The 113,290-nt window shown below is 71.9% G+C and carries 101 protein-coding genes, 3 pseudogenes and 1 CRISPR repeat array (2 of these 105 only partly in view); of the genes and pseudogenes, 45 read left to right on the top strand and 59 right to left on the bottom strand.

Annotation, left to right across the window (positions count from 1 at the left end):
• Positions 1–628 carry the final stretch of an MFS transporter gene (locus ACFV88_RS05585; RefSeq protein WP_385486337.1) on the top strand. It extends 812 nt beyond the left edge of the window, so 628 of the gene's 1,440 nt are visible here — the last part of the coding sequence; the start codon falls outside the window, past its left edge; the stop codon is at positions 626–628.
• Between the two features lie 208 nt (positions 629–836).
• Positions 837–1,817: a sigma-70 family RNA polymerase sigma factor gene (locus ACFV88_RS05580; protein ID WP_385486335.1), complete on the top strand. Its 981-nt coding sequence runs from the start codon at positions 837–839 to the stop codon at positions 1,815–1,817.
• Here ACFV88_RS05580 and ACFV88_RS05575 read toward each other — a convergent pair.
• Both ACFV88_RS05575 and ACFV88_RS05570 read right to left on the bottom strand, forming a co-directional pair.
• Positions 1,728–2,081 (bottom strand): STAS domain-containing protein, encoded by a 354-nt coding sequence (locus ACFV88_RS05575; protein ID WP_385486333.1) that lies wholly within the window; start codon positions 2,079–2,081, stop codon positions 1,728–1,730. The genes ACFV88_RS05580 and ACFV88_RS05575 overlap by 90 nt on opposite strands.
• 173 nt (positions 2,082–2,254) lie before the next feature.
• On the bottom strand, positions 2,255–3,004 hold the full coding sequence (locus ACFV88_RS05570; protein WP_385486331.1) for an alpha/beta hydrolase: 750 nt from the start codon (positions 3,002–3,004) through the stop codon (positions 2,255–2,257).
• A 113-nt stretch (positions 3,005–3,117) separates the two neighbouring features.
• On the opposite strand from ACFV88_RS05570, the gene ACFV88_RS05565 reads away from it, so the two are divergent.
• Both ACFV88_RS05565 and ACFV88_RS05560 read left to right on the top strand, forming a co-directional pair.
• Positions 3,118–4,281, top strand: a complete 1,164-nt coding sequence (locus ACFV88_RS05565) for an adenosine deaminase (protein WP_385486329.1) — start codon at positions 3,118–3,120, stop codon at positions 4,279–4,281.
• A gap of 160 nt (positions 4,282–4,441) precedes the next feature.
• Entirely contained in the window at positions 4,442–4,801 is a 360-nt protein-coding gene (locus ACFV88_RS05560; protein WP_385486327.1) for an ATP-binding protein, read from the top strand.
• A gap of 65 nt (positions 4,802–4,866) precedes the next feature.
• Here the strand turns inward: ACFV88_RS05560 and ACFV88_RS05555 are convergent, their stop codons facing one another.
• The 5 genes from ACFV88_RS05555 to afsQ1 all read right to left on the bottom strand — a co-directional run bounded on the left by ACFV88_RS05555 (position 4,867) and on the right by afsQ1 (position 9,669).
• Entirely contained in the window at positions 4,867–5,073 is a 207-nt protein-coding gene (locus ACFV88_RS05555; protein ID WP_385486325.1) for a PspC domain-containing protein, read from the bottom strand.
• Between the two features lie 85 nt (positions 5,074–5,158).
• The gene (locus ACFV88_RS05550) at positions 5,159–5,734 is read right to left on the bottom strand and encodes a VanZ family protein (RefSeq protein WP_385486736.1); all 576 of its coding nucleotides are present in this window, start codon (positions 5,732–5,734) and stop codon (positions 5,159–5,161) included.
• A gap of 880 nt (positions 5,735–6,614) precedes the next feature.
• Positions 6,615–7,235 (bottom strand): hypothetical protein, encoded by a 621-nt coding sequence (locus tag ACFV88_RS05545; RefSeq protein WP_385486323.1) that lies wholly within the window; start codon positions 7,233–7,235, stop codon positions 6,615–6,617.
• Positions 7,232–8,995: an ATP-binding protein gene (locus ACFV88_RS05540; protein ID WP_385486321.1), complete on the bottom strand. Its 1,764-nt coding sequence runs from the start codon at positions 8,993–8,995 to the stop codon at positions 7,232–7,234. The genes ACFV88_RS05545 and ACFV88_RS05540 overlap by 4 nt, the downstream gene beginning before the upstream one ends.
• Positions 8,992–9,669 carry a two-component system response regulator AfsQ1 gene (gene afsQ1, locus ACFV88_RS05535; protein ID WP_385486319.1) on the bottom strand — a complete coding sequence of 226 codons (678 nt, stop codon included), beginning with the start codon at positions 9,667–9,669 and terminating at the stop codon, positions 8,992–8,994. Before afsQ1 ends, ACFV88_RS05540 begins: the two co-directional genes overlap by 4 nt.
• A gap of 181 nt (positions 9,670–9,850) precedes the next feature.
• Here afsQ1 and ACFV88_RS05530 point away from each other — a divergent pair, with 181 nt between their 5' ends.
• Entirely contained in the window at positions 9,851–10,600 is a 750-nt protein-coding gene (locus ACFV88_RS05530; protein ID WP_385486317.1) for a SigE family RNA polymerase sigma factor, read from the top strand.
• A gap of 327 nt (positions 10,601–10,927) precedes the next feature.
• On the opposite strand, the gene ACFV88_RS05525 is transcribed toward ACFV88_RS05530, so the two are convergent.
• Entirely contained in the window at positions 10,928–11,566 is a 639-nt protein-coding gene (locus ACFV88_RS05525; protein ID WP_385486315.1) for a uridine kinase, read from the bottom strand.
• 126 nt (positions 11,567–11,692) lie between these two features.
• On the opposite strand from ACFV88_RS05525, the gene ACFV88_RS05520 reads away from it, so the two are divergent.
• The gene (locus tag ACFV88_RS05520; RefSeq protein WP_385486313.1) at positions 11,693–12,097 is read left to right on the top strand and encodes a hypothetical protein; all 405 of its coding nucleotides are present in this window, start codon (positions 11,693–11,695) and stop codon (positions 12,095–12,097) included.
• A gap of 423 nt (positions 12,098–12,520) precedes the next feature.
• Here the strand turns inward: ACFV88_RS05520 and ACFV88_RS05515 are convergent, their stop codons facing one another.
• The 6 genes from ACFV88_RS05515 to ACFV88_RS05490 form a co-directional block, all read right to left on the bottom strand.
• On the bottom strand, positions 12,521–13,411 hold the full coding sequence (locus tag ACFV88_RS05515) for an aldehyde dehydrogenase family protein (protein WP_385486311.1): 891 nt from the start codon (positions 13,409–13,411) through the stop codon (positions 12,521–12,523).
• The gene (locus ACFV88_RS05510; protein ID WP_385486309.1) at positions 13,404–14,840 is read right to left on the bottom strand and encodes an aldehyde dehydrogenase family protein; all 1,437 of its coding nucleotides are present in this window, start codon (positions 14,838–14,840) and stop codon (positions 13,404–13,406) included. Before ACFV88_RS05510 ends, ACFV88_RS05515 begins: the two co-directional genes overlap by 8 nt.
• Positions 14,841–14,845: 5 nt before the next feature.
• Positions 14,846–15,859 (bottom strand): deoxyribose-phosphate aldolase, encoded by a 1,014-nt coding sequence (gene deoC / locus ACFV88_RS05505; protein ID WP_385486734.1) that lies wholly within the window; start codon positions 15,857–15,859, stop codon positions 14,846–14,848.
• Positions 15,860–15,991: 132 nt separating this feature from the next.
• Positions 15,992–16,630 carry a beta-glucanase gene (locus tag ACFV88_RS05500; protein ID WP_385486732.1) on the bottom strand — a complete coding sequence of 213 codons (639 nt, stop codon included), beginning with the start codon at positions 16,628–16,630 and terminating at the stop codon, positions 15,992–15,994.
• 325 nt (positions 16,631–16,955) lie between these two features.
• Positions 16,956–17,606 (bottom strand): PH domain-containing protein, encoded by a 651-nt coding sequence (locus ACFV88_RS05495; RefSeq protein ID WP_385486307.1) that lies wholly within the window; start codon positions 17,604–17,606, stop codon positions 16,956–16,958.
• A 68-nt stretch (positions 17,607–17,674) separates the two neighbouring features.
• Positions 17,675–18,175, bottom strand: coding sequence for a hypothetical protein (locus ACFV88_RS05490; RefSeq protein WP_385486305.1), 501 nt, complete (start codon positions 18,173–18,175; stop codon positions 17,675–17,677).
• A gap of 90 nt (positions 18,176–18,265) precedes the next feature.
• Here ACFV88_RS05490 and ACFV88_RS05485 point away from each other — a divergent pair, with 90 nt between their 5' ends.
• Positions 18,266–19,243: an NAD(P)-binding domain-containing protein gene (locus ACFV88_RS05485; protein ID WP_385486303.1), complete on the top strand. Its 978-nt coding sequence runs from the start codon at positions 18,266–18,268 to the stop codon at positions 19,241–19,243.
• A gap of 52 nt (positions 19,244–19,295) precedes the next feature.
• Here the strand turns inward: ACFV88_RS05485 and ACFV88_RS05480 are convergent, their stop codons facing one another.
• The 3 genes from ACFV88_RS05480 to ACFV88_RS05470 form a co-directional block, all read right to left on the bottom strand.
• Positions 19,296–20,957, bottom strand: coding sequence for a phospho-sugar mutase (locus tag ACFV88_RS05480; protein ID WP_385486301.1), 1,662 nt, complete (start codon positions 20,955–20,957; stop codon positions 19,296–19,298).
• A 42-nt stretch (positions 20,958–20,999) separates the two neighbouring features.
• On the bottom strand, positions 21,000–21,824 hold the full coding sequence (locus tag ACFV88_RS05475; protein ID WP_385486299.1) for a purine-nucleoside phosphorylase: 825 nt from the start codon (positions 21,822–21,824) through the stop codon (positions 21,000–21,002).
• Positions 21,825–22,311: 487 nt separating this feature from the next.
• Positions 22,312–22,749 carry a gamma-glutamylcyclotransferase gene (locus ACFV88_RS05470; RefSeq protein ID WP_351240199.1) on the bottom strand — a complete coding sequence of 146 codons (438 nt, stop codon included), beginning with the start codon at positions 22,747–22,749 and terminating at the stop codon, positions 22,312–22,314.
• Positions 22,750–22,867: 118 nt separating this feature from the next.
• Here ACFV88_RS05470 and ACFV88_RS05465 point away from each other — a divergent pair, with 118 nt between their 5' ends.
• Together ACFV88_RS05465 and ACFV88_RS05460 are read left to right on the top strand one after the other, a co-directional pair.
• Complete coding sequence (locus ACFV88_RS05465) at positions 22,868–24,316, top strand: NAD(P)H-quinone dehydrogenase (protein ID WP_385486297.1); 1,449 nt, start codon at positions 22,868–22,870, stop codon at positions 24,314–24,316.
• A 122-nt stretch (positions 24,317–24,438) separates the two neighbouring features.
• Entirely contained in the window at positions 24,439–25,422 is a 984-nt protein-coding gene (locus ACFV88_RS05460) for a DeoR/GlpR family DNA-binding transcription regulator (protein WP_385486295.1), read from the top strand.
• Between the two features lie 39 nt (positions 25,423–25,461).
• Here the strand turns inward: ACFV88_RS05460 and ACFV88_RS05455 are convergent, their stop codons facing one another.
• The gene (locus tag ACFV88_RS05455) at positions 25,462–26,007 is read right to left on the bottom strand and encodes a TetR/AcrR family transcriptional regulator (RefSeq protein WP_385486730.1); all 546 of its coding nucleotides are present in this window, start codon (positions 26,005–26,007) and stop codon (positions 25,462–25,464) included.
• A 226-nt stretch (positions 26,008–26,233) separates the two neighbouring features.
• The gene (locus ACFV88_RS05450; protein ID WP_385486293.1) at positions 26,234–27,988 is read right to left on the bottom strand and encodes an acetyl/propionyl/methylcrotonyl-CoA carboxylase subunit alpha; all 1,755 of its coding nucleotides are present in this window, start codon (positions 27,986–27,988) and stop codon (positions 26,234–26,236) included.
• Positions 27,989–28,511: 523 nt separating this feature from the next.
• Here ACFV88_RS05450 and ACFV88_RS05445 point away from each other — a divergent pair.
• Entirely contained in the window at positions 28,512–29,318 is an 807-nt protein-coding gene (locus tag ACFV88_RS05445) for a nucleotidyltransferase (protein WP_385486292.1), read from the top strand.
• Between the two features lie 26 nt (positions 29,319–29,344).
• On the opposite strand, the gene ACFV88_RS05440 is transcribed toward ACFV88_RS05445, so the two are convergent.
• From ACFV88_RS05440 to ACFV88_RS05425, 4 genes are all read right to left on the bottom strand, one after another.
• Positions 29,345–29,965: a nucleoside triphosphate pyrophosphatase gene (locus tag ACFV88_RS05440; protein WP_385486291.1), complete on the bottom strand. Its 621-nt coding sequence runs from the start codon at positions 29,963–29,965 to the stop codon at positions 29,345–29,347.
• Between the two features lie 63 nt (positions 29,966–30,028).
• A complete protein-coding gene (gene mmpB, locus ACFV88_RS05435) occupies positions 30,029–30,157 on the bottom strand; it encodes a morphogenic membrane protein MmpB (protein WP_385486289.1) in 129 nt (42 codons plus the stop codon).
• An 81-nt stretch (positions 30,158–30,238) separates the two neighbouring features.
• Complete coding sequence (locus tag ACFV88_RS05430; protein WP_385486287.1) at positions 30,239–30,448, bottom strand: acyl-CoA carboxylase epsilon subunit; 210 nt, start codon at positions 30,446–30,448, stop codon at positions 30,239–30,241.
• Positions 30,449–30,487: 39 nt separating this feature from the next.
• On the bottom strand, positions 30,488–32,122 hold the full coding sequence (locus tag ACFV88_RS05425; RefSeq protein WP_385486285.1) for an acyl-CoA carboxylase subunit beta: 1,635 nt from the start codon (positions 32,120–32,122) through the stop codon (positions 30,488–30,490).
• Between the two features lie 165 nt (positions 32,123–32,287).
• On the opposite strand from ACFV88_RS05425, the gene ACFV88_RS05420 reads away from it, so the two are divergent.
• The 4 genes from ACFV88_RS05420 (at position 32,288) to ACFV88_RS05405 (ending at position 36,707) form a co-directional block, all read left to right on the top strand.
• Entirely contained in the window at positions 32,288–33,172 is an 885-nt protein-coding gene (locus ACFV88_RS05420; RefSeq protein ID WP_385486283.1) for a biotin--[acetyl-CoA-carboxylase] ligase, read from the top strand.
• A 153-nt stretch (positions 33,173–33,325) separates the two neighbouring features.
• Complete coding sequence (locus ACFV88_RS05415; protein WP_385486281.1) at positions 33,326–34,507, top strand: adenylate/guanylate cyclase domain-containing protein; 1,182 nt, start codon at positions 33,326–33,328, stop codon at positions 34,505–34,507.
• 158 nt (positions 34,508–34,665) lie between these two features.
• Entirely contained in the window at positions 34,666–35,466 is an 801-nt protein-coding gene (locus ACFV88_RS05410; protein ID WP_385486279.1) for an enoyl-CoA hydratase/isomerase family protein, read from the top strand.
• A 77-nt stretch (positions 35,467–35,543) separates the two neighbouring features.
• Entirely contained in the window at positions 35,544–36,707 is a 1,164-nt protein-coding gene (locus ACFV88_RS05405) for a diguanylate cyclase domain-containing protein (RefSeq protein ID WP_385486277.1), read from the top strand.
• A gap of 138 nt (positions 36,708–36,845) precedes the next feature.
• Here ACFV88_RS05405 and ACFV88_RS05400 read toward each other — a convergent pair whose 3' ends face one another.
• Positions 36,846–37,514 (bottom strand): class I SAM-dependent methyltransferase, encoded by a 669-nt coding sequence (locus tag ACFV88_RS05400; protein ID WP_385486275.1) that lies wholly within the window; start codon positions 37,512–37,514, stop codon positions 36,846–36,848.
• Between the two features lie 330 nt (positions 37,515–37,844).
• Between ACFV88_RS05400 and hutH the strand changes: the two genes are divergently transcribed.
• Positions 37,845–39,383: a histidine ammonia-lyase gene (gene hutH, locus ACFV88_RS05395; RefSeq protein WP_385486728.1), complete on the top strand. Its 1,539-nt coding sequence runs from the start codon at positions 37,845–37,847 to the stop codon at positions 39,381–39,383.
• A gap of 54 nt (positions 39,384–39,437) precedes the next feature.
• Here hutH and ACFV88_RS05390 read toward each other — a convergent pair whose 3' ends face one another.
• Complete coding sequence (locus tag ACFV88_RS05390) at positions 39,438–39,776, bottom strand: hypothetical protein (RefSeq protein ID WP_385486273.1); 339 nt, start codon at positions 39,774–39,776, stop codon at positions 39,438–39,440.
• Between the two features lie 110 nt (positions 39,777–39,886).
• Here ACFV88_RS05390 and ACFV88_RS05385 point away from each other — a divergent pair, with 110 nt between their 5' ends.
• The 4 genes from ACFV88_RS05385 (at position 39,887) to ACFV88_RS05370 (ending at position 43,801) form a co-directional block, all read left to right on the top strand.
• On the top strand, positions 39,887–40,240 hold the full coding sequence (locus tag ACFV88_RS05385) for a hypothetical protein (RefSeq protein WP_385486271.1): 354 nt from the start codon (positions 39,887–39,889) through the stop codon (positions 40,238–40,240).
• Positions 40,241–40,540: 300 nt separating this feature from the next.
• Entirely contained in the window at positions 40,541–41,803 is a 1,263-nt protein-coding gene (locus ACFV88_RS05380) for an Ig-like domain-containing protein (RefSeq protein WP_385486269.1), read from the top strand.
• Positions 41,804–42,246: 443 nt separating this feature from the next.
• The gene (locus ACFV88_RS05375; protein ID WP_385486267.1) at positions 42,247–43,287 is read left to right on the top strand and encodes an NAD(P)-dependent alcohol dehydrogenase; all 1,041 of its coding nucleotides are present in this window, start codon (positions 42,247–42,249) and stop codon (positions 43,285–43,287) included.
• A gap of 151 nt (positions 43,288–43,438) precedes the next feature.
• Positions 43,439–43,801 (top strand): DUF1330 domain-containing protein, encoded by a 363-nt coding sequence (locus tag ACFV88_RS05370; RefSeq protein ID WP_385486265.1) that lies wholly within the window; start codon positions 43,439–43,441, stop codon positions 43,799–43,801.
• A 5-nt stretch (positions 43,802–43,806) separates the two neighbouring features.
• Here ACFV88_RS05370 and ACFV88_RS05365 read toward each other — a convergent pair whose 3' ends face one another.
• On the bottom strand, positions 43,807–44,709 hold the full coding sequence (locus tag ACFV88_RS05365; protein ID WP_385486263.1) for a helix-turn-helix domain-containing protein: 903 nt from the start codon (positions 44,707–44,709) through the stop codon (positions 43,807–43,809).
• A gap of 77 nt (positions 44,710–44,786) precedes the next feature.
• On the opposite strand from ACFV88_RS05365, the gene ACFV88_RS05360 reads away from it, so the two are divergent.
• Positions 44,787–45,224, top strand: coding sequence for a hypothetical protein (locus ACFV88_RS05360; RefSeq protein ID WP_385486261.1), 438 nt, complete (start codon positions 44,787–44,789; stop codon positions 45,222–45,224).
• Between the two features lie 27 nt (positions 45,225–45,251).
• Here the strand turns inward: ACFV88_RS05360 and ACFV88_RS05355 are convergent, their stop codons facing one another.
• From ACFV88_RS05355 to ACFV88_RS05345, 3 genes are all read right to left on the bottom strand, one after another.
• Positions 45,252–45,536, bottom strand: a complete 285-nt coding sequence (locus ACFV88_RS05355; RefSeq protein ID WP_385486259.1) for a hypothetical protein — start codon at positions 45,534–45,536, stop codon at positions 45,252–45,254.
• Positions 45,537–45,679: 143 nt separating this feature from the next.
• Positions 45,680–46,345: a peptide-methionine (S)-S-oxide reductase MsrA gene (gene msrA / locus ACFV88_RS05350; RefSeq protein ID WP_385486257.1), complete on the bottom strand. Its 666-nt coding sequence runs from the start codon at positions 46,343–46,345 to the stop codon at positions 45,680–45,682.
• 490 nt (positions 46,346–46,835) lie between these two features.
• A complete protein-coding gene (locus ACFV88_RS05345; protein WP_385486255.1) occupies positions 46,836–47,963 on the bottom strand; it encodes a hypothetical protein in 1,128 nt (375 codons plus the stop codon).
• Between the two features lie 103 nt (positions 47,964–48,066).
• On the opposite strand from ACFV88_RS05345, the gene ACFV88_RS05340 reads away from it, so the two are divergent.
• Positions 48,067–49,221 (top strand): cystathionine gamma-synthase, encoded by a 1,155-nt coding sequence (locus ACFV88_RS05340; protein WP_385486253.1) that lies wholly within the window; start codon positions 48,067–48,069, stop codon positions 49,219–49,221.
• Between the two features lie 14 nt (positions 49,222–49,235).
• Here ACFV88_RS05340 and ACFV88_RS05335 read toward each other — a convergent pair whose 3' ends face one another.
• The 3 genes from ACFV88_RS05335 to ACFV88_RS05325 all read right to left on the bottom strand — a co-directional run bounded on the left by ACFV88_RS05335 (position 49,236) and on the right by ACFV88_RS05325 (position 50,812).
• On the bottom strand, positions 49,236–49,487 hold the full coding sequence (locus ACFV88_RS05335) for a hypothetical protein (protein WP_385486251.1): 252 nt from the start codon (positions 49,485–49,487) through the stop codon (positions 49,236–49,238).
• 16 nt (positions 49,488–49,503) lie between these two features.
• On the bottom strand, positions 49,504–50,031 hold the full coding sequence (locus tag ACFV88_RS05330; protein WP_385486249.1) for an RNA polymerase subunit sigma-70: 528 nt from the start codon (positions 50,029–50,031) through the stop codon (positions 49,504–49,506).
• A gap of 277 nt (positions 50,032–50,308) precedes the next feature.
• Complete coding sequence (locus ACFV88_RS05325) at positions 50,309–50,812, bottom strand: MarR family winged helix-turn-helix transcriptional regulator (protein WP_385486726.1); 504 nt, start codon at positions 50,810–50,812, stop codon at positions 50,309–50,311.
• Between the two features lie 151 nt (positions 50,813–50,963).
• Here ACFV88_RS05325 and ilvA point away from each other — a divergent pair, with 151 nt between their 5' ends.
• Entirely contained in the window at positions 50,964–52,205 is a 1,242-nt protein-coding gene (gene ilvA, locus ACFV88_RS05320) for a threonine ammonia-lyase (protein ID WP_385486247.1), read from the top strand.
• 124 nt (positions 52,206–52,329) lie between these two features.
• Here ilvA and ACFV88_RS05315 read toward each other — a convergent pair whose 3' ends face one another.
• Positions 52,330–52,740 (bottom strand): VOC family protein, encoded by a 411-nt coding sequence (locus ACFV88_RS05315; protein ID WP_385486245.1) that lies wholly within the window; start codon positions 52,738–52,740, stop codon positions 52,330–52,332.
• 180 nt (positions 52,741–52,920) lie between these two features.
• Between ACFV88_RS05315 and ACFV88_RS05310 the strand changes: the two genes are divergently transcribed.
• The 3 genes from ACFV88_RS05310 (at position 52,921) to ACFV88_RS05300 (ending at position 55,569) form a co-directional block, all read left to right on the top strand.
• The gene (locus tag ACFV88_RS05310; RefSeq protein WP_385486243.1) at positions 52,921–53,385 is read left to right on the top strand and encodes a DUF1801 domain-containing protein; all 465 of its coding nucleotides are present in this window, start codon (positions 52,921–52,923) and stop codon (positions 53,383–53,385) included.
• A gap of 367 nt (positions 53,386–53,752) precedes the next feature.
• A complete protein-coding gene (locus ACFV88_RS05305) occupies positions 53,753–54,721 on the top strand; it encodes an ATP-binding cassette domain-containing protein (RefSeq protein ID WP_385486241.1) in 969 nt (322 codons plus the stop codon).
• A complete protein-coding gene (locus ACFV88_RS05300) occupies positions 54,718–55,569 on the top strand; it encodes an ABC transporter permease (protein WP_385486239.1) in 852 nt (283 codons plus the stop codon). The genes ACFV88_RS05305 and ACFV88_RS05300 overlap by 4 nt, the downstream gene beginning before the upstream one ends.
• A 237-nt stretch (positions 55,570–55,806) precedes the next feature.
• On the opposite strand, the gene ACFV88_RS05295 is transcribed toward ACFV88_RS05300, so the two are convergent.
• Complete coding sequence (locus tag ACFV88_RS05295; protein ID WP_385486237.1) at positions 55,807–56,409, bottom strand: hypothetical protein; 603 nt, start codon at positions 56,407–56,409, stop codon at positions 55,807–55,809.
• A gap of 141 nt (positions 56,410–56,550) precedes the next feature.
• Here ACFV88_RS05295 and ACFV88_RS05290 point away from each other — a divergent pair, with 141 nt between their 5' ends.
• The gene (locus ACFV88_RS05290; RefSeq protein ID WP_385486235.1) at positions 56,551–57,288 is read left to right on the top strand and encodes a GntR family transcriptional regulator; all 738 of its coding nucleotides are present in this window, start codon (positions 56,551–56,553) and stop codon (positions 57,286–57,288) included.
• A 575-nt stretch (positions 57,289–57,863) separates the two neighbouring features.
• Here ACFV88_RS05290 and greA read toward each other — a convergent pair.
• On the bottom strand, positions 57,864–58,361 hold the full coding sequence (gene greA / locus ACFV88_RS05285) for a transcription elongation factor GreA (protein ID WP_385486233.1): 498 nt from the start codon (positions 58,359–58,361) through the stop codon (positions 57,864–57,866).
• A 271-nt stretch (positions 58,362–58,632) separates the two neighbouring features.
• Positions 58,633–59,037 (bottom strand): DUF4307 domain-containing protein, encoded by a 405-nt coding sequence (locus ACFV88_RS05280; protein WP_385486231.1) that lies wholly within the window; start codon positions 59,035–59,037, stop codon positions 58,633–58,635.
• Positions 59,038–59,161: 124 nt separating this feature from the next.
• Between ACFV88_RS05280 and mca the strand changes: the two genes are divergently transcribed.
• Positions 59,162–60,043: a mycothiol conjugate amidase Mca gene (gene mca, locus ACFV88_RS05275; protein WP_385486229.1), complete on the top strand. Its 882-nt coding sequence runs from the start codon at positions 59,162–59,164 to the stop codon at positions 60,041–60,043.
• On the top strand, positions 60,036–60,281 hold the full coding sequence (locus ACFV88_RS05270) for a hypothetical protein (RefSeq protein WP_385486227.1): 246 nt from the start codon (positions 60,036–60,038) through the stop codon (positions 60,279–60,281). Before mca ends, ACFV88_RS05270 begins: the two co-directional genes overlap by 8 nt.
• Before the next feature lie 108 nt (positions 60,282–60,389).
• Here ACFV88_RS05270 and ACFV88_RS05265 read toward each other — a convergent pair whose 3' ends face one another.
• The 5 genes from ACFV88_RS05265 to ACFV88_RS05245 form a co-directional block, all read right to left on the bottom strand.
• Positions 60,390–61,457 carry a protein kinase family protein gene (locus tag ACFV88_RS05265; protein ID WP_385486225.1) on the bottom strand — a complete coding sequence of 356 codons (1,068 nt, stop codon included), beginning with the start codon at positions 61,455–61,457 and terminating at the stop codon, positions 60,390–60,392.
• Entirely contained in the window at positions 61,444–63,732 is a 2,289-nt protein-coding gene (locus tag ACFV88_RS05260) for a CDP-glycerol glycerophosphotransferase family protein (protein WP_385486223.1), read from the bottom strand. The genes ACFV88_RS05265 and ACFV88_RS05260 overlap by 14 nt, the downstream gene beginning before the upstream one ends.
• 326 nt (positions 63,733–64,058) lie before the next feature.
• A complete protein-coding gene (locus tag ACFV88_RS05255) occupies positions 64,059–64,475 on the bottom strand; it encodes a VOC family protein (protein WP_385486221.1) in 417 nt (138 codons plus the stop codon).
• Positions 64,476–64,480: 5 nt separating this feature from the next.
• Positions 64,481–64,900 carry a helix-turn-helix domain-containing protein gene (locus tag ACFV88_RS05250; RefSeq protein ID WP_385486219.1) on the bottom strand — a complete coding sequence of 140 codons (420 nt, stop codon included), beginning with the start codon at positions 64,898–64,900 and terminating at the stop codon, positions 64,481–64,483.
• Between the two features lie 108 nt (positions 64,901–65,008).
• A complete protein-coding gene (locus ACFV88_RS05245; RefSeq protein ID WP_385486217.1) occupies positions 65,009–66,406 on the bottom strand; it encodes a hypothetical protein in 1,398 nt (465 codons plus the stop codon).
• Between the two features lie 880 nt (positions 66,407–67,286).
• Between ACFV88_RS05245 and ACFV88_RS05240 the strand changes: the two genes are divergently transcribed.
• Positions 67,287–68,369 carry a hypothetical protein gene (locus ACFV88_RS05240; RefSeq protein ID WP_385486215.1) on the top strand — a complete coding sequence of 361 codons (1,083 nt, stop codon included), beginning with the start codon at positions 67,287–67,289 and terminating at the stop codon, positions 68,367–68,369.
• A 132-nt stretch (positions 68,370–68,501) separates the two neighbouring features.
• On the opposite strand, the gene ACFV88_RS05235 is transcribed toward ACFV88_RS05240, so the two are convergent.
• On the bottom strand, positions 68,502–69,680 hold the full coding sequence (locus ACFV88_RS05235; protein ID WP_385486213.1) for an acyl-CoA dehydrogenase: 1,179 nt from the start codon (positions 69,678–69,680) through the stop codon (positions 68,502–68,504).
• A gap of 535 nt (positions 69,681–70,215) precedes the next feature.
• Between ACFV88_RS05235 and ACFV88_RS05230 the strand changes: the two genes are divergently transcribed.
• From ACFV88_RS05230 to ACFV88_RS05210, 5 genes and pseudogenes are all read left to right on the top strand, one after another.
• Positions 70,216–72,333, top strand: a complete 2,118-nt coding sequence (locus ACFV88_RS05230; RefSeq protein ID WP_385486211.1) for a thioredoxin domain-containing protein — start codon at positions 70,216–70,218, stop codon at positions 72,331–72,333.
• A gap of 238 nt (positions 72,334–72,571) precedes the next feature.
• Positions 72,572–73,849 (top strand): glycosyltransferase, encoded by a 1,278-nt coding sequence (locus tag ACFV88_RS05225; RefSeq protein WP_385486209.1) that lies wholly within the window; start codon positions 72,572–72,574, stop codon positions 73,847–73,849.
• Positions 73,846–75,537: an ArnT family glycosyltransferase gene (locus ACFV88_RS05220; protein ID WP_385486207.1), complete on the top strand. Its 1,692-nt coding sequence runs from the start codon at positions 73,846–73,848 to the stop codon at positions 75,535–75,537. Before ACFV88_RS05225 ends, ACFV88_RS05220 begins: the two co-directional genes overlap by 4 nt.
• 86 nt (positions 75,538–75,623) lie before the next feature.
• A pseudogene (locus ACFV88_RS05215) lies at positions 75,624–76,103 on the top strand (GtrA family protein); the annotation flags it as partial.
• A gap of 10 nt (positions 76,104–76,113) precedes the next feature.
• Positions 76,114–78,648, top strand: a complete 2,535-nt coding sequence (locus ACFV88_RS05210; protein WP_385486205.1) for a galactose oxidase-like domain-containing protein — start codon at positions 76,114–76,116, stop codon at positions 78,646–78,648.
• Positions 78,649–78,822: 174 nt separating this feature from the next.
• Here the strand turns inward: ACFV88_RS05210 and ACFV88_RS05205 are convergent, their stop codons facing one another.
• Together ACFV88_RS05205 and ACFV88_RS05200 are read right to left on the bottom strand one after the other, a co-directional pair.
• Entirely contained in the window at positions 78,823–79,056 is a 234-nt protein-coding gene (locus ACFV88_RS05205; RefSeq protein ID WP_385486203.1) for a DUF397 domain-containing protein, read from the bottom strand.
• Between the two features lie 6 nt (positions 79,057–79,062).
• Positions 79,063–79,881, bottom strand: coding sequence for a helix-turn-helix domain-containing protein (locus ACFV88_RS05200; RefSeq protein WP_385486201.1), 819 nt, complete (start codon positions 79,879–79,881; stop codon positions 79,063–79,065).
• 226 nt (positions 79,882–80,107) lie between these two features.
• Between ACFV88_RS05200 and ACFV88_RS05195 the strand changes: the two genes are divergently transcribed.
• From ACFV88_RS05195 to ACFV88_RS05165, 7 genes and pseudogenes are all read left to right on the top strand, one after another.
• Complete coding sequence (locus ACFV88_RS05195; protein WP_385486199.1) at positions 80,108–80,551, top strand: ATP-binding protein; 444 nt, start codon at positions 80,108–80,110, stop codon at positions 80,549–80,551.
• Between the two features lie 529 nt (positions 80,552–81,080).
• On the top strand, positions 81,081–81,770 hold the full coding sequence (gene cas6, locus ACFV88_RS05190) for a CRISPR-associated endoribonuclease Cas6 (RefSeq protein WP_385486197.1): 690 nt from the start codon (positions 81,081–81,083) through the stop codon (positions 81,768–81,770).
• Positions 81,758–83,239: a hypothetical protein gene (locus ACFV88_RS05185; protein ID WP_385486195.1), complete on the top strand. Its 1,482-nt coding sequence runs from the start codon at positions 81,758–81,760 to the stop codon at positions 83,237–83,239. Before cas6 ends, ACFV88_RS05185 begins: the two co-directional genes overlap by 13 nt.
• Positions 83,239–84,297 carry a type I-B CRISPR-associated protein Cas7/Cst2/DevR gene (cas7i, locus tag ACFV88_RS05180; RefSeq protein WP_385486193.1) on the top strand — a complete coding sequence of 353 codons (1,059 nt, stop codon included), beginning with the start codon at positions 83,239–83,241 and terminating at the stop codon, positions 84,295–84,297. The genes ACFV88_RS05185 and cas7i overlap by 1 nt, the downstream gene beginning before the upstream one ends.
• Before the next feature lie 5 nt (positions 84,298–84,302).
• Positions 84,303–84,977 carry a CRISPR-associated protein Cas5 gene (gene cas5, locus ACFV88_RS05175; RefSeq protein ID WP_385486191.1) on the top strand — a complete coding sequence of 225 codons (675 nt, stop codon included), beginning with the start codon at positions 84,303–84,305 and terminating at the stop codon, positions 84,975–84,977.
• On the top strand, positions 84,974–87,382 hold the full coding sequence (gene cas3 / locus ACFV88_RS05170) for a CRISPR-associated helicase Cas3' (RefSeq protein WP_385486189.1): 2,409 nt from the start codon (positions 84,974–84,976) through the stop codon (positions 87,380–87,382). Before cas5 ends, cas3 begins: the two co-directional genes overlap by 4 nt.
• Positions 87,379–87,819: pseudogene (locus ACFV88_RS05165) on the top strand (CRISPR-associated protein Cas4); the annotation flags it as partial. The gene cas3 and the pseudogene ACFV88_RS05165, both read left to right, overlap by 4 nt.
• 46 nt (positions 87,820–87,865) lie before the next feature.
• Positions 87,866–88,356: a CRISPR direct-repeat array (repeat unit 23 nt; unit sequence TCATCAGCCCTGGAGGGTTGGAA).
• Positions 88,357–88,404: 48 nt separating this feature from the next.
• Here the strand turns inward: ACFV88_RS05165 and ACFV88_RS05160 are convergent.
• From ACFV88_RS05160 to ACFV88_RS05145, 4 genes are all read right to left on the bottom strand, one after another.
• The gene (locus tag ACFV88_RS05160; RefSeq protein ID WP_385486187.1) at positions 88,405–89,628 is read right to left on the bottom strand and encodes an MFS transporter; all 1,224 of its coding nucleotides are present in this window, start codon (positions 89,626–89,628) and stop codon (positions 88,405–88,407) included.
• Between the two features lie 102 nt (positions 89,629–89,730).
• Positions 89,731–90,387: a TetR/AcrR family transcriptional regulator gene (locus ACFV88_RS05155; RefSeq protein WP_385486185.1), complete on the bottom strand. Its 657-nt coding sequence runs from the start codon at positions 90,385–90,387 to the stop codon at positions 89,731–89,733.
• 4 nt (positions 90,388–90,391) lie between these two features.
• A complete protein-coding gene (locus tag ACFV88_RS05150) occupies positions 90,392–91,933 on the bottom strand; it encodes an MFS transporter (RefSeq protein ID WP_385486183.1) in 1,542 nt (513 codons plus the stop codon).
• Between the two features lie 173 nt (positions 91,934–92,106).
• Complete coding sequence (locus ACFV88_RS05145) at positions 92,107–92,790, bottom strand: hemolysin III family protein (protein ID WP_385486181.1); 684 nt, start codon at positions 92,788–92,790, stop codon at positions 92,107–92,109.
• Positions 92,791–93,291: 501 nt separating this feature from the next.
• Between ACFV88_RS05145 and ACFV88_RS05140 the strand changes: the two genes are divergently transcribed.
• Positions 93,292–95,145, top strand: coding sequence for a phosphoenolpyruvate carboxykinase (GTP) (locus ACFV88_RS05140; RefSeq protein ID WP_385486179.1), 1,854 nt, complete (start codon positions 93,292–93,294; stop codon positions 95,143–95,145).
• Positions 95,146–95,529: 384 nt separating this feature from the next.
• On the opposite strand, the pseudogene ACFV88_RS05135 reads toward ACFV88_RS05140, so the two are convergent.
• The 4 genes and pseudogenes from ACFV88_RS05135 to ACFV88_RS05120 form a co-directional block, all read right to left on the bottom strand.
• Positions 95,530–95,937: pseudogene (locus ACFV88_RS05135) on the bottom strand (hypothetical protein); the annotation flags it as partial.
• A 104-nt stretch (positions 95,938–96,041) separates the two neighbouring features.
• Positions 96,042–96,803, bottom strand: coding sequence for a L,D-transpeptidase family protein (locus tag ACFV88_RS05130; RefSeq protein ID WP_385486177.1), 762 nt, complete (start codon positions 96,801–96,803; stop codon positions 96,042–96,044).
• 153 nt (positions 96,804–96,956) lie between these two features.
• Positions 96,957–101,789, bottom strand: coding sequence for a SpaA isopeptide-forming pilin-related protein (locus ACFV88_RS05125; protein ID WP_385486175.1), 4,833 nt, complete (start codon positions 101,787–101,789; stop codon positions 96,957–96,959).
• Positions 101,790–101,882: 93 nt separating this feature from the next.
• Positions 101,883–103,094 (bottom strand): pyridoxal phosphate-dependent aminotransferase, encoded by a 1,212-nt coding sequence (locus ACFV88_RS05120; protein ID WP_385486173.1) that lies wholly within the window; start codon positions 103,092–103,094, stop codon positions 101,883–101,885.
• Between the two features lie 239 nt (positions 103,095–103,333).
• On the opposite strand from ACFV88_RS05120, the gene ACFV88_RS05115 reads away from it, so the two are divergent.
• Complete coding sequence (locus ACFV88_RS05115) at positions 103,334–104,119, top strand: histidine phosphatase family protein (RefSeq protein ID WP_385486171.1); 786 nt, start codon at positions 103,334–103,336, stop codon at positions 104,117–104,119.
• Between the two features lie 256 nt (positions 104,120–104,375).
• Here ACFV88_RS05115 and ACFV88_RS05110 read toward each other — a convergent pair whose 3' ends face one another.
• Positions 104,376–104,552, bottom strand: coding sequence for a hypothetical protein (locus ACFV88_RS05110; protein WP_385486169.1), 177 nt, complete (start codon positions 104,550–104,552; stop codon positions 104,376–104,378).
• A gap of 31 nt (positions 104,553–104,583) precedes the next feature.
• Between ACFV88_RS05110 and ACFV88_RS05105 the strand changes: the two genes are divergently transcribed.
• On the top strand, positions 104,584–105,231 hold the full coding sequence (locus ACFV88_RS05105; protein ID WP_385486167.1) for an alpha-ketoglutarate-dependent dioxygenase AlkB: 648 nt from the start codon (positions 104,584–104,586) through the stop codon (positions 105,229–105,231).
• 28 nt (positions 105,232–105,259) lie between these two features.
• Here the strand turns inward: ACFV88_RS05105 and ACFV88_RS05100 are convergent, their stop codons facing one another.
• Both ACFV88_RS05100 and ACFV88_RS05095 read right to left on the bottom strand, forming a co-directional pair.
• Entirely contained in the window at positions 105,260–105,523 is a 264-nt protein-coding gene (locus ACFV88_RS05100; protein ID WP_385486165.1) for a hypothetical protein, read from the bottom strand.
• Between the two features lie 539 nt (positions 105,524–106,062).
• A complete protein-coding gene (locus ACFV88_RS05095; protein ID WP_385486163.1) occupies positions 106,063–106,779 on the bottom strand; it encodes a DUF1524 domain-containing protein in 717 nt (238 codons plus the stop codon).
• Positions 106,780–107,088: 309 nt separating this feature from the next.
• Between ACFV88_RS05095 and ACFV88_RS05090 the strand changes: the two genes are divergently transcribed.
• Entirely contained in the window at positions 107,089–108,285 is a 1,197-nt protein-coding gene (locus tag ACFV88_RS05090) for an esterase/lipase family protein (RefSeq protein ID WP_385486161.1), read from the top strand.
• A gap of 48 nt (positions 108,286–108,333) precedes the next feature.
• Here the strand turns inward: ACFV88_RS05090 and ACFV88_RS05085 are convergent, their stop codons facing one another.
• From ACFV88_RS05085 to ACFV88_RS05070, 4 genes are all read right to left on the bottom strand, one after another.
• Entirely contained in the window at positions 108,334–109,179 is an 846-nt protein-coding gene (locus tag ACFV88_RS05085) for an alpha/beta fold hydrolase (RefSeq protein ID WP_385486159.1), read from the bottom strand.
• A gap of 96 nt (positions 109,180–109,275) precedes the next feature.
• Positions 109,276–112,368: a TerD family protein gene (locus ACFV88_RS05080; protein WP_385486157.1), complete on the bottom strand. Its 3,093-nt coding sequence runs from the start codon at positions 112,366–112,368 to the stop codon at positions 109,276–109,278.
• Between the two features lie 15 nt (positions 112,369–112,383).
• Positions 112,384–112,632, bottom strand: a complete 249-nt coding sequence (locus ACFV88_RS05075; protein ID WP_385486155.1) for a DUF397 domain-containing protein — start codon at positions 112,630–112,632, stop codon at positions 112,384–112,386.
• Positions 112,629–113,290, bottom strand: partial view of a helix-turn-helix domain-containing protein gene (locus ACFV88_RS05070; protein WP_385486153.1) — the 3' portion only. Its footprint extends 151 nt past the window's final position; the window shows 662 of its 813 coding nt (coding positions 152–813); the start codon falls outside the window, past its right edge; the stop codon is at positions 112,629–112,631. The genes ACFV88_RS05075 and ACFV88_RS05070 overlap by 4 nt, the downstream gene beginning before the upstream one ends.

Raw genomic sequence — 113,290 nt, 5'->3', positions numbered from 1 at the left:
CCCGCTGCTGCGCCGGCTGTACGCGATCGGCGCCCTGTTCATGACGGTGTTCGGCGCGGTGTACACGGTGATCGGCTACCGGCTCACCGAGGCCCCGTTCTCGCTGCCCCAGGGCGTGGTGGGTTCGATCTTCCTCGTCTACCTGGTGGGTACGGTGTCCTCGGCCGCCGCCGGTCAACTCGTCGCCCGGCTCGGTCGGCGCGGAGCCCTCTACCTGGCGGGCACGACCACCTCGATCGGGCTGTTGCTGTCGCTCGCCGATTCGCTCGTCTGGGTGCTCGCCGGACTGGTGCTGATCACCGCCGGGTTCTTCGCCGGGCACGCCGTCGCCTCCGCGGCGGTCAGCCGCACCGCCACCCACGGACGGGCCCAGGCGTCGGCGCTGTACCAGTCGGCGTACTACCTGGGCTCCAGCGCGGGCAGCACCGTCGGAGCGCTGGCGTTCCACGCCGGCGGGTGGCCGGCCGCCGTGGCCCTCGGAGTGTTCGCCGTGGTCGGAGTGGTCGTGATCACACTGGTGGGCACCCGCGCCGCCCGGGTGGCCGCCCGGACCGCCGCGCCCGCCGTCCGACCGTCTACCGGTCCGGTGGTGGGACGGTACCGAGGGGTGGCCCGCGCGGCGCGGTGAATGCCGGCCCGGGGCGGCGTCGCGGGGCGACCGCCTCGGCACGGGCACGGGCACGGGCAACGAGCAGACAGGCGAACCACGTTACGCCGACCACGAGGGCCGTGCAGGCAGAAGACGCAGGCCAGCCCGATTGTCAGTGGCCTCCTGTACGTTTCCCGTGCTGGCGCCGCACAGGGGCGACGCCGACACCACAGGGGTGGGCTGGACCATGACTGACAGTACGGCGGCTATCGACCTCGACGTCCGGTTGGAGAAGCACCGGGTGGAGCTGACGGGGTACTGCTACCGCATGCTCGGCTCGTCCTTCGAAGCGGAGGACGCCGTCCAGGACACGATGGTCCGCGCCTGGCGCAGCTTCGACAAGTTCGAGGGCCGTTCCTCGCTGCGCTCCTGGCTGTACCGCATCGCGACCAACGTCTGCCTGGACATGCTGAACGCGGGCAACCGCCGGGCGCGCCCGATGGACCTCACCGAGCCGCAGCACCACGCGACGGCGGTCCTCAAGGAGCGCGCCGAGCCCACCTGGTTGGAGCCCGCCCCCGACGGCCGGGTCCTGCCCGACACCGCCGGTCCCGAACAGGCCGTGGTGGCCCGGGAGTCGGTGCGCCTCGCGTTCATGGCCGCGCTCCAGCACCTCCCGCCCAAGCAGCGGGTGGTGCTGATCCTGCGCGAGGTGCTGGCCTGGCGCGCCCAGGAGGTCGCCGACCTCCTGGGCACCTCGGTGGCCTCCGTCAACAGCGCGCTCCAGCGGGCCCGCTCGACGCTGGCCGCGGCGAACGTCCGGGAGTCCGACGCGGCCGAGCCCGCCGACGAGGAACAGCAGAAGCTCCTCAAGCGGTACGTCGAGGCGTTCGAGGGCTACGACATGGAGCAGCTCACCGCCCTCCTCCACGACGACGCGGTGCTGTCCATGCCCCCGTACGACCTCTGGCTCCAGGGCCACGACGAGATCACCGGCTGGATGCTGGGCCACGGCGCGGTCTGCCGGGGCTCGATCCTCGTCCCGACCGTCGCCAACGGCACCCCGGCGTTCGCCCAGTACCACGCCACGCAGACCCCGGGCCGCTACGAGCCGTGGGCGCTCCAGGTGGTGGAGATCTCAGACGGTCGGATCGTGGAGATCACCAACTTCCTCGACACGGCCCGGTGGTTCCCGCTGTTCGACCTCCCGCTCCACCTGGAGCGGTAGCCCGACCAACCGGATCAGTTCCCGCAGTGCGGGGGGCGGATCGCGCACGACGATCCGCCCCCCGGCGCGGCGGGCGGTCAGCTGGAGGCGGGCCAGCAGGTCGACGGCTGCGAGACCGGGGGCGACGAGCGCCCCCGCGTCGCAGACGACCCGGCCCGACCCGGTCGCCGCCAGCCGCAGCCGCACGTCCTCGCACAGCAGGATGACTTCTCCCCGCACCACCTCGGCGGGGAGTACCAGAACAGCAGGTGAATTGACGTCCACGCACGGTAGACCGCGCCCCCCGACAGAACTCATCGCCCACCGCCCGGCACGGCGCGGCCGTCACGGCGGAACGTCCTTCTTCGCGTAGCGGTACGGACAGAGCACGGAACCGTGCTGCTCAGGGGGAGAGCACCGCAAGAGGGCAGCCGGCGCGCGACGGGGCGCACACCGCGCTACGTGCCGCCGAAGCCGGAGGCCAACGGCATCCGCAGCCCCAACGGCGGCGGCGCGGCCAACGCATCGGCCACCGGCCGGGCGAACCGCACCCCGAACAACGTGCCGAGGACGAAGTTCACGGACAGCGCCCGCACCTCGTCCTGGTACTGGCGCAACCCGTGCCCGTCCGCGTGCACCTCGAACCGGCAGATGTCCCGATTGGCCTTCTTCGCCCGGGCCGCCAACCGGAACGACAGCTCGGGATCGTTCCGTACGTCCTTCGTGCCGTGCACGATCATCACTCGCCGTCCGGCCAGCTGCTTGACCGGCTCCGGCGGCTGTGCCCCGCCCTCCTCGGGCAGCCAGGGCGCCAGCGCCAGCACGGAGTGCACCGCCGGATGCCCACCCGCCCGGAGCGCGGCCCGCCCGCCCATCCCGACCCCGGCGAGGCACACGGGCACGTCCCCGTACCGTCGGACGGCCTCGTCGGCGGCCCACTGGGCGTCCGAGGCCAACAGGGCCTGCGGCCCGTTCCAGCCGCGCGCCCGGTATCGCACCACATGGGTGACGAGCCCCTTGCTCCGGCCCCGACGGGCCAGATGCCGCCCGAGACCCCGGGCGGAGCTCACCGCCAGCCGCGCAGGACGCCGCTCCGAGGTCTCCTCGCCCCCCGGCAGCACCAGCACGACCCCGCTCACCGCCGCGCCCACGGGCCCCCGCGCCTTCTCCAACCGCGCCGCGCGCACCTGAGCCGCTCCCAGTCCCATGACAGAACACTCCCAGAAGTAGTGGTGCGTGCCACGCGTCCTTGGGATCACCTTTACGTATCGGCGGATCGCCACCCCTCGGTATCTACGCGCGTAGGAGGTACAGTGCGCAAATGACGAGCCAGACCAGTCAGCACCCCGAGCCCCCCAGCGCCGACCAGATCCGCCGGGCTCCCAAGGTCCTTCTGCACGACCACCTGGACGGCGGCCTGCGCCCCGGCACCGTGGTCGACCTCGCCCGCGAGAGCGGGTACGACGCCCTCCCCGAGACCGACGCCGACAAGCTCGGCATCTGGTTCCGGGAGGCGGCCGACTCCGGTTCGCTGGAACGGTACCTGGAGACCTTCGCGCACACCTGTGCCGTCATGCAGACCAAGGAGGCCCTGTTCCGGGTCGCCGCCGAGTGCGCGGAGGACCTCGCCGAGGACGGCGTCGTCTACGCCGAGGTGCGCTACGCGCCCGAGCAGCACCTGGAGAAGGGCCTCACCCTCGAAGAGGTCGTCGAAGCCGTCAACGACGGCTTCCGCGAGGGCGAGCGCCGGGCCAGGGAGAACGGCCACCGCATCCGGGTGGGCGCCCTGCTGACCGCGATGCGCCACGCGGCCCGCGCCCTGGAGATCGCCGAACTCGCCAACCGCTACCGCGACCTCGGCGTCGTCGGGTTCGACATCGCGGGTGCCGAAGCGGGGTTCCCCCCCACCCGGCACCTCGACGCCTTCGAGTACCTCAAGCGCGAGAACAACCACTTCACGATCCACGCCGGTGAGGCGTTCGGTCTGCCCTCCATCTGGCAGGCCCTCCAGTGGTGCGGCGCCGACCGGCTCGGCCACGGAGTGCGGATCATCGACGACATCGAGGTCGCCGAGGACGGTTCGGTCAAGCTCGGCCGACTCGCCTCCTACGTCCGCGACAAGCGCATCCCCCTGGAGCTGTGCCCGACCTCCAACCTCCAGACGGCAGCCGCGGCCTCCTATGCGGAGCACCCCATCGGACTGCTGCGCCGCCTGCACTTCCGGGCGACCGTGAACACCGACAACCGGCTGATGTCGGGCACCAGCATGAGCCGCGAGTTCGAGCACCTGGTCGACACGTTCGGATACTCGCTCGACGACATGCAGTGGTTCACCGTCAATGCGATGAAATCAGCGTTCATTCCTTTCGATGAACGTCTCGCCATGATCAACGACGTGATCAAGCCCGGATACGCCGAGTTGAAGTCCGCGTGGCTCTTCGAGCAGACCGCTTCGACCAGGGGTTCCATCGCCCACGAGGGCTAAGAAGCACAGCGCGCGGGCGGCCGGGTGAACCAACACTCCGGCCGCCCGCGCGTGTTTGCGGCGACCCTGCGCCATGGCTACGTTTCTTGACCGCTCGTCTCGGAAATGTCGCTCTTTCGCGCCCGCAACAGCGCGTTCAACAGCAAGGACGCAATTCTTCATGAAGCAGTCTGCCGCCAAGACCCTTGGTGTCGCCGCGCTCGGTGCCGCTTTCGCCGCAGTCGGCGCCGGTGCCGCGAACGCCGCTCCCGCGGTGCCCGACGCCACCTCCGCCGTGGGCGGTGTCGCCAGGACCCTCCCGCTCGCCGACGCGGCGAAGATCCTCCCCGTCGCGGACGCCAGCAAGCTCGTGCCCGACACCCGTTCCGTGGAGGCCACGAAGACCGCTCTCGGCACCGCGGCCACCACCGCCCGGCCGACCATCACCCAGGCGCTGACCGGCGCCCTGCCGACCAAGGGCCTGCCCCTGGTCGGCGGACTCCTCGGCGGCCTGCCGGTCAACGGGATCCCGCTGGGCTGACCCCACTCGCGCACGACGAGGCCCGCCGACCGGTGAGTCGGCGGGCCTCGTCGTGCGCTACGGGACTACCAGGAGGTACGGGCGGTGGCGGACTTCTCGCTCGGCAGGAAGAACCACAGGGCCAGGTAGAGCAGGAACTGGGGGCCCGGCAGCAGGCACGAGACCACGAAGAACACGCGCATCGTCATCGCGGAGGTGCCGAAGCGCCGAGCCAGCGCCGCGCACACTCCGCCGATCATCCGTCCGTTGGTGGGGCGGGCCAGGGCGGTCATGGGGGGCTCCTTCACGAGGTGTGACGGTCAGTGTCGGGCCGGCGCGCCGGGTGACTGTCCCCCGTGGCGGCCGATGTCCTCCACGCTACGGACGGGAAGCGGGCAAAACATCACTCTGCGGGGCGATACCGACCCTGGTAATCGTCGGGGTCACCCCCTGGGGTCGCTCCTCCCGGTACGTCGACGGGGCGGGGGCGGGCGCCCTACGGGGTCGCCGGGCCCGGCGGCGGAGCCCGGCCCGGACGGCCGGCACCACGGCGAGGTGCGTCAGGGCGACGCCCGTCGTGTTCAACAGGAGCGAGTCGACGTCCACGACCTGGCCCGGAACCCCCGTCTGGAACATCTCGATGCCCAAGGACAGCAGCCCCGCCGCAGTCACGGTCCGCAGCAGCGACCCCCAAAGGGAAACGTTCAACCTGCCGCCCACGGCGGGGAGGAGAACACCCAGCGGAGCCAACAGGGCCAGCGCCTCGCCGATCTGCCGCAGTGCCGCCCGCGGGCCCAGCGCGAGGTCCGCCTCGATGCCCGCCAGGGGGCGGAAGTTCGGTGCGCTGACCCAGGGGACGTCGAGGGGACGCAGCGTGACCCACCCCACGAGGAGGAGGTGGGCCAGCAGGAGGGTCCCCCCTGCCGCGCGGATGTGGAAGCCTTTGCGCTGCACGCAACCAAGGACGACACCTGGCCGCTCGTCGGTTCCGTCGAGCGGGACGGCCGCACCGTGGCCCCCGTCACCCCCGTTCGCCGGGTGCGTGGTGGTCACCCGGGGTCCCCTGGCCTTGTTCGCCGGCTGGCGGGTCCGCCGTGCTCACCCGCGCAGTTCCCCGCGCCCCTTGGTCGGGACGCCCTGGCCTTGTTCGCCGGGTGGCGGGTCCGTCGCGCTCACCCGCGCAGTTCCCCGCGCCCCTAACGGGACCCGTACCGAGACGCCCCCGAAGGCCCCGCACGAGGACGCCCCGAAAGGGGCGCGGGGAACGGCGCGAGCAAGCACAGCGCACCCGCAGGGCACCGCGGCCCAAGCGGAGGGCACCGCGCAGCGCAGCGCACCGTGCCGCGCACCCGCACGAGGGCGCCCTGAAAGGGGCGCGGGGAACGGCGCGGGCAACCACCACGCACTCGCAGGGAACCGCGGTCCGCAGGACGGACCCCTGCGCAGCGCACCGTGCCGAGCCGCGCACCCGCACCAGGGCGCTCCGAAAGGGGCGCGGGGAACGGCGCGAGCAAGCACCACGCACCCGCAGGGCACCGCGGCCTAAGCGGAGGGCACCGCGCAGCGCACCGTGCCGAGCCGCGCACCCGCACGAGGGCGCCCCGAAGGGGGCGCGGGGAACGGCGCGGGCAACCACCACGCACTCGCAGGGCACCGCGGTCCGCAGGACGGACCCCTGCGCAGCGCACCGTGCCGAGCCGCGCACCCGCAGGGCACCGCGGCCTAAGCGGAGGGCACCGCGCAGCGCACCGCGGGCAAGCACCACGCACCCCCCAGGCCACCGCAAGCCCAAGCGGATCGCCCCCGAGCCCCCGGACCCCCCGTCAGGGAACCCTCAGGGGCCGGGCGCCAGAACCGTACTGGGCGGTTCGTGAAGCGCGGGCCGCGCCCGAACCTCAGGCGTGCACTCGTACGCACGCAACGGATCGACCCCGGGCCCACCCAGGATCACCCGCCCGTCCCGCGACGCAGCCGCCGAGTTGGCCAACGTGCACACGAGCTGCGCCAGCGCGAACGGCGACAGGTCCTCCGCCGGCGCACTGAGCCGCAACGCGTCGTCGGGGTCGCCGCCACGCGGCCCGGACACGGTCACCCCGTCCGGGACTTCCGTGGAGTACCCCGCCTGCCGCTCCGCCCGGGACACCCGCTGCCCCAACTCGTCGAGGAGCGCCCGCGCCACCCGCCCGCGGTCCTTCTCGGAGGTCTGCCCCGCCGGCAGCTCCACCCGCCGGTCCACCGGCACGAGCTCCGCCGCGCACACCAGGAACACCTGTACCGGGACGCCGCCCGTGGACTGCTTGCTCGTGGCGGGCTCCGACACCTCGCACGGCTCCCGGGACGGGGCGGGCCCGAAGTCCGTCGGCACCTCCGTGGGCCGGATGCCGCACGCCGAGGCCACCAGCCCCAGCAGGGACATCGCGATCCCCGCGGTCAGCCGTCGTCGCCGCGCCGTCACCGCACGCCCCCCTGCCGGTCCCCGGGCACCCCGGGGGCGCGGGCCGGGTCCGTCTCGGAGACGTCGCGCGGCAGTCGCAGGGTGAACACCGCGCCCCCCTCGTCCGAGTTGGCGGCGGTGATCTCCCCGCCGTGGATGTGGGCGTTCTCCAGTGCGATCGACAGTCCGAGACCACTGCCCTCGGACCGCGGCCGGGACGCGCTCGCCTTGTAGAAGCGGTCGAACACGTGGGGCAGGACGTCGAGGGGGATGCCGGGCCCGTGGTCCCGCACCTCGATCAGTACGTTCCCCTCGCGCACCGCAGGGCCCTCCGACGCGTCCGCGTCGTGCACGTCCACCGCCTCGTGCACGTCCACCGCGTGGTGGGCCTCCACCGGGCCCGTGGCCTGTGCCGGGCCCGTGGCCGCGGAGCCGCCCACCGAGCCCCCGCCCTCCGTGCGCACCGCGACCCGGACCGGGGAACCCCCGTGCTTGAGGGCGTTGCCGATGAGGTTCGCGAGGATCACGTCGAGGCGGCGCGGGTCGACCCGGGCCATGATCCCGCGCTCGGCGTCCAGGTCCACCGCGTCCAGCCAGGCGCGGGCGTCGATGCAGGCGGTGATCTGGTCCGCGATGTCGACGTCGTCCAGGACGAGCCGGGCGGTGCCCGCGTCGAAGCGGGTGACCTCCATCAGGTTCTCGACCAGGTCGTTCAGCCGTCGCGTCTCGCTCACCACCAGACGCACCGCGGGCTCGATCATCGGGTCCACACTGCCGGTCTCCGCGTCCAGTTCCTCTTCCAGCACCTCGGTGACGGCCGTGATCGCGGTCAGCGGGGTCCGCAGTTCGTGCGACATGTCCGCCACGAACCGGCGGGACGATTCGTCACGGGCGCTCATCTCGGCGACCCGCTTCTCCAGGGCCTGCGCGGCCTGGTTGAACGTCCGTGACAACTCGGCCAGTTCGTCCGTGCCGGACACCCGCAGCCGGGTGTCGAGCTTGCCCTCGCCGAGTCGTTTCGCCGCGGCGCCCAACCGGTGCACGGGTTTGAGGACCGTCGTCGCCGCGGCCTGGGCGAGCAGCGCCGCCCCGATCAGCGCCAGCCCCGTCGCGATCGCCAGCGACCAGGCCAGCGAGTTGAGGTCCTTGGCCTCCGGCTCCAGGGACTTGAGCATGTAGCCCGTGGGCCCGCCGCCGATCAGCCGGGTCCCGGCGACCAGGTAGGGAGTGTCGTCGTCGGCCGTGATCCGCTGCCAGTACAGGTGGTACGGGGACCGGTTGGTGGAGGTCAGCGGCTGCTGCTTGTCCACGGCCGCCCGCAGCGAGCGCGGGACGTCGTCCAGGGTGAACGCGTCCAGGTGGGAGTTGCCGATGACGGTGGAGCCGTCCGCGTCCTCGGCCATCAGCAGCACGCTGAAGCGCTGGCTGCTCGTCGCCATCTGCCCGGCCGTGTCTTGGAGTTCGTTCTGGGTGGGACGGCCCGGCAGGATGCCCGCCCGGTTGCTCATCTCCTGCTGGAAGTCGTTGAGCGCCGCGTCCTGGGCACGGGTGAGCACCGCCTCGCGGTTCAGCCAGTACGCGATGCCGGACGCCGCCACCGCCGCCGTCAGCGCCACCAGACCGAACACCAGGACCAGCCGCAGTCGCAGACTGGTGAACCTCAGCGACGCCGACACCGCGCGCCGGGCCCTCGCCCAGCCGCGGGCCGCCCGCTGCTCGCCGCGGGAGGCGGCGGCGTCCCGATCGACCGTGCGCTCCCGCTCGCCGGGCTCCTCGGTCACTGAGGCGTGTCCAGCCGGTAGCCCACGCCGCGCACCGTGCGGATCAGCGTCGGGGAGGACGGGACGTCCTCCACCTTCGCCCGCAGCCGCTGCACGCACGCGTCGACGAGCCGCGAGTCCCCGAGGTAGTCGTGCTCCCAGACCAGCCGCAGGAGTTGCTGCCGCGACAGCGCCTGGCCCGGCCGGCGGCTCAGCTCCAGCAGCAGCCGCAGTTCGGTCGGGGTCAGCTGGAGGTCCTCGCCGTTCTTGGTGACGGTCATCGCCGCCCGGTCGATGACCAGGCTGCCGAAGGTCGCCGAGTCCGTGGATTCCCGCTCGCCGCGCCGCAGCACGGCCCGGATGCGGGCGTCCAGCACCCGCCCCTGCACGGGTTTGACCACGTAGTCGTCGGCGCCGGACTCCAGCCCGACGACCACGTCGATGTCGTCGTTGCGCGCGGTCAGCAGGATGATCGGCAGCTGGTCGGTGCGGCGGATGCGACGGCACACCTCGAAGCCGTCGATGCCCGGCAGCATCACGTCCAGCACGATCAGGTCGGGCCGCTGTTCACGCAGCAGTTGGAGGCCGTCCTCGCCGGTGGCAGCGGTGGCCACACGGTGCCCTTGGCGCGTCAGCGACAGCTCCAGGGCCGTACGGATGGCGTCGTCGTCCTCGATCAGCAACAGGGAAGGCACGGACGCCATTCTGTCCCATGGCGCCACGGGCTTTCGACGGGTGGGCCCGAGCCGGTCCCCGCCGTGCCGTCCGGACCCCTGTGACAGTGCTGTGACAGTCGGCGGACAACGTCATGAAGTGCCCCCGGCAGGATTCTCGTCATCGCAAGGAACACGGATCGGCACCGACGGGGGGCGCGAGATGAACAAGCTGCACAGCATCAACGCGAGCGCGGTCGTCACGCGTCTTCACGACGGCGGACGGGGGAACGGTTCCAGCGACAAGTCCGGTGCCGTGAGCGGGCGGGGGTGCGCTCGCGGCACCGGGCGTCATCAGCACACCGCGTACATGACGGTGGTCGACACGCCGCACGGGGGCAGCGCGACCGCACCGGCCGCGGGGGAGCGGCAGGTCAGGTCGGAGGCGAACGCCGAAGCGGCGTTCACCGCCTACGTCCAGGAACGCCGGGCCTCCCTGTACGCCACCGCCTACCACCTGACCGGGGACCGCTTCGAGGCGGAGGACCTCCTCCAGAGCGCCCTCTTCTCCACGTACCGGGCCTGGGACAGGATCAGCGACAAGGCCGCCGTCGGCGGCTACCTGCGCCGCACCATGACGAATCTGCACATCAGCGCGTGGCGGCGGCGCAAGCTCAACGAGTACCCGACGGAGGAGCTGCCGGAGACGGCCGGCGACACGGACGCGATGCGCGGCACGGAACTGCGCGCGGTCCTGTGGCAGGCGCTCGCCCGGCTGCCCGAACTCCAGCGGACGATGCTGGTCCTGCGCTACTACGAGGGCCGCACCGACCCGGAGATCGCGGAGATACTCGGCATCAGCGTCGGCACGGTGAAGTCCAGCATCTGGCGCTCGCTGCGCCGGCTGCGCGAGGACGAGGTCCTCAGCTTCGGCCGTGACGAGGAGGAGTCCTTCGGGGAGCTGGTCGCCTAACCGCGACCGGGGCTGCCGGGACGCGGCACCGGGCCACTGTGGGGGTGGCGACGGCGCCGGGTGTCCGGGAGCGACGGGGGACGAGGGAGTGCCGCACGGCGGGGGATGCCGGTGGTACGGGTCCGTCGGGGGACGGGCCGCCCGTGCTGGGGGGCACGGGGCGAACGGGGGGTACACGGGGGAGAGACCCACCGGGGGGTGGGACACGGGGGAACGGCCCCAACGGGAGAGCGGCAACCACCGGGGGGTGGCACCGCGGGGCCGTGAGAGCAGGACCGAAGGCCGGGGGGTCTTTTCGGTCCTGCTCTTCCGTGTGTCCGGCGGACGTCAGCCGGTCCGTACCGAGGTGTCAGCGCCGAGCGCCCCGGCCACCCGGGCCGCGGCCTCCGAGGGCCCACAGGCGTGTGCTCCCAGGCGCACCTGGCGCCCCACGATCCCGCGTTCGGACCGCATCAGCCGCCACCCCCGCCGCAACAGGAACCCGACGGGCTTGCGGGACTCCCGCAGGTCCCGCACCAGCCGTCGCCGGAACGTGGTCGCGGGGCGGCCCCGCAGACAGATGGCGTCCGCGAGGAGCCCCCGTTCCCGACACCGTCCGACGATCTCCGCCGCGAAGATCCCCTCGGCGATGACCAGCGGCGCCCCGGCCAGGTCCACCTCCTTGACCCCGGTACGGGAACTCGTGGAGATGTCGTACACCGGAACCCCGGTCCGTCCCGTGGTGCACAGCTCGGCCAGCGCGGCCAGCGCCGTGTCGGCGTCCCAGGAGCGGGGCGAGTCCCAGTCCACGTCGGAGGTGTCCGGCACGAGCGGCAGGGTGGGGTCGTCGATCTCCTTGTAGAAGTCGTCGAGGCACAGCACGGGCAGCCCGCAGCGCTCGGCGAACGACGACTTTCCGGAACCGGAGGGCCCGGTGAGCAGCACCACACGGGCCGGTGACGGGGGTATGTCGGGAAGAGAACTCACGAGAGTCCAGTGTGCGGCATCCGGTGGCGCCGGCCGACCCCCGCGGGTCGACTTTGCGGCCCGCCCGCCCACTCAACTACGCTTCGTGAGTCCTTGATTACGCATCTCGCATCCCAGGCGGCACTCATGGCACGTCACCAGGTCCATCCGTCCCGTCAGACCCCCACCACCCCGCGGGCGCTGCTGCGTGCGGGCCTCGTGCTCGGCGCGGTCGCCCTGGCGGGCGGCGCGGGTGCGACGAGCGCCGCCGCGGCCCCCGGCGCCGTGCCCACGCCGGTCGGTGAACTCGACGCACGGGCCGCCACCGGGGCCCTCACCGACACCGTGGGCTACGTCACGGGGCCGCTCACCGCGCTTCAGGTGAACCCGCTCGCGAAGACCGGGGTCGATCCGTTGGCCAACGGGGTCGGCACTCAGGTCGCGGACTTCAAGCCGCTGTCCACGACGGCGCTCACGGCGCCGCTGTCCCGGGGGGACTCGCTGAGTGACCTGCCGGTCGTCGGTCAGGTCACCGGGCTGCTCACGCGCTGACCGCGGCCCCTGCGGGTGCGCTGTCCCGTGCGGGTGCGTGGTGGTTCTGCGCAGTTCCCCGCGCCCCTATCGGGGCCCGATCCGGCTCGGGTCCGCTGTCCCGTGCGGGTGCGCGGTCGTCTTCGCGCAGTTCCCCGCGCCCCTTATCGGGCCCGTGTGGGTTACGGCCGGTGGCAGGCGGAGTGCACCTGCACCAGGGCGCCCCGACAGGGGCGCGGGGAACGGCGCGAGCAACCACAGTGCAGCCGCACGTGCCAGCGCACGCGGGCCAGAGCGGCCCCGATAGGGGCGCGGGGAACTGCGCGAGCAACCACAGTGCAGCCGCACGTGCCAGCGCACGCGAGCCAGGGCGCCCCGATAGGGGCGCGGGGAACTGCGTAGAACCACCACGCACCCGCAGGGGTCCTTACGGGGTGGGGCCGGTCAGTAGGAGGAGCCGGATGCGCCGAGGGAACCGGTCGGGTGCCACACGGTCTTGGTCTCCAGGAACGCGGTCAACCGGCGGGTGCCCGGATCGGCGGACCAGTCCTCGGCACGGGGCCGCAGCACCCGCTTGAGGTTGTCGGCCGCCGCGACCTCCAACTCCGTCGCGAGCGCACCATCCGCACCCGTCAGGTCGATCGCGTTGACGTCGGCATGGGCGGCGAGCGGGGCGGCGATCTCCCGCGTCCCGCCGGACAGCACGTTGACCGTGCCGCCGGGCACGTCGGAGGTGGCCAGCACCTCACCCAGGGACAGCGCGGGCAGCGGGGCCCGCTCGCTGGCGACCACCACGGCGGTGTTGCCGGTCGCGATGACCGGGGCGAGCACCGACACCAGTCCCAGGAACGACGAGTCCTGCGGTGCCAGCACGGCCACCACGCCCGTCGGTTCGGGCGAGGACAGGTTGAAGAACGGGCCCGCGACCGGGTTGCCGCCGCCCGCCACCTGGGCGATCTTGTCGGTCCAGCCCGCGTACCAGACCCAGCGGTCCACCGCGGCGTCCACCCGGGCGCCGGCCTTCGCCTTGGACAGGCCCTCCGCCTCGGCGACCTCCCGGACGAACTGCTCCCGGCGGCCCTCCAGCATCTCGGCGACCCGGTACAGGATCTGGCCCCGGTTGTACGCGGTCGCCCCCGACCACGGCCCGAACGCCTTGCGGGCGGCGACCACCGCGTCCCGGGCGTCCTTGCGGGACGAGCGCGGCGCGTTCGCGAGCCAGGCGCCCTTGGAGTCGGTCACCTCGTACACCCGTCCGCTCTCGCTGCGGGGGAACTTGCCGCCCACGAACAGCTTGTAGGTTTTGAAGACGCCCAGCCGGCCGTTGTCAGACATCGAGGTACCCCTCCAGACCGTGACGGCCGCCCTCGCGGCCGTGGCCCGACTCCTTGTAGCCGCCGAACGGCGACGTGGGGTCGAACTTGTTGAACGTGTTGGACCAGACGACCCCGGCCCGCAGCCGGTTCGCCACGGCGAGGATGCGCGAGCCCTTCTCGGACCAGATGCCGGCCGAGAGCCCGTACGGGGTGTTGTTGGCCTTGGCGACGGCCTCGTCCGGGGTGCGGAAGGTCAGCACCGACAGGACCGGGCCGAAGATCTCGTCCCGGGCGACGGTGTGGGCCTGGGTCACGCCCGTGAAGACGGTCGGCGCGAACCAGTAGCCGGCGGACGGCAGCTCACAGGGCGCGGTCCAGCGCTCGGCGCCCTCCGCCTCGCCGCGCTCGGTCAGGGCGCTGATCCGGGCGAGCTGCTCGGCGGAGTTGATCGCACCGATGTCGGTGTTCTTGTCCAGCGGGTCGCCCAGGCGCAGCGTGGTCAGCCGGCGCTTCAGCGCGTCGACCACCTCGTCGTGCACCGACTCCTGCACCAGCAGCCGGGAGCCCGCGCAGCAGACCTGGCCCTGGTTGAAGAAGATGCCGCTCACGATGCCCTCGACGGCCTGGTCGATCGGGGCGTCGTCGAAGACGATGTTGGCGCCCTTGCCGCCCAGCTCCAGGGTGAGCTTCTTGGCGGTGCCGGCGACCGTGCGGGCGATCTCCTTGCCGACGCCCGTGGAGCCGGTGAACGCGACCTTGTTCACGTCCGGGTGCGCGACCAGCGCCGCGCCCGCGTCCCCGTAGCCGGGGAGGATGTTGACGACGCCCTTGGGCAGGCCCGCCTGACGGCAGATGTCCGCGAAGAACAGCGCCGACAGCGGGGTGGTCTCGGCGGGCTTCAGGACGACCGTGTTGCCGGTGGCGAGCGCCGGGGCGATCTTCCACGCCAGCATCAGCAGCGGGAAGTTCCACGGGATGACCTGGCCGGCGACGCCCAGCGGCTTCGGGTCGGGGCCGTAGCCCGCGTGGCCCAGCTTGTCGGCCCAGCCGGCGTAGTAGAAGAAGTGCGCGGCGACCAGCGGCAGGTCGGCGTCGCGGGTCTCGCGGATCGGCTTGCCGTTGTCGAGGGTCTCCAGCACCGCCAGTTCACGGCTGCGCTCCTGGATGATCCGGGCGATCCGGAACAGGTACTTCGCCCGTTCGGCGCCCGGCAGCGCCGACCAGCTCCCGAACGCCTTGCGGGCCGCCTTCACGGCGCGTTCCACATCGGCCTCGCCGGCCTGCGCGACCTCACAGAGCACTTCCTCCGTGGACGGCGACACGCTCTTGAACACCCGGCCGTCCGCCGCGTCGACGAACTCGCCGTCGATGAACAGGCCGTACGAGGGCGCGAGGTCGACGACCGCGCGCGACTCGGGCGCGGGCGCGTACGCGAACATGCTTGTCATCGTGATCAGTCCACCGTCACGTAGTCGGGGCCGGAGTAGCGGCCGGTCGCCAGCTTCTGGCGCTGCATCAGCAGGTCGTTCAGCAGGGACGAGGCGCCGAACCGGAACCAGTCGTTGTCCAGCCAGTCCCCGCCCACCGTCTCGTTCACCAGGACCAGGAACTTGACCGCGTCCTTCGTGGTGCGGATGCCCCCGGCGGGCTTCACTCCGACCTGGACGCCGGTGCGGTCCCGGAAGTCACGGACCGCCTCCAGCATCAGCAGGGTGTTCGGCGGGGTGGCGTTCACGGCGACCTTGCCGGTCGAGGTCTTGATGAAGTCGGCGCCGGCGAGCATCCCGAGCCAGGAGGCGCGGCGGATGTTGTCGTACGTCGACAGTTCGCCCGTCTCGAAGATGACCTTGAGCCGGGCGGCTCCGCTGGCCTCCTTCACGGCGCGGATCTCCTCGTACACCTTCAGGTAGCGCCCGGAGAGGAAGGCGCCCCGGTCGATGACCATGTCGATCTCGTCGGCGCCCGCCGCGACGGCGTCGCGCACGTCGGCGAGCTTCACGTCGAGCGCGGCCCGGCCCGCCGGGAAGGCGGTGGCCACCGAGGCGACCCTGACCCCGGTCCCCGTGACGGCCGCCTTCGCGGTCTCCACCATGTCCGGGTACACGCAGACCGCGGCGACCTTCGGGGTCGCGGGGTCCGTCGGGTCCGGGTGCGCCGCCTTCGCGCCGAGGGCCCGGACCTTGCCCGGGGTGTCGGCGCCCTCCAGGGTCGTCAGGTCGATCATCGAGATCGCCAGGTCGATGGCGTACGCCTTCGCCGTCGTCTTGATCGAACGGGTGCCCAGGGCGGCGGCGCGGGCTTCGAGGCCCACCGCGTCCACGCCGGGCAGGCCGTGGAGGAAGCCGCGCAGGGCCGTGTCCGATGCGGTGACGTGCGCGAGGGGGTGGTCGTCCGGGGTGCGGGCGGCTGGACCGGTCGGGCTGAGGGGACCGGTGGCCGTCGGCGCTGGGGGCGGAATCGTGGGCATGGTCACGAGCTGAGCATATCTACGCGCGTAGTAGCTGTACAGGTCGGGAGGTAAAGGTCGTGGGGACGGGGTCGGTCAGGTGTAGGACGAGCCCGGATCGGGGCGGGGGCGTGCCCGATCCGGGCCGTCGGCTCAGGGGCGGTACACCCGCAGGTGGGCCACCTCGTACGACATCGCCGAGGTTCCGGGGTCCGGCGCCGGGTGGTAGCGGCCCGCGCAGACGGACAGGTTCACGATGAGGTGGGCGTACCACCGCCACCCCACCCCGCGCCGGTCGGTGTACGCGCGCTCCCCGTTCACCCACCACACCACCGACCAGGTGCCGAACTCCACCGCCAGGTCGACCCACCGGCCGGGGCCGACGGAGGGGTCGCGGTGGTAGCGGTAGCCCCCGCGCACCCGGTTGGAGAGTTCCAGCAGGTCCGGGTTGTCGGGGTGGTACTCGAAGACGTCGATCTCCTGGCCCCCGTCGCGCCAGGTCCAGATCGCGGGCCAGGCGCCCGTCTCGACCGGTAGGCGCACCCGGGCCTCCAGCACGTCCCCGGCCCGGACCGTGAAGCCCTCCTCGCTGCCCTCGGTGGTCAGGAGCCCCGCGTTCCACAGGCCCTCCAGCCGGCGGGTCGCCCGGAAGGTGCCGGTGCGGCTGTACGAGGGGTCGGCCACCAGGTAGTCGAGCTTGTCGTCGCCCGGGTTGGTGGGGCCGCCGTCGGGATACGCCCAGGAGCGGCCCGCCACCCACTGGGTGGTGGAGGTGAAGTCGGCGGTGAACACGGGGGTGCCGGACGTGGGGGGCTGGCGGCGGGCGCGGTCGGCCCGTGGCCGTGCGGAGGGGTCCGCGCTCGGTCGCCAGCGCGCGCGGAGCCGGGTGAGAACGTTGGTGCGCACGTCACTCCTCTCCGGAACGGGTGCTTCCGGGAGGTTCTGCCCGATGCCGGAGCGCTCAAGCACGAGAGCTCGCATTCCGCACCGGATTCATCACTTAAGGTGATGATCGTCATGGCGGGGCGTCGGTTGCGCACCCAGCGACTCGTGTCCGTGGCTCCTGGCTCGCGGCTCGTGCCCCTTCGCTCGTGCCCCTTCGCTCGTGCCCCGTGGCTCAGGTGACCGCCAGCAGCACGGCCAGCAACACCGCGCCCGCCGCCGACGGGGCCAGCACCTCGTACGCCCAGCGCACCACGGGCCGCCCCTGCGCCGACTCGGCGCCGCTGCGTCGCTCCGCCAGCTCCCGCAGGTCCTCGACGATCTGGTCGGACGGGGACCGGACGGGTGACGCCGTCAACGAGGTGCGCCCCGACGGGTCGTCCATCGCCGCCCTGCTCTGCTGCCGGGCCGCCTTCTTCCGGGCCCGCAGGGACACCGGAAGAGCCCACAACTGGTACTTCACGCCCGCGTCGTCGAAGACCTCGTTGGAGTAGCCGGCCCGGACGTTGCCCACGCAGCTCCACGGCAGGGTGATCGTCCGGAACGGGTTGCGGACGCGGAGCCGGTCGTCGTTGACGAACACCGCCGGCCGGATCGTGTACGCCACCACCAGCGGGACGAGGAACAACAGCGCCGCCAGCGCCATCCAGGGGGCATTGCCCTCCCCGTGGGCCACCGCGTCCACGCCCAGCCAGGCGCCCAGCGCCAGCAACAGCACGCCGCCCGCGATACCGGCGGAGGACCGGAAGACCCGGTCCTTGACCGGGGGCTCCGCCGGCGTCCCCGGTGAGGACGGCGCGGGCGTGGGGCGATCGGAACTCGTCATACCAACGATTCTGCCCCACCCGACCACCTCCGGGCCCGGGGGCCGGGTGGCCCGGGCCCGAGCACGGTTCACCAGCCCTGGCCCACGAACGGCTCCACCCGGGACTCCAACCACAGCAGACAGGCCCAGGACACCAGGGAGAGGGCGAGCAGGGCCGCCGTGAGCGAGGCGGCGAGGGTCGCCGCACCGGGCAGGTGCGCGGCCCGGTGCCGCAGCGCGGTGCCCACGAGCGACCAGGCGGCCAGCGTCAGCGCCGGCACGCCGAACAGCATCAGCGGCAGTTCCCCGTACACCAGACTCAGGTCCCGCTCGCCCTCGAAGGCCCCGCTCACCCCCGGAGCCGCGCCGTGCAGCCAGACCGCGAACCCGACGGCCCCCGCCACGACGGCGATCACGCACCCCGCCACGGAACTCGACCGGCTGTAGGGGTGCTGCCCGCCCCCGCCGCCGTCCGCTTCGACTGCTTCGTCCGTGCTGTCAGCCTCATCCGCTTCCGCAGCCCCTCCCCCCTCGGGCCGGAACCCGAAGGGGAAGTGTTCTTTCTGCTCGTTCTGCCCGTGCTCCCGCATGTTCCCGATGACGCCTGAGCCGGTCCGTGAGTTCCTGAAACGCCCGTCCACACGAACCTTCCGGTGAGTTCCTCACTTCAAAGTGCGTTCTTGATCCCCCTGCCGGCCACCACCAAGGTGGAGGCAACGGCGACCGACGAGGGAGAGGGCCACGGGATGAGGGCGGGGACGGCGTCCGTGCGGGGAGACGTCAGCGTGCTGGGACTCGGGGACATGGGAGCGGCGCTGGCCGGGGCGTTCCTCGGCGCCGGGCGGCGGACCGTGGTGTGGAACCGGACGGCGGCCCGGGCGGACCCACTCGTCGAACGGGGCGCCCTGCGGGCCGCGGACGTCCGGGCGGCGCTGCGGGCCAGCGGGCTGGTGGTGGTCTGCCTGCTCGACTACGCGAGCGTGCGGGACGTGCTGGAACCCGTGGCCGACGAACTGCGCGGCCGGACGCTCGTCAACCTCACCAACGGCTCGCCCGCCGAGGCCGCCGCGTTTGCCGAGTGGATCGCGGCGACGGGGGCCGCCTACCTGGACGGCGGGATCATGACCGTACCGCAGACCGTCGCCACGCCCGGGGCGTTCGTGCTCTACAGCGGCCCCGCGGAGGCGTTCGCCGACTGGCGGGTCGACCTGGAGGTCCTCGGCGCCGCCCACCACCTCGGCGCCGACATCGGACTCGCCCCGCTCTACGACCTGGCGCTGCTCAGCGGCATGCAGCTGATGTTCGAGGGCTTCCACCTGTCCGTCGCCATGGCGACCTCCCGCCCCGGGGGCGGTGCCGCCGCCTTCACCGACCTCCTGGTGCCCTGGCTGACCGGCATGACCGCCCTGATGCCCGCCTTCGCGCAGGAGATCGACGCGGAGGCCGCGCACGGCACGGCGCCCGCGCTCACCCAGGGCATCGACGTCCAGGTGGCCGGGGTGGGCAACATGATCGCGGCGGCCCGGGACGCCGGGGTCGACGCCACCGCCCTGGAACAGTCCCTCACCGCCCTGCGGGCGCTGTCCGCCGCCGGGCACCGGCAGTGGAGCGCCCCGCTGTCCGTGCGCGGGCTGCGGACCGGGACGGCCGGGCCCTGATCGGCCCGGTTCCGGTGCACCGACCCCCCGGTCACCGGAACCGGGTCCGCCGTCAGATGCCCGCGGCCTTCGCCAGGTCCCGCTTCAGCTCCGCCAACACGGCCGCCGCCTCGGTACGGGCCCGGGGCAGGTCCTCGTGGGAGGCGACCGGAACGATGGCCTCCAGGTAGCACTTCAGCTTGGGCTCGGTGCCGCTGGGCCGCACGATCACCCGGGCGCCGTCGAGGGAGTAACGCAGACCGTCGGTCGGCGGCAGCGCCTGCGTCCCCTCGGTCAGGTCCTCGGCCCGGAGCACCGGCCGGCCCGCCAGCGCGGTGGGCGGGTGCGCGCGCAGCGCCCGCATGGCGTCGGCGATCACCGACACGTCCGCCACCCGGACGGAGAGCTGGTCGGTGGCGTGCAGACCGTGCTCCACCGCGAGGTCGGCCAGCAGGTCCAGGAGCGTGCGCCCCTGTTCCTTCAGCTCCGAGGCCAGCTCCGTGATGAGCAGCGCCGCCGTGATGCCGTCCTTGTCCCGGACGCCCTCCGGATCGACGCAGTACCCGAGCGCCTCCTCGTAGCCGTACCGCAGACCCTCCACCCGGGCGATCCACTTGAACCCGGTCAGGGTCTCCTCGTACCCGACGCCGGCCGCCGCCGCGATGCGGCCCAGCAGCGACGAGGAGACGATCGACTCGGCGAACACCCCGGTCGCGCCCCGACGGACCAGGTGCGCCGCGAGCAGCGCCCCGACCTCGTCGCCGCGCAGCATCCGCCAGTCGCCGTCGGCGCCGTCCGGGACGGCCACCGCACAGCGGTCCGCGTCCGGGTCGTTGGCGATGACCAGGTCCGGGCGGGCGGCGCGGGCCGTCGCGAAGGCGAGGTCCATCGCACCCGGTTCCTCCGGATTGGGGAAGGCGACGGTCGGGAAGTCGGGGTCCGGCTCGGCCTGCTCGACGACCAGCACCGGAGCGGGGAAACCCGCCCGGGCGAACGCGGCCAGCAGGACGTCCTTGCCCACGCCGTGCATCGCGGTGTAGACGGTGCGCGCGGTGCGTGCGGAGCCCGGGGCGAGGACCGCGTCGGTCCGGGCCAGGTACGCCGCCACGACCTCGTCGCCCAGGGTCGTCCACCCGCCGTCCGGACGCGGCACGTCCGCGAGGGCGGCCACCGCCGCGATGCGGTCGGCGATCTCCGCATCGGCCGGCGGCACGATCTGCGAACCGTCGCCCAGGTAGACCTTGTAGCCGTTGTCCCGGGGCGGGTTGTGGCTGGCGGTCACCTCGACGCCCGCGACCGCCCCGAGGTGACGGATGGCGTACGCGAGGACCGGGGTGGGCAGCGGGTGCGGCAGCACGGCCGCGCGCAGTCCGGCACCCGCCATGACGGCGGCCGTGTCCCGGGCGAAGTCCGCCGACTTGTGGCGCGCGTCGTAGCCGATCACCACCAGGCCGTCCGCGTGCCCCTCGTCCCGCAGGTACGCGGCCAGGCCCGCTGCGGCGCGGATGACCACGGCACGGTTCATCCGCTGGGGGCCCGCGCCCAGCTCACCGCGGAGCCCCGCGGTGCCGAACTGGAGGGTGCCGCTGAAGCGGTCGGCCAGTTCGGCGACGGCTGCCGGGGCGTCCGGGCCGTCCAGCCGGGCCAGCAGGTCGGCCAACTCGTCCCGGGTGTCCGGGTCGGGGTCCTCGGCCAGCCAGGTCCGGGCGCGGGTGATCAGCTCGTCGTGCTGCACGGTTGTGCCTCTCGGTGTCCGGGGTGGGTGGTGCCCACGCTGTCAGATGCGGTCCAGCACCTGGGCGAGCAGAGTGCCCATCCGGGAGGCGGAGTCCCGACCGGCCTGGAGGACCTCCTCGTGGTTGAGGGGTTCACCCGTCATGCCGGCGGCGAGGTTGGTCACCAGGGAGATGCCGAGCACCTCGGCGCCCGCCTCGCGGGCCGCGATGGCCTCGAGCACGGTGGACATCCCGACCAGGTCGGCGCCGATGGTGCGGGCCATCCGGATCTCGGCGGGCGTCTCGTAGTGCGGGCCGGGGAACTGGGCGTAGACGCCCTCTTCCAGGGAGGGGTCGATCTCCTTGCACAGGGCGCGCAGCCGCGGCGAGTACAGGTCCGTGAGGTCGACGAAGTTCGCGCCGACGATCGGGGAGGTCGCCGTGAGGTTGAGGTGGTCGCTGATCAGGACCGGCTGACCGGGGCGCATGCCCTCGCGCAGACCGCCGCACCCGTTGGTGAGGACGATCGTCTTGCAGCCGGCGGCCACGGCGGTGCGCACGCCGTGCGCGACCGAGGCGACGCCGCGGCCCTCGTAGTAGTGGGTGCGGCCCAGGAAGACCAGGGCGCGCTTCTCGCCGATCCGGTACGAACGGATCCGGCCGCCGTGACCCGCCACGGCGGGGGGCGGGAAGCCCGGGAGGTCCGTCACCGGGAACTCGTGCTCGGGCTCGCCCAGGGCGTCGACCGCGGGGGCCCAGCCGGAGCCCATCACGAGGGCGACGTCGTGGGAGTCCGCGCCCGTCAGCTCGCGGAGGCGGGTTGCGGCGGTGTCCGCGGCGGTGTGCGGGTCGCCCTGGATGTCGTCCGGAAGAAGAGATGCGTTCACGCGCATGAGCGTAGCTCGATTTCGCCTACGCGCGTAGACCTAATCTTCGAGCGCGCTTCGATCGTTGCCTGGTTGTTTCCGTCCCCGGTTCCGTGGGGGTGCGGTGCGCTGTCGGTCTGCGCAGTTCCCCGCGCCCCTTGATCGGGCGCCCTCGCCTGGTCCGTCAAGTGGCGGTCCGCTGTGGTTGCTCGCGCAGTTCCCCGCGCCCCTGACGGGGCCCACCCGCCGGGGGCAACCGGAGCGCCCCAAAGGGGCGCGGGGAACGGCGCGGATGACGACAGCGCACCGCACAGCACAACGCACCCCCACCGGAGCGTCCCGAAGGGGCGCGGGGAACGGCGCGGGCAACCACACCGCACCCGCAGAGCACCGCGCAGCGGAAGTCGCACCCGATAGGGGCGCGGGGAACTGCGCACAAGCGCAACGCACGCCAGCGGAACACCGCACCCCGAGCCCAGCGCAGCGGACCGGCACCCCCGCGCAGCGCTCAGCAGGGCCGCTTACGGAGCTCCATGACGTAATCGTGAGGCGCCCCCGCCGATTCAGCGGCGTCCGCAAGCTCCCCGAGGTACCGGGCGGACGGCAACCCGCCTTCGTACCCGTTCAAGACGTACACCCACGCGGGCTCCTCCGCGTCCAACGTGTGCACCCGCACCCGCATCCGGCGGTAGATGTCGAGCCCGACCCCCTCCCACCGGTCCATGGAGTCCTCGTCCATGGGCGCGATGTCGTACAGGGCGACGAAGACCTGCGACCGGGGCGCCTCGACGATCGTCGCGAGAGCGCCCTCCCAGCCCATGTGCTCACCCCCGAAGGTCAGCCGCCAGCCGTTGAGCCATCCTGTGGCGCGCAGCGGCGAGTGCGGTGCGCGGCGCGTCATGAGCCGCGCGTCGAGATTGCCGGCGTACGCGGCGTAGAGCGACATGGAGTCGAGGGTACGGCAGCCGCGCCATCTGCCCCTCCCGTACCGGAAGTGCCCCTCTGAAGAGGGAGGCTGCGGCAGCCGGCCCCCCGGAGGCGCGGGTTTTGAAGCGTGCGGGACAATGGGGGACGTGACTCGGATCGTGATCATCGGTGGTGGGCCCGGCGGCTATGAGGCGGCGCTGGTTGCCGCCCAGCTGGGCGCGGAGGTGACCGTCGCCGACTGCGACGGTCTGGGCGGAGCGTCGGTGCTGACCGACTGCGTGCCGTCGAAGACGTTGATCGCGACCGCCGAGGTGATGACCACCTTCGACTCGTCGTACGAGGAACTGGGGATCATCGTCGCCGATGACACCCCCCACGTGGACACGCCCGCGCGTGTCGTGGGCGTGGACCTCGGCAAGGTCAACCGTCGGGTGAAGCGACTCGCCCTGGCGCAGTCGCACGACATCACCGCGTCCGTCACCCGGGCCGGCGCCCGCGTGGTGCGCGGTCGCGGCCGGTTGGAGGGGCGGCAGGCGGCGGACGGCAGCCGTACCGTCGTGGTCACCGCCGCGGACGGCACCGAGGAGCGGTTCGTCGCCGACGCGGTGCTGATCGCCACCGGCGGGCACCCCCGGGAGGTGCCCGACGCGCAGCCGGACGGGGAGCGCATCCTCAACTGGACGCAGGTGTACGACCTGGCGGAACTGCCCGAGGAACTCATCGTCGTGGGTTCCGGCGTCACCGGCGCCGAGTTCGCGGGCGCCTACCAGGCCCTGGGCTCCCGGGTCACCCTGGTCTCCAGCCGGGACCGGGTGCTGCCCGGTGAGGACCCCGACGCGGCGGCCGTCCTGGAGGACGTGTTCCGGCGGCGCGGCATGAACGTCATGGCCCGCTCGCGCGCCGAGTCCGCCAAGCGGGTCGGCGACCGGGTGGAGGTCACCCTGTCGGACGGACGGGTCATCTCCGGCACGCACTGCCTGATGGCGGTCGGCGCGATCCCCAACTCCCAGGGCATGGGCCTGGAGGAGGCGGGCGTCAGGGTCAAGGACTCCGGCCACATCTGGACGGACCGGGTGTCCCGGACGTCCGCGCCCGGCGTCTACGCGGCCGGTGACGTCACCGGCGTGTTCGCGCTGGCCTCGGTGGCGGCGATGCAGGGACGCATCGCGATGTACCACTTCCTGGGCGACGCGGTGACCCCGCTCAACCTGAAGACGGTCTCCTCGAACGTCTTCACGGACCCCGAGATCGCCACGGTGGGTTACACCCAGGCCGACGTGGACGCGGGCAAGATCGACGCCCGGGTCGTCAAGCTGCCGCTGCTGCGCAACGCCCGGGCGAAGATGCAGGGCATCCGGGACGGCTTCGTGAAGATCTTCTGCCGTCCGGGCACCGGCATCGTGGTCGGCGGCGTCGTGGTGGCCCCCCGTGCCTCGGAGCTGATCCACCCGATCTCCATCGCCGTGGACAACAACCTGACCGTGGAGCAGATCGCCAACGCGTTCACGGTGTACCCCTCGCTGTCCGGGTCGATCGCCGAGGTCGCGCGCCAGCTCCAGACCCGCAAGTCGGAGGGCGAGGGCTGAGTTCCGCCGGTCGGCACCGGGTGCGACCCACCCGGTGCGATGCGGGGCGATCGGGGTTTATACCACTGTGCGTGGTCCTGTGCGAACAACTTCCGCTCTTCGCCGCAAACTGCTGAAAGCAGATGGTCGTTGGGGTTACTGTCAGTTTCGTGTTCGCTGCAGAACGTCGTCAGTTGATTCTCGAAATGGTGCGCGCCAACGGAGCCGTTTCGCTCCGTGAGCTCGCCCGCGTCGTCCAGACCTCCGAAGTGACCGTACGGCGGGACGTACGGGCACTGGAGGCAGAAGGACTCCTCGACCGCCGCCACGGCGGTGCGGTACTGCCGGGCGGATTCACCCGGGAATCCGGCTTCCCCCAGAAGTCCCACCTCGCGACCGCCGAGAAGACGGCGATCGCCGATCTCGCGGCGGGCCTCGTCGAGGAGGGCGAGGCCATCGTCGTGGGGGCGGGGACCACCACCCAGGAGCTGGCCCGCCGGCTCGCCCGGGTCCCGGGCCTGACGGTGGTGACCAACTCGCTGCTGGTGGCCCAGGCCCTCGCCCACGCCAACCGGGTCGAAGTGGTGATGACCGGCGGGACCCTGCGCGGTTCCAACTACGCCCTGGTGGGCAGCGGGGCCGAGCAGTCCCTCCAGGGGCTGCGGGTGTCCCGGGCCTTCCTCTCCGGGAGCGGGCTGACCGCCGAACGCGGTCTGTCCACCTCCAACATGCTGTCGGCCAGCGTCGACCGGGCCCTGGTGCAGGCCGCCGCGGAGGTCGTGGTCCTCGCCGACCGCACCAAACTCGGCACCGACACCATGTTCCAGACGGTGCCGACCGATGTGATCACCCGGCTCGTCACCGACGATCCGCCCGCGCACGACGACCGGGCCGCCACCGAACTCCAGGCGCTCGCCGACCGGGGCGTCCAGATCACCGTCACGGGCGGCGGCAGTGGCGGTGCGGCTGCCGAAACGGCTCCGGCGGGGCGCCAGCCGCGACGGGACGTCAACCTGCCGGGGCCGCGCCGCGGCCCCCAACTGCGCAGTGCCGCCTCGGTGCTCGCAGAGGGCGGCCAACCGGGCGAACGAACCGCTTCCCGGGTCGCTGACCTGCGGCGTCGCTGAACCTCCGGGCCGGTCGGGTCTGGGTCGGGCGGCGGGCCGTCAGGCGCGGATGCCGCGCAGCGTCAGGGACAGCAGTCGGTCCGCGAGGTGCGGGTCGCCGGGGGTCTCCTCGGCGGCCAGCGCGATCGCGTTGGTCAACTGCATCAGGTCCGAGACGGAGACGTCGGAGCGCACCGCTCCGGAGTGCTGGGCCCGGGTCAACAGGGCGGCGCCGGCCTCCCGCATGGGGGTGCTGCACCGCGCCAGGTCGGAGGTGTCGTCGTGGCACGCCGTCATCAAGGCCCGTGACAGGCCCCGGTACTCACCCGCGTGGGTGATGATCGCGCGCAGCCAGGCGACCAGCGCCGTACACGGTTGGGGGGCGTCCAGAAGGGCCCGGGAACGTACCAGCAGATCGTCCCTGGCCTCCTCGAACACCGCGCTCATCAGGGCGTTGCGGTTGGGGAAGTGGCGGTACAGGGTGCCGATGCCGACCCCCGCCCGACGGGCCACGTCCTCCAGGGAGGTGCCCGTGCCGTGTTCCGCGAAGGCGGTGCGTGCCGCCGCGAGCAGCCGTTCGTAGTTGCGGCGGGCGTCCGACCGCATGGGCCTCGTCTCGTGCCGTCCGGCCAGGGCCACCGGCCCCGGGGCCCGTGCCGTGTGCTCCGCGGCCTCCGGGTGCCGCTCCCCACCACCGATCATCGGTGCGCCTCCCGTCTGCCGCGCGCGTCCCCAGCATGCCACCCCCCGGCACGAGGGCGGGGCGGCAGGGGGAACACGGCTGCGGGCCGCCCCCGTGGGGGACGGCCCGCAGTGGGTCGGGGTGCTCGGGTCAGTCCTTGATCTCGCAGATCAGGGCGCCGGAGGTGACCGCGCCGCCCACCTCGGCGGCGAGGCCCTTGACGGTTCCCGAGCGGTGCGCGTTGAGCGGCTGCTCCATCTTCATGGCCTCCAGGACGACGACGAGGTCGCCCTCCTTGACCTCCTGGCCCTCCTCGACGGCGACCTTGACGATGGTGCCCTGCATCGGGGACGCGAGGGCGTCCCCGGAGGCCGCGGGGCCGGACTTCTTGACGGCCCGTCGCTTCGGCTTGGCACCGGCGGCGAGCCCGGTGCGCGCCAGCGACATCCCCAGGGAGACCGGCAGCGACACCTCCAGGCGCTTGCCGCCGACCTCGACCACGACCGTCTCGCGGCCGCTCTCGTCCTCGGCCTCGGTGTCCGCGGCGGCGGAGAACGCCGGGATGTCGTTGACGAACTCGGTCTCGATCCACCGGGTGTACACGGTGAACGGCGAGGCGGTGAACGCCGGGTCGACGACGACCTTGCGGTGGAACGGGATCGCGGTGGCCATGCCCTCGACGCGGAACTCGTCGAGCGCCCGGGCGGCCCGCTGGAGGGCCTGCTCACGGGTGGCGCCGGTGACGATCAGCTTGGCGAGCAGCGAGTCCCAGGCGGGGCCGATGACGCTGCCGGACTCGACGCCGGCGTCGAGCCGCACGCCCGGACCGGTCGGCGGCGCGAACAGGGTCACCGTGCCGGGGGCGGGCAGGAAGTTGCGGCCGGGGTCCTCGCCGTTGATGCGGAACTCGAAGGAGTGACCGCGCACCGGCGGGTCGTCGTAGCCGAGGGCCTCGCCGTCGGCGATGCGGAACATCTCCCGCACCAGGTCGATGCCGGTGACCTCCTCGGTCACGGGGTGCTCGACCTGGAGTCGGGTGTTGACCTCCAGGAACGAGACGGTGCCGTCGACGCCCACCAGGAACTCGACGGTCCCGGCGCCGACGTAGCCGGCCTCCTTGAGGATCGCCTTGGACGCCGAGTACAGCTGGGCGTTCTGCTCGTCGGTCAGGAAGGGCGCGGGGGCCTCCTCCACCAGCTTCTGGTGGCGCCGCTGGAGGGAGCAGTCACGGGTGGAGACGACCACGACGTTGCCGTGGGTGTCGGCGAGGCACTGGGTCTCGACGTGCCGCGGCTGGTCGAGGTAACGCTCCACGAAGCACTCGCCGCGCCCGAACGCGGCGACCGCCTCGCGGACGGCCGACTCGTACAGCTCCGGCACCTCGTCCAGGTTCCGGGCGACCTTCAGGCCGCGCCCGCCGCCGCCGAACGCCGCCTTGATCGCGATGGGCAGCCCGTGTTCCTTGGCGAACGCGACGACCTCGTCCGCCCCGGACACCGGGTCGGGGGTGCCAGCGACCAGCGGGGCGCCGGCGCGCTGCGCGATGTGGCGGGCGGCGACCTTGTCGCCCAGGTCGCGGATGGCCTGCGGCGGCGGACCGATCCAGGTCAGCCCGGCGTCCAGCACGGCCTGCGCGAACTCCGCGTTCTCGGAGAGGAAGCCGTAGCCCGGGTGCACGGCGTCCGCACCCGAATCCGCCGCCGCCTTGAGCACCTTGCCGATGTCGAGGTAACTGGTGGCGGGGGTGTCGCCGCCCAGCGCGAACGCCTCATCCGCCACCCGGACATGCACGGCATCACGGTCCGGCTCCGCGTAGACCGCCACACTCGCGATCCCCGCGTCCCGGCACGCCCGGGCCACTCGAACCGCGATCTCGCCCCGATTGGCGATGAGCACCTTCCGCACGATGGCTCCCTCCTAGCAGTTTCCGCCGGGGGCCGATCCCCGGACCACCGGCCCGGTACCCGGCCCGGTACCACGGCCCGGAGCGGTCTACGGGTTCCCCGTGCCGATCACTTCGCATGACTTTTCCCGGAACACACCGAGTTTAGGGACTGCCGACACGGCCGTACGACCCGTCCCCCTAGGTGAGGTTGCCCACACGGAGCGTGAGAACGGGTCTCGTTCGGTGTGAAGTTCCTAGTCACGGGCGGTGTGCGGAAATCCTCTTCCGAACCCTAGCCCGGTTGTGTGGCCAAGGTCTCTATGAGAGGGCACTGCGGAGGATCGTGAATCTTTGTGGAATCCCTACGAATGGCCCAACGTCCAAAGGGCTCGCCGAACGCCCCACCCGCCGCCGCGCGGGGTACGGGGCACCCTCCCCCCGCCCCCCTGCTGTGACAGGGGTGCCCCCAGCGCACCGGGGAACCCCGGGGTGCACTCGTCGTCGGGTTCGCAGGGGGCGTGCCGCGCACGGCACAGTGGCCCCATGACGGAACGAGGGCTGGAGCCGGACGGAACGATCGCACGCGAGGGCGCGCTGGACCGGGTGCCGGCAGCGTTCGTCCCCGTCGTGGACGCCGCCCGCGCCCACCTCAGCGCCACGTTCGGCGATGCGCGCCTGCACAGCGCCTACCTCTACGGCAGCATTCCCCGTGGCACCGCCACCGTCGGGGTCTCCGACCTCGACCTCCACCTCGTCCTCCACGACGAGCCCTCCGAAGCCGACCGCGCCGACGCCCGGGCGACGGAAGCCCGGCTCGACCGCGCGTTCGGGCAGATCGACGGCGTCGGCATCCTGCTGACCAGCGCGCGGGTCCTGCTCAGCGACCTCGAACGGCACGACGGGGGATTCTTCCTCGCCTGCCTCTGCACCCCGTTGCTGGGCCCCGACCTCGCCGAGGAACTACCCCGGTACCGTCCCACGAGCCTGCTCGCACGCGAGACCAACGGTGACCTCGTCCGGGTGCTTCCGCAGTGGCGGGTCGCCGCGGCCGAGGCCACCACGGACGCCGACCGCCGGGCCCTCGGCCGTCGGGTCGGCCGGCGCCTCGTCCGTACCGGATTCACCCTGGTCATGCCCCGCTGGGGCGGCTGGACCAGCGATCTCGACCGGTCCGCCGAGCTCTTCGGCCGCTACTACCCCGAGCGCGCCCGGCAGATGCGTCTCGCCGCGGACACCGGCCGGGCGCCCGCACCCGATCCGGCCGTGCTCGGGATGCTCATCGACGACCTCGGCCCGTGGCTCGCAGCCGAGTACACGGCCGTCCACGGGGAGAAGGCGCCCCGTCCCTGACCGGTGACCGACCGCCGGCGCACCCGTCAGCGCGCCGGAGCCACCCACAGGTCCGTGATGCCCACGCCCAGCTCCGCCAGCAGCCGCCGCAACAGCGGCAACGACAGCCCGATGACATTGCCGTGGTCACCGTCGATGCCGTCGACGAACGGGGCCGACCGCCCGTCCAACGTGAACGCGCCCGCCACGTGCAGCGGCTCCCCCGAGGCGACGTACGCGGCGATCTCCGCATCGGTCGGCTCGCCGAAGCGGACCACCGTGGACGCGACCGCCGAGGCGTACCGTCCGCTGCCGGCGTCGTACACGCAGTGGCCGGTCTGGAGGGTGCCGGCCCGCCCCCGCATCGCCTTCCAACGGGCGGTGGCCTCCTCGGCGTCGGCGGGCTTGCCGAGGGCCTGTCCGTCCAGGTCGAGCACCGAGTCGCAGCCCACGACCAGCGCCGCCGCCCGGATGACCTCCGGCCGGGCGGCCACCACCGACGCCTTGGCCTCGGCGAGCGCCAGGGCGAGTTCCGCGGGAGTCGGCGCGGTCACGGCGTCCTCGTCGACCCCGCTCACCACCACCTCGGGGTCGAGCCCCGCCTGGCGCAGGAGACCGAGACGGGCGGGGGACTGGGAGGCCAGGACGAGGTGGCGGGCTGCACTCATGGGCCCAGCGTAGAGGGAGCGTCCGGGCGCGCCGCGTGGGCGGGCCGGCCCCGGTCCGACCCGTCAGCGCAGGCCGAGCGCCACCATCGCCAGGATCATGGCGAGGGCGAGCACCAGCCCGGCTCTGCGCAGCATGCCCTGCATGGCGCGCATGTCCTCGGGCGGTTCGTTCTCGGGATCGGACCACAACATGCTTTCGATGCTCCTGCGCCGGGGGAGCCCCCGCCTGAGTACGGGTACCTAACTTGCCGCGGCGGGCGCCCCGGGTCCCGTTCACCCCGGCCAGTAGGTGCGGGTCCAGGCGGACGGGCCGGGCGCGGGCAACCGGGTGCGGGCCAGCCGGGACGGGTGGGACCAGGCGTCGGCACCGGCCGTCGGCTCCCCGGGGGCCGGTGCGGACGCGGCGGCCCGGGCCCGGACCACCGCGAGGGCGGCGGCCAACTCCTCCGGCGTGGGGTTGCCCTTCACTACCTTGATCATCACGGTGGCTCCTCGGGGTGCGGCGGAGGACGGCGAGGGGGACTAGAGCGGGATGTTGCCGTGCTTCTTCGGCGGCAGGCTCTCCCGCTTGGTGCGCAGCTGACGCAGGGCCCGCACCACCTGGCGACGCGTTTCGGAGGGGGCCACCACCGCGTCGACGTACCCCCGCTCGGCCGCCGTGTACGGGTTCAGCAGGGTGTCCTCGTACTCCTGGATGAGCTGCTGGCGCACCTCCTCGCGCTGCTCCTCGGGCGCCCCCGCGATGGTGCGCCGGTGCAGGATGTTCACCGCGCCCTGGGCGCCCATGACGGCGATCTGTGCGGTCGGCCAGGCCAGGTTGAGGTCCGCGCCGAGGTGCTTGGAACCCATCACGTCGTACGCGCCGCCGAACGCCTTGCGGGTGATCACCGTGATCAGCGGGACCGTGGCCTCCGCGTACGCGTAGATCAGTTTGGCGCCCCGGCGGATGATGCCCTCGTGCTCCTGACCGACGCCCGGCAGGAAGCCCGGCACGTCCACGAAGGTCAGTACGGGCACGTTGAAGGCGTCGCAGGTGCGGACGAACCGGGCGGCCTTCTCGGACGCGTCGATGTCCAGACAGCCCGCGAACTGGAGCGGTTGGTTGGCGACGATCCCCACCGGGTGGCCCTCCACCCGGCCGAAGCCGGTCAGGATGTTCGGCGCGAACAGCGGCTGGGTCTCCAGGAACTCCGCGTCGTCGAGCACGTGCTCGACGACCCGGTGCATGTCGTACGGCTGGTTGGCGCTGTCCGGGATCAGCCCGTCCAACTCCCGGTCCTCGTCCGTCAGCTCCAGGTCCGCCGGCTCCGGGAACACCGGCGGCTCGCTCAGGTTGTTCGACGGCAGGTACGCCAGCAGCGACTTGACGTACTCGATCGCGTCCTTCTCGTCGCCCGCCATGTGGTGCGCGACCCCGGAGACCGTGTTGTGGGTGCGCGCCCCGCCCAGCTCCTCGAAGCCGACGTCCTCACCGGTCACCGTCTTGATGACGTCCGGTCCGGTGATGAACATGTGCGAGGTCTGGTCGACCATCACTGTGAAGTCGGTGATCGCCGGCGAGTACACGGCGCCGCCCGCGCACGGGCCCACGACCAGCGAGATCTGCGGGATCACCCCGGAGGCGTGGGTGTTGCGGCGGAAGATCTCCCCGTACATCCCGAGCGCCATCACGCCCTCCTGGATGCGGGCGCCGCCCGAGTCGTTGATCCCCACGACCGGACAGCCCGTCTTCAACGCGAAGTCCATCACCTTGACGATCTTCTGGCCGTAGACCTCGCCGAGGGCGCCGCCGAAGACCGTGAAGTCCTGCGAGAACACCGCCACCGGCCGGCCCTCGACGGTGCCGTACCCGGTGACCACGCCGTCCCCGTACGGGCGGTTGTCCTCCAGGCCGAAGGCGGTGGACCGGTGCCGGGCGAACTCGTCCAGCTCCACGAAGGAGCCCTCGTCCATCAGCAGGGCGATCCGTTCACGGGCCGTCAGCTTGCCCTTGGCGTGCTGCTTCTCGACCGCGCGCGCCGACCCCGCGTGGGTGGCCTCCTCGACGCGTCGCCGCAGATCGGCGATCTTGCCCGCGGTGGTGTGGACGTCGATCGCCGGGTCCGCCGCGGGGGCGGGTGCGGACACGGTCGTACGGGGCTCTTCCGGCTTGGACATCGGGTGCGGCTCCCTGCGGAGAAGGACGGCCGGCGCCCCGGGACGCCGGTGGGTCGTCGCGTCCTCGCGGGGCAGCCGGACGGGTGACCGGGGCTGATTTCTCGTAGCGTAGTGGGGTGGATACCGTTCGGCAGTGCGGCGTTTACCACACCTAGGGTGGGTTGCATGACGCCCCCGGATGCTGAAGCCAACCGCTGGTCCGACCTGGACCGGCCGCCCCTGAACGCGGCGGCGCTCCGTCGTGCGCTGGTGCGCCCCGACTCCCTGTGGACCTCCCTGGACGTGGTCCGCGAGACCGGTTCCACCAACTCCGACCTCACCGCCCGCGCGGCCCGCCCCGGTTCGCTCCCCGAGGGCGCCGTCCTGGTCGCCGAGGCCCAGCACGCGGCCCGGGGGCGCCTCGACCGCCGTTGGAGCGCGCCGGCGCGCTCCGGTCTGTTCGTGTCGGTGCTGCTCACCCCGGGGGACGAGCGGCGCGGCGCGGTGCCCGTGGACCGCTGGGGGTGGATCCCGCTGCTCGCCGGGGTGGCCGTCGCCACCGCGCTGTCGCGGGCCGCCGGGGTCGACACGGCTCTCAAGTGGCCCAACGACCTGCTCGTCACCGTCGACGGCGAGGAGCGCAAGGCGGGCGGCATCCTCGCCGAACGGGCCGGGGACGGTTCCGTCGTCCTCGGGATCGGACTGAACGTCAGTCTGACCGCCGACGAGTTGCCCGTGCCCGGTGCCGGTTCCCTGCTCCTCGCGGGTGCGCGGACCCTTGACCGGGACCCCCTGCTACGGGCCGTCCTGCGTTCCCTGGAGCAGTGGTACGGCGACTGGCGCGCGGCCGGCGGCGACCCGGTGGCGTCCGGCCTCCAGGAGACGTACGCGGCGGGGTGCGCGACGCTGGGGCGCCGGGTGCGGGCCCTGCTCCCCGGCGAACGGGAGGTTTCCGGCGAGGCGGTCGCCCTGGACGGGGACGGGCGGCTGGTCATCGCCACCGACGAGGGAGGGCTCCAGTCCGTCGGGGCGGGCGACATCGTCCATCTGCGTCCGGCGGAGTCCGGCTGACGGCGCGTGACTGCGGCGATGGAGGGGTTCCGGGCGGTTCGCGGGAACGGACCGTCCGGTCGGGAGTGAGCCACGGCACAGCTGTCGTACTGTGTGTGTTTGGGTGCTTCCTCGGAAGGCCCTGACCACGCGGCAGATCGGAAGGCAGCAGGCGTGACCGTCGACGACACGGGCTCGGGAGCCGGGAGGGGCAGTGCCCACGACCCGGGCCGCGACCGCCCCGCCGCCCCGCATCCCGGCTCCGGCGGTTCCGGTGGCTCCGGCGGGGCCGATCCCCCCGATGCCGCGGACGGCGCCGACGGGGGTGACGATCCCCTCGCCCTCCGCCTCGAACAGCTGATCCTCGGTGCCGAGCGCCGCTACACCCCCTTCCAGGCGGCCCGCAGTGCCGGGGTCTCGATGGAACTCGCGTCCCGTTTCTGGCGGGCCATGGGCTTCGCCGACATCGGCCAGGCCAAGGCGCTGACCGAGGCCGACGTACTGGCCCTGCGCCGGCTCGCCGGTCTGGTCGAGGCGGGACTGCTCAGCGAGCCGATGGCCATCCAGGTCGCCCGGTCCACCGGTCAGACCACCGCGCGGCTGGCCGAGTGGCAGATCGACTCGTTCCTGGAGGGGCTCACCGAACCCCCCGAGCCGGGGATGACCCGGACCGAGGTCACGTATCCGCTGATAGAGCTGCTGTTGCCGGAGTTGGAGGAGTTCCTCGTCTACGTCTGGCGCCGGCAGCTCGCCGCCGCCACCGGGCGGGTCGTGCAGGCCGCCGACGACGAGGAGATGGTGGACCGCCGGCTGGCCGTCGGCTTCGCCGACCTGGTCGGTTTCACCCGGCTGACCCGGCGCATGGAGGAGGAGGAACTCGGCGAGTTGGTCGAGGCGTTCGAGACCACCGCGGCCGATCTGGTGGCCGCGCACGGCGGGCGGCTCATCAAGACCCTCGGCGACGAGGTCCTGTACGCGGCGGACGACGCGGGCATCGCCGCGGAGATCGCCCTCCGGCTCATCGAGACGATGTCCCACGACGAGACGATGCCCGAACTGCGGGTCGGCATCGCCTTCGGCACGGTCACCACACGGATGGGTGATGTGTTCGGGACCACCGTGAACCTCGCGAGCCGGCTCACCTCGATAGCGCCGCGGGACGCCGTCCTCGTGGACGGGGCGTTCGCCGAGGAGCTGACCCGCACCGGCGAGGCCCCCAAGTCCGAGACGGAGGCCGCGGCGGCCACCGCGACGGAGGGTGCGCCCTCGTACCGCTTCGCGCTCCAGCCGATGTGGCAGCGGCCGGTCCGCGGGCTGGGCGTCGTCGAACCCTGGCTGTTGACCCGCCGCGGCTGACGGTCGCTCAGCGCCGTCCGTCGCCCGTGCCCCGTACCGCCCGGACCCGTAGCGCGCAGTGCCCCGACCCCGTAGCGCTCCGTCGCCCCGTGTCGCGTCCGTCGCCGACCTGGAATGATCCGTTCGAATAACGAGCGTTAACGATCAGGGAGGTCCACGTGGACGAGCGACCGCAGCGGTTCGGGGACTTCGTGGCGGTGCAACGGCACGGTGCCGTCGCGGAGCTGCGACTCGACCGGCCCCGGGCCATGAACGCCGTGTCCACGGAGCTGGCGCGGGCCCTCGCCGCCGCCTGCGGGGAGCTGGGCGCGGACCCCGGGGTCCGCGTCGTGGTCATCACCTCCACCCATCCGCGGGCGTTCTGCGTCGGGGCGGACCTCAAGGAACGCAATGCCTTCACCGACCGGGACCTGTTGCGCCAGCGCCCCGTGACCCGGGCCGCGTACACCGCGGTGCTGGACCTCCCGGTGCCCGCCCTCGCCGCCGTGCACGGGTACGCGTTGGGCGGCGGCTTCGAGATCGCCCTGTCCTGCGACCTGATCGTGGCCGACCCCTCGGCCGTCGTGGGGCTCCCGGAGGTCTCCGTGGGGGTGATCCCGGGCGGCGGCGGCACCCAACTGCTGCCGCGCCGGGTCGGTGCCGCCCGGGCCGCCGAGCTGATCTTCACCGCCCGTCGGCTCCCGGCCGTGGAGGCCCACGCCCTGGGCCTGGTGGACGTCCTGACCGAAGAGGGCGAGGACACCGCCGAGGCGCTGGCGCTGGCCGCCCGCATCGCCGAGAACTCCCCGGTGGGCCTGCGCGCCGCGAAACGCGCACTGCGCCTCGGGCAGGGGCTGGACCTGCGGGCCGCGCTGGAGGTCGAGGACGCGGCCTGGCGCGCGGTGGCGTTCTCCGGCGACCGGGTGGAAGGGGTGGCCGCGTTCAACGAGAAGCGGTCACCGAACTGGCCCGGCGAGTAGGGCGCCCGATCGCCACACGCCCCCTCTGTGGGTACCCCAATGCCCCAAAATATGGCAAACATCCTTAATCTAGTGTGATGGGTGGTGAGGAAGTGCGGCTACGGGGTGTGGTGGAGCTGGCGCAGGGAATGGCGGCGGCCCGCACCCCGCGGGACTCCTGGCGGGCGGCGGCCGAGGGGGCCCGCCGGGCGCTCGTCGGCGACTTCGCCGCCCTGTCGGTGTGGGAACGGGACCTGGGCCGGCTGCGGGTCCTCGTCAACGCGGGCGAGCGGACCCCGGACGAGGAGGAGTTCCCGGAGCACGAGGCCTACCCCGTGCACGAGTTCCCCGAGATCGCGGAGTTCCTGCACGGGCGCTGGGCCGGTGGCGGTGAACCCCGGGCCTGGGTGGAGACCGCCGAGGGGCCGACCCCGCAGGGCGCGCGCTACTGCCACCAGCGGGTCGCCGCCCTGCGCCGTCGGGGCCGCGGCTGCTGCGTGGTGGCTCCGCTGGTGCTGCACGGCCGGGCCTGGGGCGAGCTGTACGTGGCGCGCACCGCCGGGGCCCCGGTCTTCGACCCGGCCGACGCGGACTTCGCCACCGTCCTCGCGGCCGTCGTCTCGGCCGGCCTCGCCCAGACCGAGCGGCTGGAGGAGGCCCGCCGCCTGGCGTTCACCGACTCCCTCACGGGGCTGGCCAACCGGCGCGCCGTCGACGAGAGCCTGGACGACGCGGTGGACCGTCACCACGCCGAGGGGATCGTCGTGAGCCTGGTGGTGTGCGATCTGAACGGGCTGAAGCGGGTCAACGACACCCAGGGGCACGCCGTGGGGGACCGGCTGCTGGAACGGTTCGGCTCCGTACTGTCCCTGTGCGGGGCGATGTTGCCCGGGACGCTGGCCGCGCGGCTCGGCGGCGACGAGTTCTGTCTGTTGGCGGTCGGCCCCCCGGCGGACCGGGTGGTGCGGGTGGCCGAGGAGCTGTGCCGGCGCGCGGCCGGCCTCGGCGACGGGGTGGCCTGCGGGGTCGCCTCCACCGGTGACCCCATCGGCGAGGTGCGCTCCGCGCGCCGGCTGTTCCGGCTCGCGGACGCGGCGCAGTACCGGGCCAAGGCGGCCCGGTCCCCGACGCCCGTGGTCGCGGGCCGCTCCGGGCCCGACGACCCGGTCGTCCGGTTGGCCGACGACACGGCCCCGCCAGTGGGCGAACCGGCGCCCCCCGTCGGCGAACGCCGCCGCTTCCGTCGCTGGTTGGACCGCTAGCGGGCGGCGGGTGCGCCCTGGCCCCCGCTCGCCGCCTTCAGCGCAGGGCCACCAGGACGCTGTCGTCGCCGCACTGCCAGACCGTGGTGACGGTCTCGAAGCCCGCCGCCCGGAGCATCCCGGTCTGCTCGCCCGTGGTCAGGTCGAGGGGCGGCGCGAACGCACGCCGGGCGATCGGCCGCCGCTCACGGGCCCGTGCCAGGTCGGCGAGTTCCGGAGCGGCGAGGAACGCCTTCCACCAGGAGTCCCAGTCCTCCCGGTCGGCCTTGCCGGCCCGTTCGGCGCGGGCGGCCCGCACCCGCCGGGCCAGGGCGCGGGCCGCCCGGGAGCCCTCGGGGGCCGGTTGTTGGCGTCGACGAAGACGCCGCCCGGCCGCAGCCGGTCGGCCAGCAGGCGGTACAGCGCGTCGAGGTCCGCCGGCTCCAACCAGTGCAGGGCGGTCGAGGAGACGACCGCGTCCCAGGGGCCGTCCGGGGCGGCGCGGTCCGCCCAGCCGGGCGAGTTGAGGTCGTCAAGGTACAGCCGGGCACCGGTGCCGGCGACGGCCTCCTCCGCCAGGCCCAACATCATCGGGTCGGCGTCGACGCCCACCACCTGCGCGTGCGGGAGGGCGCGGGCGAGGCGGCCGGTGAGCGAACCCGTGCCGCACCCCAGGTCCACGATCCGCGGGCGTTCGGGGGAGGCCCGCTCCAGGGACCACCGGGTGACGTCGAGGATCACCCGGAACCGTTCCTCGCGGTCCGGGCTGTAGCGCTCCTGCTGTTCGTCCCACCGCCGTAGCCAGTTGCGGGCCGTTTCACCGAGCATCGTGGTCCTTCCTCCTGCGTCCGTCGCACCGTCTTCGGGTGTTCCTGTGGTCTTGGGCTCCTGTGTTCCTCGCTCCGCCAGGACACCCTTCCCCCGGCGCGGTCCGGGTAGCCGCGCGGGGGTCGCCGGTCCAGCTGGCCGATGGTCCGCCGGATCCACCGGGCATTCGGGGCTCCGGTTCGCCGGGACGGGTCCGTCGGGTGGTCGTGGCTTCGTACGGCGGTGCGCCGGTGCACCGATGCGTCGTTCGGGGCCCGCTCCGGCGGCTGGGTGGGGTCCACGGACCTCGTGACAAGCTCCAATTCACTGCGTACGCTCCTGAATATGGATATGCACACTGTGGTGCTGGGGGCCTCGGGGACCACCGCGGTCGATGTGCTCGCCGTGGCCCGGGACGGCGCACGCGTCCGGCTGTCCGAAGAGGCGGAGTCCGCCCTCACCGCCGCGCGCGACATCGTCGAGGCCCTCGCCGCCCGACCCGAACCCGTGTACGGCGTCTCGACCGGATTCGGCGCGCTCGCGACCCGGCACATCGGCCCGCACCTGCGCGCCCGCCTCCAGCGCAACATCGTCCGCTCGCACGCCGCCGGGCTCGGCCCCCGGGTCGAACGCGAGGTCGTCCGCGCGCTGATGTTCCTCCGGCTGAAGACCCTGTGCTCCGGGCACACCGGCGTGCGCCCGGAGGTCGCCCACGCCCTGGCCGACCTCCTGAACGCCGGCATCACCCCCGTCGTCCACGAGTACGGATCGCTCGGCTGCTCCGGCGACCTCGCCCCGCTGAGCCACTGCGCCCTGACCCTGATCGGCGAAGGCGACGCCGAGGGGCCCGACGGAACCGTCCGCCCCGCCGCCGACCTGCTCGACGCGCACGGCCTGCACCCCGTCGAACTGCGGGAAAAAGAAGGGCTCGCCCTCCTCAACGGCACCGACGGCATGCTCGGCATGCTGTTGATGGCCCTCGCCGACCTCGACCGGCTCTACACCTCGGCCGACATCACCGCGGCCCTCACCCTGGAAGCGCTCCTCGGCAGCGACCAGGTGCTCGCCCCCGCCCTGCACGCCATCCGCCCGCACCCCGGACAGGCCGCAGCCGCCGCCAACATGCTGGCCGTGCTGCGCGGTTCCGGACTCACCGGCCACCACCAGGACGAGGCCCCGCGGGTCCAGGACGCCTACTCGGTGCGGTGCGCGCCCCAGGTCGCGGGCGCCGGGCGGGACACCCTCGCGCACGCCCGCCTCGTGGCGGAACGGGAACTGGCCGCCGCGGTGGACAACCCGGTCGTCCTGCCGGACGGTCGGGTCGCGTCCAACGGCAACTTCCACGGAGCACCGGTCGGTTACGTCCTCGACTTCCTCGCCGTCGCCGTCGCCGACCTCGCCTCCATCGCGGAACGCCGCACCGACCGGCTCCTCGACAAGAACCGCTCGCACGGCCTGCCCGCCTTCCTCGCCGAGGACCTGGGCGTCGACTCCGGTCTGATGATCGCCCAGTACACGCAGGCCGCGCTGGTCAGCGAACTGAAGCGGCTCGCCGTGCCGGCGTCCGTCGACTCGATCCCGTCCTCCGCGATGCAGGAGGACCACGTCTCCATGGGCTGGTCCGCCGCCCGCAAGCTGCGCACCGCCGTCGCCCACCTCACCCGGGTGCTCGGCATCGAGCTGTACGCGGCCACCCGCGCGATCGAACTGCGTGCCGGGCTGACCCCCGCCGAGGCGTCCCGCGCGGTGATCGCCGCGGCGCGCGGGGCCGGGGTCGACGGACCCGGACCTGACCGGTTCCTCGCCCCCGACCTGGCCGCCGCCGACGCCTTCGTCCGCGACGGACACCTGGTCAGTGCCGCGGAGTCGGTGACCGGCCCGCTGGCCTGACACCCCGCCATGCCACGGGGTCGGGCGTCACTCGGCCAGTCAGTTCCCCGTGCCTCAGGGGGCGGTGCGGCTCCGGCGGACCGAGTAGACGACGAAGCCGGCGCCCACGCACAGGAACGCGGTGCCCCCGTAGACGTACGGGGCGGTGTCGAAGGCACCCGTGTCGGCGAGGCGTGCGCCGTCCTGTGCGGCCTTGGTGCTCGGCGCCCGGTACGTGACGGGGCTGAGCGGGGTGAGGGGGGAGCCCTCGGATCTGATGGACGCGTCGGCGGCCGACCGGGGCGGGGTGAGGGGCTCTCCGTCGGTCGCGTTGGCGGAAGGGACGAACCACAGGGCGCCGAGGAGGGTTCCGGCGGCGGTTGCGGTCAGCAACGAGCGGCGGGCGGCGGACACGGAATATCGATCCCCTTGTGACGCTGGCGAATTGGCCGGGTGGACCGATGCTAGTGAACCCCGCGGGTCGCAGGAAAGTCGCGGGGCTCCTCGGCCTTACGCTCCGAACCATGACCAACACCGAAACATCCCACTATGTGCGCCTGCACGCCGATCTGCTGGTGGAAGTCCGCGACGGGGACGCGCTGACCGGCGGCGCTCTCCGGCTGATCGCCCGGGACGATCACATCGACCCCACCGAGCGGGCCCGTGCCGAACTCGCTGTGAAACAGGACACAGCCGAGGCGCTCGCCTATCTCGTGGACCCGTTCGACCTGGTCAGGGAGGTTCCCGGGATCGATCTGCTGCGGGCCTCCTGGAGCAGCGAGGAAGTCGCGGAGGCCGAGTACGACCCCGAAGGAACGGACTGGGACGAGGACGACGATGATGGGGGGAGCGAGGACGCGGGCGGCGACCTCCGGTAGGACCCGACGGCGTGTGCCGATTCGGGTTCGGCTCCGGCCGACCACGGACGGACGAGGCCCCGGACGGCATGCGCCGCCGGGGCCTCGCGCCCTTTCCGGGGGAGCCGCCCCGGGGTGAACGGGGCCGCTCGTGCGGCGCGCCGGAGACACGGGGAACGAGCCCCGTACGGGCCGGTGTCGGCGGACGTGGTGTGTCCCACAGCTTGATCGACGCTGGAACCGGAAGGCGTGGTCAGCGCGTTGTACCTGGACAGGGCTGCCGTGTGTGCGGGGAAATCGGTGACGATGGAAAGGCTTGTGATGACGGACAGTAGGCGGCGCAGGGGAGTCATGGCCGCGTCCGCGCTGCTCAGCGGGGTGTTGGTGCTCACCGCGTGCAGTGACGGGGGATCGGGGGACGGCGGCGGTGACGCGGGGGCGAACGCGTCGGGCAAGCCACAGGCACAGGTCGACAAGGCAGCGGCGGAGAAGGCGTCCGAGGCGAAGATCCTCATCGCTCCGAAGGACGGCGCCGGCAACGCCAGCATCAACAACGCCGCCAAGGTCTCGGTGACCGACGGCACCCTCACCAAGGTCGCGATGACCACGGGCGACGGCAAGGCCGTCGCCGGGCGGATATCGGCCGACAAGAAGTCCTGGAAGCCCGACACCCAACTCGAACGGGCCACCCGCTACAAGGTCACCGCCACGGCCACCGACGCGGAGGGTCGCGCGTCCCACGAGAACGCGTCGTTCACCACCGTCGCGCCGAAGAACAGCTTCATCGGCTCGTTCACCCCGGAGGACGGTTCGACGGTCGGCGTCGGCATGCCCGTCTCGCTGAACTTCGACAAGGCGATCACCGACCGCAAGGCCGTGCAGGAGGCCGTCACGGTCTCCACCAGCAGCGGTGAGGAGGTCGTCGGGCACTGGTTCAACCCCCAGCGCCTCGACTTCCGCCCCGAGAAGTACTGGACCGAGAACGCGACGGTCACGCTGAAGCTCGCCCTCGACGGCGTGGAGGGCGCGGCCGGCGTCTACGGCGTCCAGCAGAAGACCGTCACCTTCAAGGTCGGCCGCAACCAGGTCTCCATCGTCGACGCCAAGACGAAGCAGATGAAGGTCACCCAGGACGGCAAGGTCGTGCGCACCATCCCGATCTCGGCCGGTGCGCCCACCACGAAGACGTACGAGGGTCAGATGGTGATCTCCGAGAAGTTCAAGGAGACCCGGATGAACGGTGCGACGGTCGGCTTCACGGACGACGACGGCAAGGGCGAGTACGACATCAAGGACGTGCCGCACGCGATGCGCCTGTCCACCTCCGGCACCTTCATCCACGGCAACTACTGGGGCGCCAAGTCCATCTTCGGCGGCGTCAACACCAGCCACGGCTGCATAGGGCTGTCGGACACGAAGGGCGCCGGCGACCCGAACACCCCCGGCTCCTGGTTCTTCAAGAACTCGCTGCTCGGTGACGTGGTGGTCGTCAAGAACACCGGTGACACCACCATCAAGCCCGACAACGGCCTCAACGGTTGGAACATGGGCTGGGCGCAGTGGAAGGCCGGCTCGGCCGTCTGACGCCCGCTGGGCCGGTGCGTGCCGTCCCGTGCCCGGTGCACCGGTACGCATACGGCACAGGGCCGCCGCTCCCCCGAACCAGGGGAGCGGCGGCCCTTTCCGCTGCCCCCGGACCCGGACCCGGACCCGGACCCGGACCTGCGTCCAGGGCTCCGCAGCCGGCAGCAGCCTCGCCTCGCTGTACGCGTACGCCTCGTACGACCGGGGCGCCCCCGCGGCACGGTTCTGAGGGGGCGCCCACGAACCGATGTTCGGCCAGGTGTTCTATGGGGGAGGGTCATCCCTGACTCCGTACACGAACACCACGAACACCACGAACACCGAAGAACCTCGTGAACCCCACGAACACCGCGGTACCCGTACGCGGTGCACCTATCGAACGCGCACGACAGCGTGGACCGCCGGAACCCGACGGCCCGCGCCGGACCGAGGAGACGCCCGCCATGACCACCGTTCCCGCCTACGCCGCTCCCACGCCCAAGGCCCCGCTGGAGCGCACCACCGTCCCGTTGCGCCCCCTCGGCGAGCACGACGTCCTCATCGACATCCAGTACGCCGGCATCTGCCACTCGGACATCCACCAGGTCAACAACGGCTGGCAGGAGGGCATCTTCCCGATGGTCCCCGGCCACGAGATAGCCGGCACCGTCGCCGCCGCCGGAGCCGGGGTCACCCGCTTCGCCGTGGGCGACCGCGTGGGCGTCGGCTGCCTCGTCGACTCCTGCCGCACCTGCGACAACTGCCGCGCCGGCCTCGAACAGCACTGCGCGAACGGCCCCGTCGCCACCTACAACGACCGCGACAAGAACGGCGACCCCACCTACGGCGGCTACGCCCGACAGATCGTCGTGGACGAGAACTACACCCTCCGCATCCCCGACGCCCTGCCCCTCGACACCGCGGCGCCCCTGCTCTGCGCGGGCATCACCACGTACTCCCCGCTGCGGTACTGGAACGCCGGCCCCGGCCAGCGGGTCGCCGTCATCGGCATGGGCGGCCTCGGCCACCTCGCCGTCCGGATCGCCCACGCACTCGGCGCCGAGGTCACCGTGCTCAGCCAGACCCTCGGCAAGCGCGAGGACGGCCTGCGGCTCGGTGCCACCGACTACCACGCCACCAGCGACCCGGAGACCTTCGAGAAGCTGCGCGACCGCTTCGACCTCATCGTCTCCACGGTGTCCGCACCCCTGGACTTCGGGAAGTACCTCTCCCTGCTGCGCACCGGCGGCACCCTGGTGAACGTCGGCGCCCCGGAAGAGCCGGTCTCCCTCGACCTGTTCGCCCTGATCGGAGGCCGCAGGTCGCTCGCCGGGTCGAACATCGGCGGCATCCAGGAGACCCAGGAGATGCTGGACTTCTGTGCGGAGCACGGCATCGCCTCGGAGATCGAGGTCATCCCCGCCGACCAGGTCAACGAAGCCTACGAGCGGGTGCTGCGCAGCGATGTGCGCTACCGGTTCGTCATCGACACCACCACGATCTGACGACCCCTCGCCGCACCCGCGACGCCCCTTACCTCCGGAGTAATCGACCGGGCCGCGACCCCGTACGAGTATCGACACCGAAGCAGTCGCCCGCTCCGACCGCCGCACGCACGCGGTCGGAGCGGGCGGCCCGAGCCGCAAGGACGGGACCATGACCACGTACGCCATCTGCCACCTCCAGCCCCGTGACACCCCGCCCGACATGGCCGAGATCGCCGACTACATCGAGCGCATCCAGGCCACCATGGACCCCTTCGGCGGACGCTTCCTGGTGCACGGCGTCGAGCCCGAGGTCATCGAGGGGCCCTGGCCCGGCGCGATCGTGATGATCGGGTTCCCCGACACCGCTGCCGCCCGCGACTGGTGGGACTCCGACGCGTACCAGGAGCTCCTGCCCCTGCGCGTACGCAACTTCGACTGCCGCACCGTGCTGGTGCCGGGCGTTCCGGACGGCTACGACGCCTCGACCACCGCCCGCAAGCTCCGCCCCGCGCCCGCCCCGCCCACCGACTGACCCGCCTACTCGGCCCGGTCACCCCGGTCAGCCCGGTCAGCCCGGTCGATCCGTGTCTGCACCAGCACGCTGAGCCCGCCGCCCCCCACCGCCGGGGCGACCAGGGAGAGTTCCCACTCGACCGGGTCGCCCCGGCCCCCCGCGGCGAGCCGCACCGTGCGCGGCGCGAAACTCGCCACCTCGCGGCACCGCCACCAGTGCGCCAGGTCGGGCCGCAGCGACTCCAACCGCCCCGACACCTCCCGCACCCGCCGATCGTCGGGCGCCCCGTCCGCGAACACCCGGAAGTGCCGGTGCAGGTCCCGCCCGACCTCCTCCCAGTCGAGCAGCAGCCGTTGGTGGGCCCCGTCGCCGAGCAGGAGCAGCAACAGGTTCCGCTCGTCGTCGGCAACCCCGCCCGGGTCGGGCCAGACCCGCAGGTACGCGGAGTTCCACCCGACGATCCCCAGCACCGGATCGAGCACCAGCGCCGGCGACCCCTCCCAGGCGTCGATCATCCGCCGCAGCGCACCGGGCACCCCGCCCGCCCCGCCGAACCGCCCCGCCTCCGTGGCCCCCTCGGTGCCGTCGGCGACGTTCGGGGGTTCGGTCACCGTCAACGGTGCGTAGCCGCCGAGCCGGAGCACGTGGCCCCGCTGCTCCGCGTCCAGTCGCAGCGCCCGGCCGACCGACTCCAGGACCTCCCGCGAGGTCTCCACCCGCCCCTGTTCGAGCCAGGTGTACCAGGCGACGCCGACCCCGGACAGCGCCGCCACTTCCTCCCGCCGCAGCCCCGGCGTCCGACGGCGCGCACCGCTCGGCAGCCCGACCGCACCGGGGGCCAACCGTTCGCGATGGGCCCGGAGGAACGCGCCGAGCTCCCGGCGGCGCAGGGCGGCGGGGTTGGACTGCGGACCGTTCGACGTCATGCGCCGAGCCTATGACCTGTGGTCACCGTAGGAACGGGCCACTGGCAGGCCCGCGCCGGGGCGGCGAGGCTGACGCCATGACCCAGCACACGAAGCCGGACACGGTCCTGGAGCGCCGCTCCTCCGACTCCTCACACCTCACCGAACCCCGGGTGTTCCTGCGGGTGTTCACCGGCCCCGGCACCCTGGAGGCGTTGACGTCCTCCTACGAACGACTGCTCGACACCGAGCGGGACCTGTGGTTCACCTACCCGGAGAAGCAGTTGGCCCTGGCCGCGGTCGGCGCCTTCCTCCTGATCGAGGGGACCGACGAGGTGCTCGCGCCGTTCCGTGCGACCCACGGGACCCTGCTGGTCGCCTCGGTGTCCACGTACCTGGCCCGGCTGGAGGCGGAGGGCGCGGAGATCCTCGTCCCCGTGCACCGGGTGCCCACGGGCTCCGGCTTCACCGCCCGGCACGCGGACGGCCTCACCGTCGAGTACGTGGAGCACCGCCCCGACGAGTACGGCCGCTGAACCACACGGCCCCCGGGGCGATGCGGCTCACTCCCACACGTAGAGCAGGGTGACCCACGGGCCGTCGTCACACCGGTAGGCGGTGGTCCACCCCGAGGCCACCAGTGCCTGGCCCGCCCGGATGCACTCGCCGAGGTTCGGACGGTAGCCGTAGTACACCCAACCGGCCGCATCCGCCTGTGCGTTCGCGACGGTCCGGGCGGTCCCGGGGGCGGCCGTCGCGTCCGCCTGGGCGATCGGGGCGGCCGTCAGCGCGGCGCCGGCCACGAGGGCGGCCACGGCCGCGGTGGAGAGCAGTCTGCGCACTGCCATGATGCGGTGTCCCCTCCCGATGAGAGCACCGGGACCCGTGCCCCGGTCATCGGGCGGAGCCTCCCCGTTCCCCCGCCGGAATCAACGCAGTGCCCGCACTCCGGCGCGAACTGGTCGGCGGTCGGGGGTGGGATCGTGGCGGTTCAGCCGTCGGCCGGGGCCACGCCGATCGGGCAGGCCACGCCGGTGCCGCCGATGCCGCAGTAGCCGTTCGGGTTCTTCGCGAGGTACTGCTGGTGGTACCCCTCGGCAGGGTACAGCTCGCGGCCCTCGGCCGGCAGGATCTCGGTGGTGATGGTGCCGTGGCCGGTCGCGGACAGGACCCGCTGGTAGGCGTCGCGGGAGCGTTCCGCAGCCGCGGCCTGCGCGGGGGAGTGCGGGTAGATCGCCGAGCGGTACTGCGTACCGACGTCATTGCCCTGGCGGAAGCCCTGCGTGGGGTTGTGGGACTCCCAGAACAGCTTCAGCAGCGACTCGTACGACACCACGGCCGGGTCGTACACCACGCGCACCGCCTCGGTGTGACCGGTCACACCGGCGCACACCTCCTCGTACGTCGGGTGCTCCGTGTAGCCGCCCTGGTAACCGACGAGGGTCGTCCAGACACCCTCCGTCTGCCAGAACTTGCGCTCCGCCCCCCAGAAACAGCCGAGGCCGAAATCGGCGACCTCCAGGCCCTGCGGGTAGGGGCCGAGCAGGGGGTTGCCGAGGACGGTGTGGCGCTCGGGCACGTCGTAGGCCGGCTCCGGGCGTCCCTTCAGGGCCTGCTCCGGCGTCGGCAGCTGCGGGGTACGGCTGTGCAGGAACATGAGTCTCCTCCGGGGGCTACCGCTTCCTCCGGTCCAACGACCGGCACCACCCAACCATTCCCCTGCCGCGCACGACCACCTGCCGGTGCGCTGCTCTGCGCGGTGCGCTGTTGTTTTGCGCAGTTCCCCGCGCCCCTTATCGGGTGCGATCACGTGGCGGTGCGCTGTTCTGCTCGGGTGCGCTGTCGGTCTGCGCAGTTCCCCGCGCCCCTGATCGGGGCGCCCTGGTGCGGGTGCGTCGCCACCTGCGGGTCCCGCGCTCAGTGACCCGCGGAACGCCCCCCACCGGAGCGCCCCTCTAGGGGCGCGGGGAACTGCGCAAAACAACAGCGCACCCGCACGTGACAGTGAACCCAGGGCCGATCGCACCCGATAAGGGGCGCGGGGAACTGCGCAAAACAACCACGCACCCGCACAGAGCAGCGCACCCGCACAGGGCAACGCGCCGCAGGCTCCGGGCGGCCCCGAACAGGAACCGCCCGGACTGCGCTCAGCGCGGAAGCGTCGCAGGGCTCCCCCCGTTCGCCTCGTAGCCCGCGACCGCCAACGCCCGGTACACCGCATAGTCCGCAGCCGGATCAGCCGACACCGTCCACGGCACGGCCCCAACGTGCCCGTCCACCTGGACCAACTGCTGCATCGCCTCGCCCCACCGCTCCGAGCGGACCAGGAAGAACACCAGCAGGTGCCGCACGTGCGGCAGCATCGGGTCGTCGGGGCGCGCCGAGTGCGCCGCGAAGAGAGCGCCCTCGATCGCGTTGCGCACGACCTCCGTGCCGTAGAAGTCGTTGACCAGCGCCAGCTCGGGCAGGTGCTGGTACACCGCGAACAGCGGCAGCGCCGACAGCAGCGAACCCTGGGGCGCCCGCGCCGCCGCGGCCTCCGCGAAGGAGTACGCCAGCTCACGCGAGCCGTGCCACTTCTCACCCCAGTAGTGCAGCGCCGCGAGATGCGCCCCCATGTGCGCGGGCGCACGGTCGAGGATCTTCAGCCACAGCTGCTCGAACTCGGTCCGCGGGTAGCCGAGGCCCCGGGCGATGCTCAGCTCGATGACGTACGGGACCGGGTCGCCGGGTGCCAGCAGCGCGGCCTGACCACAGGCCGCACGGGCCTCCTCCAGGATGATCCGGAACTCGTCGGTGCCGGGCGTCGCCGTGCGGAACGCCTGCTGCACCAGGAACTCGGCCTGCACCGCCGCGCCCCCCGCGTCCTTCGGCGCATCGGTGCGCCAGGACCGCAGCCACTGCGCGCCGGCGCCCGCCCCGCCCGTGCCGCCGGGCCGCTGCTGGAGTTCCAGGGACGCGGAGCCCGCGAACGCCTGGACGCGCTGCCAGCGCCGCTCGCCCTCGGCACCGGTGCCCGCGAGCAGCTGGGACGCGGCCCGCCAGTCCTGGGTGCCGCGCACCACGTCCAGCACGTCGACCAGGTCGGTGTCGGGGCCGGGCATGCGGACGTCCAGCTGCTCCTGGAGCAGGAAGCCGTACGACGCCGGATCCGCGGCGTCCGGCGCGTCGGGGCTGACCAGCTGGATGCCGCCGCCCCCGCGCCCGCGGCGCAGGAACGGCACCAGCACCGCCGTCAGCAGGGCCAGCGCCATCAGGAACCAGAGAATCTCCATGCGTACAAGCGAACCAGACGCGTCCGACAATTGGCGAACCTGTCACATCACGGACCCCGTCCCGGTGCCCCGTCCGGTCCGCGCCGCATTACGCTCGGTGCCCATGAGCGACTCGCACCCCACGCACTCCTTCGAAACCGTCGCGATCCACGCGGGCAACACCGCCGATCCGCTGACCGGGGCGGTGGTCCCGCCGATCCACCAGGTGTCCACGTTCAAACAGGACGGGGTGGGCGGGCTGCGGGGCGGCTACGAGTACAGCCGCAGCGCCAACCCGACCCGGACCGCGCTGGAGGAGAACCTCGCGGCGCTGGAGGGCGGGGCGCGCGGTCTCGCCTTCGCGTCGGGGCTCGCGGCCGAGGACTGCCTGCTGCGCACCCTGCTCTCGCCCGGCGACCACGTGGTGATCCCGGACGACGCGTACGGCGGGACCTTCCGACTGTTCGCGAAGGTGGCCGCGCGCTGGGGCGTGGAGTTCTCCGTCGCGCACACCTCCGACCCGGAGGCGGTCCGCGCCGCGCTCACCCCGAAGACCCGGGTGATCTGGGTGGAGACCCCCTCGAACCCGCTGCTCGGCATCACCGACGTCCCGGTCGTGGCGCAGATCGCCCGGGAGGCCGGGGCGCGGCTGGTGGTGGACAACACCTTCGCCACGCCGTACCTCCAGCAGCCGTTGGCGCTCGGGGCGGACGTGGTCGTGCACTCGCTGACCAAGTACATGGGCGGTCACTCCGACGTCGTCGGCGGCGCCCTGGTCACCGGGGACGCGGAGCTGGCGGAGGAGTTGGCGTACCACCAGAACGCGATGGGCGCGATCGCCGGTCCGTTCGACTCGTGGCTGGTCCTGCGGGGCATCAAGACGCTGCCGGTGCGGATGGACCGGCACAGCGAGAACGCCGGGCGGATCACCGAGATGCTGACCCGGCACCCGCGGGTCACCAAGGTCCTGTACCCGGGGCTGCCCGAGCACCCGGGGCACGAGGTCGCCGCGAAGCAGATGAAGCGGTTCGGCGGCATGGTGTCGTTCCAGGTGGCCGGTGGTGAGGAGGCCGCCGTCGCGGTGTGCGACCGGGCCCGGTTGTTCACGCTGGGCGAGTCGCTGGGCGGGGTGGAGTCGCTGATCGAGCACCCGGGCCGGATGACCCACGCCTCGGCCGCGGGTTCGGCCCTGGAGGTGCCGGCGGACCTGGTCCGGCTGTCGGTCGGCATCGAGAACGTGGACGACCTCCTCGCCGACCTCCAGCAGGCGCTCGGCTGAGCCCACCCCGCCGCTCACCAGCCGGTGAGCGGCGGGGTGGTGTCCGCCGGCGGTCCGGCCGGTTCGTCGGCCACCGCCGCCCACACCGCGACCGCCGTGACGGCGGCGCACAGCAACAGCCACAGCGCCCGCCGGACGGCCCGGTTGCGCCGCAGGAGCCGTCCACCGCGCTCCGCCGCCTCGACGCGCAGCCGCGGGGGCACGGGAGGCGGGGGCGCGTCGAGGAGTCGTCGTACGGCGGCCTCGTCCCGTTCGGCGCGGCTCACGGTCCCGTCCAGCTGGTCATGAGGGTGCCGCCCCGGGCAGGGCGACGGACCTGGGGCGGCGGGGGCGCAGCACCTCGGCGACGGCGACCGTGCACAGGGCCCGTACCCGGTGTTCGGACAGCCCGAGCAGTGCGGCGGCCTGTTCCTCGGCGACCCCCTCGTGCAACCGCAGCACCACGACGAGCCGTTCGTGGGTCGTCAGCCCGGCGAGGACGGCCCCGCTCGGCTGTGTCCCGGCGTGGGGCAGCGCTTCCCAGACGCGCCAGACGCGCCAGACGCGCCAGACGCGCCAGGCGTCCCCGGCGAAGCGGACGACGAGTCGGTCACGGGCGTGGGCGTACGGGTCGTCGCCGCGCAACTGCCGCCAGGCGGCGTAGGTGTGGGCGAGGGCGTCGACGAGCAGGCGTCGGGCGCGCGGGTTGGCGTCCGGGGGCTCGGCCGTCAACAGGGTCGCGAGGTGCAGCAGTCGTCCGCCGGCGCCCGCGGCGAAGTCGTCGAACTCCGCGGCGCAGTAGGCGCCTTGGGTGGAACGCCGGTGCCGCATCGCGCCTCCTGACCGGACGTCCCGACGGCGGACGCGTCGGCCGGTGCGGGGAGGCGGTCCCCGGCCCGCCCGCCGGGCCCGTGCTCCCACTATCGGGCCGGGTGCGGGGCCGGGGTCAAGAGGGCGACGGTCGGCCCGGGTTCCTTCGTCGGACCTCCGGGTCCAGTCGGCGTCGGCTCCGGAGGGGGTGGCGAGGAGAACCCGGGTCGGGTGAACGGGAGTTGCCGCCCGTCGCACGGTGGTGCTCGGCTGACCCGTCGAGACGGGCCGCGGTAGTTCAGGAGCGGCTGATGACCTCCGTTTCCGGCGCGGGCGCGGCCATCCTGGTGGAGAGCGCGGTGTTGAAGCGCGTGAGGAGGGCGCAGAAGACCTCGCGCTCGGTGGGTTCCCAGTCCTCGGTGAGCTGCGCCATCAACTCCCTGCGCGAGGAGCGCACTTCGCTGAGGCGGGCGTGCCCACGCGGTGACAGTTGGAGGACGACCGCACGGCCGTCCTCGGGGTGGGAGGTGCGCTTGACGAGTCCGGTGTCGACGAGCGGGGCGACCTGGCGCGTCACCGTCGAGGAGTCGATGCCCATGCTCGACGCGAGTGCCTTGACGCCCATGGGTCCCTCCTTGTCCAGGCGGTTGAGCAGCAGGTACGCGGCACGGTCCATGGAGTTGCGCACTTGCCCGACGCCGCCGAGGCGGGTCTGCTCCGCCCGGCGGGCGAAGAGGGCCACTTCGTGTTGAAGCGCGTCGAGAAGACCGGTGTCGCCGGAGGTCATCATGTCCATCGACATTTCTGGTGTTGTGGGCATGGCCGAAGGCTCACTTCATGCGTACGGAAAGAATTGGGGGACACAGTACGCGGAGCGGGGGTCCCCCGTACGGGCGCTGGGGAAACCCGTCGCGCCCGCCGGCACGCCCGGCGTGAGCTGCGAGACTTGCGTCATGAGCTATGCCACCGCTGACTCCTTTCTCCCCGGCGATCCGCCCGTCACGCTGGACGATGTCCGCGGCGCCCGGAAGATGCTCCAGGGGATCGCGCGGATGACCCCCATAGAGGGCAGCCGCCATCTGTCGTCGCTGGTCGGTGCACCGGTTCACCTCAAATGCGAGAACCTCCAACGCACGGGCTCGTTCAAACTCCGCGGCGCCTACGTGCGGATCGCGGGTCTGCTGCCGGAAGAGCGCGCCGCGGGGGTCGTCGCGGCGAGTGCCGGCAACCACGCGCAGGGCGTTGCGCACGCCTCGGAGTTGCTCGGCGTTCGTGCCACCGTTTTCATGCCCGTGGGTGCACCGCTCCCTAAGATCGCTGCGACCCGCGAGTACGGCGCGGAGGTGAGGTTGCACGGTCAGGTCGTCGACGAGACCCTGGCCGCTGCCGAGGAGCACGCCCGCCGGACGGGCGCCGTCTTCATCCATCCGTTCGACCACCGGGACGTCGTCGCGGGACAGGGCACGGTCGGGCTGGAGATCCTGGAGCAGTGCCCCGAGGTGCGGACCGTGGTCGTCGGCATGGGCGGCGGCGGGTTGGCGGCGGGCATCGCGGTCGCGGTGAAGGCGCTCCGGCCCGATGTGCGGATCGTCGGCGTCCAGGCGTCGGGTGCGGCGGCGTACCCGCCTTCGCTGGCGGCGGGCCGACCGGTGTCGATCGGGTACCAGGCGACGATGGCCGACGGGATCAAGGTCGGGCGTCCGGGCGAGGTGCCGTTCCGCATCGTCGCCGAGTTGGTGGACGAGGTGCGCACGGTCTCCGAGGACGAGCTGTCCCGTGCGCTGCTGCTGTGCCTGGAGCGGGCCAAGCAGGTCGTGGAGCCGGCGGGGGCTTCGCCGGTGGCCGCGCTGCTGGGGGAGCCGGGGGCGTTCGAGGGGCCGGTGGTGGCGGTGCTGTCGGGGGGCAACGTCGATCCGGTGCTGTTGCAGCGCATCCTGCGGCACGGGATGGCCGCGGCGGGGCGCTACCTCGCCGTCCGGCTGCGGTTGACGGACCGGCCGGGGGCGTTGGCCACGCTGCTCGGGGTGCTTTCGGTGGTGGACGCGAACGTGCTGGACGTCAGCCACGTACGGACCGATCCGCGGCTCGGACTCACGGAGGCGGAGGTCGAACTGCACCTGGAGACCAAGGGCGGTGACCACTGCGCGGAGGTCCGCGAGGCGCTGCGCACCGCCGGGTACACCATCATCGACTGAACACCGGCTGGACGTCGCTGCTGTCGCTGCTGTCGCTGCTGTCGCTGCTGTCGCCGCTGTCGCCGCCGACGGGGCCGACGGGGCTGCGTCTCGTGAACGGCCCCGTCGCTCCCGTACGTGCCCGTCAGGTGAGCTGGTTGACGCGGATGATGTTGCCGGTGGGGTCGCGGAAGGCGCAGTCGCGGACCCCGTAGTCCTGGTCGACGGGTTCCTGGACGACCTCGGCGCCGGCGGCCCTCAGCCGTTCGAAGAGTCCGTCGAGGTCGTCGGTGGCCAGGGTGATCGGGGTGTGGGCGCCCTTGCCGATGAGGTCCAGGACGGTGCGGCGCTCCTCGTCGGTGAGGCCGGGGTCGACGGCCGGCGGGTGCAGCACGATCGAGGTGCCCTGCTGGCCGGCCGGTCCGACGGTGATCCAGCGCAGGTCCTCGTAACCGACGTCGTTGCGGACCTCGAAGCCCAGGACGTCGCGGTAGAAGCCCAGGGCCGCTTCGGCGTCGGTGTGCGGGAGGAAGGCGTAGTGGATGGTGAGGTTCATGTGCCTCACGCTAGGCAGGACCACCGGGCGCTGGCTTCTCGATTCCTGACCGGTTCGAGGGGGCTCTGACCGGCCCCGATCCGTCGACCCGAACCGGTCAGGAATCGAGAAGCGCGGCGCTCGGGCCACGGTTAGCGTCGAGGTCACTTCCCACCGATCACGAGCAGGAGAGTGACATCGATGAGCGCGGACGGCAGCACGCACGACGAGAGGACCACGGGCGGTTTCTCCGAGCAGGAACGTGCTGCGATGAAGGCGCGCGCCGCGGAGCTGAAGCAGGAGACGAGCCGCGGAGGTCGCGGCAAGAAGGCGGCGGCCGAGGAACTCGACGTGCTGTCGAAGATCGCAGAGATGGAACCGGCGGACCGTGTCCTGGCCGAACGCCTCCACCTCGTCGTCACGAGCAACGCCCCGGAGCTGTCGCCGAAGCTCTGGTACGGACAGCCGGCCTACGCCCGCAAGGGGAAGGTCGTGTGCTTCTTCCGCAGCGGGCACGTCGACAAGGAGCGCTACTCGACCTTTGGCTTCACCACCGCGGCGAACCTGGACGACGACGGCCTGTGGCCCACGTCGTACGCCGTCACCGAGCTGAGCGAGAAGGCCGAGGCGGCGCTCGCCGCGCTCGTCAGGCAGGCCGTGGCCTGACGCCCGGAGCGGCCCCCGCCCGGTTCGGCCGCCCGGAACCCCGCCCGCATGCGCCGGGCCCGTCACACGGACGGGCCCGGCGCACCCGTGTGCCCACCCGTCACCGCCGATCACCGCCGATCCCCTGGACCGTTCCCCGCCATCCTGGGGGTCTTGGAAAACCAGTTGAGCAAACGCGATACATCGCGTTATGGTGCGTGTCCTGGGTCACTCGCGGCGACTTCGCAGAGTAGGGCCGCGCAGCGCTGTGTCGCATGTGGATTTTTCACGCCCCGCGATCGTGCACACTTGGGCATCTCGGGCATTTCATGTTTTTCGTTTGATGCGTCACCCGGCCACGGGCGACCGAACCACTGGGAGTAACCACATGCCAGGCGCCATCTACGCCGAAGGTCTGGTCAAGACCTTCGGTGACGTCAAGGCGCTGGACGGTGTCGATCTCGACGTCCCCCAAGGCACCGTCCTCGGCCTGCTCGGCCCGAACGGCGCGGGGAAGACCACCACCGTCCGCTGTCTGACGACACTGCTCCGACCCGACAGCGGTCGCGCGGTCGTCGCGGGCATCGACGTCCTCAAGCACCCGAACGACGTCCGCCGCTCGATCGGCCTCTCCGGCCAGTTCGCCGCCGTGGACGAGTACCTGACCGGCCGCGAGAACCTCCAGATGGTGGGCCAGCTCTACCAGCTCAAGGCGAAGGCCGCCAAGGTCCGCGCGGGCGAACTGCTCGACCGGTTCGGCCTCGCGGAGGCCGCCGACCGCCCGGCCAAGACGTACTCCGGCGGCATGCGCCGCCGGCTCGACCTCGCCGCCGCCCTCGTCGTCTCCCCGCCCGTGATGTTCATGGACGAGCCGACGACCGGCCTCGACCCCCGCAACCGCCAGGCCCTGTGGGAGGTCATCCAGGAACTCGTCACCGGCGGGACGACCCTCCTGCTCACCACGCAGTACCTGGAGGAGGCCGACCACCTCGCGCACGACATCGCCGTGGTCGACCACGGCAAGGTCATCGCCCGCGGCACATCCGACCAGCTCAAGGCCCGCACCGGCGGCGAGCGGGTCGAGGTCGTCGTCCACCAGCGCGACCACATAGCCGACGCCTCCGGCGTCCTCGCCGCCCTCGGCAAGGGTGAGGTCACCACCGACCAGCACACCCGCAAGCTCACCGTGCCCGTCGTCGGCGGGGCCAAGCTGCTCGCCGAGGTCATCCGGGAACTGGACGTCCGGGGCATCGAGATCGACGACATCGGGCTGCGCCGCCCCACCCTCGACGACGTGTTCCTCTCCCTGACCGGCCACGTCGCCGCCACCACGACCGCCGAGGAGACCAACCAGTGAGCGCCGTGACCGAAGCGGTGGAGATCGCCGCACCGAAGGGCACCGGCGGGGCCCTCCAGTCCGTCCGGGACTCCCTGGTCATCGCCAAGCGGAACCTGATCCGCATGTCCCGCATCCCCGAGATGATCATCTTCGGGATCTTCCAGCCCGTCATGTTCGTGGTGCTGTTCTCGTACGTGTTCGGCGGCTCCATGAACATCGGCGGCTCCACCAGCCCCGAGGTGTACCGCGAGTTCCTGATGGCCGGCATCTTCGCCCAGACCGTCACCTTCGCCACGGCGGGGGCCGGCGCGGGCATCGCCGACGACATGCACCGCGGACTCGTGGACCGTTTCCGTTCGCTGCCCATGGCGCGTGGCGCGGTCCTCACCGGCCGGACCCTGGCCGACCTGGTGCAGACGGCACTGACGCTGCTCGTCCTCGCGGTCGTGGCGCTGCTCGTCGGCTGGCGCACCCACACCAGCGTCCCCGAGGTGGTGGCCGGGTTCGCCCTGCTGCTCCTGCTCGGTTACGCGTTCACCTGGATCGGTGCGCTGATCGGCCTGTCCGTCCGTACCCCGGAGGCCGCGACCTCCGGCGGGCTGATCTGGCTCTTCCCGGTGACGTTCATCTCCACCGCCTTCGTGGACAGCAGCAAGATGACGCCGTGGCTCCAGCACGTCGCCGATTGGAACCCGTTCAGTGCGACCGTGCAGGCGTGCCGTGAGCTGTTCGGCAACCCCGGGGTGGTCGAGTCCTCGGCCTGGCCCATGCAGAACCCGGTCTGGGCGTCCCTGCTCTGGTCGGTGCTGATCATCGTGGTCTTCCGTACGCTGGCCGTCCGCAAGTACCGCAACGCGGCGGCCTGAACCGGTTCGGTTCAGCGTTTGGGTTGCCCGGGGCGGTGCGCTGTTCCGTGCGGGTGCGCGGGGGTTGCTCGCGCAGTTCCCCGCGCCCCCACCTGGTACGTCCGGGTGGGGGCGCGCTGTCCTGTGCGGGTGCGTGGGGGTTGCTCGCGCAGTTCCCCGCGCCCCTGAGGTGCGTCCACCTGATGGTGCGCTGTTCCGTGCGGTGCGCGGTGCGTTTCGCGCAGTTCCCCGCGCCCCTTATGGGGCCTGATCTGGCTCGGGTGCGGAGGCGTTTCGGTTTACCGTCGTGCACCCCTCCAACTGGACGATCAGTTGGGCGGCCCGCGTCCAACGGATGCGCGGGTCGTCGTAGGTGACGCCTCCGTCCCGGTGCACCCGCGGGAAGGGGAACCCTGGCTCGTACACCACCCCGTGCACCCCGAGGGGGACGCACGTCCGGGCGCGCACCAGGACGTGTCCGCCCCGCAGGTACGGGCAGGCGCGCACCGCCTGGGCCGCGCACGGCACGCAGACCGGCGGGTGCGTGGTCGTCATGTCCTCGGCGTCGTCCTCGCCGATGAGCCACAGGACCCCGTCCGCGTTCCGGTCGGCCGCCCGTGCGCAGATCTGGCACAGCAGACGTCGCATCGCCCGCCGCTGGCGCAGCAGGTGCACCCGCCCGAACTCCGGCTTCCCCCTGCCGGGGCTCACCCCCTCCCGCGCCCACAGGACTCCGTCCGAGTCGCGGTCGAAGGGCGACTCGTCCGCGTAGCCGATGCCCGCACCCCGCGTGATGACGTGCGGACGCGCGGCACGTTCGGAACTCCACGCGGTGACGTAGGGGACGAGGGGCGAACGCATCGGTGGGCCTTCTAGTGACATGGCAACCCCCAATAGTCGTGTACTAGCTGACGTAGACTATGTGTGTGCTAGCTTACGCCCGTCAAGTCGGCCCTGGGGGTACGCTCAAGGGCGAGCTAGTACACGAACTCGGGAGGCGAGATGGCGCCGCGGATCCGGCGGGAGTTGCCGCCGTTCATACAGATCGCGAATCACTTCCGGCAGAAGATCGTCGACGGGGAACTCACCCAGGACGTGAAGCTGCCGTCCATCGCGGAGATCTCCACGGAGTGGGGCGTCGCCACGGCAACGGCCGCGAAGGCGATCAAGCAGCTCCAGGCGGAGGGGTACGTGCGCTCCTCCACGCAGGGCACGTTCGCCGACCTCGGGCGGAAGCAGACCACCGGCCCGGACCGGCTGCGGATGCTGCGCGCCGGAACCAGTGGGGTGCGAGCCGGTGAACGGGTCGAGGTCCTGGGCGCCGGGCTCGAACCCGCGCCGGCCGATGTCGCTGCGGCGCTCGGCGTCGAGGTGGGCGTCCCGGTGGTCTGGCGGCGGCGCAGGTACGTGGACGGCGAAGGTGTCGTCGCGGTCTCGACCTCGTGGCTGCCGCCGGAGTTGGCCGAGAGCGCCCCGGAACTCCTCGCCCCGGAACCGCTGCCGGCGATGACCTTCGGCCTGGTGGAGGAACGCACCGGCCGGCGAGTGGTGCGCAGGCGGGATTCCCTCGCCGTTCGGCACACCCCGGACGACCTCACCGAGGCGCTGGGCGTTCCGGCCGGTACCCCGGTCCTCGCCTGGAGCAACCACTACTGGGACCAGCACGGTGCGGTGACCGAGTACGCGACGGACTTCCTCGGGAGCGGTCGCGAACTCACGGCGGAATACGACATGCCGTGACGGGGCAGGAGCTCCGCCGGCGCGGCATCGCGCGGTTGGCCCGGGAGGGGTGGACGGGCAGGCGGTCCGTGTGCGGTCACTCGGCCGGACACCGGACCCGACAGGATCTACGCTCGCCCTGCGGAACGGGGTGACGAGCCCATCCAGTTCTGCCGGTCGTACTGATCCGGCGGACCGCGTCCTCGACTCCGCGGCGTACGTACTGGAGTACGACTTCGGCGCGTGAACCCGTGCGGGTGCGCGGGGGTTGCTCGCGCAGTTCCCCGCGCCCCTGGCGGGGCGCTCCTCGCGGGGCCTGCTCTGGCGGGGGTGCGCCGCGGGGCGGACGACGGCGACGAGAAGCGCCCCCATCAAGGGGCGCGGGGAACTGCGCGAAGCAACCGCGTACCCGCGCAGGACAGCGCACCCCCACCGGGACGCACCGGATAGGGGCGCGGGGAACTGCGCGAAACGCACCGCGCACCCGAGGGGGACAGCGCACCCGGAGCCGAGCGCACCCGAAAGGCCCCGCCCCCGGGCGTACGCGGACACAGCAACGGGGCCCCGGGAAACGTCCCGGAGCCCCGTTCGTACGGTCAGCTGGAGTACGGCTTCGCAGCGAGGACCTTGACGGACGCGAGCTTGCCGTTGGGCAGCTCGTACGTCGCCTCGTCACCCACCTTCTTGCCGTTCACACCGACGCCCAGGGGCGACTGCGGGGAGTAGGTCTCGATGTCCGAGGACGGGTACTCACGGGACGCCATGAGGAACGTGAGCGTGTCGTCCTCGTCGCCGTCGAAGGCGATCGTCACGACCATGCCGGGCTCCACGACGCCGTCGTCCGGCGGGATCTCGCCGATCTTCGCGTTCTCCAGCAGCTGGGTGAGCTGGCGGACCCGGAGCTCCTGCTTCCCCTGCTCCTCCTTGGCCGCGTGGTACCCGCCGTTCTCGCGCAGGTCTCCCTCCTCGCGCGCCGCTTCGATCTTCTTGGAGATCTCGGTGCGAGCGGGACCAGACAGGTACTCCAGCTCGGCCTTGAGCTGGTTGTACGCCTCCTGCGTAAGCCAGGTGACGCTCTCACTGGTCTGGGTCACTGGTGCTCCTCGTCGGTACTGGGAATACAAAGCATCGCCCTACCGGAACAGGGTGTGCCTACCGGTGGGCGAAACCACGAGCCTAACAATTGCGGCGCTGTAGGGGGAGGACATATCGCATCAGACTTACATCAACGCAGGCCAGCGCCGTGCGGATCTCGTACGGCCCTCCCAGAGAGCATGCGCACCCGCACGCACCGACAAACACGGCGTCGGCGGGCGGTCACCCGCGGTTCACCGACCGGGCGGGAGGGCCCCGCGGGAGCCGGTGCTATCCGTCGGACTCGCAGCCCACCAGCTCGGCGGAGGTCCCCCGGGCCGTCGTCCGCAAGGTGATCACCTCGTCGATGCGATCGGCCCGCTGGTCGAAGCGGAAGTCCGCGCGCCCCACCTCGGCCCCGTCCTCGGACTGGGAGCGGACCGTGCAGTAGCCCCGGACCGAAGCGTCCTTGCGGACCTCCAGGTGCACCTCGACGGCGCTGTCCGAGACCACCTTGAACCGGATCAGCTCGGCGCTCACCGCCTTGCCGGTGATGTAGCCGTACCCGATCCAGGTGACCAGGGCGAGGAGACCCACGCCCAGGACCGAACCGATGATCTTCAGCTTGCGGTCGACGTGCTCTTCCGCGGAGCGGCCGTACCGGCCCTCCGGGAGCTGCTCACGGACCGCGCTCATGATCGTCCTCCTGGTGGGGGTGACGGGACGGGGTCCCGGAATTATTCGCCCCCCGATTCGGTCACTATAGAAGCCGCCCATCGCGCCCCCTCATCGGGGCGCCGTATTCGACGAGGATCGAGTCTTGACTGAGCAGCTGCGACTCATGGCCGTGCACGCCCACCCGGACGACGAGTCGTCCAAGGGCGCGGCCACCATGGCGAAGTACGTGTCCGAGGGGGTGGACGTGCTCGTGGTGACCTGCACGGGCGGCGAGCGCGGGTCCGTTCTCAACCCGAAACTCCAGGGTGACCAGTACATCGAGGACAACATCCACGAAGTGCGCAAGAAGGAGATGGACGAGGCGCGCGAGATCCTCGGCGTCCAGCAGGAATGGCTGGGGTTCGTCGACTCGGGGCTGCCCGAGGGCGACCCGCTGCCGCCGCTGCCCGACGGCTGCTTCGCGTTGGAGGACGAGAACGAGGCGGCGGGGCGGCTCGTGCGGAAGATCCGCGACTTCCGGCCGCAGGTGATCACCACCTACGACGAGAACGGCGGCTACCCGCACCCCGACCACATCATGACCCACAAGATCACGATGATCGCGTACGACGGCGCGGGCGACGCGGAGGCCTTCCCCGAGGACGCGTTCGGGCCGGTGTTCCAGCCGGACAAGTTGTACTACAACCAGGGCTTCAACCGGCCCCGCACCGAGGCGCTGCACCAGGCGATGCTCGACCGCGGCCTGGAATCCCCCTACGGGGACTGGCTGAAGCGCTGGGACGAGTTCGAGCGGGTCGAGCGGACCCTCACCACGCACGTGCCGTGCGCGGACTTCTTCGAGATCCGGGACAAGGCGTTGATCGCGCACGCCACGCAGATCGACCCGGAGGGCGGCTGGTTCCGCATTCCGATGGAGCTCCAGAAGGAGGTCTGGCCCACCGAGGAGTACGAGCTGGCGAAGTCGCTCGTCGATACATCCCTCCCCGAGGACGACCTCTTCGCGGGCATCCGCGAGAATGCCTGACATGAGTGTGAGCGCAAGCGCGAGCCAGGTGGTCGCCAACCTCGTCCCCCTCGCCGCCGAGGTCGACAAGAACAAGGTCACCCCCGGAGTGCTGGGGTTCATCGTCTTCGCGGCGATGGCGGTCGCCGTCTGGGGCCTGATGAAGTCGATGACCAAGCACATGGGCAAGGTCGACTTCAAGGAGGTCACGGCCACGGGAACCGCGGACGAGAAGCCCCGGGCCCCCCGCGAGCCCTGATCCACCCCGCCCGCGCCCTCGTGAGCGCGTGACGGTTCGCGGCCCGGAACGTCCGGGTCGCGGGCCTTCGGCTGCCCGCACGTCCCGTCGGCCCGGTGCCGGACGGGCTCAGAAGCCGCCGATCCGACGGACCTCCTCCTGCGGGTAGGGGGTCTTCCGGCTCCCGTGCTGGAGCTCACGGAAGAAGTCCGCCATCAGCGCGGTGAGCGGTGCGTCCCGCGCGATGATCGCCGCGGCGACCTCGGGCAGCCCCGCCGGGCGCTCGCCCCCGGCGTACGCGCGCACCCGTGCCTCGCGGACCCCACGGTCCCGCGGGTCGTCGCCGTGCAGCGCGGTGACCAGCCAGTTCACCAGATAGGCGGTGGTGAAGCTGCGGTCGTAGGTCCGGTGCCGTTCGTAGAAGTCGGCGTGCTCCGGCGACAGCGCGAAGCGGGAGGAGGTCGCCAGGCCGTAGTCGGCGAAGTAGAGGCGCCGGCCGTCGGTCAGCACGTTCTCGAAGTGCGCGTCGAAGTGCAGCAACCCCCGGTCGTTCATGAACGAGATGCCGGCCGCCAACTGGGACTCCACCATCGCGCAGGCCCGGTCCGCGCTCTCTTCGCCCGCCGCCACCTGCGTACCGAGCCACTGGTGGAGGTGGTGCGGAACGTACTCCAGGAACAGTGCGACGCTCGCCGAGGAGTCGCGCAGGGCGTGGATGCGCCGGCGCACCTGCGGGCGGTCGTCCCAGTACGCGACGACCGCCTCGACGTCGGCCAGCTCCTCGTGCAGCGGCGTCGCATCCGGCAGCACCCGCCAGTGGTGCAGCAGCGGGAAGCCCTCGTGTTCGCCCGCCAGCACCCAGTTCGTCGTCATGGTGTGCACGGCCAGCTCCCGCCAGACGCCGAAGCCCGGGCCGCCGAGGCCGTACTGGCAGAAGTCCGGCAGCTCGAACAGGTTCGCCGTGCACCGGACGTTCTCCGGTCGCCGCTCCAGGTCGGTCAGGGGCACCCGCTTCACGAAGACTCGGCGTCCGGCGACCTCCAGCAGGGACGACTTCCCGCCGATGCCCCTTCCGAGCGGTACGGCCGCGTCCACGAGTGCGCCCAGGGCCTCGTCGCTGTGCAGCGCCAGGGCGGTGGAGACCTCGCCGTGGGCCCTCAGCCGCGCCCCGCGCGCCAGGTCGTCAGGTGCCGTCACCGCTACCTCCCCGTCGCCCGGCGGAGGCGGCGGCCTTGCGGGGGCTCGGCGCGGGGGTCCGCTCCGCCAGCGGCAGCGGGGTCGGGGCGATCGCCTCACCCAGCAGTGTGCGCCGCACCACCCGCTCCGCGGCGTTCCCGTCGTCCCAGGAGCAGAACCGCTCCCGGAAGGCGGCCCGCAGCGCGCTGGTCCGCTCGTCGTCCCAGCGCCCCTCGCGGAACGTCTCGATCAGCTCGTCCTCCGTGGTGGCGACGGCCCCGGGGGTCTTGCCGGGCTCGCCGGACATCAGGTCGAAGGTGACGCCCCGGGAGCGCACGTACACGTCCCAGTCGTCGGCGTAGGTGACGATCGGCCGGTCCAACACCGCGTAGTCGAACATGATCGACGAGTAGTCCGTGACCAACGCGTCCGAGGCCAGGCACAGTTCCTCGACGCTCGGGTGGCGCGAGACGTCGATCAGGGCGCCCTGCTCGGTCAGCTCCGTCAGACGCTGGTCCTGGCCGTAGAAGTAGTGGGTGCGGACCATCAGCACGAACCCGGGGCCCAGCGCCCGGCTGACCCGTTCCAGGTCCAGCCGGGGAACGTAGCCGACCTGGTAGTCGCGGGCGGTCGGGGCGTACAGCACGGCGATCCGGCCCGGCTCGATGCCCAGGCGCTCCCGGATCGCCAGCACCTCGCGGCCGTCGGTCCGGGCGTACACGTCGTTGCGCGGGTAGCCGGCGTCCACCGACTCGAAGGAGCACGGGTACACCCGGTCCCACTGCTCGCTGGAGTGCCGGTTGGACGAGACGCTGAAGTCCCAGCGGTCGGCGCGCGCCAGCAGCTTCTCCATGTTCATGCCCTTGGCGGCGGCGGGGTAGCGCTGTTGGTCGATGCCCATGCGCTTCAGGGGCGTGCCGTGGTGGGTCTGTATGTGCACCTGGCCGGGCCGCTTGACGACGTGGTCCGCGAAGTTGACGTTGTTGACGAAGTACTTGGCCCGGGCCATCACCTCCCAATAGCGGGGGGTGTTGGCGACGACGTGGTCCACGCCCGGCGGGAGGCCCTTGACGGCGTCCGCGCGCACCACCCACACCCCGCGCACGTGCGGCGCCAGTTCCTTGGCCTTCTCGTACACCGCCAGGGGATTGCAGGCGGGCGTCCGGTTCCAGTACGCGGAGTAGACCGCGAGGTTCTCGTCGATCGGCCGCTTCAACTGGAGCCGGTAGTAGCTGGCGTAGGCGCGCCTGCCGACCGTCCGCCTGGCCTTGCGCAGCCCGTCGGCGCCGCGCAGCCGGGTGCCGTTGACCAGCTTGAGGGCCTGGAAACCGGAGTACGAACCCCGGGCCACCGCTTGGAACTTGGCGCCCTGCGCACCGGCCGGCAGGGTGAAGCCGGGCGGTACGTGGCGCTGGTACATCTCGGTGGCCCGACGGAAGAACTCGGGCCGGTCGGCGCGCACCACCCGGCTCTCGCGGGCGAAGGTGTGCAGGAAGTGGCTGATCATCCGCTCGAAGAGCATCGGCCGCAGCCGGTCCAGGTCGGGGCGGGTGCCCAGGAACTCGAAGAGCCGCTGGTACTGCTCGAAGATCGTGAAGTGCCGGCGGCCCGGCGTCTGCATGGAGTTCCCGTTGCGGCGCTGGCGGTACTCGACGCTGACGTGGTCCAGACAGACCGCGCGTTCGGCGGTGAGCATCGTCGTGTAGACGACGAGGGCGTCCTCGTACAGGCCGTCGGTGAAGGAGAAGCCGTTCTCGACGAAGAAGTCCCGCCGGTAGACCCGGTTCCACACCACGGCGAACATCGACAGGAACTCGGTCCGGTCGGCCGGTCGGAACACCTCGGTGCCGGTCCGCGCCAGTAGGTCGGACGTGGCGCTGGTGCGGACCTCGTTCCACCAGTAGGTGCGGACGTGGTCGACGATCAGGATGTCCGGGTCGTCGGTGAGCGAGAGCCGGTCGTGCATCGCCCGCAGGGTGCCCGGGGTGACCGTGTCGTCGCTGTCCAGGAAGAAGAGGTAGTCGCCGCGGGCCCGCTCCACACCGGTGTTGCGGGCCCGGCCTATCCCGCCGTTGGACTCGTGCCGGACGGTCACCACCCGGGGGTCGCGGGCGGTGAACTCGGCGAGGACCTGTCCGCTCTGGTCCGGTGAGCAGTCGTCGACCGCGATGATCTCGAAGTCCGTGAAGTCCTGGGCGAGGAGGGATTCCAGGCACTCCCGCAGGTAACCCTGGACCTTGAAGACCGGGACGACAACGCTGAAACGGGGGGTGGGCGTGGGGTCGCTGGAGGGCATTGCCGTACTGACTCCTCGTGATCAACCGTGTCGGGAGAACGCGTCTGCCCTCACCGCGGGACGTACAAGACTTCGACGCACGTTCCCCTCAAAAGGTTGCCGCGTCAACGTGAGACCCCGCCGTGGAGGAGCGGGCCGTCGCCACAGGCGTCCCGGGAGTCCCCTCGGGCCCCACCGGAACCCTTGCGGGACCTGGGGGAGCCGGGCCGCGGCCCGGCCCCGCGGCCCGCCGGACCGGTGTGAGCAACCCCTCACACGGTGCTGCGCGGGCGGTGGTTCGGACGGTGGCCGGGGTGGAGGCTCGGGCGGTGCCGCGGGCCGGGAGGTCAGGCCCGGCGGGGCTGGTTGAAGCGGAGCAGGTTGCCGGAGGGGTCGCGGAAGGCGCAGTCACGGACCCCGTACGGCTGGTCGACGGGCTCCTGGACGACCTCGCCACCGGCGGCGCGGATGCGCTCGAACGTGGCGTCGCAGTCGTCGGTGTGGAAGATGACACCGCGCAGGTGCCCCTTGGCCAGCAGTCGGGCCATGGCCTCCCGGTCGGCGGGGGAGGCGCCCGGGTCCGCGAGCGGCGGTTCGAGGACGATGTCCACGTCGGGCTGGTCCGGGGAGCCGACGGTCACCCAGCGCATGCCTTCGAAGCCGACGTCGTTGCGTACTTCGAGCCCCAGGACGTCGCGGTAGAAGGCGAGCGCCCGGTCGTGGTCGTCGACGGCGATGAAGCACTGCGAGAGGTTGATGCCCATGTGTTTCATGCTAGGCGCGGGGGAGTGATCCGGCCGTTCCGGACCGGCCGGGTGTGGATCTTGGCGATGCAGGCGGGGATGGCGGCCCCCGCGTCGTGCCGCCGGGCCCGGTAGGCGCTCGGGGTCTCGCCGACCAGTTCGGTGAAGCGCGAGCTGAACGAGCCCAGCGAGGTGCAGCCGACCGCGAAGCAGACCTCGGTCACCGACAGGTCGCCCCGCCGCAGCAGTGCCTTGGCCCGCTCGATCCGTCGTGTCATGAGGTAGCCGTACGGTGTTTCTCCGTAGGCGGCGCGGAAGCTGCGGGAGAAGTGGCCCGGGGACATCAGGGCGACGCGCGCCATCGCGGGCACGTCCAGCGGCTCCGCGTACGCGCGGTCCATCAGGTCACGTGCCCGGCGGAGCCGGACGAGGTCGTCCAGATTCACCCCTCCACCCTGCCACACGCCCCGCGCCCGCCCGCTGACGTGCCGCCCCCTTGACGTGCCGCCCCGGTGCCGCGGGAGCCCCGGCGGGGCCCCCGCGGCCGGCGCGGTTCAGAACAGCGAGGTCACGTACAGGCAGTTGGTGTAGCTGTAGCCGGGTTCGATCTTCTGTTTGCTCGACTTGGTGTCACCGAGGGAGGAGGTGCCCGTGGCGGCCCGCTTCTGGAGGAAGTGGTAGGTGCCGGCGGGCAGCAGCAGGGTCGTCTTCGGGTACTTCGAGGACGGCCCCTTGCACGCCTTGATCTTCTTGCTGCCCAGGAAGATCGGTGCGGGGTACTTGGTGCAGGTCGCGCACGCCTTGAGGGTGGCCCGACCGCTGACCGGGCCGGTGTAGAGCACCTCGACGGAGCCGGGGCCGTCGTTGCTGATGACCATCACCATGCGGGAGCCGCCGGCCGGCTTGGACGGCGGCAGCTTCTTCCCGGCTCCGGGCGCCTCGTCGGCGATCTCGGCCGCGATGGCGATCGACCGGGCGTGGTCGGCCCGCGCGCTGGTCGGGTAGTCCTTGGCGTACTGGGTCATCGTCGTGACGGCGTCGTCGAAGTCCTTGCCCTTGAACTGCCAGGTGCCGCAGGCGAACACGCCCTTCTGGACGGCCGCCGACGCCTCCTTCGCGACGTTCCCGACGGCGGGGTCCGTCAACAGGGCGAGGGAGGAGCGCAGGGCGCGCAGCTGGCTCGTGGCGCTGCACGGGGCGTCACCGGAGAGCGCGGTCGTCCGGGTCTCGATCGCGCTGCGCACGGCCGGCCCGACCTTGGCCGTGTGCTCGGACTCCGGGAAGGTGTCGTACAGCGCGTTCAGGCTGTCGCTGGCGGACGGTGCCCCCGCCTCCACGCCGAGCGCGGCGACCCCGCACTCGTAGAGGGAGTGCGCCAGCGGGTCGTCGGTCTTGGCCGGCCGGGTGCCGAGGAGGTCCTTGTCGACGGTCCGGGGCAGCCCCCTCAGGTACGTGAGCGGTGCGACGGCCTCGCAGTACGCCTTCTTCCCGTACGGAACCGCGATCTGCGCGTAGTACGTGTCCAGGCGCTCGGGGACGAGCTTCCCCGCCCGTGAGCCCCCATGCGCCGTGCCGAGGTCCTGGTACTCGCCGAGGGCCCTGCGGTAGATCGGCTCCGCCTTGTCGAAGGCCAGGCCGTCGGCGGACTTCACGAGCGTGTCGGCGGCGGCGAGGCGGTCGAGCAGCGCCTGTTCCTTCGCCTCGTCGCGGGCCGACCCGTACGCCAGCGAACCGCCGGCGGGCACCGCGAGCAGCACCAGCGCGAGCGGGAGCGCGAGGCGCCGGAACGGTTCGCCGAGGTGGAGGGTCGCGTGCAGACCGCGGCGGGCGCCGTCGGCGGCTGCGGCGAGCAGGAAGACGCCGTACCCGGCGAGGAGTCCGACGGGCACGCCGTCGACGTCGGCGGGGAGCGCGACCACCAGGAGGGCTGCGGTGGCGATCCAGCAGAACACGGCGCCGACCCAGTTGCGCAGGAGGACGTAACCGAGGCCCAGGCCGGACAGGTTGAGGATGCCGGTGGCCGCAGCCTGCGCGGGGTTCGCCTCGCCGCGCGGAGTGGTGGGGGGTGGTGCGGCGGGGGGTGGGGGCCCGTAGCCGGGCGGCGGGCCGCCATGGCCGGGTGGCGGGCTGCCGTAGGCGGGTGGGGCGGTGCCGTGGGCGGGTGGTGCGGTGGGGGGTGGCGGTGCGGCCCAGGGGCCTGCGCTGCTTGTGGTGGTGGGTGTGGTGGGTGTGGTGGGTGCGGGGCCGGCGGGCGGCGGGCCTGGCGGGGTGCCCGGCGGCGGTTGGCTGGGCGGCGGGCCGGGTGGTGTGCTGGACGGCGGGCCGAAGCCGGGCGTGGGCGTGGTTGCGGCTGGCGGCTGTTCCGATACTCCCGCGGTCTGCTCCTCGGCGGGTCCTGTCGACCCGGTCGGGCCCGTGGGGCCTTCGTCTAATGCGCCGCCGCCGGTCGACCGGTCGACCGGCTCGGGACGTGCGTCGTTCGGCTCTGCCCCCACTGGTTCCCCCTCGTGGGTCCATGCGCGGTGGCATCCCACCAGCGCCTTCTGGCACCTACCCTTCAGGGTTCCCGCACACGCGTCTACCGATCCGACAATCGGTGACCAAGCTGCGACCGACGGCTACGGGATTCCGCCATCCGAACGAAGCGGGACCCTCGTCGATCTGGTCAAGCCGAGAGGGCTGGTCCAGCCAAACCCCTGCCTCGTCCCTCCGACACGAACAGCATCCCGTGCCGAGCAATTCCGTAGGGAGGTTCGTACCTCGTCGACGAGGTAGCCGAGGCGCTCGGCGGGGATGTTCCCAGGAACCGCTCCATCTCTTCCGGGAGACCTCATGCCCGACGACACCCCGCCGACACCGGACCCCTCCGAGCACCGCCCGGGCGGCACGCCTCCCGAACTCACGACAGGGCAACAAACGGATCTGACGCCGGCTGCGTCTGATGAGCCACCCGAGCCCGGCACCTGTCGCCGCAGCGGTTGGCAACGGTTCCTGCCCCTGAGGGACGGTGCCTTCACGTCCACCTTCATCGTCGCTCCGGTCGTCGTCCTGGTCATCGGCCTAGGGATCGTCGGCGCCTTCTCCTGGATCGGCAAGCAGTTCGAGGAGGGGAAGCCGCCCCTCTACGTGTCCGGGAGCCACTCGCCGAAGAGCGTGGTCACCACCCCACCCGGTGCGTCGCCGCCGTCCCCGTCCCGGGCGGCCTCCCCCGCACCGGGTGCACGGTCTTCAGCGGCGGAAGGCGCACGGGCGGGCCAGTCCGAGGCGGGGGAAGAGGGCATTCAGTACCTCCGCGACGTCTACCTGTGCCCGTGGGAGGCATGGGTGGTGAACCGGGCCCCGGGGGACTTCGGTACGGTCCCCGCGCGGGAGGACGGCTCCCCCGACCCCGAGGTGATCAACAACGAAACGGCGGGCGACCCCGGTCGCACGCGCTTCACCATCGACGTCCAACCCGTCGACGACAGGCCCTTGCAGATCAAGGAACTGCGCATCAAGGTCCTCGAACGGAAAGCGGCTCCGGCCGCCGACGCGGCGACGTTGGTGGGACTGCAGGCCGGCGGCTGCGGACAGAACCCCACGACGCTGGAGGCCCGTGCCAACCTCGACGGCGGAGCCGACTTCGCGACCGTGAGGTTCGAGGGCAAGGGGCTGCCGCAGGAACTCGTCGAAGGGAAGGTCCTCAGCATCGGCATCACGGTGGAGACCCGCACCTGCGACTGCCGATGGGTCCCGGAGATCGTGTGGGCCAAGGACGGCGAGGTGAAGGAGACGGAGTTCCGGATCGACGGAAAGGACTTCCGCACCATCGCGACCGACGGGCTACAGCGCCGCGCCTGGAAGCAGGACCTCAATACGAGGGCATGGACGAAGACCGTGTTCAACGAGTCGATCCTCGGCCGGCGGGAGCCGTGAGGCACGCTCATGGCCCGCGGACGCGACCGACGGTGAGGTGGCGCGAGACGGCGCCGCTGGCCCACGGAGAACGGGGACGCCCGACCTGACCTGACCTGACCTGGCCTGGCCGACCCGCCCGGCCAGGTCAGGTCAGGTCAGGTCGAGGAAGCTCCACCGGGCGTCCGGCCGGGCGCCGCTCAGCCACTCGCCGCAGTTCTGGAGCACGACCGGGCTGGACGTGATGTGCTGCGCACCCGTGCCCAGGTCGCGCAGGAATCGGTCGAGCGGGCCGCGGCGGATCGCCGCCGAGCCGGCCCAGCGGTGCACGGTGTGGCCCACCTCGGACACGGTCGAGGTCGTGTGATTGAGCGCGAGACGGATCAGGGTGTCCTGTTCCGTGTTCGGCAACTCGCCTATGTCCAGGGTGTGTTCGACGTCCTGCCACACGTCGTCCGCCCAGGCCCGGGCGGCCCGCAGTTTGGCTTCGGCCGTCGCGTACTCCGCGTGGAACTGGGAGGTGTCGACCGCGGCGCCCCGCGAACCGCGCCGCGCCGCGGCAACCCGTTTCATCTCGTCCAGGAGCCGCCGGCCGACGCCGAGGGCCCACCCCGTATGCCCGATCGCGGCCAGGTTGACCAGACCGAGGCGATAGAGGGCGCCGCCGTTGACCGGGGTGTCCGTGGTCGCGACGTACGTGTACGCGCGCGGAACGTACGCGTCGGTGCAGTGGTAGTCGACGCTGTGCGTCGCGCGCAGCCCGAGCACGTCCCAGTTGCCGTCCAGCGTGACCTGCGACTTCGGCATCGTGAGGACCCGCTGTTCGCCGGTGTCCTCTACCTGTATCCCGCTGTGGACGTGGGTGGCGTGCGCCATCCCGGAGGCGAACTGCCACTGTCCGGTGACCCGGTAGCCGCCTTCCACGGGCACGGCCCGGCCGGGGCGCGTGCCGTGCCCGGCCACCAGCGCGTATGTCCCGTTCGGCACGTCCGGGAACAGTTCGGCCGCCGCATCCGCGGCGAGGTACGCCGCGGTGGTCCCGGTCACCATCTGTAGCGCCATCATGGTCCAGCCGGCCGCGGCGTCGTGGTAGCTGACCCGCTCCGCCGTCTGGATCAGCTGCCGCGGTGCGAACTCGTACCCACCGAGGCTCAGGGGTAGCTCCGCCCGCACGATGCCGGTGTCGAGCAGCGCCCGCGCCGTGTCCTGTGGAAGTTGCCCCAACTCCTCAGCAGCATCGGCCCGTTCGTCGAGCGAGCCGCCGATTGCGTCGATCCGTTCCAGCAACCCCGCCAGTTCCGCACTGACATGCAGCCGACCCTCGTCCCCCACGAAATCCCCTCCTTGCGGTCCGTACCAGATTCTCGCACTCATGTTCCGTACCCCCTTGTGACCTCCTTCCACCGCGGCCCGGGCTCACGATTGGCCTATGCCGGTCCCGCGACAGCGCTGCCATCGCTCGGGCCGGCCGGGTGCCGTGCGACGAGGTGGCTCTGGGGCGAGGCGGCTCTGGGGCGAGGCGGCGTTCACGCCATGGACTCCCCTTGACGGACTGAAGCCGGCGCGACACATCCTTGTGACGTCAGACACCAGGACGGGGGCGTTCTCGTAGAACAGCGGCGGGCGATCAGGCATGACGGACAGGGCATCCACTGGCCGAATTGCTGACCGCAGTTCTTACTGGAGCGCCTCGGCCTCGAACGGCTGGCATCCGACGGGAGCCCTGGGAGGGCTGGGCGCCCGGTGGGACCGACCGGAACAGTGGCGGGCCTGATCGAGAAGGGCCCTTGCACCCTTTGCCGACGCTTCTGGGTGTTGCGGTTGGCCGCTCTGGGCCGGCCGCCTCAGAGCGTGCGACGATGCCGGTATGAATCGCCTGGCCGAATCCCAGTCGCCGTATCTGCTCCAGCACGCCGACAATCCGGTCGACTGGTGGCCCTGGGGCGAGGCGGCGTTCGAGGAAGCGCGACGGCGGGACGTGCCCGTCCTGCTGTCGGTCGGCTACTCGGCGTGCCACTGGTGCCACGTCATGGCCCACGAATCGTTCGAGGACCACGCCACCGCGGCGATCCTGAACCGCTACTTCGTGAGCGTGAAGGTCGACCGCGAGGAGCGACCGGACGTCGACGCCGTGTACATGGAGGCGGTGCAGGCCGCGACCGGGCAGGGCGGCTGGCCGATGACCGTGTTCCTGACGCCGGACGCCGAGCCGTTCTACTTCGGCACCTACTTCCCGCCCGAGCCCCGGCACGGCTCGCCGTCCTTCCAGCAGGTGCTCGACGGGGTCAACCAGGCGTGGCAGGGCCGCCGGGGCGAGGTCGCCGAGGTCGCCGCGAAGATCACCAGGGAGCTGGGGGAGCGGCACATCGGGCACGGGGCCGGTCAGGCGCCGGGCGACCAGGAGCTGTCCCAGGCGCTGCTGGGGCTCACCCGCGAGTACGACGCGAAGCACGGCGGCTTCGGCGGGGCGCCGAAGTTCCCTCCGTCCATGGTGATCGAGTTCCTGCTGCGCCACCACGCCCGCACCGGCTCCGAGGGCGCGTTGCAGATGGCCGCCGACACCGGTGAGCGGATGGCCCGGGGCGGGATCTACGACCAGCTGGGCGGCGGCTTCGCACGCTACTCGGTGGACCGCGAGTGGGTCGTGCCGCACTTCGAGAAGATGCTCCACGACAACGCCCTGCTGTGTCGCGCGTACGCGCACCTGTGGCGGGCCACCGGTTCCGAGCTGGCCCGCCGGGTCGCCCTGGAGACCGCCGACTTCATGATGCGTGAACTCCGCACGGAGCAGGGCGCCTTCGCCTCCGCCCTCGACGCCGACAGCGAGGGCCCCGACGGGCGCAGCAGCGAGGGCGCCTACTACGTGTGGACCCGGGAGCAGCTGCGCGAGGTCCTGGGCGAGGCGGACGCCGAACTCGCCGCCGCCCACTACGGGGTGACCGAAGAAGGCACCTTCCCGGAGGGCGGCGAGGGCACCTCGGTGCTGCAACTCCCCCTGAGCGACGGCATGTTCGACGCCGGGCGGGTCGCGTCCGTGCGGCAGCGGCTGTTCGACGCGCGCGCTGAGCGCCCCGCGCCGGGCCGTGACGACAAGGTGGTGGCCGCCTGGAACGGCCTGGCCATCGCCGCCCTCGCCGAGGCCGGCGCCTACTTCGACCGGCCCGACCTGGTCGAGGCCGCCGTCAGCGCCGCGGACCTCCTGATCCGCCTCCACCTCGACGACTCCGCCCGGCTCACCCGCACCTCCCGCGACGGCCGCGCCGGCGCGAACGCCGGCGTACTGGAGGACTACGCCGACGTAGCCGAAGGCTTCCTCGCCCTGGCGTCGGTGACCGGCGAAGGCGTGTGGCTCGACTTCGCGGGGTTCCTGCTCGATCACGTGCTGGCCCGCTTCACCGGCGAGGAGGACGGGGCGCTCTACGACACCGCCTCCGACGCCGAACGGCTGATCCGCCGCCCCCAGGACCCCACCGACAACGCCACCCCCTCCGGTTGGACCGCCGCCGCCGGCGCCCTGCTGTCCTACGCCGCACAGACCGGCTCCGAGCCCCACCGCACCGCCGCGCTGCGCGCCCTCGGCGTGGTCTCGGCCCTCGGCCCGCGGGTGCCCCGGTTCATCGGCTGGGGACTCGCCGTCGCCGAAGCCGCGCTGGACGGCCCGCGCGAGGTGGCCGTCGTCGGCGCCGAGGGCGACCCGGCCCGCCGGGCGTTCCACCGGGCGGCGCTGCTCTCCACCGCCCCCGGCGCGGTCATCGCGGTCGGTACTCCCGCGGAGGCCGTCCCAACGACCGCTGAAGGTAAGGGAAGTGGCGCGAGTGGCGTCGAACTCCCGTTGCTAGCCGACCGCTTGCTACGCGACGGGCGCACCGCCGCTTACATCTGCCGGAACTTCACCTGTGACGCTCCCACTACCGACCTGGACGGGTTCCGGGCCGCCCTGGGAGTCCGTGTAGACATCAACAGCGGCGATATCAAGTCAACTTGATGAGTTGAAATCGCTCCCGGGCGGCCGTCCCGGGGGCGATCGGTGAACGCGCTTTCTCCCCTGCCGCGACCCGGAACGCCGCCGTCCGTACTCGAAACGACGACTCGCTCGAACGTGCGATGCGAAACAGGCCAATTATCGACTGAGCACCCCAACTTCATATAACCCTCTTAGTCTCTCCATATCGGTGGGGGGCGCGACGAAGTGTCGTGCGCCGAGGGGGATCTCGGGGGATCTGTTGCTCACGTCTGTCTTCATCGCCACCGTGTCGCTGGCGCTCTTCTGGATGGCGGCGTTCACGCTCTGGTGGCAGATGCACGCATGGCGCACCCCCGAGACGCTGGCCGCCACCCGCTTCGCCGACCCCGAGGGCGGCGGCGCCCTGTCGTTCTCCCTACTGCTGCCCGCCCGCCACGAACAGGCCGTGCTCAACCACACCATCCAACGCCTGCTGGAGTCCGGGCACACCGACTTCGAGATCGTCGTCATCGTCGGCCACGACGACCCGGAGACCACCGAGGTCGCCCGCCACGCCGAAGCCCGCGACCCGCGCGTCCGGGTCGTCGTCGACACCCACGAGGCCAAGAACAAACCCAAGGCCCTCAACACCGCCCTCCCGCACTGCCGGGGCGACGTCGTCGGCGTCTTCGACGCGGAGGACCAGGTCCACCCCGACCTCCTCACCCACGTCGACCACGCCTTCCGCTCCACCGGCGCCGACGTCGTCCAGGGCGGCGTCCAACTCATCAACTTCCACTCCAGCTGGTACAGCCTGCGCAACTGCCTGGAGTACTTCTTCTGGTTCCGCTCCCGGCTCCACCTGCACGCCCAGAAGGGCTTCATCCCCCTCGGCGGCAACACCGTCTTCGTCCGCACCGACGTCCTGCGCGAAGCCGGCGGCTGGGACCCGAAGTGCCTCGCCGAGGACTGCGACCTCGGAGTGCGCCTGTCCAGCGTCGGCAAGAAGGTCGTCGTCGCCTACGACTCCGACATGGTCACCCGCGAGGAGACCCCCGGCAGCCTGATGTCCCTGCTCAAGCAGCGCACCCGCTGGAACCAGGGCTTCCTCCAGGTCTACCGCAAGAAGGACTGGAAGCAACTCCCCACCGCCGGGCAACGCCTCCTCGCCCGGTACACCCTCATGACCCCGTTCCTCCAGGCGTTCACCGGCGTGATCATCCCGCTCAACGCGGCCGTCGCCCTCCTCCTCGACGTACCCGTCGGCATCGCCTTCATCTCCTTTCTGCCCGCCGTCACCGCCCTGGTGACCTTCGTGTTCGAAGTCGTCGGACTCCACGACTTCGGCAAGCAGTACGGGCTACGGGTGCGCCTGCCGCACTACGCCAAGCTCATCGTCGGCGGCCCCTTCTACCAAGTGCTCCTCGCCGGCGCCGCGCTCCGCGCCGTCTGGCGCGAACAACGCGGCCGTCACGACTGGGAACTCACCAGCCACGTCGGCGCCCACCTCGCCGCCGCACCCGCCGCCGCCCCGACCCGTAAGGACGCCCCCGCGTGACCTCCACCCTCCCCGCGGTGGACGCCTCCCCCGTCCCCGCGGGACGCCCCCGCGCGCGCCGCCGCCCCGCGCTGACCCACCGCCCCGTCGTCCGCTTCCGCAGCTCCCCCACCGACCTCGCGCTGTGCTGGACGCTCCTCGCCGCGATCGTCGCCGTCCAGGGCTGGAACATCGGCGCGTACCCCACCTTCAGCGACGACGAGGGCACCTACCTCGCCCAGGCCTGGGCCGTGCAACAGGGCGACGGCCTCGCCCACTACACCTACTGGTACGACCACCCGCCCGTCGGCTGGATGCAACTCGCCGCGCTCACCTGGCTCCCCGCCCAGTTCGCGCCCGAGACGATGACCGTCGGCACCATGCGCCTCGCGATGCTCATCGTCGCCGCGATCAGCGCCGTCCTCGTCTACGTACTCGCCCGCCGACTCTGGCTGCCCCGCTGGTCCGCCGGCCTCGCCATGGCCCTGTTCGGACTCTCCCCGCTCGCCGTCAACCTCCAGCGACAGATCTTCCTCGACAACATCGCCGTCCTGTGGATGCTGCTCGCGTTCTGCCTCGCCGCCTCCCCCAACCGCCACCTGTGGCACCACTTCGCCGCCGGGATCGCCGCCGCCATCGGCGTCCTCAGCAAGGAGACGATGCTCCTGGTGCTGCCCGCGCTGCTGTTCACCATGTGGCGCTTCAGCCACCGCGACACGCGCAAGTTCGCGTTCACCGGCGCCATCACCTCCTGCGCCCTCATCGGCTTCACCTACCCCCTGTACGCCCTCCTCAAGGGCGAACTCCTCCCCGGCGACGACCACGTCTCCCTCTGGGACGGCGCCGCCTACCAGATGAGCCGCCCCGGCTCCGGCTTCCTCCTCGACACATCCTCCGCCTCCCACGTCGTCCTCCAGGACTGGCTCTACTACGACCGCGTCCTGCCCCTCGGCGGCCTCGCCGCCGCCCTGCTGCTGCTCGCCACCTACCGCTGGTCGGTCACCGCCCGCGCCCTCGCCGGCCCCGCCGCCACCGTCGCCATCTTCGCCCTCGTCGCCCTGCGCCCCGACGGCTACCTGCCCGCCATGTACGTCGTCCAGGCCCTGCCGTTCCTCGCCCTCGTCCTCGCCGGCAGCGCCGCCAGCATCACCCACGCCCTGCTCCGCCGCGGGCGGCGCACCGACGAGAAGCGTCTCCCCCGCGTGCTGCGCATCGGACTCGCCGCCGCCCTCGCCCTCGGCGCCACCGCGTACCTGGTGCCCCGCTGGTACGACGGCAACCGCACCGCCCTCACCTCCGACGAGAGCGCGCCCTACCGCCAGGCCGCCGACTGGATGGCCCAGCGCGTCCCCGACCCCGCCCGCACCCGCGTCCTCGTCGACGACGCCATCTGGCTCGACCTCGTCCACGCCGGCTACCAGCCCGGCGACGGCGCCATCTGGTTCTACAAGGCCGACCTCGACCCCGCCGTCACCAAGACGCTGCCCCGCGGCTGGCGCGACGTCGACTACGTCGTCTCCTCCCGCACCGTCCGCCGCGACGCCGTCGACCTGCCCACCGTCAAGGCCGCCCTGCAACACTCCACCCCCGTCGCCGTCTTCGGCGAGGGCCCCGCCCGGGTCGAGATACGCAAGACCACGGAGGGCGCCGGGGACGCCGGTGACGCCAGGGGTACTGGAGGCACCAAGGGCACGGGGGGCGCCGGATGACCGCCGACGGCACCGTCCCCGGCGAGGTCGCCGAACCGCCCCGCCTCCCCGCGGACTCCGGCCCCGGCCCCGTCGCCCTCCCCGTCCTGCGCACCGCCGACCCGCTCGTCCGCATGATCGCCTTCGGGCTGATCGGCCTCACCGGCTTCCTCCCCAACCTCCTCGCCCTGCACGCCCTCACCACCGCGGGCCTCCACTACCTCACCGCCGAGATCCTCGCCAACCAAGCCGGCGTCGCCTGGAACTTCCTCCTCATCGAACTCCTCCTCTTCCGCGACCGCCGACACCACCGCCACTGGGCCGACCGCACCGCCCGCTTCGCGCTCCTCGCCAACGCCGACCTCGTGCTGCGCATCCCCCTCATCGCCCTGCTCGTCAAGGAATGGGACATGGCGCCGGTCCCCGCCACCGCACTGGCCCTCGTCACCACCTTCGTCCTGCGCTTCATCGGCACGGAGACCCTGGTGTACCTGCCCCGCAGACGCCGTACGCGCCGGGGCACCGGCAGCCGTACGGAAGCCCCCGACGGCCCGACGCACGCGAAGGGCACCGGCACCACGACCTAGGAGCACGCCCATGACCCTCACACCGGCGCGGGTCCGCCCCGCCCCACGCGCCCGCACCGTCCGACGACGAAGAACCGCCCTCCTCGGCGTGGTCACCATGGTCGCCGGACTCCTGCTCGCCACCCCGCAGACGGCCGCCGCCGCCAACCTCCTCACCAACCCCGGCTTCGAGACCCCGGGACCCGGCGGCTCCGAACTGCCGCACTGCTGGTCCAAGGCAGGCTGGGGCGACAACGACTTCACCTACGACACGGTCTCCGACGCCCGCACCGGCACCGCCGCCGTCAAGGTCGCCCTCAGCCGCCGGGCCAGCGGCGACCGCAAGGCCATGCTCACCGAGAACCCGACCTGCGCCCCGACCGTGCAACCGGGCACCCAGTACGACCTCAGCCTCTGGTACAAGTCGACCACCCCCGACACCGCGGTCACCCTTTTCCGCCGCGACACCACCGGCGGCTGGCAGTACTGGACCGACCTGCGCACCCTCCCCGTCGCCCCCGCCTACGAACGGGTCGAGGTCCGCACCCCGCCGATCCCGCCCGGCACCGACCAGATCACCTGGGGCGTCTCCGTCTACGGCGTCGGCTCCGTCACCACCGACGACTACGCCATGCACGCCGTCGCCGTCGACCCGCCCGACCCGCTGTGTACCGGCACGCCCACCGAGTGTCGCGACGGCCGCTGGGACGTCCTCCCCACCAAGAACCCCGTACGCTCCGCCCACGCCGTCGTCCTCCACAACGGCAAGGTGCTGCTGATCGCCGGCTCCGGCAACAGCGAGGAAGCCTTCGCCGCGGGCACCTTCACCTCCGCGATCTACGACCCCGCCGACGGCTCCTACCGGATCATCCCCACCCCCAAGGACATGTTCTGCGCCGGCCACGTCCAACTCCGCGACGGCAAGGTCCTGGTCATGGGCGGCAACCTGTCCTACCCCGCCGCCAACGGCTCACACGGCTACAAGGGCTACCGCGACTCGTACGTCTTCGACCCCGCCACCGAGACGTACACCAAGACCAACGACATGAACGACGGCCACTGGTACCCGTCCGCCACCGTCATGGGCAACGGTGACGTGCTCTCCTTCGGCGGACTGCGCGACGACTCCACCGGATCCGTCACCGCCGACCGCTTCTCCGCCGCCCAGAACAGGTGGCTGCCCACCCACCAGGTCAAGCAGACCTGGAGCTACTGGGGCCTGTACCCGTCCATGATCCTCATGCAGGACGGCCGCCTCTTCTACTCCGGCAGCCACGTCTTCGGCAACGGCACCCCGGGCACCGGCGCCTCCGTCTACGACTACGACGCCAACACCATCACCGACGTGCCCGGCCTGCAACGCAAGGACGAACGCGACCAGTCCGCCAGCGTGCTGCTCCCGCCCGCCCAGGACCAGAAGGTCCTCACCATCGGCGGCGGCAACATCGAGACCAACCCCAAGGCCAACCGCCTCACCGACATCATCGACCTCAAGGACCCCAACCCCCAGTACACGGCCGGACCGCCGCTCCCGCAGGGCACCGTCGACCGCGGCGGCGGCCAGGTCCCGCAGACCGGCGACGAGGGCAAGATGTACGTGTCCGCGGTGCTGCTGCCCGACGGCAAGGTCATGGAGACCGGCGGCTCCCTGCACAACCGCGCCGACCCCGTCTTCTCCTCCTCGCTCTTCGACCCGGTCACCCGCACCTTCGACAAGGTCGCCACCGACCCCGAGGCCCGCGGCTACCACTCCTCGTCGTTCCTGCTCCCCGACGGACGCGTGATGTCCACCGGCGACAACCCGGGCAGCAACACCTGGAACCACAACGTCTCGATCTACACCCCGCCCTACCTGATGAAGGGCCCCCGCCCCGCGATCACCTCCGTCGCCGACAACGAGTGGACCTACGGTTCCACCCAACGCATCACCGTCGACCGCGCGATCACCAAGGCGCAACTCATCCGCCCCTCCGCGGTCACCCACTCCTCCGACCCCAACCAACGGTTCGTTGACCTGCCCCTGACCGTCAACGGCAACACCATCGACCTCAACGTCACCAGCAACCCCAACCTCGCCCCGCCCGGCTGGTACATGCTCTTCGCCACGGACGCGAACGGCGTGCCGTCCGTCGCGAAGTGGGTCCGCCTCGACGGGCCCGCGGCGATGAGCCCGGCGGCCTCCGGTTCCCCGGGATCGGGCGGCCACGGCGGTCATCACGGTGGTGCTGGCGCTGGCGCTGGTGCGGCTGAGGCGCCGGCCCCGCACGTCCAGGACTTCGCGGACGACCTGTCGGCCAAGCCCAGGAAGCCGCTGAAGAAGCGGGGGTCCCAGCCCGTCAGCCCGACCGTCTCCGGCTGCGACCGCCACTACGGCGCCGCCGGGGTCTGCGTGCCGACGGACTACCCGCCGCAGGTCAAGGCCACGACCGCCGCCCGCTGCGACTGGCTCGCCCGCCACGACTACGGCCGGCTCAAGGTCAACGGCGAGACCGACCCGCAGCGACTCGACCCCGACCGGGACGGCATCGCCTGCGGCAAGGGTGACCTGCGCGGCAAGCGCCGCTGACGCCCACGGGGCCGGTGCCCGTACGTGGTACGGGCACCGGCCCCTGGTGTTGGCGGGTGCTGTCGGCTAACGCGCCGGGCCGAACTCGGTTCGAACCCTGAAGGGTTGACGACGACCCGATGGGCGTTGTTCTCGTTCACCGATGCAGGATGCTATCTGCGCGGTGGGGTACAGCTATGCGTTTTGGGCGGTCGTCGGGTCGTCTCCCACGAGGTGGTCGAACTCGCCCGCCTTGACGCCCAGTAGGAACGCGCGGAGCTTGGCGGGGGTGGTGGTCACAACCGTGCCGGGGGCGTCGCTTTCTCGAAGGAGGACGGTGTCGGCCCGGGTGGCTATCTCCAGGCACTGACCTTCATCCCCACCGCTGCTGTACGAGGACTTCTGCCAGCGGATCTCGTTACGTGTCATGGTTGCTCAGGCTTCCTTTGCGACATTGCTGATCAGGGTTCGGGACTCGTCAACGCTGAGAGCCACCTGACGGACCATGGAGAGCAGTGCGCGGTACTTGCTGAGCTGTGCTGTTGCGTCCAGATACACGCCTGCGAACGCAGTATCCACTTGGACGGTGTCCAGTTGCGGGACCGGTCCACCACCGTACGTGAACGGCTGGATGGACGAGGTCACACCTGGTGCGGTGAACGGTACGACGCGCAGTGCGGCGTTCTCCCGATGTGAGAACTCCAGGAGCGACGTGAGCTGATTGCGCATCACCTCGCCGTCGCCGTATCGAATGCGTAGTGCCGACTCGTGCAGTATCACCTCGACACCAGGAGGTTCGGGCCGGTCCAGAACGGCCTGTCGTTCCATCCGGTGGCGTACTGCGGTGTCGATCTGTTGCGAAGGCCGCTGTGTCACTGCGCCCTTGAAGACTGCGTGCGCATACTCCTCGGTTTGGAGTAGGCCAGGGACGATCAGCAGCTCAACCAAGCGCAAATCCACGGCGTGGTGTTCAAATTCGGCCAGATCGAGCGCGCCGCTGGGCAACTCATGGCGATAGGCGGTCCACCATCCTCTGGTGCGGTCATCGGCCATGGCGGCGAGCGCGTCCACGTAGGCGGCGTCATCCATCAAGTAGTGCGTGGCCAGGTGGCGTACGCGTTCACCGCTCACACCGTGCCGACCGGACTCAACGTGGCTAACTCTCGGGCGCTCCCAACCCAGGCTTGCGGCGGCCTCAGCGCTGGTCAAGCCCGACGCCTCCCGCATCTTCCTCAGCTCGGCACCGATGCGCACCTGACGTGCCGTGGGCTGGCCTCTGGGCGGCACTGTTCCCTCTTCTCCCGTGTCGGTCGTCCCCCCGACCCACACTCTGCCCGTATCCCTCCTTCGGGGGCAATCGAGGGCTCACTATTGCAACGTCTCATTAGTGTGCCCTACGTTCCGTGGTGTCGCTCAGGGTGCGTTCCGGATCACGAAGGGCCCTTTGAGATACCCAAGTTGCTGCGCTCAGGAGAGGCTCATGCCCGAAGTGCACCCCGGATTCCCCGGCCACAGCTACCGGTTCACCGCGCCCAATGTGGGGACGACCCCGAAGCTCGCCAGAGACCTGGTCGCCCTGCTGCTCGTCGCGTCGGGGCACGAGGACCTGACGGATCGGGCGCGGTTGCTGGTCTCCGAGGTGGTGACCAACGTGTTCCAGCACACGCAGGCCGCGTTGGTGACCGTGGATGCCACGGTGGGAGTCGACTCCGTCACCGTCCGCGTGACGGATCGCGAACCGGGTAGCCGCCCGCCCATGCCGCGATCCTTCCCGGAGGACGCTGACGAGCATGGGCGTGGGCTGATGCTGGTGGAGGCGATGGCTGACCGCTGGGGCGTCTCAGTGCACGGCGGACTGTCCCCGCTGGACAAGTCGGTGTGGTTTGCGTTGGACGGCAAGGGGGCGCGAGGCGCGCAGGGGTGAGGCCAACCCTCCAGGGCTGATGGCGACCCGCTGGTCTGCGGCCGGGCCCTTCCGGTCAGTTCCCGTTGCGAGCCCTCCAGGGCTGATGACGACGGGGACGGGCGCTGGCCAGGCGGACCGAGTGTGGTCGTTGCGAACCCTCCAGGGCTGATGACGACCCGAAGGTAAAGTCCCAGCTCGGAGCCGTCAAACAGCGGGCCCGGGCGGCGAATTTTGCAGCGATCCGCCGGTACTGCATCGCCGCAGGTCAAACGCGTGCTCACGTACCAACTCCGCACGGACGAGAGCACCCGCGCACACACCACCCTACGGCGCCGCCCGGCCGGAGAGCAGCCGTCGCGACCGCGCGCCCCGCAGCTCCCCACTACCAAACCAGAGCACCCCGCATCGGATTTTATGAGTATTGGTGCCCTGAACGCCCAAGCGTCACTAACGTTCTCGTTGCCGGTCGGCGGCGGGCCCGTGAACACCACCAGGTGCCGTCAGCCGAGGTAGCAACAGCCAGCGGACCCAATCGAGTTGGGGGAGCATGCGCGTCAGAGTTGACGTGGAAGCGGACGTACCAAGCCTGTCGTGGGACGACGTGCACGGACCCGCGAGAGGCGTGGTGTACGAGCTGCTGGGCAGCCACGACGCCGACCTGGCGAGAACGCTCCACGACGAGGGCTGGAAGGGGCAGTCGCTCAAGCCGTTGGGCGCGACGAGCCCACAGTTTCGCGGCGCGCGCCGGACCAAGGGCGTGTACACGACCTCCGCCGACGGCTCCCTGTGGTTCGGGTCGCCGGAACCACGGATCGCCTCCGCGTTCGTCGCAGCACTCTCGTCGCGCACCGAAATCCGTTGGGGCGCCGCCAAGTTACGAGTGCGGGGCGTCGCGCTGGACGTGGCGGTCCCGCCGACCTCCGGAATGGTCGAACTGGCCACGCTCACCCCCGTGATCGTCAAGCACGACAGCCGGTACGAACTCCCGGGCGACCCGCACTACCTGGACCGGCTCCACCACAACCTCACGCACAAGGCCGACCTGCTGGGCCTGCCCGCACCCGCCGACCTGCGCGTCGTGGGAGCCGGGCCCCGGCGTAGGTTCACCGTACGGGGCGCTCCCCGGATCGGGGCCCAGGTGCGTGTGGCCATGGAGGCGGACGGGCGTTTCGTGGAGGCGCTGCGGTCCTGGGGCCTCGGGCTGGACACCGTGCAGGGCTTCGGATGGATCAAGTGAACGTCGCCACCGCGGCCCCGGAACGACCCGTGATCGCCACGCGCCACCCGCTCCAACGGGGCGGGGCCTGGGCCGTGGCCGTCCTCGCGGGTCGGGCCCGACCGGACGAGGTCACCGTCACCGACCTCGACACCGTCGCCGCGGAGATCGTGGAGGACGTCGTAGCAGCCGCGACCGCAGCGAAGGACACGGCCGCGTACGACTGGTGGAAGGTCCTGTTCGCGCTGTACCCGAACTCCAAGGCCACGCACAGCAAGCGCCCCAAGGAGCCGACGGTCCTGCGTCCGGACATCGCCCTGCTCTTCCGGCCGGACCGCGAACCGGAGACGGAGCCCGTCCAGGCGGCGGCGACCCTCCGCCCTTGCACGTTCTGCGGGACGGGGGCCACCGTCGTGTGGACGAAGTCGACCCTGCCCCTCTACGACACGGACCGTGCGTTGAACACCCTCCCGCCGGGTGTCCCCGGCTGGCCGGTCTGCCGGGGCTGCCGCGTCGCGATGTGGGCGCTGCCGTACGGCGCCTGGCTCACGGCCGGCTCGGCTACGGTGCTGACCTGCGAGAACGAGGACGCAGAGCGGGACTTCGTAGCGCAGAACGTGTTGCGGGCCCGGCGGGTGACCCACCTCGGGTTCGAGCGGATGCCCGCCGGGACACGGTCCGAGCTCGTCGCCGTACGCGCGCTCAGGGCCGTCCGGGACGGGGACTTCGCCGCGTCCACCCTGTGGTCGTTCAAGAACGACAACCAGGAACCGTGGCTGCGGGTGACCCGTACGCGCCGCGCCGTGCCCGCGTTCCTGGCGCGGGTGGACGGGAACGCCGTGCTCCGCCGTGGCTGGCGCCTGCTGGAGATCGGGCTCACCCGCGTGGACCGCACCGGCCAGCTCGTGGCGCGGGGGCCCGACGAAGCGGCGCGACTGTTGTTCGAGGCGGAGGACGGCCGTAGCCGCTCGTTCCTCGGCCAGGTCCACGAACTGTTGAGCGGGTCGGACCGTCGCTGGCGCGCGGAGGACTGCGCGGCGCTGACCCGGCTCGCGTTCACTTACGCCGAGGAGATCCTGGGGATGACACCCGACCTCAAGCCTGTCGCGACGCTGATCGCGGACTGGATCGAGCACGGGAGCGGTAGCCCCAGGGGCCGGTTCGCCGAGTACCGCAACGCCGCGCTGAGCGACTACCAACTCGGCGTGCTGCTCACCCAGGCGCAGTACCGGTTGATGCTGGACGGACGACCGGCGCCCTCCGGGCCTGAGGACTGGAGCCCACTGATCCAGCGGCGCCCCCGCACCTGGGAACTGCGCATCCTGCTGTCCGCGACGGTCGTCCAACTCCTCCAGGAACGTGGAGTGACGGTGAACGACACCCCCGTGGACCCGGAGGAGCGGCAGCGGACGGAAGCGCTGCTGGAGCAGTCGAACCACCAGCGCGCCGAAGAGTACGAAGACGAAGAGGAAGAGATGGGGCCCGCGTAATGGCGTATCTGGCGGGGAAGATGGTGCTCGCGGTCGAGGCGGGCGCGCCGAACAACGGCAAGGGCGAGGACACCAAGGCCCGGGTGAAGCTGGCCCGGATCAGGGGCAAGCGGTACCCGTACGTGTCGGCGCAGGCGGCCCGCCGCTGGCTGCGCGACGGGATGGTGGAGCTGGGTGCCGTACCGTCGCCGGTCACCCGGGTCGGCAAGGCGCAGAACAAGGCGCAGAAGGCCAACACGGAGGCGGACCCGGTCCGTTACGCCGATGACGACCTCTTCGGGTACATGCGGGCGGGCGCGAAGAAGGACGACGCGGCGACGACCCTGCGGGACAGTCCGTTCCTGCTGGGCACCCTGATGTCGGTGGAGCCGGTGTACCCGACGGAGGACTTCGGGGTGATGTCCCGCGGGGTTCCCGAACCCGTCCTCCACGGCCACGAGTTCTACACCGCCGACCTGGCCGCACCGTTCCTGCTGGACCTGCCGCGGATCGGTACGTTCACCCTGCCCGACACCAACGGCGTCGGCCGCCCGAACTACCTCACCGCCGAGCAGGCGCTCCTCGCCAGCGAGGCGATCCAGGCCGGGGCGACCGCGACCACCTTCCGGGACCAGCCCGCCGTGCGGCTGCCGATCGAGGAGCGCCGCAACCGCGCCGCCCTGCTGCTGGAGGCCCTGGCCCACCTCAGCGGCGGCGCGAAGCAGGCCCTCCACTACGGGGACCGGGTGCCCGCGCTGATCGTCATGGTCCCGTTCAACGGCGGCATCAACCCCCTCGCTCACTGCATCGACGGCGAGGAGGGCGCGGGGCTGCGCGTACGTGGCGAGGTGCTGCGCCAGGAACTCGCGGCCTGGGCGGGGGAGTGGCAGGCCCCGGTGCGGATCGGCTGGCGACCCGGCTTCCGCGACGACCTGCGCGCCGACTTCGAGAAGGCGTGCGCGGAGGAGATCGCGAACGGGACGATCACCCTCGCGCACCCCCGCACCGCCCTGCGCGAGCTGGCCGGCGACCTCCGTGGGGGCCGGCTCGACGGCTGGTTCGACGACCCGGCCCGGTGAGCCCGGTGCACCGAGAGTCCCAGGCGGTGTGGCGGGCCGAGTTCTGGGCCCCTGTCGCCTCCTTCCGCGACCCACTGTTCCCCGGGGTCAGCCGTTGCCTGCCGCTCCCGCCGCCCTCCACGGTGCGGGGGCTGCTGGCCGCGGCGACGGGCCGCCCCGCCGAGTCCTTGGCGTTCGGCATGGCGGCCCGGGCCGGTGGCAGCGGGGTGGACGCGGAGACGTACCACCCCATCGCCGCCGACGGTCGCAACCCGGCCGTCTCCGGTCGGGTGCGCCCCGGCAAGGGCGGCATGACGATCAGGGACCGCCCGTTCCTGACCGACGTCCACCTCACGCTGTGGCTGCCCGGCGAGGACGGTGACCGCATCGCGCGCGCCCTGCGCCGCCCCCGCTGGCCACTGCGCCTCGGCCGCTCGCAGGACGTCGTCCACCCGCTGACGCTCAGCCGCATCACCCTGCGCCCCGCCGATCGGGCCGTGGTGGATCACGCGCTTGCGCCGTCCGACGCGCACCGAGTGCCGTCCGCAACCGTGCACCAGCTCGCGGCGAGCACGTCGACGGACCGGCTGACCACGCGGTGGGTCGACTACCTGTGGTGCGAGACGTCCACCGGTGCGCAACCGGTGCGGGGCGCCCACCAGGACGACACCGGGCAGGCCGTGTGGCTACTGGAGCCGTGAACGGGGCGCGGGGGCAAGGTACTTCTACGGCCCGGGGCCTCCGGGACGTCCGCGCCAAGTCCGCCCCGGTACGTGACCCGGAACGCCTCACCGCCCACTCCCGTACCGTCCACGACACCGTCGCGCAGATCGAGGCGCGGATCGCGAACGCCGGTGTGTTGGCCACGGAACCGGCCTTCTGGTCGCGGGTGCGCCGGGCGGCCCTGCTCCACGACACGGGGAAGGTCGCCGAGGGGTTCCAACGCCAGTTGCTGCCCGGCGAGCCGCCCTGGGGCGAGCGGCACGAGGTGCTGTCACTGGCGTACGTGGACCTCATGGCCGCGGCCGGCGACTGGACGGACGACGACCGGCTGATGGTCGCCACGCTGGTCGCCACCCACCACCGCGCCCTACACTCCGCGTCCGGCGGACCCGTAGCGGGGACCGGGGCCAAACCCAGCCTGGCGCAGACGTACAACGCCGAGACCCGCTGGGAGCACGCGTTCGGCCGCACGCCCGGCCCGGACGGCGAACTCGTCCAGGTCACCCGACGGCTGCACCGGGAGCTGACCGCCTGGCTGTCCGGCGCGCTGGCCGTGGATCCGCCGCACGACGACGGCACACCGCTGGCCGAACGCGCCCGCCGCCTCCTCGCCACCCTCCTCGACACCTGGCGCCGGCAGGTCCCGCCGGACCGCGGGCTGCTCGCCGTCCTCGCACAAGGCGCACTCACCCTCGCCGACCACGCCGGTTCCGCCCACGTGGACCTCCAGACCCACCTGCCCCTGCCCGGCGACTACTTCGCCCGCCTCCCGTACCCGCCCCACCCGCACCAGCGGGACGCCGCCGACGTGGACGGGCACCTCGTCCTCATCGCCCCGACCGGCAGCGGCAAGACGGAAGCGGGACTGGCCTGGGCCGCCCGGCAAATCGCTGATATGCCCGGGCTGCCCCGCCTGGTGTGGGTCCTCCCGTACCGCGTCTCGCTCAACGCCGCCCGCCGCAGACTCGCCGCCGACCTCGTACCCGCGCCCGGCGAGGACGCCCCGGACATCGGGCTCCTGCACGGCACCGTCGCCCACACCCTCCTCCTGGAGGCCGCCGAGGACTGCGACCCGTCCGCCCCGACCGCCGCGATGGCCCGCCAGGCACGGGCCCGCGCCGGAGCCATGCGCCTGTTCACCCAACGGGTGCGCGTCGCCACGCCCCACCAACTCCTGCGCGGAGCCATCGCCGGCCCCACCCACTCCTCGGCCCTCCTCGAACAGGCCAACTCCGTCTTCGTGCTGGACGAACTCCACGCCTACGAACCGGAGACCTTCGGCCGGCTCTGCGCGTCCATGGGCCTGTGGGAACGGCTCGGCAGCCGGGTCGCCGTCCTGTCCGCCACTCTCGCCCCACCGCTCACCGAAGTCATCGACGAAAGCCTGTCCCACCCGGTCGCCCTCCGCCGCGCACCCCAGGGCACCAGCCCTGTCCGGCACCGACTGACCCTCGACCCCGAGCCCCTCACCGCCCCGGCCGGCGTCGACCGCCTCCGCACCTGGCTGCACGAGGGCCACAGCGTCCTCGCCGTCGTCAACACGGTCGCCGCCGCCCGCTCCCTCTACCGCGAGCTGGCCCCCGACGCGCGGGCCGCGGCCAGCCCCGACGACCCCCACCCGGCGCTACTCCTCCACTCCCGCTTCAAACACCGCGACCGTGACGCCGTCGAACGCAACTTGCTCGCACGCCACCCGGAACGCCGGCCCGGCGAACGTGGTGCCCGCGGCGGGCTGACCGTTGCCACGCAAGCGGTTGAGGTCTCCCTCCAACTCGACTTCGACCGAGGCGCGGTGGAGAACGCCCCCATCGAGGCCGTCGCCCAGCGTGCCGGCCGCGTTAACCGCCGCGGACTCCACCCGGACGGCCCCGTCGAGTTCCGCGTCCACCGCTCCGAAGGCCACCTCCCTTACGAGGACGGCGCCGTGAACGCGTCCTGGCTCGCCCTGACCACCCTGGTCGGCGCGGGAGCCGACACGCTCAGCGAGGAGGACGTCGAACGGCTGCTCGCCCTCGCGTACGACACGGAGTGGGGCGCCAGTTGGAAGGCGAGGACCCGCCGTGCCCGCGACGGGTTCACGGCCGCGTTCCTCTCCTTCCCCGACCCCTTCCACGACCGCACCGAGTTCGCACGGCGGCTGGACGAACAGTTCGACGGAGCCGAGGTCCTGCACGTGGACGACGTCGAGGAGTACCGCACCCTCACCACCGGCCCCGACGGCCACGCCCTACGCGCCGCCGGCCTCCTCATCCCCCTGAGCTACGTCCAGTTGAAGCAGTACGACGTACACCTCGACCGGACCTTGGGCGTGCGGGTGACGAAGGCCGAGTACGACCCGGAGACGGGCCTACGACCCCCCGACGAACCGGAGACCATCCTGTGACCGTCCCTGACCCCGCGGCCCCGGTGGGCGGGGTCCACATCAAGTACCTGCACCATTGCCCACGGCAACTCTGGTTGTACGGACAGGGGTACCGCCCCGAGCAGCGCAGCGACCTGGTCGCCTTCGGTGAGGTCGTGGACGCCACCACGTTCACCCGCCGACGGGACGTGGACCTCGGCGAGGCCAAGATCGACTGGGTCACGGCCGGCGCGGTGGTCCACGAAACCAAGTCCTCCCGCTCCCCGTCCCCTGCACACGCGGCCCAGGTCCGCCACTACTGCCTCCTCCTGGAGCGGCGAGGCGTCGCGGTGCGCGGCGGAACGGTCCACTATCCGCTCATTCGCCGAACGGTCGACGTCTCCTGGGACGCGGACGCCCGCAGCGAGGCGGTGGAGTCCGAGGGTCGGGCCCGGGCGACTCTCGCCGCTGTCGGGCCCCCGGACCGCCACGAACATCCGCAGCCCGGCTATCTCACCGGGACCGACGGTCATCAGCCCTGGAGGGTTGGAAACGAGGGGCTGAAGTGCCCCGTGTGGTTGCCGTTGTGGTCCTCATCAGCCCTGGAGGGTTGGAAACCCGATCGCCTGCGAGGTGGCGAGCGGCATAGCGGTGAGCCGTCATCAGCCCTGGAGGGTTGGAAACCCCGCCTCTCTCCCCGCGTGCGCGGCCGGGGGCATGACGTGCCGCCATCAGCCCTGGAGGGTTGGAAACCCGCAGCCGCGGCCGAGCAGCTCGCCGAGCTCGGGCCGTCATCAGCCCTGGAGGGTTGGAAACAGGGTGAACGCGAGAGGGTGCCGTTGGGGTCGACCCGCCGTCATCAGCCCTGGAGGGTTGGAAACGACGCTGCCTCGGCGGTCATCCGGCCCGAGGGGTCCCCGAGTCCTCATTAGCCCTGGAGGGTTGGAACAACCCGATCACCTGGAAGGTCGACACCACGGCCCGCATGCTGTCATCAGCCTTGGAGGGTTGGAGAAGCCGCGGTGGTAGCTGCACCCAGCGAATAGCCGCGCCCAGCCCAGCTCTCACCCCACCACCCCCACCCGCCGCACCCCAACGCCAACGACCAGCACCGCCACGAGCGCCGTAGCGCCCCCCGCCGCCATGACCGCGGACGTGGAGGCGTGGTCGACGACCGTTCCGCCGGCCAGGGCGCCCAGGGCGATCGTCGCCTGGAAGGACGAGGTGAACAGGACCGAGGACGCCTCCGTCGCACCGGGGGCCGCGCGGGCGAACCAGGTCTGGGAGCAGACCGGCACCGCACCGTACGCGACGCCCCACACGATCAGCAGGGCCACCGCGCCCACCCCCCAGTGGCCGAAGACCGACAGGGCCAACGTCGCGACCGCGATCAGGGCCGCAGCGCACCCGAAGGAAGCGCGAGGTGCACGGGACACCGCGAAGCCCGCGAGGAAGGTTCCGGCGATGCCGGCGGCACCGTAGATCAGGAGGCAGACGGTGACGAGGTCGGGGTCCAGGCGGGGGACCTGTTCCAGGAACGGGGTGACGTACGTGTACGCGCCGAAGTGGGCGAGGACGACGAGGAACGTCACGGCCAGCGCGTACCGGGTGGCGGGGGTGCGGAGCAGGTCACCGAGGACCGAGAGGTTGGCCGGGCGCTGCGGCGGGAGGGGCGGGAGGGCGAGGAGGAGCAGGGTCAGGACGGCGAGGGTGAGCAGCGCCATGGTGAGGAACGCGATGCGCCAACCGGCGGTGGAGCCGACGTACGTGCCGAGCGGTACGCCGAGCACGGAACCGAGCGGCACCGCGGAGAAGATCACGGCCGTGGCGCGCCCGACGGACGCGGCGGGGACCAGGCGGGCGGCGAGGCCCGCGCCGACGGACCAGAAGCCGCCGATGCTGATGCCGACCAGGACCCGGGAGAGGAGGACGAGCCAGTAGGAAGGTGCGGCGGCGGCCAGGAAGTTGGCGACTGCGAGGAGCAGGACGAACGCGGCCAGGACCGGGCGGCGGTCGGTGTTGCCCAGGGCCGAGGTGACGAGCGGGGCGAAGACCGCGGCGAGGATGCCGGGGAGCGCCATCATGAGGCCGGCGGTGCCCTCGGAGACGGTGAAGTCCGCGCCGATGGTGGTGAGGAGGCCGATCGGGAGGATCTCCGTGGTGACGATGACGAAGATGCCGAGGGCCACGGACACCACGGCCAGCCAGGAGACGAGGGGTGACCGTGGTGCGTCAGCCGGGGCCGCCGGGGGTGGAGAGGTGGGGCGGCCGGGCGCTGCGGTGGCCATCGGGTTCGGGTTCCGTCCTGCCGGGGGCATGGGGTAGTGCGCACACCACTTCAGCAGGGCCCGGGGAGCGTGTCCGGCAGCTTCTCGACGTCAACGTCAACGTCAGCCGGAGCCGCCCCCGCCAGCACGTCCGACGCCGGGTCCGAGCCCCTGGGCGAACACGGTCAGCGCGCGGTCGAGCAGGTCGCCGATGTCGTCGGGGTAGTCGCGTTCCGCCCAGTAGCGGGAGGTTTCGAAGAGGGTGCCGACGAGGCCCATCGCGTAGGCGCGGACCTCCAGTTCGGCGGGGTCGCGGCCGGTGCGTTCGGCGATGACGCGACAGAGCATGCCGCCGGTAACCGACATGCTCTCCAGACTGCGGGAACGGACCGCCGGGACCTCGGCCATCAGGCGCATGCGGAGCTTGGTGACCTCGGGTTCGTGGCGCAGGGAATGTTCCATGGTCTGCCGCAGGACGTGCCGGAGGGAGTCGAGGAGGGGTTCCTCGGCGGGGCGGTTGCGGAGCGCCTCCTCCATGACCGGGTCGTGTTCGTCGGTGAGGACGATGTCCTCCTTGGTGGGGAAGTACCGGAACACCGTGCTCGCCGAGACCTCGGCCGCCTGGGCGATCTGCTCGACGGTCGTCGTCTCGTACCCCTGCTCGGCGATGAGCCGGTAGGTGGCCTCGCGGATCGCGACGCGGGTCTTGAGCTTCTTGCGTTCCCGCAGGCCGAGCTGCGACGGGTCCACGGGAGACGGTGGAGGTGCGGTGGCGGGCATGGCCTCATTGTCGGCCATCGGCGGGACGGGTGCCGTCCCCGGGCGGCGGGAGCAGGACGAGGGCCGCGAGTGCGGTGAGCAGGGCGGCTGCTGCGCACACGAGGAGGACGAGTCGCATGCCGTCCAGGTACGCGGCGTCCGCGGCCCGGGCCAGTTCCGGCGCGCCGAGCCGCTCGGCCAACAGATGGGCGGCGACGACGGATTCGCGTGCCGTGCCGGTGGCCCCGGGCGGGAGTGCGGCGGTGGCGTCGCCGGTGACGCGGTCGCCGTAGGTGCTGGACAGCAGGGAGCCCAGCAGCGCGATGCCGAGGGCGCTGCCCACTTGCCGCACGGTCATCAGCAGGCCGGAGCCGGTGCCCGCGCGGTCGGCGGGCAGCGTGCCGAGTGCCGTTTCCATCGCGGCGACCACCGCGAAGCCGAAGCCGAGTCCGGCGGTGCCCAGCCAGAGGGCCACGTACCCGTACCCCGAGCCGGGTTCGGTGCGGCTGCCGAGGAGCGCGGCGCAGGTCAGCACCGCCAGCCCCCCGCCGATCACGGCACGTGCCCCGTACCGCGCGGCGAGCGGTGCGCACGCCTTCGCGGCGATCAGCATGCCGCCCATCAGCGGCAGCATCCGTAGCCCGGTGCCGAAGGCGTCGTTGCCGAGCACGGTCTGGAGGTACGGGGGCAGGACGAACATCAGGCCCGCGAGGACGAACATCACCAGCGTGGCGGCGAGGGTGTTGAGGAGGAAGGGGCGGCGGGTGAGGAGGTCCAGGTCGAGCAGGGGGCGGGTGGCGCCGCGTTCCCGTACGACCAGGGCGGCGATGAGGGCGGTACCGGTGAGGAGGAGGCCGAGGGTCAGGGGGGCGGTCCAGCCGCGGTGCGGGGCTTCGATGATCGCGTAGATGAGGGTGCCGAGGCCGGCGACGGTCAGGGCGGTGGAGGTGAGGTCGAGGCGCGGGGCGGCCGGGTCGCGGCTCTCGGGGAGCAGCAGGATGCAGGCGGTGATGCCGAGGGCGGCCATGGGGACGTTGATCAGGAAGACGGAGCCCCACCAGTAGTGGTCGAGGAGCCAGCCGCCGACGATCGGGCCGAGCGGCAGTCCCAGGGCGGAGGCGGAGGTGACCGCGGCGACGGCCCTGCCGCGTTCGTCGGGGCCGAAGAGGGTCGGGAGGACGGAGAGGGCGAGCGGGGTGACCAGGGCGCCGCCGATGCCCATGGCGGCGCGGGCGGCGATCACGGTGGGGACGTCGTCGGCGAGGGTGCCGGCGAGTGAGCCGAGGAGGAAGACGGCGAGTCCGGCGATGAGCATGCGGCGGCGTCCGTAGCGGTCGCCGAGGAGTCCGGCGGGCAGCATCAGGGCGGCGAAGACGATGACGTAGGCGTCGGCCATCCACTGTTGTTCGCCGGTGGAGGCGTCGAGTTGGCCGGCCATGGTCGGCAGCGCCACGTTGAGGATCGTGAGGTCGAAGCCGAGGACGAGGAAGCTGGCGACCAGGGCTCCCAGGGCCCACCAGCGGCGGGGGTGGGGCGGGATGTCGATCGTCGGATGGAGGGTGACCATGAAGTGAGAGTAACTGTCATTTGGGAGTTGCTGTCAATATGGTTCAGGGGTTCGGACGGGAAATGCGCCAGGGGAATGCGCCAGGGGGTAGGGGGTCCGGGCGTGAAAAAGGTGGCCGCGGCGGGGAGCCGCGGCCACCTGGGCCTGGGGGAGCGGAAGGGGGTTGTCCGTGGTTATCCGTGCTGGTAGGCCACGAGGGAGATGCCGACGTAGTGGACGACGAACGCGGCCAGGGTGAGGGAGTGGAACACCTCGTGGAAGCCGAACCAGCGCGGTGACGGGTTCGGGCGCTTGATGCCGTAGATCACGCCGCCCGCGCTGTAGAGGAGCCCGCCGACGATCACCAGGACCAGGACCGCGATGCCGCCCGTGCGCAGGAAGTCGGGGAGGAAGAAGACCGCCGCCCAGCCCATCGCGATGTAGCAGGGGGTGTACAGCCAGCGCGGGGCGCCCACCCAGAACACGCGGAAGACGATCCCGGCCGTCGCGGCGGCCCACACGCCCCACATCAGCCACTGGCCCTTGGCCTCGGGCAGCAGGAGCAGGGTGAGAGGGGTGTACGTGCCGGCGATGATCAGGAAGATGTTGGCGTGGTCGAGGCGGCGCAGCAGTCCGCCCGCGCGCGGCCCCCAGTTGCCCCGGTGGTACAGGGCGCTCACGCCGAAGAGCAGGCAGGCGGTGAGGACGTAGATCCCGCAGGCGATGCGGCCCCGGGTGGAGTCGGCGAGTGCCGTCAGAAACAGTCCGGAGACCAGGACCGCCGGGAACATGCCCGCGTGCAGCCAGCCGCGCAGCTTCGGTTTGAGTTCCGGGGTTGCGCCGGTCGTACCGGAATCCGGTGTGAGCGTCTGCGTCATGGGCTGCGGGTCCGTCTGGTGGGGGACTGAGAGGGCTGGGCGCGCGCCGCCCGGCTCCGGGGCTCGGTCGTCCTTCGGACCTGGTGAATCCGGGGGTGCGGGCACAGGCACAGTCATGTTCGGCATGGTACCTACGCCTCCGTAGGTCCATCATCTCCCCCCGTCCGGCCGCCCTCCAGTCCCCGTGGAATCCCTGGGGTGAGTCCTGGGGGTGCGCCCCCGGCGTGCGCCCGGCGTACGGGGTCGGGGGCGCCTCGTGTGCCGTGCGGGTGCGCTGGGTCCCCCTGCGCCCCGCGGTCCGCGCCGGTGGCGCACCGTGGCGAGGCTCACGCCGCTCACTTGTGAAGCCCTCTGGACATATGCGCAACAACGTCGGAGGATCAAATGAGTGCGGTCGGCACCGGATGAGCGCCGAGGCGTGAGCCCTCACTCACGTCGTGAAGCATCCGGGTCGCAGCCCCCAAGGGGCGGAAGACAACGAACCCTCATTTAGGAGCAATCGTGGCGCGCGATATCGCGGCTCCCGGCACCACCGGCGACACCCTTCTCACCCCGCCCACCACCCACCAGGGCCTCCTCAGCTGGGTGAGCGAGATCGTCGAGCTGACCCAGCCGGCCGACGTGGTCTGGTGCGACGGATCGGAAGCCGAGTACGAGCGCCTGTGCGAGGAGCTCGTCGCCAAGGGCACGTTCCGCAAGCTCGACCCGGTCAAGCGCCCGAACTCCTACTACGCCGCCTCCGACCCGACCGACGTCGCCCGCGTCGAGGACCGCACCTTCATCTGCTCCGAGAAGGAGGAGGACGCGGGCCCGACCAACCACTGGCGCGCCCCCGCCGAGATGCGCGAGGTGTTCCGCGGCGTCGACGGCAAGGGCGGGATCTTCCGCGGCTCGATGCGCGGCCGGACCCTGTACGTCGTCCCGTTCTGCATGGGCCCGCTGGGCTCGCCGCTCTCCGCGATCGGCGTCGAGATCACGGACTCCGCGTACGTCGCCGTCGCGATGCGCACCATGACCCGCATGGGGCAGCCCGTCCTGGACGAGCTGGGCTCCGACGGCTTCTTCGTGAAGGCCGTCCACACCCTGGGAGCCCCGCTGGCCGAGGGCGAGGCGGACGTCCCGTGGCCGTGCAACAGCACCAAGTACATCTCGCACTTCCCGGAGAGCCGCGAGATCTGGTCGTACGGCTCCGGTTACGGCGGCAACGCCCTGCTCGGCAAGAAGTGCTACGCGCTGCGCATCGCCTCGGTGATGGCCCGCGACGAGGGCTGGCTCGCCGAGCACATGCTGATCCTCAAGCTGACCCCGCCGAGCGGCGAGGCGAAGTACGTGGCCGCCGCGTTCCCCTCGGCGTGCGGCAAGACGAACCTCGCCATGCTGGAGCCCACCATCAAGGGCTGGACCGTCGAGACCATCGGCGACGACATCGCCTGGATGCGCTTCGGCGCGGACGGCCAGCTCTACGCGATCAACCCGGAGGCCGGGTTCTTCGGCGTGGCCCCGGGCACCGGCGAGCACACCAACGCCAATGCGATGAAGACGCTGTGGGGCAACTCCGTCTTCACCAACGTCGCCCTGACCGACGACAACGACGTCTGGTGGGAGGGCATGACCGAGGACACCCCCGCCCACCTCACCGACTGGAAGGGCAACGACTGGACCCCCGAGTCCGGCGTGCCCGCCGCGCACCCCAACGCCCGGTTCACGGTGCCCGCCGCCCAGTGCCCCACCATCGCGCCCGAGTGGGAGGACCCCAAGGGCGTGCCGATCTCGGCGATCCTCTTCGGTGGCCGCCGCGCCACCGCCGTGCCGCTGGTGACCGAGTCCCTGGGCTGGAACCACGGCGTGTTCCTCGGCGCGAACGTCGCCTCCGAGAAGACCGCCGCCGCCGAGGGCAAGGTGGGCGAACTGCGCCGCGACCCGTTCGCGATGCTGCCGTTCTGCGGCTACAACATGGGCGACTACATGGCCCACTGGGTCGACGTGGCCAAGGACAAGGACCCGGCGAAGCTGCCGCGGATCTACTACGTCAACTGGTTCCGCAAGGACGACGCGGGCCGGTTCGTGTGGCCCGGCTTCGGCGAGAACAGCCGGGTCCTGAAGTGGATCGTCGAGCGGCTGGACGGCACCGCCGAGGGCGTCGAGACCCCGATCGGCGTGCTGCCCGCGAAGGGCGCCCTGGACACCGAGGGCCTGGACCTCTCGGAAGCCGACCTCGACCTCCTGCTCACCGTCGACAAGGAGGTGTGGCGCGAGGAGGCGGCCCTGGTCCCCGAGCACCTCAACACCTTCGGTTCCCACGCGCCCAAGGAGCTGTGGGACGAGTACCGCGCCCTGGTGCAGCGCCTCGGCTGAGCCGCGGGGTGTGACGACGACCCCGCCACGGGCCCCGAGGGGCCCGAAGACCACGATCCGCCGGTCCTTCCCCTAGCCGGCGGACGGCCGCTCCGCGCGGGGCCGGGGACCGCGCCCGCCCCCCCTGGTGGACGCGGGCCCCGGCCCCGCGCGGAGCAAGGGGTGAGCCCCCGGAGGACAACGGCCTCCGGGGGCTCATCGCTGTGCGCACGTCGCCGCATCGGGGGTTCAGCGGGCCGCGGCCACCTTCCGTCGCCGCTCGCCGCGCCCCGCCCGGTGCGCGGCGGGGGCCGCTTCGGGGTCCACCGCGACCTCCGCGGGCCGCTCCGCGACCACCTCCGCCGCGACCTGCGCCGGAACTTCCGCGGGGCGCTCCGCGCCATCGAGGGCCGCCGCGTGCGCGTCCATGCGCTCGGCGGCGAGGATCGCGGCGGCGGTGTCCGCGCGCGAGGCCGCCACCACGAGGGCGCGGCCGGCGAGGGCGTGGGCGCGCTGGTGGAGTGCGACGGAGCGGGCGCGGCCCGGTCCGGTGACGGTGGTGACCGACGTCGACCGTACGGGCGCGGCTCCGTCGCGCAGCCGGGCGATGCGTCCGGCGATGCGTTCGGCGGCCCGGTCGAGGTCGGGGCCCGGGGTGAGGGCCCGCAGTTCGTCCGTGACGGCGAGCAGCGCCGACAGGTGCCCGGCGAGCTGGATGTCCAGCTCCTCCTCGCGGGAGCGGTGTGGATAGTCGGCGGCGCGGGGGGAGTCAGCCATCGTGTGGACCGACTTCGTGCGGATCGGTTCGTACATGGGACGGGCCTCCTGTGCAGTGACGAACCCATCCTAGCTTAGATTCATTCTAAAACTGAGCGAAGTCGCGTAACTGGTACAACCCATCGACATGGCCGACCGGCTCAGTCGACCGTCCCCGGCTTGGTCCCCCAGATGTACACCGCGTCATCCACGGCCAGCAGGTCCCACAGCACCGCCGCGTCGTCCAACCGCAGGTTCACACAGCCCGCCGAGCCGCCCCCGTCGAACAGGTCGTCGGGCCGCCCGTGCAGCGCCTGCCCCCCGTCGAAGAACTGCGCGTACGGCATCGGCGCGTTGTCGTACAGGGTCGAGACGTGGTCCTTGTTCCGCCAGTAGATGACGTGCCAGCCGGTGCGGGTCTCCTCGCCGTCGCGTCCGCTGCGCACCGGCACCGGATCGAAGAGCACCTTCCCGCCCCGCTGCACCCACAGCAGCTGCCGGTCCAGGTCGATGCAGGTCACGAGGTACGTACGGTCCGGGCACAACCCCGCCGCGTTCGGGTCGGCGCGCGCCCGGGCGGCGGTCATCACCCGGTACGTGAGCAGGTTCGCGTACCCGTCGGCGGGGACGATCCGCTCGGCCTCCTGGAAGCCGCGGATCGCCGCGCAGTCCTCGGGCGACTGCACCCCGTCCACCGGCCGCTCCAGGTACTCCTCCAGCTGCCGCTGGTAGGGGCCGGTGGAGGCGGTGCACTCCACCGCGGACCGGACGGCGCCCGCGGCGCTCACGGGGGGCGCGGCCAGTGCCAGGCCCGCGCCGGCCGCGAACAGCCAGCAACCCGCCCGCACCAGCGCCCGGGCCCGGCTCCCGTGACCGGCGGGCGGCCCGTCCGTGGCGGATATGCCGTGGTCAACAGGGCTCATCGGGGCCTCCGTCCGGTCGGGGTCCCACCAGAGCTACCAGTCAGCGCCGGGGCGCGCCCCGGGGAGTGGGCCGAAACGGTGAGGCCGGGGACCGCGGGTGGCGGTCCCCGGCCTCAGCCGGTCAGCGCGGGAACAGGGTTCCTCGCAGGGGTGTTACTTGCCCTTGCCGGGCTCCCCGCGCTTGTTGGCGACGTTGACCGTCACGGTCTCACCGGCGTTCTCGTCGGTGATCTCGAACGGTCCGCGCACCGGGTTGTGCGGGAGGACGTAGCCCTCGGGCACCGCCGTCTCGCGCACGTAGTACGTCCCGAGGTCCAGCTCGTCGAAGACGCACAGGCCGGCGCTGTCCGTGGAGCAGCCGGGACCCTCACGGGTGTCGGCAGGGGTGGAGCCGGAGGCGCTGGTCTGGAGACCGGGAACGCCGTTGGTCTCCTCCCACAGTTCGAAGACGGCCCCGGCGAGCGGGCGACCGTTCTTCGCGTCGGTCTTGACGACCTTGATGGTGCTCTCCTCGGCCGGCGTCTTCGTGTTGTCCGCGTCGACGCTGACGCCCTCCTCGGCGTTGGCCTCGGTGAGGACCAGCGGGCCGAAGACGGGGTTGGCGGGGAGTTCGTACCCGTCGGGCGCCTGGGTCTCGCGCCAGTAGTAGGTGCCGGTCTCGACGGTGCGGCTGCACTCGCCGTTGGCGGGCGTGGTGCAGGTGCCGCCGATCTGGGTGTCGGGGTCGGCGCCGGCGGTCTGGAGACCGGGGATGCCGTTGGTCTCCTCCCACAGCTGGAACACGGCTCCGGCCAGGGTGGCGTCGGTGTCCGCGTCGCGCTTCACGACGGTCACCTCACCGGTGATCGGCTCCGTCTCGGCGTTGTCCGCCTCGACGCTGACGCCCTGCTCCGCGTTCTCCTCGGTCAGGTGGAGCGGACCGAAGACGGGGTTGGCGGGGAGTTCGTAGCCGGGGGGCGCCTGGATCTCGCGCCAGTAGTAGGTGCCCGTCTCGACGGTGCGGCTGCACTCGCCGTTGGCGCCGGTGGTGCAGGTCCCGCCGATCTGGGTGTCGGGGTCGCCGCCGGTGGTCTGGAGACCGGGAAGCCCGTTGGTCTCCTCCCACAGCTCGAAGACGGCTCCGGCCAGGTTGGCGCCGGTCTCCGCGTCCTTCTTGACGACGGTGACCTCACCCGTGACGGCCGCTGTCTCAGTGTTGTTGGCCGTGACGGTGACGCCCTGCTCCGCGTTCTGCTCGGTGATCACGAGCGGACCGAAGACGGGGTTGGCCGGCAGGTCGTAGCCGGGGGGCGCCTGGGTCTCGCGCCAGTAGTACGTGCCCTCCTCGACCGTGCGGGTGCACTGGCCGTTGGCGGGCGTGGTGCAGGTGCCGCCGATCTGGGTGTCGGGGTCGGCGCCGGTGGTCTGGAGACCGGGGATGCCGTTGGTCTCCTCCCACAGCTGGAACACGGCTCCGGCCAGCGTGGCGCCGGTGTCCGCGTCCTTCTTGACGACCGTGACGTCACCGGTGACCGGCTCCGTCTCGGTGTTGTTGGCCGTGACGCTGACGCCCTGCTCGACGTTGTCCTCGGTCAGGTGGAGCGGGCCGAAGACGGGGTTGGCGGGCAGGTCGTAGCCGGGAGGTGCCTGGGTCTCGCGCCAGTAGTAGGTGCCCTCCTCGACCGTGCGGGTGCACTGGCCGTTGGCGCCGGTGGTGCAGCTGGCGCCGATCTGGGTGTCCGGCACGCCGCCGGTGGTCTGGAGACCGGCCTGACCGTTGGTCTCCTCCCACAGTTCGAAGACCGCTCCGGCGAGGTTGGCGCCGGTGGTCGCGTCCTTCTTGACGACCGTGACCGCGCCGGTGACCGGGGCCGTCTCGGCGTTGTCCGCGTCGACGCTGACGCCCTGCTCCGCGTTCTCCTCGGTGAGGGTCAGCGGTCCGAAGACCGGGTCGGCCGGCAGGTCGTAGCCGGGCGGGGCCTGGGTCTCGCGCCAGTAGTAGGTGCCGACCTCGACGGTGCGGGTGCACGTGCCGTTCGCCGGCGTGGTGCAGGAACCGCCGATCTGGGTGTCGGGAGTGGCACCCGTGGTCTGGAGACCGGGGATGCCGTTGGTCTCCTCCCACAGCTGGAACACCGCACCCGCCAAGGGGTCACCGGTGGTCGCGTCCTGCTTGACCACCGAGACCGCGCCGGTGACGGGAGCCGTCTCGCTGTTGTTCGCGGTGACGGTCACCCCCGTCTCGGCGTTCTCCGCCGTCAGGGTCAGCGGGCCGAACACCGGGTTGGAGGGGAGTTCGTACCCGGGCGGGGCCTGGGTCTCGTACCAGTAGTAGGTGCCCTCCTCGACGGTACGGGTGCACTCGCCGTTGGCGCCGGTGGTGCAGCTGCCGCCGACCTGGGTGTCCGGCATGCCGCCGGTGGTCTGGAGGCCGGGGGCGCCGTTGGTCTCCTGCCACAGCTGGAACACGGCTCCGGCGAGGTTGGCGCCGGTGCTCGCGTTCTTCTTGACGACCGTGACGTCACCGGTGACCGGCGGCTCCGTCACGTTGTTGTCGGCGTCGACGGTCACCCCGGTACCGGCGTTCTGCGCCGTCAGCACCAGCGGACCGAAGACCGGGTTGCCCGGCAGTTCGTAGCCGGGAGGTGCCTGGGTCTCGCGCCAGTAGTAGGTGCCGACCTCGACGGTGCGGGTGCACGTGCCGTTGGCGGGCGTGGTGCAGGAACCGCCGATCTGGGTGTCGGGGTTGGCGCCGGTGGTCTGGAGACCGGGGATGCCGTTGGTCTCCTCCCACAGCTGGAACACCGCACCCGCCAGCGGAGCCTGGGTGGTGGCGTCCCGCTTGACGACGCTGACCGTGCCCGTGACGGGAGCCGTCGCGTCGTTGTTCGCCGTGACGGTCACCCCGGTCCCGGCGTTCTCGTCCGTCAGCACGAGCGGTCCGAAGACCGGGTTGGAGGGGAGCTCGTAGCCGGGAGGTGCCTGGGTCTCGCGCCAGTAGTACGTACCGGTCTCGACGGTACGGGTGCATTCGCCGTTGGCCGGCGTGGTGCAGCTGGCACCGACCTGGGTGTCCGGGTCGCCACCGGTGGTCTGGAGACCGGGAACCCCGTTGCTCTCCTGCCACAGCTCGAACACGGCGCCGGCGAGGTTGGCGCCGGTGCTCGCGTCCTTCTTCACGACCGTGACGTCACCGGTGACCGGCGCCGTCGCGGTGTTGTTCGCGGTGACGGTGACACCCGTCGGTGCGTTCTCGTCGGTGAGGACCAGCGGACCGAACACCGGGTTGCCCGGCAGGTCGTACCCGGGCGGCGCCTGGGTCTCCCGCCAGTAGTAGGTGCCCGTTTCGACGGTGCGACTGCACGTGCCGTTCGCCGGCGTGGTGCAGGCGCCGCCGATCTGGGTGTCCGGGTCGGCGCCGGTGGTCTGGAGACCGGGGATGCCGTTGGTCTCCTCCCACAGCTGGAACACCGCACCCGCCAGCGGAGCCTGGGTCACCGAGTCCTGCTTGAGGACGCTGACCGCACCCGTGACCGGGGTCCGGGTGTCGGGCGCCACGATGCTCACCCCGTCCGGCAGGTCGTCCACGCCCAGCGTGAGCGGCCCGAACACCGGATTCGCCGGAAGGTCGTAGCCCGGCGGAGCCGCGGTCTCCCGCCAGTAGTACGTGCCGAGCTCGACGGTACGGGTGCACTCGCCGTTCGCGTCGGTCGTGCAGGTCGCGCCGACCTGGGTGTCGGGGTCCGCCCCGGTGGTCTGGAGACCGGTCTGCCCGTTGGTCTCCTGCCACAGCTCGAACTGCGCGCCGGCCAACGGGGCCTGCGTCTCGGCGTCCTGCTTGACGACCTGCACCGGGCCCTCGGCGGGCACCACGGTGCAGTCCGGGAGGTTGGTCGCGTTGAACGGGTAGGAGTGGAACTCCTGCCCGCCGCCACCGCCCGCGGGACTGGTGTGGGTGATGGAACCGGTGCTGAAGAAGCGGCCGTTGGTCCCCGGCAGGGTGACCGTCGTCTCCGAGGACTGGTTGCCGATCAGGACGCTGCCCTGGAACTGGCCGGTACCGGCCAGGCTCACCGTCGTGGCGTCCGGGAAGTTCCACAGCAGCCGGGAGCGCAACTGGTTCAGCGGGTCGTCGTCGAACGGGCTGCCGCTGTAGGTGCTGAGGGTGCGGTTCGCCCCGAGCACGTTGACCAGCACGGTCGCGTTCGCGGGGATGTTCTGGAAGACCAGGCCCTGCTGCGCTCCGGTCCCCGTCGTCAGGTCGAAGTTGACGTTGAAGATCTGGAGCGCCGAGGTGTTGTCCCCGGTGAAGACGGTCTGACCGCCCTGGTTCACCGCCGTGCCGGTCGCCGGCCGGGTGCCCTGCTCGTCGCGCGCGTAACACTGGCTCGCGGTGGTGAGCTCGTCGCGCAGCGCGGTGTAGGGGGCGGCGGCGTTCGGGTCCTGGACGACCGTCCCGGTGATGGTGCCGGTGGCCGTACCGGCGTGGCGGACCACTCCACCGTCGGCCAGCAGCGATTCGCCGGCCGCCACGGTGACGTCGCCGCCCGTGGTCAGGAAGTCCGCTCCGTCGGGCGGTGGCACCCGGGACCCCACACCGACGATGCCGATGTTGTAGATCGAGCTGAAGCCCGTGGCCTTGTCCTGGCTGAAGTCGCCGAGGACCACCACACGTCCCTCGGCCTCGGCGGCCCGCTCACGGACGCGGAAGTCGCCGCCCGCGAAGATGTTGATGCCGTTGTCGCGGCCCATGATCGGGCCGTTGCTGATCGGCGGGAACGGGTCGGGGCAGTCGCCCGGCACACAGGGGCCGAGGCCCCCGGGCAGGGGCGCCGCGACCGCGGGGGCGGCAGCCGTACCGAAGGCGATCAACGGGGCGGAAGCGGCGGCCACGGCATAGGCGGTGGCCAGGGTCCAAGCGCGTCTGCGCCGTTTGGACCGGGCGGTGCCGGGGCGCGGCGGCTCCTGCGAACCGCGCCCCGGTGACCGGGGAAGGAGTGGTCTCATGCAAGCCGTTGTCGCACGCGCGCGTAGGCCGCGGACCGCGGCGACACCCCCACCGGGCCGATTGCCGTACGGCGAATCACCCGGTCGCGGGGGTCAGTGCTGGCCGTAGCCGTCCAGGAAGGTCCCGATCCGGGTGACGGCCTCGGTGAGCTGGGCGACCGTGGGCAGGGTGACCACCCGGAAGTGATCGGGTTCCGGCCAGTTGAACCCGGTGCCCTGGACCACCATGATCTTCTCCGCGCGCAGCAGGTCGAGGACCATCTGCCGGTCGTCCTTGATCTTATAGACCTTCGGGTCCAGCCGGGGGAACAGGTACAGCGCCCCCCGCGGTTTCACACAGGTCACCCCGGGAATCCGGGTGAGCAGTTCGTACGCGGTGTCCCGCTGTTCCTTGAGCCGCCCGCCGGGCAGCACCAGGTCGTCGATGGTCTGTCGGCCGCTGAGGGCGGCGGCCACCCCGTGCTGGCCCGGCATGTTGGCGCACAGCCGCATGTTCGCGAGGATCGTCAGCCCCTCGATGTACGACTCGGCGTGCGCACGGGGCCCGGAGATCGCCATCCAGCCCACCCGGTACCCGGCGACCCGGTACGCCTTCGACATCCCGTTGAAGGTGAGCGTCAACAGATCGGGGGCGACGGCGGCGGTCGGGGTGTGCGTGGCGCCGTCGTAGAGGATCTTGTCGTAGATCTCGTCCGAGCAGACCAGCAGGTTGTGGCGGCGCGCGATGTCGGTGAGCCCGCGCAGCACTTCCTCGTCGTAGACGGCGCCGGTCGGGTTGTTCGGGTTGATGATGACGATCGCCTTGGTGCGGTCGCTCACCTTCCGCTCGATGTCCGCGAGGTCCGGCATCCAGTCCGACTGCTCGTCGCAGCGGTAGTGCACCGCGGTCCCGCCGGACAGGGACACGGCGGCCGTCCACAGCGGGTAGTCCGGCGCCGGTACGAGGACCTCGTCGCCGTCGTCCAGGAGGCCCTGCATCGCCATCACGATCAGCTCGGACACGCCGTTGCCGACGAAGACGTGCTCGACGTCGGTCTCTATGCCGAGGGTCTGGTTGTGCATGACGACCGCGCGGCGTGCGGCGAGCAGGCCCTTGGCGTCCCCGTACCCGTGGGCGTCGCCGACGTTGCGGAGGATGTCCTCCAGGATCTCCGGGGGACAGTCGAAGCCGAAGGCCGCCGGGTTGCCGGTGTTCAGCTTGAGGATGCGGTGGCCCGCCGCCTCCAGCCGCATGGCCTCTTCGAGGACCGGTCCCCGGATCTCGTAACAGACGTTGGCCAGCTTGGTCGACTGAATCACCTGCATGCGGGTCACCCTACGGCGCGGGCGTGCGGGCGGCGCTGTGTTTTACGGCACGTGGAGGGGCGGACGGGGCGTCGACGCCCGTGATCCGGGGTGCGGGTACGGGCCCCGGCGGGCGGGCGCGAGCGGCGCTGTGGACGGGCCCCGGCCAGCCGGGCAAGCTACGGGCCACGCCCGGAGCGGTGCGCTTCGGCCCGTTCCGCACCGTACTGCTCCGCTCCACCGACTCCGTGAGAGGTGCCATGAGCTTACGATCTCCCTCCCCTTCCCCCCACCCAGGCGCCGACGCCCCGCCGACCGGCCTGGTGGCGCCCTGTCCGCTGGCCGACCTGTGGGCCGTCCGGCACGGGCAGAGCACCGCCAACCTCGCCTTCGCCGCGGCGGAGGCGGCCGGGTCCACCGCCCCGGTGCCGGGCCGCGACCGGGACGTCCCGCTGTCGGACCTCGGCGCCGCGCAGGCGGAGGCCCTGGGCGACTGGCTGGCCGGGCGGGCTCCCGGGGCCGGTCCTGACCTGGTGGTCTGCTCCCCGTTCGCCCGGGCGAGGGAGACCTGGCAGGCCATGGCGGAGCGCGCCGCCGCACTCGGCACCCCGAGGCCGGACGTCCTGGTCGACGAGCGACTGCGGGACCGCGAGATGGGCGTCTTCGAACTGCACCCGCCGGCGGCGCTGCGCGCCCGGTCGCCGCAGGAGGCGGAGCGCCGGGAGCTGCTGGGCGAGTGGTGCTACCGGCCGCCCGGCGGGGAGGCGTTCACCGACGTCGCCGTACGGGTCGGACAGTTCCTCACCGACCTGGGGCGGGCCGCCCTCGGGCGACGGGTGCTGGTCGTCGCGCACGACGGCGTGGTCATCGCCCTGCGCTACGTGCTCGCGGGCATCGGGGCCACCGCACCGGAACGGCTGCCGCCGGTCCCCAACGCCTCCCTGTCGCACTGGAGCGGCGACGGCGACCGGCTCCGGCTGTCCGCCTGGGGCGACACCGCCCACCTGACCCCGCTTTCGCCGCCCGGCACGCCGCCGCGACACTGATCGCGCCCGACTTCGCGCTGCCGGAGCTGGACCACATAGCCCGCTCCGCCGTCCCGCTGCTGCCGACGCCACGTTGGCCGCCCGCACGGACGCGGACGTCGTACAGCTCCTCGCGCACCACCTGGCCGACCGCCACTCCGTCCGGCTCCCGTCCGCCGGGCCGACCGCGCCCGGCGGACGGCACGGGACGGCACCGCGGCAGATGGGGGGTTCCGCGGGGGCCTCGTCCGGGTTCGGGCCCCCGCGGGCAGCCGCTTCAGCCGCTGATCACCAGGTCGTCCAGAAGCAGTCGGCCCTGTTGTAGTCCTTGCAGCTCTCGTCGTTCCCGGTGACGGTGTCGGGACTTCGCCTCGTTCCACATCAGGCGCCGACCGCCGTGGTCCTTGTGCTGGTAGCAGCAGTACCAGTCATTACCGATGGCTCCGAATCGCACACCAGTGCGAAGCGTGTTCTAGGGTGGACGCATGTCCCACGCGCTGCAAGGTTCACTCTTCGATCAGGCCGGCCCGGGCCCCGAGGCGGGCGCACCGCGGCCCGGGGACCTCGCCGCGGTGCGGCGCACGGCGCTGGGGGGCGGGGCCTGGGTGGACGTGCTGCGCGGGTGGGTGTCCGGGGCGGACGAACTGTTCGCGCGACTCGCGACGGACGTACCGTGGCGGGCCGAGCGGCGGGAGATGTACGAGCGGACGGTCGACGTGCCCCGCTTGCTGTGCCACTACGGCCGGGGCCGCCCGCTGCCGCACCCCGCGCTGGACGTCGCCCGGGCGGCGCTGAACGAGCGCTACGGCCCCGAACTCGGCGAGCCCTTCGTGACCGCCGGCCTCTGCTACTACCGCGACGGCCGGGACAGCGTCGCCTGGCACGGGGACCGCATCGGGCGCGGGGCCCACGAGGACACCATGGTCGCCATCGTGTCCGTCGGTGCGCCCCGCGACCTGCTGCTGCGTCCCCGGGGCGGTGGCCCCACGGCCGCCCGGTACGCCCTCGGTCACGGGGACCTGATCGTCATGGGCGGCTCCTGTCAGCGGACGTGGGAACACGCCGTGCCGAAGAGCGCACGGGCCGCCGGCCCCCGGATCAGCGTCCAGTTCCGGCCCCGCGGGGTGCTCTGACGGGGCCGGACGGGGCCGGCCCGAGGGATCAGCCGACCGTCGAGGTCTCGCTGCCGAGGATCGCGGCGTGCTCCAGCACGTCCTCCGCCGGGTCGTCGATCTCTCCGATGGAGATCACCGTGATCCGGTGGCCGTTGTGCGAGTCGGTGTGCGTCTCGTCCGCCACCGCCGTCCCCGCGGACGTCACCGTCGCCATCGATGCCAGTGCCGCCGCCCCCCACGCGGTCCACGTCATCCTGGACCTGGTGCGGGCCCCGTCGCGGGGCGTGCGGGTGTTCCTGGCTTCGCTCATGCGTCCATCGCCTGCTTTCGCTGTACACCGGTGCAATCGGTTGGTCGCGCCGTGCACCCGGCGTATCCGGCACCCGGGGCCCGGGGTCACGCGCAGCGGAAACGGCCGAGCGATATGCCCGGATGGTCCACCCGTCCGGGTGATGCCTCGCACGTGCGACCGGGCGTCGAGCGGTGTGGTCAGCGCGTAGTCGCCGTACCGCCCCGCGGTGACCTGTCCCGGAGTGTGAACGCCCCTTCGGTGACCGGCATGTCGGCGGCGGGAGCCATGCAACGGGTCAGCGGAGGCGCCCCCTTGGCCGTCGCGCCCGACAGCCCCACCCGGGTCGCTCCCTGTTCGGGCACGTGGAAGCTCAACCCCATGCGGGTCCGCGGGGCCAGCGCGATCCGCCACGGGTGACCCGGGCTGGTGCGGACCAGACGGCCGGTCACCGTGGCGGTGGGGCCGCCGGTGGTGAGGCAGTCGACCCCGATCCGCCGCGCCCCGGCCCGGAGGCGGTCCGGGCCGGGGCGGGCGGTGGGGCAGGGGATGGTGGGGTGTCAGTCGGCTGCCGGAACGTAGATCACGACGGTCTCCTCGCAGGAGTTGTCCGCGAACAGCTTCAACGCCTCCACCTCGTCCTTGTCGGCGCTGAGCGACCAGCGGTGTTTGGTGGAGACCCACTCGCCGATGTACCGGCAGTACTTGTCGCCCTCCAGCGGCAGCCAGTTCGCCACGTCCCGGTCGGCCTTCTCCTGGACGGTCCGCTTGGTCGCCACGGTCAAGGTGGTCGGAGTTCCGCGGTCGTTGGCGTACGCCTCACGGCGTTCCGCGGTCCAGGCGGAGGCGCCCGAACCCCACGCCTCCGCCAACGGGACGACGTGGTCCACGGTCAACGAGCCCAGGTCGTTGACGATCTGGTCGTCGTAGTACGAGTGCCACTTGCCGCCCAACAGCCGGCAGCCGGGGCCCACGGTGGGGGCCTCGACGGCCTCCGCGATCAGCACCTCCCGGAAGGTGTCGCAGCCGTCGGTGAGGTCCGCGCCCGCGTTCCAGCGGGGGAACGCATCGCTCGTGTAACCGGAGCGGTCCTCCTCGGCGGTGGGGAGCGTGGACAGGGCGTCTTCGAGTTGCATCGTCGCCGTGGCGGCGTGCGCAGGGGACGCCGGGAGCGTCGGAGTGGACAGGAGCAGCGGGGCGAGAGCCAGCGGGAGGAGCGTGCGAGCCGTGAGGAGTTTCCCCGGTCGCACGCCCGCACGGGCCGGTTGCGTCGTCATGCCCCCTGGGTAGCGGATGGCGGCACCGGCTGGGCAGTCCTCCCGCGGTAACCCACCCGTACGAGCGGGAGATCCACCGGGAACGTTCAGGTGTGCCCCGGCGCGGAGTGGTGTGCGCTCGCGCGCTGCCCGAAACCCGCGCCCCCCGTGCACTCCCGGACACGGGTTTGTCGCCGGATGATCGATTTCACGCTAAGTGTCGTATCGGCCACGTGAAGTGACGTTCGGCGGGCTAGGTTCCCTGTCGGGCGCCCACCCTTCCGTCCTTCCGTCGCGGCCCAGCCGCCTGCTTCGCCGAGGTGAGATCGCGTGACCGAGATCCCCGTCCAGTCCTGGGGCCTGTTCGCTCGTGAGGGCCAGCAGGCCCCGCCGCCCGCCCCCGAGGCCGACGAGACCTGGGCCCTGCCGGGTGGCACCGCCCGCGTCTACTACGGCGTCCAGAACCGTGCCCTGGTCCGGCCGGTCATCCTCTCGGACGGGTTCAACTCCGGCCCCACCGACTTCGACGCCTTCTGGCACGGGCTGGAGCGCGGCCAACTGCCCTTCATCAGCTTGCTCCGTGAGCGCGGGCACGACCTCGTGCTGCTCGGCTACGACGAACGGTCGGCGTCCCTCCTCACCAATGCCCAAACGGCGATCGCCTGCATCCTGCGGACCGTCGCGGAACGGCTCGGCGACACCCGGCTGACCGTCGGCGGCTTCAGCATGGGCGGACTGATCACCCGCTACGCGCTGGCCAAGCTGGAGACCCAGCGGATGGACCACCAGACCGCCGCCTACTTCAGCTTCGACAGCCCGCACCGCGGCGCCTCCATCCCGATCTCCCTCCAGGCGCTCGCCCACTTCCTCAAGCCCGTCGCACCCGCGCTCAGCAACCAGATCAACAGCCCCGCGGCCCGCCAACTCCTGTGGCGGCACATCGAGACCGTCCACGGTTCGCCGGCCGAGGACCCGTTGCGCGCGGAGTTCCTCGACGAGTTGAAGCGGGTGGGCGGTTGGCCGCGCATCCCGCGGCTGCTGGCGCTCGCCAACGGCCGGCTCGACGGTGTCGGCAACGGGGTGCCCGCCGGGGAGCCCGCACTTGAGGTCACCAAGGGCGGCCTGAAGCCGACCACCCTGCTCACCCAGACTCCCGACAGCAAGGCGGTGCTCGCCCATCTGAAGGACCTGCTCCGCGAGGAGCACGTGCGCCACCGCGGGCTGCCCGAACTCGACGGTGCACCCGGCGGCACCCTGGACTCCTTCGGGATCGCCGCGGCCAACCTCACCAAGCCGTTGCTCGGCATGGCGGCCGTCGCCCACCATCCGGAGACCTGTTTCGTCCCGACCGGCAGCGCCCTCTCGGTGCGCGACATCAGTCAGGAATCCCTCTACGAGGACCTGTCCGGCCTGGACTACGACGCCTTCGACGTGGACGACTTCATCGCCTCCTCCGAGGCGAACACCCGGCACTCCGCGTTGACTCCGGAGCTGGGCGAGTGGCTGTTGGACCGACTCCCCAACTGACCGCTGACCGCTGACCGCTGACCGCTGACGCAGGCCGCTCGCCGGCGGTCAGTGACGCTGGGTCGCGCCTCCCTCCTCCGGGGGCGCGACCCTGCGTTCGGCCAACTCCCCGAACAGCGCCCGCAGGCTGGACTCGGCGGGCACGTGGGTGGGCTCGGGCTGTTCGGTCAGTCGGGCGTCGGGCAGCAGCGCGGCCGTCGCACGGACCGCCTCGAACGGCACCTGCTCGTCCTCGACGGCGTGCCACAGACGGACCGGGCGCCGGACGTCCGCGAGGGTGAACCCCCACGGGCGGCTCTGGAGCCGGACCTCCCGGGCCGGGCCCCGCTGGTGGTGGTCGTCGACCTCGGCGAGGGCGGCGAGCATCGTGGGCGAGGTGGCGAACGCCCCGGCGAAGCGCGGGGCCGCCGCCGCGAAGCTCGCGGCGACCTCGTCGGGCGGACCCTCGCGGTAGAACGCCCAGACCGGCTCGGCGGCCTGCGGGTAGTGGCCGCGCACCGCGTCGTCGCAGACGTACGGGAGTCCGCTGAGCACCCACACCCCGCGCACCCGCTCCCCGAACCCGGCCGCCAGGGCGTACGCGTACGGGGCGCCGGCCGAGATGCCGAGCACGTCGAACGCGTCGACCCCCAGCCGGTCGAGCAGCGGCTCCAGCAGCGTCGCCCACTCGGCGATCCGGGTCATCTCCCGGGGCGGGGTCACCCCGTACCCGGGGCGCTCCACGGCGATGAGGCGCACCCCGGCCGGGCCGGCGAGTTGGTCCCAGACGTGCGGGAGCACCGCCGAGCCGATCAGTCCGTGGTGCAGGACGAGGGGGTGCCCCGCGGGGTCCCCGTACTCGGCCACTCCCCAGGTCGAGCCCCCGCCATCGCTGAGCACTGATCGACGGGGCATGGGTCCTCCACGGGAACGAACGGTTGGTAAGGGTACCCTAAGTCATCTCGCATCCCGGATGGGTCGGCGTGGCCCGGGTCGACAGCTGACGCCGCCTCAACTCTTGCTCACCGTAGGGTGCGCGGTCATCGTCCAGACCCCCTCGACGTGCTCGAACTGGAGCAGCAAGGGTCCGCGGGGGAGCGGCGTGATCGCACTCAGCCCGCCGTCCTCGCTGATCAGGGTGTCGCCTTCGGGGAGTTCGCTCGTTCCCTCGACCTCGTAGCCGCGCAGCAGGGTGTAGGTGCCGCGCCTGGTCTTCACGTCCAGGTGCAGGTCGGCCGCGGGGCCGCTGTAGCGGAGCACTTCGGGCGCCTCCCCGGTCAAGGTGCCGGAGAGTTCACGTGCGGCGGACAGCGGGAGCACCCGTAGGGTCCACGAGCCCTGCGCTTGTATCCGCATCCGCAGCGGCCGGTGCTTGGGCGAGGTCGCCAGCGCGGTGAGCCGCACCTGGGAGAGGCTCGTACTGAAGACGTGGTCCTCCTCGCGGTTCCACCTGCTGAGCGTCATGCACTCGACGTAGCCGTCACCCTCGTGGGAGAACTCCAGCAGCACCGGTCCCGCCGGCACGTTCCGTACGGTGATCACCCGCTCGCCGCGGCCCTCGGTCGCGAAGGGCGTGAAGACCGGACCGTGCAGCCAGCCCCGCACCCCGCCGGTCATGGTGTCCACGGTGGTGCCGGGCGCGTGGTGGCGGGTCGGGACGGGCTCCAGTACGTCCGCCGGCGCGGCGCTCGGCGGACGGACGTTCCTCAGCTCCACGGTCCAGGGGCCGTCCGCCCGGGTGAACTCGACCAGGGCGGGCCCCTCGGGCAGGGGGACGGTCTCCTGGCGCCTGCCGTTCTTGTCGATCAGGGGCCGGCTCGGCGGCAGGTCCCGCCGTCCGCGCACCTCGATCAGGTCCGCGATGAGGTCGTCCTCGCCCTGGTACTGCACGGTGAGGTCGGCCGCGCCCGCCGTGTGCCACAGCACCTCGGGCCCGTTGCCCGTCAGCGGTTCCCCCAGGTGCCGGGCCTCGGTGAGCGGCAACACCCGTAGCTTCCAGCCGTGTTCCGCCTTCAGGGACAGCCGTAGTGGACCGTCGTCGGGCACTTCCGTGAGCACGCGGCCCCGGAAGCCGGGGTGCGTGGAGCTGACCAGCGCCTCGCGCTCGGCGTTGTGGCGGTCCAGCACGTGGAGTCCGGTGTACCCGTTGCCCCGGACGGCCAGCTCCACGATGACGGGGCCCGCGGGGACGCTCGGGGGCACCGTGATGACACTGCTGCGCTGTCCCGTCACGGCGAACGGCGCGAAGACCGGCCCGAACTCCTGCGGCGGCGTGACCGGTGGCGCGGCGGCTGCCGGTGCGGTCGGCAGCTCCCTGACCCGGCGGGGAGCCGGGTCCGCGACGGGCCAGAGCACGTGGTCCAGGGTGGTGGACCAATCGCAGTCGGCCATTGACAAGGCCAGGATCACCGGTCCCCGGTGGAGGGGGACGGTGTCCACCCGTTCACCCGCCTCGTTCAGCAGCAGCTCGGGATGCGGCAGTTCCTCCGCGCCGTCCACTTGGCGGGACCAGAGCACCACGTTCCGCTGCCCGCGGTGGTGGAAGGTGAGGTCAGCCGGACCCGTGGTGTGCACCAGCACCTCCGGGCCGTGGCCCTCACGGGCCTCGTCGAGTCGGCGGGCGTGGGACAGCGGGAGGACGCGCAGCCGCCAGTCGCCGTCCGCGCCCACCCCCAGTGCCAGCGGGCGGTCTGCGGGCACCACCACGAGGAACCGCCCGCGGAAGCCGTCTCCCTGCCACTGATCCAGCAACTCTTCCGCGCTGTAGCCGTGTTCGTTGAGGGTGTGCAGCGAGACCCGCTTCCCGCTCTGCACGATCAGCTCCAGGATCGCGGGCCCCGGCGGTACGTCGGGGGCCACGGTGACCTGGGCGTGGCCCCGGTCCGTCCACATGAAGGGCGTGAACTCGGCGGCTAGCGTCGACGGCACCTCGAACGGACCGGGGAGTTCCGCCCCGGTCGACTCGGCCGCGACGGGAGGCGCGGGGAGGTCCCGGACGGCCGCCGGGTCGTCCACCGCCATGGTCCAACGACCCTCCCCACGGGACAGGTCCACGAGCAGGGGTCCACCCGGCAGCTGTACGGTGCCCCGGTACCCGCCGCTGAACTCGTTGATCAGGCGCTCGTGGTCGGCCAGGCCCGTTCCGTCCACCGGGTGGACGTTGAGGATCACGTCCTCCGTGCTCTGGTGCCGGAGGGTGAGGGCGGTCGGGCCGGTGGTGTGCAACAGGACCTCGGGGCCGTGGCCCTCGCGCGCCTCGCCGAGTCGGCGGGCGTGGGACAGCGGCAGGACGCGCAGCCGCCACAGGCCCTCGGTGTCCACCCGCAGGCGCAAGGGGCCCACGTCCGGCACGGTCGCGAGGAACCGTCCCCGGAAGTCGGGCTCGTAGCTGGAGACGAAGACGAAATCGAGCCGGCCCTGTTCGTCGGTGAGTTCCAGGTCGACGGGTCGGTCGCCCTCGACCGCCAGTTCCAGGAGGACCGGGCCCGGCGGGACGTACGGAGGTACCGTGACGCGTTCCTTGTCGCGGCCCACCACGACGTACGGCGCGAAGTCCGTGCCGAACGTCCACTCCACCGGGTACGCGGCCACCGGGCTCGGTGCGACGCCCGGTTCGGCCACGTCGACGCCGTGGTCCCGGGCCAGCCCCGTCAGTCCGTCCGCGTAACCCTGGCCCACCGCGCGGAACTTCCAGCCGCCGGCGCGACGGTACAACTCCGCGAACACGAGAGCCGTTTCGTCCGCCGCGTCGGTCACCTCGTAGCGGACGACCGAGGTGCCGTCCGGCGCGAACGCCTCCACGGACGGCTCCGTGACGTCCCGGAGGGTGCCGACCTCCGTCGAGCCGACGAGCAGTACGCGGGTGATGTCCGGCTCCACGGTCGGGAGGTCCACCTCCAGCCACTCGGTGCCGTCGTCCTCGCCGGTCAGCCGGACCGCTCCCGACGGATGCTCCGGCTGACCGTGGAACACGATGTCGCCGTCCCCCCGGACGGCTCCCTCGTCGTTCAGCAGCAGCGCCGTCGCGTCCAGTCCGTGCCGTACGGCGATCCGCAACGGCGCGGACGGCAGATACGTGTTCCCACCCTTGACCAAACCCCCCACGGGTTCACCTGTCCCTCACATGCGCATGGTCGCTATGAACAACCCCCAGGATGCCGCCTCGACCTGGAACGTGGGACTGTCGTCACCGAGCTTGGAGTCACGCAGGTGGACGCGGTGCGGGCAGGCCGCGACCTCGACGCAGTCGGCCCCGCTCGACCCGTCGCTGTGCGTCGACTTGTGCCAGTTGAGGGCGACCTCGACGCAGTGCTCGCCGATCGACCCTTGGCTGTACGACGACTTGAACCAGTTGAGTTGCTCGCTCATTGTTCCTCCGCGATCGTTCGGATGAAGTCCATCGACTCATCCATGGTGAGGGATTGGGCGCGAAGCGCGCCGTAGCGCATGTTCATGGGTGCGATTCTCGCGTGATCCGAGGTCAGGAGGTTGATCCCGGAAGACTCGGTGTATCCGTACGTCTCCTCCTCGGCTTCGAAGATGACGAACGAGCCGCCACGTGCTTCGTGGTCCGAACGACTGAACGGGAGCACCTGGAGGGAGACGTTGCGGAGTTGTCCGACCTCCAGCAAGTGGTGCAGCTGTTCCTTCATGATGCCTCGACTACCCAGCGTCCCTCGTAGCGCGGCTTCAAAGATCACGTAGCTGAACCAGACGAGTGGACGTGACTCGCGAAGAATTCGCTGCCGTTCCAGTCTGCGAAGAGTTCGCTCCTCGACGACCTCTTCGTCTACGAGAGGCATCCATGTGGAGAAGAGGTGCCGGCAATAAGCTTCTGTTTGCAGCAGCCCGGGTACGACGAGCGGTTCATACGAGTTGATCACCGTGGCCCTTGCCTCAAGGTCCATGAACTCCATGGTGTGTTGAGTATTTGGTTCGGGAATCAGGTACTTCTGCGCCGCGATCAGGAGCCCTTTGGCCCCGCATAGCTGATCCGCAGTTCTGAGGAGTTGCGCCGTCGGCTTGC

Source organism: Streptomyces sp. NPDC059816 (assembly GCF_042732055.1).
In the GTDB taxonomy this organism is placed as follows: domain Bacteria; phylum Actinomycetota; class Actinomycetes; order Streptomycetales; family Streptomycetaceae; genus Streptomyces.
This window is presented reverse-complemented; position numbering and strand designations above follow the sequence as displayed.

Bases quoted from the DNA above. Each gene is read 5' to 3' on its own strand.
- ACFV88_RS05580 (WP_385486335.1), top strand. From the start codon at position 837: ATGACTGACAGTACGGCGGCTATCGACCTCGACGTCCGGTTGGAGAAG.
- ACFV88_RS05570 (WP_385486331.1), bottom strand. From the start codon at position 3,004: ATGGGACTGGGAGCGGCTCAGGTGCGCGCGGCGCGGTTGGAGAAGGCG.
- ACFV88_RS05565 (WP_385486329.1), top strand. From the start codon at position 3,118: ATGACGAGCCAGACCAGTCAGCACCCCGAGCCCCCCAGCGCCGACCAG.
- ACFV88_RS05560 (WP_385486327.1), top strand. From the start codon at position 4,442: ATGAAGCAGTCTGCCGCCAAGACCCTTGGTGTCGCCGCGCTCGGTGCC.
- ACFV88_RS05555 (WP_385486325.1), bottom strand. From the start codon at position 5,073: ATGACCGCCCTGGCCCGCCCCACCAACGGACGGATGATCGGCGGAGTG.
- ACFV88_RS05530 (WP_385486317.1), top strand. From the start codon at position 9,851: ATGAACAAGCTGCACAGCATCAACGCGAGCGCGGTCGTCACGCGTCTT.
- ACFV88_RS05520 (WP_385486313.1), top strand. From the start codon at position 11,693: ATGGCACGTCACCAGGTCCATCCGTCCCGTCAGACCCCCACCACCCCG.
- ACFV88_RS05515 (WP_385486311.1), bottom strand. From the start codon at position 13,411: ATGTCTGACAACGGCCGGCTGGGCGTCTTCAAAACCTACAAGCTGTTC.
- ACFV88_RS05510 (WP_385486309.1), bottom strand. From the start codon at position 14,840: ATGACAAGCATGTTCGCGTACGCGCCCGCGCCCGAGTCGCGCGCGGTC.
- deoC (WP_385486734.1), bottom strand. From the start codon at position 15,859: ATGCCCACGATTCCGCCCCCAGCGCCGACGGCCACCGGTCCCCTCAGC.
- ACFV88_RS05495 (WP_385486307.1), bottom strand. From the start codon at position 17,606: ATGACGAGTTCCGATCGCCCCACGCCCGCGCCGTCCTCACCGGGGACG.
- ACFV88_RS05490 (WP_385486305.1), bottom strand. From the start codon at position 18,175: ATGCGGGAGCACGGGCAGAACGAGCAGAAAGAACACTTCCCCTTCGGG.
- ACFV88_RS05470 (WP_351240199.1), bottom strand. From the start codon at position 22,749: ATGTCGCTCTACGCCGCGTACGCCGGCAATCTCGACGCGCGGCTCATG.
- ACFV88_RS05465 (WP_385486297.1), top strand. From the start codon at position 22,868: ATGGGGGACGTGACTCGGATCGTGATCATCGGTGGTGGGCCCGGCGGC.
- ACFV88_RS05460 (WP_385486295.1), top strand. From the start codon at position 24,439: ATGGTCGTTGGGGTTACTGTCAGTTTCGTGTTCGCTGCAGAACGTCGT.
- ACFV88_RS05455 (WP_385486730.1), bottom strand. From the start codon at position 26,007: ATGCGGTCGGACGCCCGCCGCAACTACGAACGGCTGCTCGCGGCGGCA.
- ACFV88_RS05445 (WP_385486292.1), top strand. From the start codon at position 28,512: ATGACGGAACGAGGGCTGGAGCCGGACGGAACGATCGCACGCGAGGGC.
- ACFV88_RS05440 (WP_385486291.1), bottom strand. From the start codon at position 29,965: ATGAGTGCAGCCCGCCACCTCGTCCTGGCCTCCCAGTCCCCCGCCCGT.
- mmpB (WP_385486289.1), bottom strand. From the start codon at position 30,157: ATGTTGTGGTCCGATCCCGAGAACGAACCGCCCGAGGACATGCGCGCC.
- ACFV88_RS05425 (WP_385486285.1), bottom strand. From the start codon at position 32,122: ATGTCCAAGCCGGAAGAGCCCCGTACGACCGTGTCCGCACCCGCCCCC.
- ACFV88_RS05420 (WP_385486283.1), top strand. From the start codon at position 32,288: ATGACGCCCCCGGATGCTGAAGCCAACCGCTGGTCCGACCTGGACCGG.
- ACFV88_RS05405 (WP_385486277.1), top strand. From the start codon at position 35,544: ATGGGTGGTGAGGAAGTGCGGCTACGGGGTGTGGTGGAGCTGGCGCAG.
- ACFV88_RS05400 (WP_385486275.1), bottom strand. From the start codon at position 37,514: ATGCTCGGTGAAACGGCCCGCAACTGGCTACGGCGGTGGGACGAACAG.
- hutH (WP_385486728.1), top strand. From the start codon at position 37,845: ATGCACACTGTGGTGCTGGGGGCCTCGGGGACCACCGCGGTCGATGTG.
- ACFV88_RS05385 (WP_385486271.1), top strand. From the start codon at position 39,887: ATGACCAACACCGAAACATCCCACTATGTGCGCCTGCACGCCGATCTG.
- ACFV88_RS05380 (WP_385486269.1), top strand. From the start codon at position 40,541: ATGACGGACAGTAGGCGGCGCAGGGGAGTCATGGCCGCGTCCGCGCTG.
- ACFV88_RS05375 (WP_385486267.1), top strand. From the start codon at position 42,247: ATGACCACCGTTCCCGCCTACGCCGCTCCCACGCCCAAGGCCCCGCTG.
- ACFV88_RS05370 (WP_385486265.1), top strand. From the start codon at position 43,439: ATGACCACGTACGCCATCTGCCACCTCCAGCCCCGTGACACCCCGCCC.
- ACFV88_RS05365 (WP_385486263.1), bottom strand. From the start codon at position 44,709: ATGACGTCGAACGGTCCGCAGTCCAACCCCGCCGCCCTGCGCCGCCGG.
- ACFV88_RS05360 (WP_385486261.1), top strand. From the start codon at position 44,787: ATGACCCAGCACACGAAGCCGGACACGGTCCTGGAGCGCCGCTCCTCC.
- ACFV88_RS05355 (WP_385486259.1), bottom strand. From the start codon at position 45,536: ATGGCAGTGCGCAGACTGCTCTCCACCGCGGCCGTGGCCGCCCTCGTG.
- msrA (WP_385486257.1), bottom strand. From the start codon at position 46,345: ATGTTCCTGCACAGCCGTACCCCGCAGCTGCCGACGCCGGAGCAGGCC.
- ACFV88_RS05345 (WP_385486255.1), bottom strand. From the start codon at position 47,963: ATGGAGATTCTCTGGTTCCTGATGGCGCTGGCCCTGCTGACGGCGGTG.
- ACFV88_RS05340 (WP_385486253.1), top strand. From the start codon at position 48,067: ATGAGCGACTCGCACCCCACGCACTCCTTCGAAACCGTCGCGATCCAC.
- ACFV88_RS05330 (WP_385486249.1), bottom strand. From the start codon at position 50,031: ATGCGGCACCGGCGTTCCACCCAAGGCGCCTACTGCGCCGCGGAGTTC.
- ACFV88_RS05325 (WP_385486726.1), bottom strand. From the start codon at position 50,812: ATGTCGATGGACATGATGACCTCCGGCGACACCGGTCTTCTCGACGCG.
- ilvA (WP_385486247.1), top strand. From the start codon at position 50,964: ATGAGCTATGCCACCGCTGACTCCTTTCTCCCCGGCGATCCGCCCGTC.
- ACFV88_RS05315 (WP_385486245.1), bottom strand. From the start codon at position 52,740: ATGAACCTCACCATCCACTACGCCTTCCTCCCGCACACCGACGCCGAA.
- ACFV88_RS05310 (WP_385486243.1), top strand. From the start codon at position 52,921: ATGAGCGCGGACGGCAGCACGCACGACGAGAGGACCACGGGCGGTTTC.
- ACFV88_RS05305 (WP_385486241.1), top strand. From the start codon at position 53,753: ATGCCAGGCGCCATCTACGCCGAAGGTCTGGTCAAGACCTTCGGTGAC.
- ACFV88_RS05295 (WP_385486237.1), bottom strand. From the start codon at position 56,409: ATGCGTTCGCCCCTCGTCCCCTACGTCACCGCGTGGAGTTCCGAACGT.
- ACFV88_RS05290 (WP_385486235.1), top strand. From the start codon at position 56,551: ATGGCGCCGCGGATCCGGCGGGAGTTGCCGCCGTTCATACAGATCGCG.
- ACFV88_RS05280 (WP_385486231.1), bottom strand. From the start codon at position 59,037: ATGAGCGCGGTCCGTGAGCAGCTCCCGGAGGGCCGGTACGGCCGCTCC.
- ACFV88_RS05270 (WP_385486227.1), top strand. From the start codon at position 60,036: ATGCCTGACATGAGTGTGAGCGCAAGCGCGAGCCAGGTGGTCGCCAAC.
- ACFV88_RS05260 (WP_385486223.1), bottom strand. From the start codon at position 63,732: ATGCCCTCCAGCGACCCCACGCCCACCCCCCGTTTCAGCGTTGTCGTC.
- ACFV88_RS05255 (WP_385486221.1), bottom strand. From the start codon at position 64,475: ATGGGCATCAACCTCTCGCAGTGCTTCATCGCCGTCGACGACCACGAC.
- ACFV88_RS05240 (WP_385486215.1), top strand. From the start codon at position 67,287: ATGCCCGACGACACCCCGCCGACACCGGACCCCTCCGAGCACCGCCCG.
- ACFV88_RS05230 (WP_385486211.1), top strand. From the start codon at position 70,216: ATGAATCGCCTGGCCGAATCCCAGTCGCCGTATCTGCTCCAGCACGCC.
- ACFV88_RS05210 (WP_385486205.1), top strand. From the start codon at position 76,114: ATGACCCTCACACCGGCGCGGGTCCGCCCCGCCCCACGCGCCCGCACC.
- ACFV88_RS05205 (WP_385486203.1), bottom strand. From the start codon at position 79,056: ATGACACGTAACGAGATCCGCTGGCAGAAGTCCTCGTACAGCAGCGGT.
- ACFV88_RS05195 (WP_385486199.1), top strand. From the start codon at position 80,108: ATGCCCGAAGTGCACCCCGGATTCCCCGGCCACAGCTACCGGTTCACC.
- cas6 (WP_385486197.1), top strand. From the start codon at position 81,081: ATGCGCGTCAGAGTTGACGTGGAAGCGGACGTACCAAGCCTGTCGTGG.
- ACFV88_RS05185 (WP_385486195.1), top strand. From the start codon at position 81,758: ATGGATCAAGTGAACGTCGCCACCGCGGCCCCGGAACGACCCGTGATC.
- cas7i (WP_385486193.1), top strand. From the start codon at position 83,239: ATGGCGTATCTGGCGGGGAAGATGGTGCTCGCGGTCGAGGCGGGCGCG.
- ACFV88_RS05160 (WP_385486187.1), bottom strand. From the start codon at position 89,628: ATGGCCACCGCAGCGCCCGGCCGCCCCACCTCTCCACCCCCGGCGGCC.
- ACFV88_RS05155 (WP_385486185.1), bottom strand. From the start codon at position 90,387: ATGCCCGCCACCGCACCTCCACCGTCTCCCGTGGACCCGTCGCAGCTC.
- ACFV88_RS05150 (WP_385486183.1), bottom strand. From the start codon at position 91,933: ATGGTCACCCTCCATCCGACGATCGACATCCCGCCCCACCCCCGCCGC.
- ACFV88_RS05145 (WP_385486181.1), bottom strand. From the start codon at position 92,790: ATGACGCAGACGCTCACACCGGATTCCGGTACGACCGGCGCAACCCCG.
- ACFV88_RS05130 (WP_385486177.1), bottom strand. From the start codon at position 96,803: ATGAGCCCTGTTGACCACGGCATATCCGCCACGGACGGGCCGCCCGCC.
- ACFV88_RS05125 (WP_385486175.1), bottom strand. From the start codon at position 101,789: ATGAGACCACTCCTTCCCCGGTCACCGGGGCGCGGTTCGCAGGAGCCG.
- ACFV88_RS05120 (WP_385486173.1), bottom strand. From the start codon at position 103,094: ATGCAGGTGATTCAGTCGACCAAGCTGGCCAACGTCTGTTACGAGATC.
- ACFV88_RS05115 (WP_385486171.1), top strand. From the start codon at position 103,334: ATGAGCTTACGATCTCCCTCCCCTTCCCCCCACCCAGGCGCCGACGCC.
- ACFV88_RS05105 (WP_385486167.1), top strand. From the start codon at position 104,584: ATGTCCCACGCGCTGCAAGGTTCACTCTTCGATCAGGCCGGCCCGGGC.
- ACFV88_RS05100 (WP_385486165.1), bottom strand. From the start codon at position 105,523: ATGAGCGAAGCCAGGAACACCCGCACGCCCCGCGACGGGGCCCGCACC.
- ACFV88_RS05095 (WP_385486163.1), bottom strand. From the start codon at position 106,779: ATGACGACGCAACCGGCCCGTGCGGGCGTGCGACCGGGGAAACTCCTC.
- ACFV88_RS05085 (WP_385486159.1), bottom strand. From the start codon at position 109,179: ATGCCCCGTCGATCAGTGCTCAGCGATGGCGGGGGCTCGACCTGGGGA.
- ACFV88_RS05075 (WP_385486155.1), bottom strand. From the start codon at position 112,632: ATGAGCGAGCAACTCAACTGGTTCAAGTCGTCGTACAGCCAAGGGTCG.